At 60.3% G+C, this 114,449-nt stretch carries 105 protein-coding genes and 1 pseudogene (1 of these 106 running past the window's edge); 43 read left to right on the forward strand and 63 right to left on the reverse strand.

Translation table 11 applies throughout. The annotated features are described in order from the left end of the window. Positions 1 to 1,538, reverse strand: a 1,538-nt coding sequence (locus tag D882_RS01000000131415) for a retention module-containing protein (RefSeq protein ID WP_032833671.1), incomplete at its 3' end; no start/stop codon positions are given. Positions 1,539 to 2,132: 594 nt separating this feature from the next. Here D882_RS01000000131415 and D882_RS0125195 point away from each other — a divergent pair. From D882_RS0125195 to D882_RS0125205, 3 genes are read left to right on the forward strand one after another with little or no spacing between them, the layout of a single operon-like run. Beyond that, the gene (locus D882_RS0125195) at positions 2,133 to 3,491 is read left to right on the forward strand and encodes a TolC family outer membrane protein (protein WP_027925804.1); all 1,359 of its coding nucleotides are present in this window, start codon (positions 2,133 to 2,135) and stop codon (positions 3,489 to 3,491) included. 18 nt (positions 3,492 to 3,509) lie between these two features. Then, positions 3,510 to 5,669, forward strand: a complete 2,160-nt coding sequence (locus tag D882_RS0125200; protein ID WP_027925805.1) for a type I secretion system permease/ATPase — start codon at positions 3,510 to 3,512, stop codon at positions 5,667 to 5,669. Positions 5,670 to 5,678: 9 nt separating this feature from the next. Further along, positions 5,679 to 7,046, forward strand: coding sequence for an HlyD family type I secretion periplasmic adaptor subunit (locus D882_RS0125205; protein WP_027925806.1), 1,368 nt, complete (start codon positions 5,679 to 5,681; stop codon positions 7,044 to 7,046). A gap of 131 nt (positions 7,047 to 7,177) precedes the next feature. On the opposite strand, the gene D882_RS0125210 is transcribed toward D882_RS0125205, so the two are convergent. Together D882_RS0125210 and D882_RS0125215 are read right to left on the reverse strand one after the other, a co-directional pair. Continuing rightward, a complete protein-coding gene (locus tag D882_RS0125210; protein WP_027925807.1) occupies positions 7,178 to 7,774 on the reverse strand; it encodes a tRNA-uridine aminocarboxypropyltransferase in 597 nt (198 codons plus the stop codon). A 3-nt stretch (positions 7,775 to 7,777) separates the two neighbouring features. Then, a complete protein-coding gene (locus D882_RS0125215) occupies positions 7,778 to 8,671 on the reverse strand; it encodes a LysR family transcriptional regulator (RefSeq protein ID WP_007945995.1) in 894 nt (297 codons plus the stop codon). A gap of 289 nt (positions 8,672 to 8,960) precedes the next feature. Between D882_RS0125215 and speB the strand changes: the two genes are divergently transcribed. The 6 genes from speB (at position 8,961) to D882_RS0125245 (ending at position 14,571) form a co-directional block, all read left to right on the forward strand. Beyond that, entirely contained in the window at positions 8,961 to 9,911 is a 951-nt protein-coding gene (speB, locus tag D882_RS0125220) for an agmatinase (protein ID WP_027925808.1), read from the forward strand. Between the two features lie 9 nt (positions 9,912 to 9,920). Next, the gene (locus D882_RS0125225) at positions 9,921 to 10,343 is read left to right on the forward strand and encodes a nuclear transport factor 2 family protein (protein ID WP_027925809.1); all 423 of its coding nucleotides are present in this window, start codon (positions 9,921 to 9,923) and stop codon (positions 10,341 to 10,343) included. Positions 10,344 to 10,397: 54 nt separating this feature from the next. Next, the gene (locus D882_RS0125230; protein ID WP_027925810.1) at positions 10,398 to 11,909 is read left to right on the forward strand and encodes a cytosine permease; all 1,512 of its coding nucleotides are present in this window, start codon (positions 10,398 to 10,400) and stop codon (positions 11,907 to 11,909) included. Positions 11,910 to 12,073: 164 nt separating this feature from the next. After that, positions 12,074 to 13,453: a sodium:solute symporter gene (locus tag D882_RS0125235; RefSeq protein WP_027925811.1), complete on the forward strand. Its 1,380-nt coding sequence runs from the start codon at positions 12,074 to 12,076 to the stop codon at positions 13,451 to 13,453. Between the two features lie 85 nt (positions 13,454 to 13,538). Continuing rightward, on the forward strand, positions 13,539 to 14,264 hold the full coding sequence (locus D882_RS0125240) for an MBL fold metallo-hydrolase (protein ID WP_027925812.1): 726 nt from the start codon (positions 13,539 to 13,541) through the stop codon (positions 14,262 to 14,264). A 55-nt stretch (positions 14,265 to 14,319) separates the two neighbouring features. Further along, positions 14,320 to 14,571, forward strand: coding sequence for a phosphopantetheine-containing protein (locus tag D882_RS0125245; protein ID WP_027925813.1), 252 nt, complete (start codon positions 14,320 to 14,322; stop codon positions 14,569 to 14,571). Positions 14,572 to 14,777: 206 nt separating this feature from the next. Here D882_RS0125245 and D882_RS1000000133365 read toward each other — a convergent pair whose 3' ends face one another. Next, complete coding sequence (locus tag D882_RS1000000133365) at positions 14,778 to 14,906, reverse strand: PA1414 family protein (protein WP_003184145.1); 129 nt, start codon at positions 14,904 to 14,906, stop codon at positions 14,778 to 14,780. A 139-nt stretch (positions 14,907 to 15,045) separates the two neighbouring features. Beyond that, on the reverse strand, positions 15,046 to 15,939 hold the full coding sequence (locus D882_RS0125255; protein ID WP_027925814.1) for a LysR family transcriptional regulator: 894 nt from the start codon (positions 15,937 to 15,939) through the stop codon (positions 15,046 to 15,048). A gap of 103 nt (positions 15,940 to 16,042) precedes the next feature. On the opposite strand from D882_RS0125255, the gene D882_RS0125260 reads away from it, so the two are divergent. After that, positions 16,043 to 17,224 (forward strand): MFS transporter, encoded by a 1,182-nt coding sequence (locus D882_RS0125260; protein WP_027925815.1) that lies wholly within the window; start codon positions 16,043 to 16,045, stop codon positions 17,222 to 17,224. On the opposite strand, the gene D882_RS0125265 is transcribed toward D882_RS0125260, so the two are convergent. Then, entirely contained in the window at positions 17,169 to 18,101 is a 933-nt protein-coding gene (locus D882_RS0125265; protein ID WP_027925816.1) for a DMT family transporter, read from the reverse strand. The genes D882_RS0125260 and D882_RS0125265 overlap by 56 nt on opposite strands. 97 nt (positions 18,102 to 18,198) lie before the next feature. After that, positions 18,199 to 19,035: a S1 RNA-binding domain-containing protein gene (locus tag D882_RS0125270; protein WP_027925817.1), complete on the reverse strand. Its 837-nt coding sequence runs from the start codon at positions 19,033 to 19,035 to the stop codon at positions 18,199 to 18,201. A gap of 353 nt (positions 19,036 to 19,388) precedes the next feature. On the opposite strand from D882_RS0125270, the gene D882_RS0125275 reads away from it, so the two are divergent. The 3 genes from D882_RS0125275 (at position 19,389) to D882_RS0125285 (ending at position 21,437) form a co-directional block, all read left to right on the forward strand. Continuing rightward, positions 19,389 to 19,577 carry a hypothetical protein gene (locus D882_RS0125275; RefSeq protein WP_017337097.1) on the forward strand — a complete coding sequence of 63 codons (189 nt, stop codon included), beginning with the start codon at positions 19,389 to 19,391 and terminating at the stop codon, positions 19,575 to 19,577. A 208-nt stretch (positions 19,578 to 19,785) separates the two neighbouring features. Beyond that, the gene (locus D882_RS0125280; RefSeq protein WP_027925818.1) at positions 19,786 to 20,502 is read left to right on the forward strand and encodes a TorF family putative porin; all 717 of its coding nucleotides are present in this window, start codon (positions 19,786 to 19,788) and stop codon (positions 20,500 to 20,502) included. 65 nt (positions 20,503 to 20,567) lie between these two features. Next, positions 20,568 to 21,437: a DUF6279 family lipoprotein gene (locus D882_RS0125285; RefSeq protein WP_027925819.1), complete on the forward strand. Its 870-nt coding sequence runs from the start codon at positions 20,568 to 20,570 to the stop codon at positions 21,435 to 21,437. A 121-nt stretch (positions 21,438 to 21,558) separates the two neighbouring features. Here the strand turns inward: D882_RS0125285 and D882_RS0125290 are convergent, their stop codons facing one another. Further along, on the reverse strand, positions 21,559 to 21,948 hold the full coding sequence (locus D882_RS0125290) for a hypothetical protein (protein WP_027925820.1): 390 nt from the start codon (positions 21,946 to 21,948) through the stop codon (positions 21,559 to 21,561). 178 nt (positions 21,949 to 22,126) lie between these two features. Between D882_RS0125290 and D882_RS0125295 the strand changes: the two genes are divergently transcribed. From D882_RS0125295 to D882_RS0125305, 3 genes are all read left to right on the forward strand, one after another. After that, entirely contained in the window at positions 22,127 to 22,861 is a 735-nt protein-coding gene (locus tag D882_RS0125295) for a thioredoxin family protein (protein WP_027925821.1), read from the forward strand. Between the two features lie 185 nt (positions 22,862 to 23,046). Further along, positions 23,047 to 23,517 (forward strand): GyrI-like domain-containing protein, encoded by a 471-nt coding sequence (locus tag D882_RS0125300; protein WP_027925822.1) that lies wholly within the window; start codon positions 23,047 to 23,049, stop codon positions 23,515 to 23,517. A gap of 91 nt (positions 23,518 to 23,608) precedes the next feature. Next, entirely contained in the window at positions 23,609 to 23,884 is a 276-nt protein-coding gene (locus tag D882_RS0125305) for a hypothetical protein (RefSeq protein ID WP_027925823.1), read from the forward strand. A 68-nt stretch (positions 23,885 to 23,952) separates the two neighbouring features. On the opposite strand, the gene D882_RS0125310 is transcribed toward D882_RS0125305, so the two are convergent. Continuing rightward, complete coding sequence (locus tag D882_RS0125310) at positions 23,953 to 25,299, reverse strand: DEAD/DEAH box helicase (protein WP_027925824.1); 1,347 nt, start codon at positions 25,297 to 25,299, stop codon at positions 23,953 to 23,955. A gap of 192 nt (positions 25,300 to 25,491) precedes the next feature. On the opposite strand from D882_RS0125310, the gene D882_RS0125315 reads away from it, so the two are divergent. Further along, complete coding sequence (locus tag D882_RS0125315; RefSeq protein ID WP_027925825.1) at positions 25,492 to 26,790, forward strand: mechanosensitive ion channel family protein; 1,299 nt, start codon at positions 25,492 to 25,494, stop codon at positions 26,788 to 26,790. Between the two features lie 73 nt (positions 26,791 to 26,863). On the opposite strand, the gene D882_RS0125320 is transcribed toward D882_RS0125315, so the two are convergent. Further along, entirely contained in the window at positions 26,864 to 27,508 is a 645-nt protein-coding gene (locus tag D882_RS0125320) for a hydrolase (RefSeq protein WP_027925826.1), read from the reverse strand. A gap of 158 nt (positions 27,509 to 27,666) precedes the next feature. Here D882_RS0125320 and D882_RS0125325 point away from each other — a divergent pair, with 158 nt between their 5' ends. After that, positions 27,667 to 28,554 carry a LysR family transcriptional regulator gene (locus D882_RS0125325; RefSeq protein WP_027925827.1) on the forward strand — a complete coding sequence of 296 codons (888 nt, stop codon included), beginning with the start codon at positions 27,667 to 27,669 and terminating at the stop codon, positions 28,552 to 28,554. Between the two features lie 18 nt (positions 28,555 to 28,572). Here the strand turns inward: D882_RS0125325 and D882_RS0125330 are convergent, their stop codons facing one another. The 3 genes from D882_RS0125330 to D882_RS0125340 all read right to left on the reverse strand — a co-directional run bounded on the left by D882_RS0125330 (position 28,573) and on the right by D882_RS0125340 (position 30,769). Then, positions 28,573 to 29,439 carry a carboxylate/amino acid/amine transporter gene (locus tag D882_RS0125330; RefSeq protein WP_027925828.1) on the reverse strand — a complete coding sequence of 289 codons (867 nt, stop codon included), beginning with the start codon at positions 29,437 to 29,439 and terminating at the stop codon, positions 28,573 to 28,575. Positions 29,440 to 29,687: 248 nt separating this feature from the next. Beyond that, complete coding sequence (locus tag D882_RS0125335) at positions 29,688 to 30,287, reverse strand: FMN-dependent NADH-azoreductase (RefSeq protein ID WP_027925829.1); 600 nt, start codon at positions 30,285 to 30,287, stop codon at positions 29,688 to 29,690. 167 nt (positions 30,288 to 30,454) lie between these two features. Then, the gene (locus D882_RS0125340; RefSeq protein WP_027925830.1) at positions 30,455 to 30,769 is read right to left on the reverse strand and encodes a hypothetical protein; all 315 of its coding nucleotides are present in this window, start codon (positions 30,767 to 30,769) and stop codon (positions 30,455 to 30,457) included. Positions 30,770 to 30,818: 49 nt separating this feature from the next. Between D882_RS0125340 and D882_RS0125345 the strand changes: the two genes are divergently transcribed. The 5 genes and pseudogenes from D882_RS0125345 to aqpZ all read left to right on the forward strand — a co-directional run bounded on the left by D882_RS0125345 (position 30,819) and on the right by aqpZ (position 36,028). After that, positions 30,819 to 31,742 carry a LysR family transcriptional regulator gene (locus tag D882_RS0125345; RefSeq protein WP_027925831.1) on the forward strand — a complete coding sequence of 308 codons (924 nt, stop codon included), beginning with the start codon at positions 30,819 to 30,821 and terminating at the stop codon, positions 31,740 to 31,742. Positions 31,743 to 31,756: 14 nt separating this feature from the next. After that, positions 31,757 to 32,562: pseudogene (locus D882_RS0125350) on the forward strand (alpha/beta fold hydrolase). 3 nt (positions 32,563 to 32,565) lie between these two features. Continuing rightward, entirely contained in the window at positions 32,566 to 33,123 is a 558-nt protein-coding gene (locus tag D882_RS0125355; protein WP_027925833.1) for a peptidylprolyl isomerase, read from the forward strand. 85 nt (positions 33,124 to 33,208) lie between these two features. Further along, a complete protein-coding gene (locus D882_RS0125360) occupies positions 33,209 to 35,041 on the forward strand; it encodes an ABC transporter ATP-binding protein (RefSeq protein WP_027925834.1) in 1,833 nt (610 codons plus the stop codon). A 288-nt stretch (positions 35,042 to 35,329) separates the two neighbouring features. Beyond that, complete coding sequence (gene aqpZ, locus D882_RS0125365; RefSeq protein WP_027925835.1) at positions 35,330 to 36,028, forward strand: aquaporin Z; 699 nt, start codon at positions 35,330 to 35,332, stop codon at positions 36,026 to 36,028. 15 nt (positions 36,029 to 36,043) lie between these two features. Here aqpZ and D882_RS0125370 read toward each other — a convergent pair whose 3' ends face one another. Continuing rightward, positions 36,044 to 37,168: a GNAT family N-acetyltransferase gene (locus D882_RS0125370; RefSeq protein ID WP_027925836.1), complete on the reverse strand. Its 1,125-nt coding sequence runs from the start codon at positions 37,166 to 37,168 to the stop codon at positions 36,044 to 36,046. Between the two features lie 282 nt (positions 37,169 to 37,450). Here D882_RS0125370 and D882_RS0125375 point away from each other — a divergent pair, with 282 nt between their 5' ends. Beyond that, positions 37,451 to 38,782: a putative porin gene (locus tag D882_RS0125375; RefSeq protein ID WP_027925837.1), complete on the forward strand. Its 1,332-nt coding sequence runs from the start codon at positions 37,451 to 37,453 to the stop codon at positions 38,780 to 38,782. Between the two features lie 134 nt (positions 38,783 to 38,916). Here the strand turns inward: D882_RS0125375 and D882_RS0125380 are convergent, their stop codons facing one another. From D882_RS0125380 to aceK, 5 genes are all read right to left on the reverse strand, one after another. Continuing rightward, on the reverse strand, positions 38,917 to 39,153 hold the full coding sequence (locus D882_RS0125380; protein WP_027925838.1) for an anti-sigma factor: 237 nt from the start codon (positions 39,151 to 39,153) through the stop codon (positions 38,917 to 38,919). Then, the gene (locus D882_RS0125385; RefSeq protein WP_027925839.1) at positions 39,147 to 39,761 is read right to left on the reverse strand and encodes an RNA polymerase sigma factor; all 615 of its coding nucleotides are present in this window, start codon (positions 39,759 to 39,761) and stop codon (positions 39,147 to 39,149) included. Before D882_RS0125385 ends, D882_RS0125380 begins: the two co-directional genes overlap by 7 nt. A 142-nt stretch (positions 39,762 to 39,903) precedes the next feature. After that, a complete protein-coding gene (locus D882_RS0125390) occupies positions 39,904 to 41,025 on the reverse strand; it encodes a beta-ketoacyl-ACP synthase III (RefSeq protein WP_027925840.1) in 1,122 nt (373 codons plus the stop codon). A gap of 331 nt (positions 41,026 to 41,356) precedes the next feature. After that, on the reverse strand, positions 41,357 to 45,268 hold the full coding sequence (gene hrpA / locus D882_RS0125395; protein WP_027925841.1) for an ATP-dependent RNA helicase HrpA: 3,912 nt from the start codon (positions 45,266 to 45,268) through the stop codon (positions 41,357 to 41,359). A 233-nt stretch (positions 45,269 to 45,501) separates the two neighbouring features. After that, the gene (gene aceK / locus D882_RS0125400; protein WP_027925842.1) at positions 45,502 to 47,220 is read right to left on the reverse strand and encodes a bifunctional isocitrate dehydrogenase kinase/phosphatase; all 1,719 of its coding nucleotides are present in this window, start codon (positions 47,218 to 47,220) and stop codon (positions 45,502 to 45,504) included. Between the two features lie 343 nt (positions 47,221 to 47,563). On the opposite strand from aceK, the gene D882_RS0125405 reads away from it, so the two are divergent. Further along, positions 47,564 to 48,472 (forward strand): DMT family transporter, encoded by a 909-nt coding sequence (locus tag D882_RS0125405; RefSeq protein WP_027925843.1) that lies wholly within the window; start codon positions 47,564 to 47,566, stop codon positions 48,470 to 48,472. A 114-nt stretch (positions 48,473 to 48,586) separates the two neighbouring features. On the opposite strand, the gene D882_RS0125410 is transcribed toward D882_RS0125405, so the two are convergent. From D882_RS0125410 to D882_RS0125435, 6 genes are all read right to left on the reverse strand, one after another. After that, positions 48,587 to 50,167 (reverse strand): aldehyde dehydrogenase (NADP(+)), encoded by a 1,581-nt coding sequence (locus D882_RS0125410; protein WP_027925844.1) that lies wholly within the window; start codon positions 50,165 to 50,167, stop codon positions 48,587 to 48,589. 20 nt (positions 50,168 to 50,187) lie between these two features. Further along, entirely contained in the window at positions 50,188 to 51,183 is a 996-nt protein-coding gene (araD1, locus tag D882_RS0125415; RefSeq protein ID WP_027925845.1) for an AraD1 family protein, read from the reverse strand. 52 nt (positions 51,184 to 51,235) lie between these two features. Further along, on the reverse strand, positions 51,236 to 52,411 hold the full coding sequence (locus D882_RS0125420; protein WP_027925846.1) for an L-rhamnonate dehydratase: 1,176 nt from the start codon (positions 52,409 to 52,411) through the stop codon (positions 51,236 to 51,238). A gap of 264 nt (positions 52,412 to 52,675) precedes the next feature. Continuing rightward, complete coding sequence (locus tag D882_RS0125425) at positions 52,676 to 53,680, reverse strand: 4-hydroxythreonine-4-phosphate dehydrogenase PdxA (RefSeq protein ID WP_027925847.1); 1,005 nt, start codon at positions 53,678 to 53,680, stop codon at positions 52,676 to 52,678. After that, entirely contained in the window at positions 53,677 to 54,633 is a 957-nt protein-coding gene (locus D882_RS0125430) for an amidohydrolase (protein WP_027925848.1), read from the reverse strand. Before D882_RS0125430 ends, D882_RS0125425 begins: the two co-directional genes overlap by 4 nt. Further along, positions 54,626 to 55,981, reverse strand: coding sequence for an MFS transporter (locus D882_RS0125435; protein WP_027925849.1), 1,356 nt, complete (start codon positions 55,979 to 55,981; stop codon positions 54,626 to 54,628). Before D882_RS0125435 ends, D882_RS0125430 begins: the two co-directional genes overlap by 8 nt. Before the next feature lie 389 nt (positions 55,982 to 56,370). On the opposite strand from D882_RS0125435, the gene D882_RS0125440 reads away from it, so the two are divergent. From D882_RS0125440 to D882_RS0125455, 4 genes are all read left to right on the forward strand, one after another. After that, positions 56,371 to 57,387 (forward strand): tripartite tricarboxylate transporter substrate binding protein, encoded by a 1,017-nt coding sequence (locus tag D882_RS0125440; protein ID WP_027925850.1) that lies wholly within the window; start codon positions 56,371 to 56,373, stop codon positions 57,385 to 57,387. A 52-nt stretch (positions 57,388 to 57,439) separates the two neighbouring features. After that, a complete protein-coding gene (locus D882_RS0125445) occupies positions 57,440 to 57,973 on the forward strand; it encodes a tripartite tricarboxylate transporter TctB family protein (protein ID WP_027925851.1) in 534 nt (177 codons plus the stop codon). After that, positions 57,970 to 59,499, forward strand: a complete 1,530-nt coding sequence (locus tag D882_RS0125450) for a tripartite tricarboxylate transporter permease (RefSeq protein WP_027925852.1) — start codon at positions 57,970 to 57,972, stop codon at positions 59,497 to 59,499. The genes D882_RS0125445 and D882_RS0125450 overlap by 4 nt, the downstream gene beginning before the upstream one ends. 70 nt (positions 59,500 to 59,569) lie before the next feature. Beyond that, a complete protein-coding gene (locus D882_RS0125455) occupies positions 59,570 to 60,511 on the forward strand; it encodes a LysR family transcriptional regulator (protein ID WP_027925853.1) in 942 nt (313 codons plus the stop codon). A 39-nt stretch (positions 60,512 to 60,550) separates the two neighbouring features. Here D882_RS0125455 and D882_RS0125460 read toward each other — a convergent pair whose 3' ends face one another. The 3 genes from D882_RS0125460 to cysK form a co-directional block, all read right to left on the reverse strand. Next, positions 60,551 to 61,414, reverse strand: a complete 864-nt coding sequence (locus tag D882_RS0125460; protein WP_027925854.1) for a DMT family transporter — start codon at positions 61,412 to 61,414, stop codon at positions 60,551 to 60,553. 474 nt (positions 61,415 to 61,888) lie between these two features. Then, positions 61,889 to 62,827, reverse strand: coding sequence for an aspartyl/asparaginyl beta-hydroxylase domain-containing protein (locus D882_RS0125465; protein WP_027925855.1), 939 nt, complete (start codon positions 62,825 to 62,827; stop codon positions 61,889 to 61,891). A 219-nt stretch (positions 62,828 to 63,046) separates the two neighbouring features. Next, positions 63,047 to 64,021, reverse strand: coding sequence for a cysteine synthase A (gene cysK, locus D882_RS0125470; protein WP_027925856.1), 975 nt, complete (start codon positions 64,019 to 64,021; stop codon positions 63,047 to 63,049). A gap of 127 nt (positions 64,022 to 64,148) precedes the next feature. On the opposite strand from cysK, the gene D882_RS0125475 reads away from it, so the two are divergent. From D882_RS0125475 to D882_RS0125485, 3 genes are all read left to right on the forward strand, one after another. Further along, positions 64,149 to 65,225, forward strand: coding sequence for a DUF748 domain-containing protein (locus D882_RS0125475; RefSeq protein ID WP_027925857.1), 1,077 nt, complete (start codon positions 64,149 to 64,151; stop codon positions 65,223 to 65,225). 165 nt (positions 65,226 to 65,390) lie between these two features. Beyond that, positions 65,391 to 66,236 carry a MoxR family ATPase gene (locus D882_RS0125480; RefSeq protein ID WP_008035065.1) on the forward strand — a complete coding sequence of 282 codons (846 nt, stop codon included), beginning with the start codon at positions 65,391 to 65,393 and terminating at the stop codon, positions 66,234 to 66,236. A 12-nt stretch (positions 66,237 to 66,248) separates the two neighbouring features. Beyond that, positions 66,249 to 67,427, forward strand: a complete 1,179-nt coding sequence (locus tag D882_RS0125485) for a VWA domain-containing protein (protein ID WP_027925858.1) — start codon at positions 66,249 to 66,251, stop codon at positions 67,425 to 67,427. A 119-nt stretch (positions 67,428 to 67,546) separates the two neighbouring features. On the opposite strand, the gene D882_RS0125490 is transcribed toward D882_RS0125485, so the two are convergent. The 4 genes from D882_RS0125490 to D882_RS0125505 are packed head-to-tail and all read right to left on the reverse strand — an operon-like array spanning position 67,547 to position 71,254. After that, positions 67,547 to 68,473, reverse strand: coding sequence for a biotin-dependent carboxyltransferase family protein (locus tag D882_RS0125490; RefSeq protein ID WP_027925859.1), 927 nt, complete (start codon positions 68,471 to 68,473; stop codon positions 67,547 to 67,549). Beyond that, positions 68,470 to 69,174 carry an allophanate hydrolase subunit 1 gene (locus D882_RS0125495; protein ID WP_027925860.1) on the reverse strand — a complete coding sequence of 235 codons (705 nt, stop codon included), beginning with the start codon at positions 69,172 to 69,174 and terminating at the stop codon, positions 68,470 to 68,472. Before D882_RS0125495 ends, D882_RS0125490 begins: the two co-directional genes overlap by 4 nt. Then, positions 69,171 to 69,923, reverse strand: coding sequence for a 5-oxoprolinase subunit PxpA (locus D882_RS0125500; protein ID WP_027925861.1), 753 nt, complete (start codon positions 69,921 to 69,923; stop codon positions 69,171 to 69,173). The genes D882_RS0125495 and D882_RS0125500 overlap by 4 nt, the downstream gene beginning before the upstream one ends. Positions 69,924 to 69,967: 44 nt before the next feature. Next, positions 69,968 to 71,254: an MFS transporter gene (locus D882_RS0125505; protein ID WP_027925862.1), complete on the reverse strand. Its 1,287-nt coding sequence runs from the start codon at positions 71,252 to 71,254 to the stop codon at positions 69,968 to 69,970. A 148-nt stretch (positions 71,255 to 71,402) separates the two neighbouring features. Between D882_RS0125505 and D882_RS0125510 the strand changes: the two genes are divergently transcribed. Further along, entirely contained in the window at positions 71,403 to 72,317 is a 915-nt protein-coding gene (locus D882_RS0125510) for a LysR family transcriptional regulator (protein WP_027925863.1), read from the forward strand. Between the two features lie 59 nt (positions 72,318 to 72,376). Here the strand turns inward: D882_RS0125510 and D882_RS0125515 are convergent, their stop codons facing one another. Genes D882_RS0125515 through D882_RS0125525 form a run of 3 tightly spaced genes read right to left on the reverse strand, consistent with a single transcriptional unit; the run spans position 72,377 to position 74,239 of the window. Beyond that, positions 72,377 to 72,919, reverse strand: a complete 543-nt coding sequence (locus D882_RS0125515; protein WP_027925864.1) for a DUF2937 family protein — start codon at positions 72,917 to 72,919, stop codon at positions 72,377 to 72,379. 12 nt (positions 72,920 to 72,931) lie between these two features. Continuing rightward, positions 72,932 to 73,708 carry a class II glutamine amidotransferase gene (locus D882_RS0125520; RefSeq protein ID WP_027925865.1) on the reverse strand — a complete coding sequence of 259 codons (777 nt, stop codon included), beginning with the start codon at positions 73,706 to 73,708 and terminating at the stop codon, positions 72,932 to 72,934. 33 nt (positions 73,709 to 73,741) lie between these two features. Beyond that, positions 73,742 to 74,239 (reverse strand): hypothetical protein, encoded by a 498-nt coding sequence (locus D882_RS0125525; RefSeq protein ID WP_027925866.1) that lies wholly within the window; start codon positions 74,237 to 74,239, stop codon positions 73,742 to 73,744. A 247-nt stretch (positions 74,240 to 74,486) separates the two neighbouring features. On the opposite strand from D882_RS0125525, the gene D882_RS0125530 reads away from it, so the two are divergent. Next, positions 74,487 to 76,541 carry a S9 family peptidase gene (locus D882_RS0125530; RefSeq protein ID WP_027925867.1) on the forward strand — a complete coding sequence of 685 codons (2,055 nt, stop codon included), beginning with the start codon at positions 74,487 to 74,489 and terminating at the stop codon, positions 76,539 to 76,541. A gap of 232 nt (positions 76,542 to 76,773) precedes the next feature. Next, the gene (locus tag D882_RS0125535) at positions 76,774 to 77,247 is read left to right on the forward strand and encodes a cyclic nucleotide-binding domain-containing protein (RefSeq protein ID WP_027925868.1); all 474 of its coding nucleotides are present in this window, start codon (positions 76,774 to 76,776) and stop codon (positions 77,245 to 77,247) included. Here D882_RS0125535 and D882_RS0125540 read toward each other — a convergent pair. Continuing rightward, positions 77,244 to 77,534 carry a hypothetical protein gene (locus D882_RS0125540; protein WP_027925869.1) on the reverse strand — a complete coding sequence of 97 codons (291 nt, stop codon included), beginning with the start codon at positions 77,532 to 77,534 and terminating at the stop codon, positions 77,244 to 77,246. The genes D882_RS0125535 and D882_RS0125540 overlap by 4 nt on opposite strands. Positions 77,535 to 77,629: 95 nt before the next feature. On the opposite strand from D882_RS0125540, the gene D882_RS0125545 reads away from it, so the two are divergent. The 4 genes from D882_RS0125545 (at position 77,630) to D882_RS0125560 (ending at position 79,871) form a co-directional block, all read left to right on the forward strand. Next, positions 77,630 to 78,316 carry a spermidine synthase gene (locus D882_RS0125545; protein ID WP_027925870.1) on the forward strand — a complete coding sequence of 229 codons (687 nt, stop codon included), beginning with the start codon at positions 77,630 to 77,632 and terminating at the stop codon, positions 78,314 to 78,316. A 50-nt stretch (positions 78,317 to 78,366) separates the two neighbouring features. Then, positions 78,367 to 78,738, forward strand: coding sequence for a YajD family HNH nuclease (locus D882_RS0125550; protein WP_007944009.1), 372 nt, complete (start codon positions 78,367 to 78,369; stop codon positions 78,736 to 78,738). Between the two features lie 193 nt (positions 78,739 to 78,931). After that, the gene (locus D882_RS0125555; RefSeq protein ID WP_008153126.1) at positions 78,932 to 79,402 is read left to right on the forward strand and encodes an RNA methyltransferase; all 471 of its coding nucleotides are present in this window, start codon (positions 78,932 to 78,934) and stop codon (positions 79,400 to 79,402) included. Between the two features lie 91 nt (positions 79,403 to 79,493). Continuing rightward, entirely contained in the window at positions 79,494 to 79,871 is a 378-nt protein-coding gene (locus D882_RS0125560) for a DUF2892 domain-containing protein (RefSeq protein WP_027925871.1), read from the forward strand. A gap of 111 nt (positions 79,872 to 79,982) precedes the next feature. Here the strand turns inward: D882_RS0125560 and D882_RS0125565 are convergent, their stop codons facing one another. Both D882_RS0125565 and D882_RS0125570 read right to left on the reverse strand, forming a co-directional pair. After that, positions 79,983 to 81,212, reverse strand: a complete 1,230-nt coding sequence (locus D882_RS0125565; RefSeq protein WP_027925872.1) for a hypothetical protein — start codon at positions 81,210 to 81,212, stop codon at positions 79,983 to 79,985. Positions 81,213 to 81,246: 34 nt separating this feature from the next. Beyond that, complete coding sequence (locus D882_RS0125570) at positions 81,247 to 81,696, reverse strand: YcgN family cysteine cluster protein (protein ID WP_027925873.1); 450 nt, start codon at positions 81,694 to 81,696, stop codon at positions 81,247 to 81,249. Positions 81,697 to 81,861: 165 nt separating this feature from the next. On the opposite strand from D882_RS0125570, the gene D882_RS0125575 reads away from it, so the two are divergent. Continuing rightward, positions 81,862 to 82,455, forward strand: a complete 594-nt coding sequence (locus tag D882_RS0125575; protein WP_027925874.1) for a nitroreductase family protein — start codon at positions 81,862 to 81,864, stop codon at positions 82,453 to 82,455. A 62-nt stretch (positions 82,456 to 82,517) separates the two neighbouring features. Here D882_RS0125575 and D882_RS0125580 read toward each other — a convergent pair whose 3' ends face one another. From D882_RS0125580 to D882_RS0125605, 6 genes are all read right to left on the reverse strand, one after another. Then, a complete protein-coding gene (locus D882_RS0125580) occupies positions 82,518 to 83,450 on the reverse strand; it encodes a D-2-hydroxyacid dehydrogenase (protein ID WP_027925875.1) in 933 nt (310 codons plus the stop codon). A 121-nt stretch (positions 83,451 to 83,571) separates the two neighbouring features. Beyond that, positions 83,572 to 83,865 (reverse strand): YcgL domain-containing protein, encoded by a 294-nt coding sequence (locus D882_RS0125585; protein ID WP_007898694.1) that lies wholly within the window; start codon positions 83,863 to 83,865, stop codon positions 83,572 to 83,574. Then, positions 83,862 to 84,995 (reverse strand): ribonuclease D, encoded by a 1,134-nt coding sequence (rnd, locus tag D882_RS0125590; protein ID WP_027925876.1) that lies wholly within the window; start codon positions 84,993 to 84,995, stop codon positions 83,862 to 83,864. The genes D882_RS0125585 and rnd overlap by 4 nt, the downstream gene beginning before the upstream one ends. A 122-nt stretch (positions 84,996 to 85,117) precedes the next feature. Beyond that, on the reverse strand, positions 85,118 to 85,780 hold the full coding sequence (locus D882_RS0125595) for a class I SAM-dependent methyltransferase (RefSeq protein WP_027925877.1): 663 nt from the start codon (positions 85,778 to 85,780) through the stop codon (positions 85,118 to 85,120). A gap of 71 nt (positions 85,781 to 85,851) precedes the next feature. Further along, positions 85,852 to 87,501 (reverse strand): phosphoethanolamine transferase, encoded by a 1,650-nt coding sequence (locus tag D882_RS0125600; protein WP_027925878.1) that lies wholly within the window; start codon positions 87,499 to 87,501, stop codon positions 85,852 to 85,854. A gap of 168 nt (positions 87,502 to 87,669) precedes the next feature. Continuing rightward, the gene (locus D882_RS0125605) at positions 87,670 to 89,052 is read right to left on the reverse strand and encodes a glutamine synthetase family protein (protein ID WP_027925879.1); all 1,383 of its coding nucleotides are present in this window, start codon (positions 89,050 to 89,052) and stop codon (positions 87,670 to 87,672) included. A 402-nt stretch (positions 89,053 to 89,454) separates the two neighbouring features. Here D882_RS0125605 and D882_RS0125610 point away from each other — a divergent pair, with 402 nt between their 5' ends. Together D882_RS0125610 and D882_RS0125615 are read left to right on the forward strand one after the other, a co-directional pair. After that, complete coding sequence (locus D882_RS0125610; RefSeq protein ID WP_027925880.1) at positions 89,455 to 90,639, forward strand: cyanate transporter; 1,185 nt, start codon at positions 89,455 to 89,457, stop codon at positions 90,637 to 90,639. 109 nt (positions 90,640 to 90,748) lie between these two features. After that, positions 90,749 to 91,681 carry a LysR family transcriptional regulator gene (locus tag D882_RS0125615; RefSeq protein ID WP_027925881.1) on the forward strand — a complete coding sequence of 311 codons (933 nt, stop codon included), beginning with the start codon at positions 90,749 to 90,751 and terminating at the stop codon, positions 91,679 to 91,681. A gap of 2 nt (positions 91,682 to 91,683) precedes the next feature. Here D882_RS0125615 and D882_RS0125620 read toward each other — a convergent pair whose 3' ends face one another. The 6 genes from D882_RS0125620 to D882_RS0125645 all read right to left on the reverse strand — a co-directional run bounded on the left by D882_RS0125620 (position 91,684) and on the right by D882_RS0125645 (position 97,279). After that, positions 91,684 to 92,049 carry a 5-carboxymethyl-2-hydroxymuconate Delta-isomerase gene (locus D882_RS0125620; RefSeq protein ID WP_027925882.1) on the reverse strand — a complete coding sequence of 122 codons (366 nt, stop codon included), beginning with the start codon at positions 92,047 to 92,049 and terminating at the stop codon, positions 91,684 to 91,686. Positions 92,050 to 92,106: 57 nt separating this feature from the next. Then, positions 92,107 to 93,033 (reverse strand): LysR substrate-binding domain-containing protein, encoded by a 927-nt coding sequence (locus tag D882_RS0125625; protein WP_027925883.1) that lies wholly within the window; start codon positions 93,031 to 93,033, stop codon positions 92,107 to 92,109. A 72-nt stretch (positions 93,034 to 93,105) separates the two neighbouring features. Next, on the reverse strand, positions 93,106 to 95,217 hold the full coding sequence (locus D882_RS0125630; RefSeq protein ID WP_027925884.1) for a DUF6311 domain-containing protein: 2,112 nt from the start codon (positions 95,215 to 95,217) through the stop codon (positions 93,106 to 93,108). Then, positions 95,214 to 95,600 carry a GtrA family protein gene (locus D882_RS0125635; RefSeq protein WP_027925885.1) on the reverse strand — a complete coding sequence of 129 codons (387 nt, stop codon included), beginning with the start codon at positions 95,598 to 95,600 and terminating at the stop codon, positions 95,214 to 95,216. Before D882_RS0125635 ends, D882_RS0125630 begins: the two co-directional genes overlap by 4 nt. Beyond that, positions 95,597 to 96,307, reverse strand: a complete 711-nt coding sequence (locus tag D882_RS0125640) for a bifunctional 2-polyprenyl-6-hydroxyphenol methylase/3-demethylubiquinol 3-O-methyltransferase UbiG (protein ID WP_027925886.1) — start codon at positions 96,305 to 96,307, stop codon at positions 95,597 to 95,599. Before D882_RS0125640 ends, D882_RS0125635 begins: the two co-directional genes overlap by 4 nt. A 3-nt stretch (positions 96,308 to 96,310) precedes the next feature. Next, complete coding sequence (locus D882_RS0125645; RefSeq protein WP_027925887.1) at positions 96,311 to 97,279, reverse strand: glycosyltransferase family 2 protein; 969 nt, start codon at positions 97,277 to 97,279, stop codon at positions 96,311 to 96,313. 277 nt (positions 97,280 to 97,556) lie between these two features. Here D882_RS0125645 and D882_RS0125650 point away from each other — a divergent pair, with 277 nt between their 5' ends. Next, positions 97,557 to 97,748: a DUF1508 domain-containing protein gene (locus D882_RS0125650; RefSeq protein WP_010462174.1), complete on the forward strand. Its 192-nt coding sequence runs from the start codon at positions 97,557 to 97,559 to the stop codon at positions 97,746 to 97,748. Positions 97,749 to 97,938: 190 nt separating this feature from the next. Here the strand turns inward: D882_RS0125650 and D882_RS0125655 are convergent, their stop codons facing one another. The 13 genes from D882_RS0125655 to D882_RS0125715 all read right to left on the reverse strand — a co-directional run. Continuing rightward, positions 97,939 to 98,643, reverse strand: a complete 705-nt coding sequence (locus D882_RS0125655; RefSeq protein ID WP_027925888.1) for an NAD(P)H-dependent oxidoreductase — start codon at positions 98,641 to 98,643, stop codon at positions 97,939 to 97,941. 67 nt (positions 98,644 to 98,710) lie between these two features. Further along, on the reverse strand, positions 98,711 to 100,126 hold the full coding sequence (locus tag D882_RS0125660; RefSeq protein ID WP_027925889.1) for an aldehyde dehydrogenase family protein: 1,416 nt from the start codon (positions 100,124 to 100,126) through the stop codon (positions 98,711 to 98,713). Next, complete coding sequence (locus tag D882_RS0125665) at positions 100,119 to 101,309, reverse strand: pyridoxal phosphate-dependent aminotransferase (protein WP_027925890.1); 1,191 nt, start codon at positions 101,307 to 101,309, stop codon at positions 100,119 to 100,121. The genes D882_RS0125660 and D882_RS0125665 overlap by 8 nt, the downstream gene beginning before the upstream one ends. A 27-nt stretch (positions 101,310 to 101,336) precedes the next feature. Beyond that, positions 101,337 to 102,944: a 5-guanidino-2-oxopentanoate decarboxylase gene (locus D882_RS0125670; RefSeq protein WP_027925891.1), complete on the reverse strand. Its 1,608-nt coding sequence runs from the start codon at positions 102,942 to 102,944 to the stop codon at positions 101,337 to 101,339. A gap of 10 nt (positions 102,945 to 102,954) precedes the next feature. Beyond that, entirely contained in the window at positions 102,955 to 105,054 is a 2,100-nt protein-coding gene (locus tag D882_RS0125675; RefSeq protein ID WP_027925892.1) for an acetate--CoA ligase family protein, read from the reverse strand. Between the two features lie 18 nt (positions 105,055 to 105,072). Then, on the reverse strand, positions 105,073 to 106,233 hold the full coding sequence (locus D882_RS0125680; protein WP_027925893.1) for an acyl-CoA dehydrogenase family protein: 1,161 nt from the start codon (positions 106,231 to 106,233) through the stop codon (positions 105,073 to 105,075). A 41-nt stretch (positions 106,234 to 106,274) separates the two neighbouring features. Then, positions 106,275 to 107,066, reverse strand: a complete 792-nt coding sequence (locus D882_RS0125685; RefSeq protein WP_027925894.1) for an enoyl-CoA hydratase/isomerase family protein — start codon at positions 107,064 to 107,066, stop codon at positions 106,275 to 106,277. A 332-nt stretch (positions 107,067 to 107,398) separates the two neighbouring features. Continuing rightward, a complete protein-coding gene (locus D882_RS0125690) occupies positions 107,399 to 108,811 on the reverse strand; it encodes an amino acid permease (protein WP_027925895.1) in 1,413 nt (470 codons plus the stop codon). A gap of 193 nt (positions 108,812 to 109,004) precedes the next feature. After that, positions 109,005 to 111,266, reverse strand: coding sequence for a hybrid sensor histidine kinase/response regulator (locus D882_RS0125695; protein WP_027925896.1), 2,262 nt, complete (start codon positions 111,264 to 111,266; stop codon positions 109,005 to 109,007). Next, positions 111,263 to 112,036 carry an ABC transporter substrate-binding protein gene (locus tag D882_RS0125700; RefSeq protein ID WP_027925897.1) on the reverse strand — a complete coding sequence of 258 codons (774 nt, stop codon included), beginning with the start codon at positions 112,034 to 112,036 and terminating at the stop codon, positions 111,263 to 111,265. Before D882_RS0125700 ends, D882_RS0125695 begins: the two co-directional genes overlap by 4 nt. 5 nt (positions 112,037 to 112,041) lie before the next feature. Next, entirely contained in the window at positions 112,042 to 112,758 is a 717-nt protein-coding gene (locus D882_RS0125705; RefSeq protein ID WP_027925898.1) for a response regulator, read from the reverse strand. 92 nt (positions 112,759 to 112,850) lie between these two features. Continuing rightward, positions 112,851 to 113,498 carry a TetR family transcriptional regulator C-terminal domain-containing protein gene (locus D882_RS0125710; RefSeq protein WP_027925899.1) on the reverse strand — a complete coding sequence of 216 codons (648 nt, stop codon included), beginning with the start codon at positions 113,496 to 113,498 and terminating at the stop codon, positions 112,851 to 112,853. Between the two features lie 250 nt (positions 113,499 to 113,748). Continuing rightward, a protein-coding gene (locus D882_RS0125715; RefSeq protein WP_027925900.1) for a class II aldolase/adducin family protein crosses the window boundary here: on the reverse strand, positions 113,749 to 114,449 show its 3' portion. The gene runs 82 nt beyond the window's last position; 701 of the gene's 783 nt are visible here — the last part of the coding sequence; its start codon lies off the right edge, out of view; its stop codon occupies positions 113,749 to 113,751.

Here is a 114,449-nt window from a genome sequence, read left to right on the forward strand (position 1 = left end):
GGGGTGGTGATGGATTGCGGGAAGCCTGACGACACACCGCCGACCACCACGTTGATGCCGCCAACGCTCAGGGTTTGCACGCCGTCGAGGGCGGTGATGGTGAAGGTGCCGCTTTGGGTCAGCGCCGGAGCATCAGGGCTGCTGCCGTCGCCGAGGTTTTTCTCGTAGACGGTGAGTTCGCCGCCGTTGACGGTGAGGCCATCGATGGTCACCGGATCGTCGTTGTTGTGGATCTGCAGCACCAGCGTGGCGGTGCTGGTGTCGCCGTCCGAATCGGTGAGGGTGTAAGTGAAATTCTCGGTGCCGTTGCCGCCGCCGTGCAGCGCTTTGAAATCGGCATCGCTGGTGTTCAGGGTGTAGGTGTAGGTGCCGTTGGGATTGAGCACCAGGGTGCCGTAGGTGCCGGTGAAGGTGCCGCCAATCACCGGGCCGCTATTGGGGCCCGTGGGAATGCGGTCGGCACCCTGGGTGTCGTTTGGCAGCACGCTGCCGGTCAGGGTCAGCAGGGTTTCCGACGCGGTGTTGGCGTTGCTGTCATCGACAGCCTTGGGCACGTCGTCAGTGATGTTGACGTCGAGCGTGCCGGTGGCGGTGTCGCCGTTGCTGTCGCCGGCCACCACGGTGAACTGTTCGCTGAGAGCGTTGGCGCCGTCGCCGGCCGAATGGGTTTCGTTGCCGTTGAGGGTGTAGCTGTAACTCACCACGCCTGTGGCCGGGTTGTAACCGGTGATGGTCAGGGTGTTACCCAGTTGCGTGGTGATCGACTGCGGAAAGCCAATCGCCACGCCACCGGTGATCACGTTAATACCGCCGATGCTCAAGCTGCTCAGCCCGTCCGGCGCCGAAATGCTGAACGTGCCGTTCTGGGTCAATGCGCCCGGATTGCTCGCTGAGCCGTCGGCCAGGTTGGCTTCGTTGACGGTCAGTTCGCCACCCGCCACCGACAAGCCATCGAGCGTGACCGGGTTATTGACCGGCGTTGGTGGCGGAGCGATGACGGCCGGGGTGCCGTCGGCGTTCTGCTGGACATCGGCGTTATGGCGTTCTTCAGGGAATTCAGGAATACCGCCAAATCCAGCGGTCGGGAAGCCAATCGTCGGATCGACCTTCCCGCCCACTTCTTCAAGCATGACAAAACTGTGACCACCGCCCTGCGCACCACTGGGCGCCCCTGTGAAGCTCGGCCCGGCCGCAGTGGCTTCACCGGTTTGCGTCGGGTCAGCGCCCGCCGCGATGGCTTTTTGCAGTTGCTCGACATCGGTCAGTTGCGCTTCGCTCGGTGTGACCGCTTCTGAAGTGCCGAGGTGCGGCGACTCGTTGGCGAGGAGATGCGGGTCCATCTGCATGCTGCTGCCACGCCCGAGGGTCAGTTCCTTGCCATTTTGCAGATGGACCGCCACCGCGCCTTCGGCCCCCGTGACCAGTTGATCGCCAGCGAACAAATGATCGCCCTCGATCACCGCGCGCCGGGTACCGTCGCTCGCGACCACGAACACCTGACCAATGACTTTACTGACGATACCGATGAGCGTAGCCATGTGCATTTCCTCCGCTGCCAACCGCTGTCGGCATCCTGTTTTTAGCGAAGAATGTGCTCATGGTTTGAAAGCAGGTGGCTGCGCGGATCGCCTGCAGGACGCGTTTACCTGAGTAAGCCGCTGCCCTGGCGATGTCCTCGCCCAGCGTGTCGCTCACCGGCAACATCGGCGACTGCGGGATAAACCCCTCTGCAATCAATGGCTTCGAAGGCCCAATTGCGTCGCACTTGCCCGGTGAGCGATGCGTAACGATCCTGACTCATCAAAGTGACAAAAAACCGTCACCACAACTCGTTACGCGTCCCTCCCCTCCAGCACTTCTCCGCCCTATGTCGATAAGTGGATGGAACTTTTCCTGAACCCTTTGAAAGCTCCCTAAAGCTCGTAATTCAAAGGCTTTCGTATTGAACAATGTGCTGGATTTTGCTGACGGCATAAGTTTTTTTTGGCATAAGGGTTATGAGAAAAATTTCTTAGCTATTCTCTAGAATGTTCTTAGCTCTGTTGTTACAAGGGTGAAACGGTTTTACCTATAAATGCCGTCAAATAATTGGCGACTGATAAGCACCATCAGGAATTCAGGGAGATGCACCCATGCGCGTTTTAACCCCCCTCTGCAGCGCGGTTCTGCTGGCCATGGCCTGCACTTCCGGCGCTCAAGCCATGTCGTTGACCGAGGCAATCCAGAGCACTATCGCAACCCATCCGGAACTGGCCTCGCGCGTGGATTCGCGCCTGTCCGCGGATGAACAGGTGAAAGTGGCCAAGGGGGGCTTTTATCCATCTGTTGATCTGAACGCCGCCTACGGGCGCGGGTACAGCGATAACACCAACACCCGGGCATTCGGCAATCACCACACCGAAATCCTCAACTACACCCAGTCGGAACTGCGCCTGCGGCAGATGCTGTTCGACGGTTTCAACACCGCGAACGAAGTCGAACGCACCAAAGGCGTGGTCAACTCCCGGGCCTATTACGCTCAAGGCACCGCTCAGGACCTGGCGCTGCGCACCATCGAGGTCTACCTCGAAGTGCTCAAGCGCCGCGAACTGGTGACCCTGGCTACCAACAACCTGCAAGCGCACTTGCGCGTCAACGACCAGATCGGCCTGCGCACCCAGCGTGGCGTCGGCAGCAACGCCGACTCCGATCAATCCGGCGCTCGCCGTGCACTGGCGCAAAACAACCTCGACACCGCCGAAGTCGATCTGGCGGACGCCGAGTCGAACTTCGCCGCCGTTGTCGGGCGCCTGCCCGATGAGCTCGAAACACCGCCGTCGACCCGCGGTGAACTGCCCACCTCCCTGCAAGAAGCCCAGCAGAGCATGGTGGAAAACAACCCATATCTGAAATCCGCCCAGGCTGACGTGCAATCGGCTGAGAGCCAGTACGAAGTTGCCAAGTCGCCGTTCTACCCACGCTTCGACGCCGAAGCCGCCGTGGGCGCGAACAACAACGTGCAAGGCGATGAAGGCCACGACAACGAGTGGCGCGTGGGTGTGGTGATGAACTACAACCTGTTCCGCGGTGGCAGCGACAAGGCACGCCTGGCGTCCGATGCGCACCAGATCAACCAGGCCATGGACATCCGCAACAACGCCCTGCGCCAACTCAACGAGAACATTCACCTGGCCTGGAACGCCATGGTCAATGCGAAGAAACAAACCCCGACCGCACGCGAATACGCTGAGACCAGTAAGCGAGTGCGCGTGGCGTATCAGGACCAGTTCGGTCTCGGTCAACGCACGTTGCTCGACTTGCTCGACAGTGAAAACGAGCTCTACAACGCCAACCGTCGCTACACCGAAGTGCGCTACACCGAGGAATACTCGATGTACCGCGTGCTGGCCAGTATGGGTGAATTGCTGAGCAAGCAACGGGTGGTGTTGCCCGCCGATGCGATCGCCGCTACCGAAGTGAAGAACGAAGCCCGTTTGCCTGAACTGAAGTAGCTCACTGGAGCGATCAATGTGACCAGCATGGAATCCGGCAACACCGGTGTCGATCCGCGGCTGAGCTTCGATGACCCGCTTCTGGACGGTCTGTTGATCCTCTGCAAACTCCACGGCGCGACGGTCAGTCGCGCCAGCCTGAGTGCGGGGCTACCGCTGCACAAACAGCGCCTGAGCCTGGACCTGCTGCCCCGCGCAGCGGCCCGGGCCAGTTTGCAGGCGCGACTGCTGCGCCGGGAACTGGGGGATATTTCCGCCCTCAACCTGCCGGTGATGCTGATCCTCAACAACGGCCGAACGGCCATCCTGCGACGCTTTGGTGACAACGGTCAGGTGCTGATCCTGCCCAGCGAAGCCGACGGTGGCGAACAATGGGTCAGCCGTGAAGAGCTGGCCGAAAATTACAGTGGCCAGGCCTTGTTTGCCCGGCCACGCCATGAACTCGAAGACTTGCGCTCGCCCCTGGTGCCGCGCGTCGAAGCGTGGTTTCGCGACACGCTGAAACTGTCGAAGTGGCTGTACAGCGATGCGATCCTGGCGAGTTTCCTGATCAACCTGCTCGGGTTAATGGTCCCTCTGTTCGTCATGCAGACCTACGACCGGGTGGTGCCAAACCAGGCCACCTCGACCTTGTGGGTGCTGTCGATCGGCCTGCTGATCGGCACCGGCTTCGAACTGGTGTTGCGCGTTGTGCGCGCCCATTTGCTGGACACCGCCGGCAAGAAAACCGACGTGATCCTGTCAGCGACCTTGTTCGAGCGCATCACTGGCATGTCGATGAAAGCCCGCCCGGCGACCATCGGCGGCTTTGCCCAAAGCATTCATGACTTCCAGGGCCTGCGCGAGTTTCTCACCGCGGTCACCCTGACCAGCCTGATCGACCTGCCCTTCGCCGTGTTGATGCTGGTGGTGATCGGTTTGCTCGGCGGCTGGCTGGTGGTGATTCCGCTGCTGGCGTTCCCCATCACGATCATTTTCGCGATGATGATCCAGGTGCGCCTGCGCGACACCGTGCAAAAAAGCCTGAGCCTGGGCGCCGAACGCCAGGCCTTGCTGATCGAAACCCTCGGCGGCCTGGAAACCCTCAAGGCCTGTAGCGCCGAAAGCGAGCGCCAGCACAAATGGGAAAGCACCCACGGCGCCCTCACCCGCCTCGACAGCCATGCGCGCAACCTCTCGGCGCTGGCCACCAACGGCACCTTGTTCATCCAGCAGTTCTCCGGCATGGCAACGATTGTCGCCGGGGTCTACAGCATCATCGCCGGCAACCTCAGCGTCGGGGCGCTGGTGGCGACCTACATGCTCGGCAGCCGCGTACTCGCGCCGCTGGGGCAGATTGCCGGGCTGATCACCCGCTACCAGCAAGCGCAGCTGACTATGAAAAGCACCGATGCGCTGATGGGCCTGCCGCAGGAGCGCGACGCCAAACAGCGGCCGCTGGAACGCACACAACTGCAAGGCGCGATCGAAGTCAGCGGCGTGACCTTCCATTACAACGGCCAGAACGCGCCAGCGCTGTCCAACGTCAGTTTCAGCATGAAGCCGGGCGAACGCATCGGCATCATCGGACGCAGCGGTTCGGGCAAAAGCACCCTCGCGCGTCTGGTCATGGGGTTCTACGCACCGGAAGAGGGCCAGTTGCTGCTTGACGGCCTGGACCTGCGGCAACTGGACGTCGCCGACCTGCGCCAACAGATCGGTTACGTCGCCCATGACCTGCCCTTGCTGGCCGGCAGCCTGCGCGACAACCTGACACTCGGCGCCCGCTACATCAGCGATTCACGGATGCTCGAAGTGGCCGAGTTGACCGGCGTCACCGAACTCGCCCGCCAGCATCCGCAAGGGTTTGATCGCCCGGTCGGCGAACGCGGGCAATTGCTGTCCGGAGGACAGCGTCAGGCGGTGTTGCTGGCACGGGCCCTGTTGCTCGACCCGCCGATCATGCTGCTCGACGAACCGACCAGCGCCATGGACAACAGCAGTGAAGATGTTCTGCGGCAGAAGCTCCACACCTGGGTCGAGGGCAAGACCTTGTTGCTGGTGACGCACCGCACCTCGATGCTCAGCCTGGTGGATCGACTGGTGGTGCTGGATAACGGACGGATCGTCGCTGACGGTCCCAAAGAAGCGGTCATCGATGCACTGCGCAAGGGCCGCGTCGGCTCTGCGGCTGTCTAGGAGCTACCCATGGCCCGTTCATCGTCCGACACCTCCAAGGACCGCGGCTACTTCGGCAGCTTCGGCAAAACCGCCGAGAGCGAGTTCATGCCGGAAACGGCCGGTGCCTCGTTGCAGGATTCCCCGCGCTGGTCGCGCATTACCGTGTGGCTGGCTGCCGGGCTGATTATCAGCGCGGTGGTGTGGGCCAAGTTCGCGGTGCTTCAGGAAGTCACCATGGGCGAAGGCAAGGCGATTCCGTCGAGCAAGGTCCAGGTGATCCAGAACCTGGAGGGCGGCATCGTCACCGAGATCTTCGTGCGCGAAGGGCAAATGGTGAACAAGGGCGATACCTTGTTGCGCCTGGATGACACGCGATTTCTGTCGAACAAAGGCGAAAGCGAAGCGGATCGTTATGCACTGACCGCGCAGGTTGAACGCCTGTCGGCGGAAGCGGAAGGACGCCCCTTCAAACTGTCAGAAGAAGTGATCGCCAAGGCCCCGCAAGTGGCCGAAGACGAGCGCTCGCTGTACGAACAGCGCCAGCGTCGACTCGCCAGTGAGCAGCGCACGCTGAGCGAACAACTTCGGCAAAAAACCCAGGAACTGGCAGAGTTCCGCTCAAAACAGGGGCAATTCAGCTCCAGCCTGGCGTTGCTGCAACAAGAGATGAACATGTCCACGCCGCTGGTGGGCACCGGCGCGGTATCACCGGTGGAAATCCTGCGCCTCAAACGCAGTGCGGTGGAGATTCGCGGTTCATTGAACGCAACGACACTGGCGATTCCCCGGGCGGAATCGGCGATCAACGAGATCAAGAGCAAGATTGACGAGTCGGAACAATCCTTCCGTTCCGACGCAGCGAAAGAGCTGAATGAGAAACGCACTGACCTGTCGAAAATCACGGCGTCGAGCATCGCCATCGATGACCGCGTGACGCGCACGACGGTGGTGTCGCCGGTGCACGGGATTATCAAAGTGCTGAAGGTCAACACCATCGGCGGCGTGGTCCAGCCCGGCAGTGACATGGTGGAAATCGTGCCGCTGGAAGACAACCTGTTGATCGAGGCCAAGGTGCGGCCGCAGGACGTGGCGTTCCTGCATCCGGGGCAGAAAGCGATGGTGAAGTTCAGTGCGTATGACTACACGATTTATGGCGGATTGAGCGCCAAGCTCGAACTGATCGGCGCCGACACCATCACCGATGACAAGGGCAACAGCTTTTATCTGATTCAGGTGCGCACGGATAAAAACCACTTGGGCGGGGATGTGAAACCGCTGCTGATCATTCCGGGGATGGTGGCGACGGTGGACATTATTACGGGTGAGAAGAGCGTGCTGGATTACCTGCTCAAACCGGTGTTGAAGGCCCGGACTGAGGCGATGCGCGAGCGGTAGTCTCTGGCTTGGGTTTGCGGTGACTGTTTCACCGCCAGCGCGAGCAAGCTCGCTCCCACACTGGATCTGTGTCGTTCACAAATCCCCTGTGGGAGCGAGCTTGCTCGCGATGAGGCCCTTAAATTCAGCGATCATTTCGGCCCATGATTACGCTGGAACGTCTCCTCCCCCATCGCCGCAATCTGCCCCTCGATCAACGCCTCGAACGGTTTCAACAACGGCTCAAACGAGCCCGGCGCTTCCAGCGTTTGCAGCGCCTGAACAATTGCCTCCACCGTCGACAATGCCCCCGGCCCCGGTGCCTTGCGCAGTCGGTATCGTGACACTCCACCCTCCGCCAACGTCACCCTCGGCAACGCCGCCAACAGCGGATTGAGGTGCAGCATCTTGCGCGCCTTGCGCCAGGTGCCGTCCGGAACCACCAGCAATAGCGGCTCGTCAGTCGCCGTATACGTTTGCATCGGCTGCGCGTGCTCACCCGGAAACAACAACCGTGCCTGATAACCCGGTTGATTCAACAACGCCGGCAAATCTTCGAACACCTCGCCGACAATCAGCTCGGCATTGTTCAAGCCCAACGCTGCCAACCGGGCCGTGTTGAGCGCGTGATTCACTTCGCTCGGATGCTGTAACAGCAGCACCCGAGTGCGGCTGTCGAGGCTCGGGATCAGCGCGCACAAACAATGAGTTTGCGGACGCAGGCAACGGGGACACTGGATTCTGGACATCGATCAAGCCTGATTCAGTTGTGCTTTGAGCAAATCGCGGAAGGTCTGGATCAGCGGTTCGCGGCTGCGGCCACGGCGCACGATCATCGAGAACGGCGCCTGATAACCAAAGGTCGCCGGCAGCAACACACGCAAATCGCCCTTGTCCGCCCAGGCCTGGGCGTAGTGTTCCGGCAGGTAGCCGATGTAGGCACCGGACAGCACCAGGATCAGCTGCGCTTCCATACTCTCCACCGTGGCCGCGCTGTGTTTGAAACCGTGTCGCGCCAGTTCCGCCTGGCTCCAGTAACCCCGGCCGACCATGCGTTGCTGGGTGATGACTTGCTCGGGGATACGCCGCTCGGTGAACAGCGGATGACGGCTGCTGCAATACAGCCAGTGCTGTTCGCGGTAGAGCGGCATGTAGACCAGGCCGCTCATGCGCGTGGAGAACGCGCCGATGGCGAGGTCGAGGCGATTGTCCTGCACGCCGAGTTGCAATTCGTAAGGGCTCATCACCGACAAATGCAAATGCACGGCCGGGTGTTCCTGGCTGTAGGCGCCGATGGCTTCGGCGAAGGGCAACGCTTTGTCACTGACGGTGGAGTCGATCACGCCGAGGTTCAGGGTGCCGCGCAACTCGCCCTTGAGGGCGGCGGCGTATTGCTCGAAGCCTTCGAGCTCGCCCAACAGACGCAGGGTTTCCTGATGGAACAGTTCGCCTTTGCTGGTCAGGCTGAACCCACCGCGACCGCGATGGCACAGCACCAGGCCCAGGGCCGCTTCGAGCTGGCTCATGTAGGTGCTGATGGCCGACGTCGAGAGGTTGAGCTCTTGCTGGGCGTTGGCGAAGCCCTGATGGCGGACCACGCTGACGAAGATGCGCAATAGTTTCAGGTCGGGTAAAGCGTTGGCCATGGGGCACTCCAGCAAAAACACAGACAGGCATTGACCCCGTATCAGCTGACGAGCACCGCGAGGCTGCGTTTGGCGGCGAACGCAGCCTCGCGGTGCTCGTCAGCGGCTACGGGGCTTTGCGAGTCTATCGCCACCAGAACCATTAGTTTAGAAAAATCTGAACTAAGTATTTGCCCGTAGCGATTCTTCCCGGCCACTACATTTCGCAGAATCGGCCTCCAACGGTGCCTGTGTCTGTCCTGACCTGTGCAACCGACATAAATAAAACAACGACGATGAGGCCCTACCCGTGGACAAGATTCTTCACCAACCACTGGGCGGTAATGAAATGCCGCGCTTCGGCGGCATCGCCACCATGATGCGACTCCCCCACCTGGATACCGCAGCCGGCCTGGACGCTGCCTTCGTTGGCGTGCCACTGGACATCGGTACCTCGCTGCGCCCCGGCACCCGCTTCGGGCCTCGCGAAATCCGCGCTGAATCGGTCATGATCCGCCCATACAACATGGCGACCGGCGCGGCGCCGTTCGATTCGCTGTCGGTGGCTGACATCGGCGACATCGCGATCAACACGTTCAACCTGCTGGACGCGGTACGGATCATCGAAGAGTCCTACCACAAGATCCTCGAACACGATGTGATCCCCCTGACCCTGGGCGGCGACCACACCATCACCCTGCCTATCCTGCGTGCCATCCATAAAAAGCACGGCAAGATCGGCCTGGTGCACATCGACGCTCACGCTGACGTGAACGATCACATGTTCGGCGAGAAAATCGCCCACGGCACCACCTTCCGTCGCGCCGTCGAAGAAGGCCTTCTGGATTGCGACCGCGTGGTGCAAATTGGCCTGCGCGCTCAGGGCTACACCGCTGACGACTTCAACTGGAGCCGTAACCAGGGCTTCCGTGTGGTTCAGGCCGAAGAGTGCTGGCACAAATCCCTGGCCCCATTGATGGCCGAAGTTCGCGAGAAAGTCGGCGGCGGTCCGGTGTACCTGAGTTTCGACATCGACGGCATCGACCCAGCCTGGGCACCTGGCACCGGCACCCCGGAAATCGGTGGTCTGACGACCATTCAGGCAATTGAAATCGTTCGCGGCTGCCAAGGCCTCGACCTGGTCGGGTGCGATCTGGTAGAAGTCTCGCCCGCTTATGACACCACCGGCAACACCTCGCTGCTGGCCGCCAACCTGCTGTACGAAATGCTCTGCGTACTGCCTGGCGTGGTCCACCGCTGAGGATTGGTCATGAACGAACGTGATCAGGTGCTGAAAGCCGCCGCCGATCTGGTGTCCGCTTTCGCCCGTAACGATCGCGAAGCCTACTTCGGTGCGTTCAGCACCGATGCCAGCTTCGTCTTCTACACCCTCGAGCAGCCTTTGCTGTCGCGCGATGCCTATCAGGCGTTGTGGGACACCTGGCGCTCGGAGGATGGCTTCGAGGTGCTTTCGTGCACCTCGAGCAACGCCTTCGTCAGCCTGCAGGGTGACGTGGCGATTTTCATCCATGACGTGGCCACCGAGCTGCGCATGCAAGGGGAGCAACACTTCAGCCAGGAGCGCGAGACGATTGTTTTCAAAAAACAAGCGTCTGGCCAAGAACAACAAGGCCTATGGCTGGCCTGCCACGAACATTTGTCCGCGATGCCGGAAGGGCTGCCAACCCCTTAGCCAAACAGGTGACGCTCACGCACGATGAGCGCGCCTTTATGATCGGAGCTGATCATGAATAAAAACAACAACGACCAAAGCCTTACGCACATTGAAACCTACGGGGTCGAACAGATCCCCGACAGCGAACGCACCGCAGGCCCGACGGATTTGTTCCGGATGATCTTCGGTGGTTCCAACACCTTTGCCACCGCCGTGCTCGGCAGTTTCCCGGTGCTGTTCGGCCTGTCGTTTCAGGCCGGTGTGCTGGCGATTGTGCTGGGCGTGCTGCTGGGCTCGCTGATCCTTGCACCCATGGGCCTGTTCGGTCCGATCAACGGCACCAACAACGCCGTGTCGTCGGGTGCGCACTTCGGCGTGCACGGGCGGATCGTCGGTTCGTTCCTCTCGCTGTTGACCGCCATCGCGTTCTTCTCGCTCTCGGTATGGAGTTCGGGTGATGCGCTGATCGGTGGCGCCAAGCGCCTGATCGGCCTGCCGGAAACCGACCTGACCCTGGGCCTGGCCTACGGCCTGTTCGCGATTCTGGTGCTGACCGTTTGCATCTATGGCTTCCGTTTCCTGCTGTGGGTCAACAAGATCGCGGTGTGGAGCGCCAGCCTGCTGTTCCTGCTGGGTGTCTTCGCCTTCGCCGGTCCTTTCGATGTGAACTACGCCGGCACCGTCAGCATGGGTCAGCCAGGTTTCTGGGCCGCGTTTATTGGTGCTGCACTGGTAGCGATGAGCAACCCGATTTCCTTCGGTGCGTTTCTCGGTGACTGGTCGCGCTACATCCCGCGTGACACACCAAAAGGCCGGATCATGGCCGCAGTGGTGATCTCGCAGATCGCCACCTTCATCCCGTTCCTGTTTGGCCTGGCCACCGCGACCATCGTGGCGATCAAGGCACCGGACTACATCGCCGCCAACAACTATGTCGGCGGCTTGCTGGCTGTCTCGCCGAGCTGGTTCTTCCTGCCGGTGTGCCTGATTGCAGTGATCGGCGGCATGTCCACCGGCACCACGTCGCTGTATGGCACCGGGCTGGATATGTCCAGCGTGTTCCCTCGCGTGCTGTCGCGGGTCAAGGCCACGCTGCTGATCGGTGTGATGTCGATTGCCTTCATCTTCATCGGGCGCTTTGCGGCGAACCTGGTGCAGAGCGTGTCGACCTTCGCCGTGCTGATCATCACCTGCACCACTCCATGGATGGTGATCATGATCATCGGCCTGGTGGTGCGTCGCGGCTTCTATTGCCCGGATGACCTGCAAGTGTTCACCCGCGGCGAGAAAGGTGGCCGCTACTGGTTCACCCACGGCTGGAACTGGCGTGGCCTGGGTGCCTGGATCCCGAGCGCGGCCATCGGCCTGTGCTTCGTGAACCTGCCGGGGCAGTTTGTCGGACCATTGGGCGAAATGGCCGGCGGTATCGACATCAGCCTGCCGGTCACCCTGGGCCTGGCCTCGCTGGTGTACCTGGCGCTGCTGAGCCTGTTCCCGGAAACAGCCGCGGTGTTTGGCCCGAATGATTCACGCAGCAAGGGCAGCCACACCATGGCAAAGCCTGAACTCCGTCAGCCCGCCTGACACTGATCCAACTGTGGGAGCGAGCCTGCTCGCGATGACGGCAGCACATCCAACATTGATGTGACTGCAAGACCGCTATCGCGAGCAGGCTCACTCCCACAGAGGGATGCCCTACAGAAATACTTTTGCTTCACCATAAAAAAGACAATCGGAGACACGCCACAATGGCTTTGGATTTATTCGTCGTACTCATCTACGCCGCCGCGATGCTGATACTCGGCTACTACGGCATGCGCAAGGCCAAGACCAACGAAGACTTTTTGGTCGCCGGTCGCAACCTCGGCCCGAGCCTGTACATGGGCACCATGGCCGCCACCGTTCTGGGTGGCGCGTCCACCGTCGGCACCGTGCGTCTGGGCTACGTCCATGGCATTTCCGGTTTCTGGCTCTGCGCGGCCCTCGGTTGCGGGATCGTGGCGCTGAACCTGTTCCTCGCCAAACCGCTGTTGAAGCTGAAGATCTACACCGTTACCCAGGTCCTGGAAAAACGCTACAACCCGATGGCCCGCTCCGCGAGCGCGGTGATCATGCTGGCGTACGCGCTGATGATCGGCGTGGTTTCGATCCTCGCCATCGGCACCGTCCTGCAAGTGCTGTTCGACCTGCCGTTCTGGGTCTCGGTACTGGTCGGCGGTGGCGTGGTAGTGATCTACTCGGCGATCGGCGGCATGTGGTCCCTGACCCTGACCGACATCGTCCAGTTCGTGATCAAGACCGTCGGCCTGATGTTCATCCTGTTGCCAATCTGCCTGTACCGCGTTGGCGGCTGGGATGAGTTGGTATTGAAACTGCCGGCCACGGCCTTCAGCTTCACCACGATTGGCTGGGACACCATCATCACCTACTTCATGATCTACTTCTTCGGGATCCTGATTGGCCAGGACATCTGGCAGCGGGTGTTCACCGTCAAGAGCGCCAAGGTGGCTCAAGTCGCCGGTACGTTCGCAGGCGTCTACTGCATCCTTTACGGCCTGGCCTGCGCCCTGATCGGCATGGCCGCTCACGTGCTGATCCCGGACCTGGACAACGTCAACAACGCCTTCGCCGCCATCGTCAAACTGTCCCTGCCGGACGGCATCCGTGGCCTGGTGATTGCTGCTGCCCTGGCGGCCATGATGTCCACCGCCAGCGCCGGCCTGCTCGCCGCTGCCACCACCCTGACCGAAGACCTGCTGCCAAAACTGCGCGGCGGTAAACACTCGAGCCTGGGCATGAACCGCCTGTTCACCCTGTTGACCGGCCTTGTCGTACTCGGCATCGCTCTGGTCGTGAACGACGTGATCAGCGCCCTGACCCTGGCGTACAACCTGCTGGTAGGTGGCATGCTGATCCCGCTGATCGGCGCGATTTTCTGGAAACGCGCCACCACCGCCGGCGCAATCGCCAGCATGGGCATGGGCTTCGCCACCGCGCTGGTGTTCATGTTCAAGGACGGTCTGGATGCCAACTCGCCGATCTACTACAGCCTCGCCGTAGGTCTGGTGGCGTTCGTGGTGGTGAGCTTGATGTCCCGCCGCCCGGCAGTGCTGGCCAGCGCCGCCTAAGCTGAACATAACGACTTGATGCTTTCTTCGACGGGTGTGGCGTCGGTTGCCACACCCGTTTTTTTTCGTCTGAAGGAAACTGCTTATGAAGATCGTCAGCCGCGATCAGTGGTTCGAAGTCAAACAGCTCAGCGACGGCATTCGCCTGATTCACGAGCCGTACATTCGACCTTTCTATCGCTGCAACCTCTGGCACGTTCAGGGCCGCGACAAGGACCTGCTGCTGGACAGCGGCTCGGGACTGGTCAGCCTGCGCGAGCAATTGCCGTGGATCACTGAACGGCCGCTGGTGGCGGTGGCGAGTCATTGCCATTTCGACCACATCGCCGGGCATCACGAGTTTCCTGAACGGCTGGTGCACCCGGCTGAGGCCGACATCCTCGCCGCACCGGACGGCGACAACGATTTGAGCAAGGCCTTTGTCGGCGACGACATGTTCGAGGCTCACCCCGATTGCCCGCTGTGCTACGCCGAATACCGGGTCAAGGCTGCGCCGGCCACCGGCATGATTGAAGAAGGTGATGTGCTGGATTTGGGTGACCGCGTGCTGCAGGTACTGCACACACCGGGGCATTCACCGGGCGGCATCAGCCTGTATGAAGCGGCGACGGAGACGCTGTTCAGCGGCGACATCATCTATGACGGACCGCTGATCGAAGACGCTTACCACTCCAACCTCGATGCCTACGCCCGCAGCTTGCAACGCTTGCGTGCCTTGCCGATCCGCACAGTGCATGGCGGGCATTTCGGCAGTTTTTCCGGTGAGCATTTGCGCACGATGATTGACGAGTGGCAGCGCTCACACGGCTGAAGCCTGCTGTACTCAAGCGCAGGGACAACAACAATAACGCCCTCCAAGAGCAACCATGAAAAGAGCTGCCGTTCGCCTCGCCGTCCATCAGTTCATCAGCCGCTTGCTGGAGGGCCGCGATGACTTCAGCGACGACGCCAGTCTGGTGGAGTTGGGATTGGATAAAGCGGACATTGAAGACCTGATCTTCCATCTGGAAGATGAACTGGGGTTGACGGCGTTTACGGCGGAAGAAGACCGGATGCTCAAGACCGCCAGGACGGCGAATGATTTGAGTCGGTTTTTGCTGGAGATCGGGCGGCATTGAGTGTGCCCGGTCTCTGAAATTCAGCTGGCCCCTGTAGCAGCTACCGAGCACCGCGAGGCTGCGTTCGGCGCGAGTCGCGTTCGGACGGAGCCGTCGGTGGAGTCAGGTTTCGACGTGAGTCAGGTAGATCGTGCATGCAGGATTTACGGCTGCTGCGCAGCCGAACGCTGCCTCGCGGTGCTCGACAGCTGCTACATGCGGCGCGATTACCGGCGGCGCGGCTGGCGTCGGCGCTGTTCGTCGTCCGTCCGAATAGGCACAGGTTGCAGAGGCGGTTCGATCAAACCGAGTGCAACACCCAAGTCGTGCAGCCAGTTTTGGATTTTCTCTTTCATGGTGCCCCCTTCAGGGTAGTGCCGAGCGACCGGAATTCTGAGGCCGCTTCGCACTGATAATAGTCCGAAGTCCTACGCAATGCTCATCAAAAGTCGCAATGATCTGTTACTGAATTGAACAAAATACCTGACCGTTCGTTCAGGCAATCGCCTGGGCTTCAACCGGCGCCCACGGATAGACCGTTCGCTGCTGCTCGATCCACGCATTCAAATTGGCCCCGACCATGCCCTTGCGCCACATCAGCCACGTCGTCGCGCGGGCGAACGGCTCGGCCAGCGGGTGCGCCGCGACACTCTCACGGCCCGGCAGGCTGGCAAGCATCGACTCCGACATCAACGCCACGCCTGAGCCGGCAATCACGCATGCAAGCATTCCTGGATAGGATTCGATCTCCATCGCCCGGCCCATCGCTGCATGGTCGTGGGCGAACCAGGCCTCCAGGCGCATGCGGTAGGAACAGCCCTGGCGGAACGTGAACACCGAGCGCCCTTCCACATCCAGCGCGCTGCGCACCGGCGGGTGATCGGCCTCCGTGATCAGCACCAGCCGTTCGTCGCACAAGGGCACGCCGTCCAGCCCCGCGAGCTCCAGTGGGCCGTCCACCAGCGCCGCATCCAGCCGGCCGGTGAGCAGGCCTTCAAGCAACTCACCGCTCGGCCCGGATTGCACTTGCAGGTTTACCGCCGGGTACGTGCGGTGATAACCCGCCAACAATGGCGGCAGATGAATCGCCGCCGTGCTGTACATGGTGCCGAGCACAAAGTCCCCGGCCGGTTGCCCACCCTGCACGGCAGCACTGGCTTCGTCATGCAGGGCGAACAGCTTGGCGGTGTAGTCCAGCAGGACTTTTCCTGCAGGCGACAACTGCAAACGCTGACGCTCGCGGACGAACAGTTCTACGCCGAGTTGCTCCTCGAGTTGTTTGAGACGCGTCGACAGGTTGGACGGCACTCGATGCAATCGCTCGGCGGCACGGGTGATCGAACCCTCCTGCGCCACGGCCTGGAAGATCCGCAATTGGCTGAACTCCACGATCTTCTCCAAATCAGAACAAGTTACTCACTATTATTCATTTTAAAAGAAAGTCAATCAGTCCTAGCCTGACGGTCATTGATCCTTTGCCGGAACTCAGACCATGTCTCCGCTGATTCGCTTAACCGCCAGTTTTATCGCCCTGATGATGGCCATGGGCATCGGGCGCTTCGCCCTCACCCCGCAAATGCCGCACTTGCTCAGCGAAGGTCAGATCGACCTGACCGCAGCGGGCCTGATTGCCGCCGCCAATTACCTGGGCTACTTCGTCGGCGCATTGGATGCGATGTTCTCGCGCAAGCCGGCGCAAGTCCGTCAGCGCTTGCTGGGCGGGTTGTGGCTGTGTGTGCTGCTGACCCTGGCGTCGTTCTGGGCCAACGGGTTCTGGTCGCATCTGCTGCTGCGTTTCGGCACCGGCGTGGCCAGCGCCTGGGTGCTGGTGATGATCACCGCGCTGAGCCAGCCATTAGCGGCCGCAGCCGGTCGTCCACGGCTGGGCGCATTGGTGTTTGCCGGACCGGGCCTGGGGATTTTTCTAACGGGTTTGTTGGCTTTAGGGTCGAACTTGCTGGGGCAGACCTCCGCGACGCTGTGGCTGGTGTATGCCGGCGTAGCGCTGGTGATGCTGCTGGGGATTCTGCCGTTCCTGCCACAACCTGCGGAAACGGTGGCGGCTGCGCCCGCCGCCGCCACATCGAACAATCAGGGCATCGCTCGATTGGGCGTGATCTATGGCTTGTACGGTCTGGGTTACATCATCCCCGCCACATTCCTCTCACAAATGGCCAACGCGCAGTTTCATGGGCAATGGCAGGCTGACCTGTTCTGGCCGTGCTTCGGCCTGGCGTCGGCTGTCGGAGTGTTGCTGGTGAGCCTGCGTCGACAATCCCCGAATGGCACACGCCATTGGCTGATGATCACGTTGTGGCTGCAAGCTGTCGGGGTCTTCGCGTGCCTGTTGGGCAGCGGAACGGGTCTGGCGTTGGGCGTGCTGCTGTGTGGCACGCCATTCCTGGCCTGCATGCAACTGGTGATGCAACGCTCCCGCGAACTGGCGCCCCACGCCACCCAGCGCAACGCCGGGCTGCTGACCGCATGCTTCGCCGTGGGACAGCTCAGTGGGCCGTTGCTGGCCGCCCTGAGCAGCCATTTCAGTGGCGGTTTGCAGCCCGCGCTGGTGGTTGCCGGCAGCGGATTACTGATCGCCGGCGGCCTGTTGCTGCGCCCGCTCAGTACTGCCCGAGGGCTTTGCGCAAACGACGGCGCACCCACTGCTCAGCGCTGACAAAAGTGATCCCGAGCAAGACCAGCACAGCACCGATGACGAAGTTGAGGCTTAACGCCTCGCCCAATAACACCACGCCGAACGTGACGCCGAACAGCGGCGTCATGAACGAAAACACCGCCAGGTTCGCCGCCAGATAACGCCGCAACAGCCAGAACCAGGTCAGGTAACTGAAGAACGACACCACCACCCCCTGAAACAGCACGCTGGCCACCGCCACGGTGGTCAGGCTGACGTGAGTGACCTGGCCGCTGAGAATCGCGATCAGCATCAGGCCGAAGAAACCGACGATCAGTTGATAGAACAAGGTCAGCGTCACCGGCGCTTCCGACAGCCGTGAAGCGCGCACCACCACCGTGGTTGCCCCCCACGCGGCGCCGGCCAGTACGCCCAGCGCATCGCCCAGCAACATGCGGTGATCGAGGTTATCCCAGGACACGCCACCGGCAAACGCGATGGCGATCCCGACAAAGGCGAGGAAAATCCCCAGCCACTGCACCGGCCTCAAACGCTCACTCGGCAGCAACCAATGCACGCCCAGCGCGGTGAAAATCGGCGCGGTGTAGAGGAAAACCGACATGTGCGCGGCCGTCGTCAGTTGCAGGCCTTCAGAAATGAAAAAGAATTCCAGGCCAAACAGCGCGCCGGCCAGCAAACCGCCGCGCCAGGTTGCGCCGACCTGATCCCAGCCGCCTTTCCAGCAGATCAGCAAGCCGACGAGCACTGCGGACATGCCAGACCGCCCCGCCGCCTGCATGACCGGCGCGATGTCCGGTGCCGCCCACTTGATCATTACCTGCTGCACGCCCCAGATCAGGCACAACCCGATCATCACCTGCAGGGCAAACCCGTCGGCGCTACGCCGGCTGGCGCTCACTGTGACACCTCGACAACACAATCCATGGCAGAAACCCGGTAGTCAAAAAGCAAAGCCCGGCACGGGGCCGGGGCTTTTCATTACTGTTGGTGCAGGGTCAGCTTAGTTCAATGCGATCCGCATGAATGACGATCTGGCCATTCTTGTACAGCGCACCAATGGCCTTCTTGAAGTTGCCCTTGCTGACGCCAAACATACTGGTGATCACCGTCGGGTCGCTCTTGTCGCTGACCGGCAGGGAGCCGTTGTTTTCACGCAACTTGGCGAGGATCTTCGAGTTGAGGCTGGTGGCCGCTTCTTCGCCCACCGGTTGCAGGCTCAGGCTGATCTTGCCGTCGGCACGGACTTCTTTGATAAAGCCCTTCTCTTCTTTGCCGGCGCGCATGAACTTGAAGATTTCGTTCTTGTGGATCAGGCCCCAGTGCTTGTTGTTGATGATTGCCTTGAAGCCCATGTCGGTCGCTTCGGCCACCAGCAAATCAACTTCCTGGCCCGGTGTGTAGCTGGCCGGCGTCTTGTCCAGATAGCGGTCCAGACGCGCGGTCGCGGTGATGCGACGGGTGTGCTTGTCGAGGTAGACATGCACTACCACATACTCACCGGCGGTCATCTGGCGTTTTTCTTCGGAGTACGGCAGCAGCAGGTCCTTCGGCAGACCCCAATCCAGGAACACGCCGATGCTGTTGACTTCAACGACTTTCAAACTGGCGAATTCACCGACCTGAACTTTCGGCTTTTCGGTAGTTGCGATGAGTTTGTCATCGCTGTCCAGATAAACAAAAACGTTGAGCCAGTCTTCATCTTCGCTGGGAATATCTTTGGGGATATAACGATTAGGCAAGAGGATTTCACCCTCCGCCCCACCGTCCAGATATAAACCGAAGTTAGTGTGTTTAACCACTTGCAAACTGTTGTAACGCCCGACTAAAGCCATTTCAAATACCCTCATTACGTGGGCGGCATTCTACCCGGTTTTGCGGGCGACGTTCGGCGGCCGGCCGGGTGGCGGGCGAAAATACTGCGCAATCCCTGATTTTCCTGAGGGGTTGACCTGTACGGCTTCGCCACTCGTCAGCCCGACGAGGCGATTTTGTCCCCTGCCAACCCACCCGAACACGGGCCATTTTCATCAACGTTGTTAGTTAAAACAGTGTGTTAGAGACCTATTTCAGATAATACCCTGAGATAAATTCCAGCCCTGTGCGGTGTATTTTGAGGGGATATTAGCCAAGCAATTGTCAAGTATTTCCTGTACGATGCCTGGCCAAGTTAATTTTCTACAGGTTAATGGCCGCCATGCGTGTAAAAGCATCCAACAGCAAAGCAAAGCCAGCTCCAGCCGTTGAAACCAGCGAATCGATCAACAACCAGATTGCTGCGTTCCTCAAGTCCGGTGGTGAAATCCAGCAAATTGCCAAAGGCGTCAGCGGCCAGACGTTCGGCCCGTCCAAGCAGATCACGCTCGGCAAGAAGTAACACCCTGCTTTAACTGGTCCCAAAGCGCTTTGAGCTTCGAAGCGCTTGGACTGGAACCCTCTCGCAACACCCCGCCAACCCCCTCTAAATTTCAGAAAACGACGAACGGCCCTCAATGCCGAGCATTCGCCGGTATCCTTGCACACGTCTAGAACAAGCGTTCCAGTAGGTTCCCGATCCCTGCTCCTCGCTGTCAATGGAGTGACGCATGCTCAAACCCTTTCTCCTGCTGCTCTGTACAGTACTCGCCTGTCCGCTCGCCAATGCGCAAATCTTCCAGCGTGAACTGGGCGACTTCGACCTCAAGCTCGGCACCACGCCCAGCCGCAGCATGGCCCAGGGGCTGGTCAAACCCTCCAGCACCGGCTCATTCCATGGCGGCCTAGACCTGACCCACGACAGTGGCTTCTACGTCGGCCAATGGGCACCGAGCATGGGGTTGAGTCCGGGCAAAAACCTCGAAGTCGATTCCTACGCGGGATTTAAACAGCCCTTCGATCAAACCCTCGGCTACGAAGTCGGCATGATCCACTACAGCTATCCGAAAGTGGACACCCTCGACAGCCAGGAGCTCTTCGGCGGCCTGACCCTGCTCGGCAGCCGATTTGGCGCGGCCTTCAGCAACGACCCGGACAAGCTGAACAGAACGCTGTTCGCCGACCTCGGAGGCAACCAGCCGTTCGGCATCGGGATCAGCATGAAATACACCACCCACCAGCTCTACACCCCGGTGTCGGTCGACGGTGGGTACGTCGACAGTTTTACCGACTGGTCGGTGCAACTTTCCCGGCCATTCATGGGCATCGATCTGGACCTCATCTACAGTGACTCCAACCTCAGCGGCAGCAACTGTTCAGCCTATTCCGGGCACAACGGCCAATGCGACGGGTTGGTAACTCTCAAGGCTGAACACGCGTTTTATTGAACGGCTGAACTGCCGGGCTCATCTTGCGTTCACATGAATACCCAGGCTTTCGCAAGGATCCGCCCATGTCGCGCTGGCTAATTCGCTTCGCCGCTTTGATCATTTTGAGCCTCGTCCTTGGCGCATGCAGCCGGGTGGGCCTGGCCTACCGCAACCTCGACGTGATCATTCCATGGACACTCAGCGACTATCTGGACATGAACGGCGAGCAAAAAGGCTGGCTCAACGAGCGCCTCAAAGAGCACCTGAGCTGGCACTGCAGCACACAACTGCCGGGGTATCTGGATTGGCTGGATCGCCTGCAAACCATGGTCGAAACCAACCAGGTCACCGACGACGCCCTGCAAATCCGCACCGAGGAAGCCAAAGCCGCGATTGCCCAGACCGCGCGGGAAATTACTCCGTCGGCCATCGAGTTGCTGCAGGGGCTGGACGACAAACAAGTCGCGGAAATGAACGACGCTTTCGCCAAAGACCAGCGCAAACGGCAGGTCGAATACCTCAAGCCGCCTCTCGATCAGCAGATCAAGCAACGAGCCGATCGCATGGAAAAACGTCTGGATGACTGGCTCGGCCCACTAAGCCCTACCCAGCAGCAACGGGTGGTCACTTGGTCAAAGGCCTTGGGTGATCAGAACACTCAATGGATCGCCAACCGCGCGCATTGGCAGACGCAGTTCAGCGCGGCGGTTGCCCAGCGCCAAAGTCCCGAATTCCCACAGCGAATCGAGACACTTCTGGTCAATCGCGAGAGCTTGTGGACGCCAGCCTATCGTCAGGCCTACGCCAATACCGAGGCTCAGGCGCGTGGGTTGATCGTGGATTTGATGGCCGAGAGCACACCGGCCCAGCGTCAGCGGTTGTTGAAGAAAATCGGAGTCGTGAGAAAAGACTTCAACGACCTCAAGTGCCTGAAAGCCGCCAAACAATCCTAATCCGGCACAGGTCCCCCGTAGGAGTGAGCCTGCTCGCGATTGCGGTACACCAGTCAATTACTGTTAACTGATACACCGCAATCGCGAGCAGGCTCACTCCTACATTAGTTTGTGGTGGGCTTCAGGCAATCTGCGCTTTAGACGCCACTTCATCAAACGTCACTGCATCCAGCGCATCTTCCTGCTCATCAAGCACCTGACGCGGATGGTCATTCCCAGGAATGCTGCTGTCGATCAGGCTCAACAAACTGGAGCCACGCGGCGTCAGAATGTAATTCGAGCCGGAACCGCCCTGATCCTCAGGCCGCGGTTCGATGTATCCACGTGCCAGCAGCAGCTTTTCGTACTCACCCGCCACCGCTTTCAGGTGATCGAGGTTTTCCGTCTGCTCGCCTTCCGCCGTTTTCTCCGCCACGTACTGCTCGGCATAGGGCCGTGGCGTGAAGCTGCTGGCACCGTTTTGCACTTCGTGCAGCAAGCGTTCAATCAAATCCCAGTTATAAGTCGTCATCCTGATTCAACCTCCAGACCGCGTGATTGTGATGGCCTTCTTAAGTTGTGACCGGTACCGCTCGCAGCCGTTCAGCCGGAGCGCTGAACAGCACCGACCGGCGGTATGTCGAATCCGGCACAGGTCAAACGACTAGGCTGTGTAAGTCACCTCCCAGCCCCCCGCAGGAGAAAAGCCAATGAACATTCAGCATCATCCCGTCGTGTCCCGCGAAGAATGGCTCGCCGCGCGCAAACAACACCTGGCCCACGAAAAAGCCTTCACCAAGGAGCGCGACAAACTCAGCGCAGAACGCCGAGCCCTGCCCTGGGTGAAAATCGACAAGGACTACCACTTCCAAGGCCCCCACGGCGAACTGAAACTGGCCGACCTGTTTGGCGGTCGTAGCCAATTGGTGATCTACCACTTCATGTTCGCCGCCGGATGGGACGAAGGCTGCCCAGGCTGCTCGTTCCTCTCCGACCACATCGACGGCGCCAACCAACACCTGGTGCACCATGACATCGCCGTCGTGGCGGTTTCCCACGCACCGTTCGCCGAATTCCAGCCTTTCAAGCGGCGCATGGGATGGAAATTCGATTGGGTGTCGTCAGAGGGTTGCGATTTCAACTACGACTTCGGCGTCTCTGCGCGGGCCGAAGAGGTCGCCGCCGGTAAAGCCACCTACAACTACGAAAAAACTGATGGGGCCGAAGAAGAACTCCCAGGCTTGAGCGTGTTTTATCGCAATGAAGCCGGCGACATTTTCCATACCTATTCCACCTATGCGCGGGGTCTCGACATGCTGGTCGGCGCCTACAATTACCTCGACCTCACGCCCAAGGGCCGCAACGAAGAAGAGATCATGGAATGGGTGCGGCATCACGACCGCTATGAAGAAAAGGCCGCAGCCAGCTGCTGCCATGGGGGCTAGCCTTCAGAGACCGAGCCGCGGCCATCGCTGGCAAGCCAGCTCCCACAGTGGATGGGTGCCAAACACACAATCTCAAAACACCAAAAATCCCCAGTGGGAGCGAGCTTGCTCCGGGCGGCGTTCCGACGATGAGCCCCGCCCAGCCACCGCCCCTTCAAACGAACCAGACTCCAAGGTCCCAGACAATGAACGTCACCTTGAAAACCCTACCCCCAGCCCGAGTCGCCTACCTGCGCTACACCGGCCCCTACGGTCTGGAAATCGGCACCTTCTGGCGCGAAACCGTCGCCCCGTGGATGATCGAAAACAATCTGCTCAACCGCGTGCGCTACGGCATCGGCCACGACGACCCGAGCACCACACCCGCGCAATACTGCCGCTACGACGCCTGCGTCGAAGTGCCCGCCGACTTCGAACCGAAATACCCGTTTGCCGTCACTAATCTGCCCGGCGGCCGCTACGCTGTCGCCCACTTCAAAGGCCCGGCCAGTGAAATCCCGGCGGCTTGGGGTGAACTCTGTGGACAGTGGATGCCGCAAAGCGGATTGGCCTACGACCAGCGTCCTGGGTTTGAACGCTACCCGGTGGAGATTTCTTATGATGAGAACAGCGGTGTACTGGAAATGGACATGTGCATCGCCATAAAGGACCAGTAGCACCCAAGACGCGGTGGTCAATTAGCTGAACTTTTCCAGGCCATCAACCCTCAACCGGTTAACCCGCCTTAACCGGAACTGAGGCTCACTTATGAAAACCCTGCTGAACATCACCCTCGTCACCACCTTCGCCTGCGCCCTCCCCGTTTGGGCCTGCACCCCAGAGGAAGCCACCGCCAAGCGCGAGCAACTGGCCCAGGAAGTGGCCAAGCTCACCGAGCAGAATCCGGCCAAAGCCAAAGAGATCAATGCCGAGCTGCAGAAGATGGACCTGGGCACAGCGAGCAAGGATTTGCCGGACAAGTGCCAGCTGATTGATCAGCGCTTGAAGGAACTGAAGACGGCGGACAAGAAGGCCGAGAGCTGATCAACCGACAAATCCCGCGCATAAAAAAACCGGACATCCGTCCGGTTTTTTTGGGTCACGACAACGGCTTATTCAGCAGCTGGCGCTTCCGGCTTGCGGCGCTTGAGCGGCGCCATGCCGTCCTTGCTGACCAGCGACAGAGCGTCGGTCTTCGGGCGGTTGGCGATTTTGCGCTTGGTCGGTGCCTTGGCGCCGGTTTTCTTCTTGTCGCCTTTGGCGTCGACTTTTTTCTTCTTCACGCCAACGGCTTTGCCCGAAGCCTTGACCTTTTTCGGTCCGCCGTAGGTGCCTTTGACTTCCTTGATGGTGCGGCGCTCGAAGCTCTGCTTGAGGTAGCGCTCGATGCTCGACATCAGGTTCCAATCGCCGTGGCAGATCAGCGAGATCGCCAGGCCTTCGTTGCCGGCACGGCCGGTACGACCGATACGGTGAACGTATTCGTCGCCACTGCGCGGCATGTCGAAGTTGATCACCAGGTCCAGGCCATCCACGTCCAGGCCGCGGGCGGCGACGTCGGTGGCAACGAGGATCTTCACGCCGCCCTGCTTCAGGCGGTCGATGGCCAGCTTGCGGTCTTTCTGGTCTTTGTCGCCATGCAGCACGAACGCTTTGTATTCCTGCGCCACCAGACGACCGTAGATGCGGTCGGCCATGGCCCGGGTGTTGGTGAACACGATGGCCTTCTGATAGGTCTCGTTGGCCAACAGCCAGTTGAGGATCTGCTCTTTATGCACGTTGTGGTCAGCGGTGATGATCTGCTGACGGGTGGTCGCGTTCAGGTCGCTGACGTTGTTGACCTGCAGGTGCTCAGGGTTGTTCAACACCTTGGCCACCATGTCGCGCAGGCCCGAACCGCCGGTGGTGGCGGAGAACAGCATGGTCTGCTGGCGGTTGGTGCATTCAGCTACCAGACGCTGTACGTCGTCGGCAAAGCCCATGTCGAGCATGCGGTCGGCTTCGTCGAGGACCAGCACTTCAACTTCTTTCAAGTCAAGGTTGCCGGCGTTCAGTTGCTCGATCATCCGGCCCGGCGTACCGATCAGGATGTCCGGCACCTTGCGCAGCATGGCGGCCTGGACCTTGAAGTCTTCACCGCCGGTGATCAGGCCGGACTTGATGAACGTGAACTGCGCAAAGCGCTCCACTTCCTTGATGGTCTGCTGAGCCAGCTCGCGGGTCGGCAGCAGGATCAGGGTCTTGATGCTGACGCGGACTTTCGCCGGGCCGATCAGACGGTTGAGGATCGGCAAGACGAAGGCAGCGGTTTTGCCGCTACCGGTTTGCGCAGTCACCCGCAGGTCACGCCCTTGGAGCGCCAGCGGAATAGCCGCTGCTTGCACTGGCGTTGGCTCGACAAATTTAAGCTCGGCCACGGCTTTGAGCAGGCGTTCGTGCAGGGCGAATTGGGAAAACACGGGTGCTACCTCGAAGAAATACAAAAAAACAGCTGCATAGGGTAACGGTTTCGAGCGCTCAGGCCGAGTTTCTTTACGAAAACGACGATAAACAGTGGCTTTTTGTTGCCTGATTTGTCTTCAAACGTCATCCAAACCCTCTTAAATGCTCTAATCGCCCGATCGTGTCCTTCCGGAGAATCGTTTTAGCCCATGGATATCAAACAGCTCTGGCTCAACGCCCAAGACCTCTGGGGTGCCCTCGATCAGCACCCGCTCCTGCATTCAAGCCTGGCGCTGATGTTGTTGCTGGTCATTGCACTGGTCCTCGGACGAGTGGCGCGTTTCCTCATTCTTCACGCGACCAAAATACTCGGCCGCCAACCGGCGCTGCACTGGATCAACGACTTCCGGCACAACAAGGTCTTTCATCGCCTCGCGCAGATGACGCCGTCACTGGTGATTCAATTTGGCTTGCACCTGGTGCCGGAGCTGAGCAAGACCAGCCTGAATTTCCTCGGCAATGTGGCGTTGGCGTTCACCACTCTGTTCCTCTTGCTGGCGATCAGCGCCCTGCTCAGCGCCTTGCTGGACATCTACGCGCGCACCGAACACGCCCGCACGCGCTCGATCAAGGGCTACGTGCAACTGACAAAAATGGTCTTGTACGTGCTGGGTGCGATCGTCATCGTCTCCACCCTGATCGACCGTTCGCCGCTGTTGCTGCTGTCGGGTCTGGGTGCCATGTCGGCGGTGATTATTCTGGTCTACAAAGACACGCTGCTGTCGTTCGTGGCCAGCGTGCAACTGACCAGCAACGACATGCTGCGGGTAGGCGACTGGATCGAGATGCCGCAGGTCGGCGCCGACGGTGACGTGGTCGACATCACGTTGCACACGGTGAAGGTGCAGAACTTCGACAAGACGATTGTTTCGATCCCGACCTGGCGCCTGATGTCCGAGTCGTTCAAGAACTGGCGCGGCATGCAGCAATCCGGCGGTCGACGGATCAAGCGCAGCCTGTTCATCGATGCCAGCGGCGTGCGTTTCATCCGCGATGACGAAGAAGAGAAGTTGTCGCAAGTGCATCTGCTGACCGATTACATCGGTCGCAAGCAGGCCGAACTCAAGGCCTGGAACGCAGCACAAGGCAATGTGGCGGCCATGTCCGCCAACCGTCGGCGGATGACCAACATCGGGACCTTCCGCGCGTATGCGTTGGCGTACCTGAAGAGTCACCCCGAGATTCAGCCCGGCATGACCTGCATGGTGCGGCAGATGCAGACCACCGCGCAGGGTATTCCGCTGGAAATCTACTGCTTCACCAGCACCACGGCGTGGGCGGATTACGAGCGGATTCAGGGGGACATTTTCGACTATCTGCTGGCGGTGCTGCCGGAGTTCGGGTTGAGTCTTTATCAGCAGCCGAGCGGTGGGGATATGCGTGCGGGGTTGCTGCCGGCGATGCTGGGTGCAAGCCACATTCCCGACGCCGATAAACACATCATGTAAACACCACTGAACCAATGTGGGAGCGAGCTTGCTCGCTCCCACAGGGATTCGCATCGTTTCCGGGACTGGCGGGTTACTTGACCTGCCGCTGCGGTGCCTTGTGCACCATGGTGTAAGCGTAATCCACGCCCATGCCATAGGCGCCGCTGTGCTCCAGCACCAACTCCATCACCGCTTCGTAAGTGTCTTTGTGTGCCCAGTCACGTTGGTACTCAAGCAACACTTGTTGCCAGGTCACCGGCACCGCACCCGCCTGAATCATCCGCTGCACCGACATGTCGTGCGCCTCTTTGGTGGTGCCGCCGGAAGCGTCCGTCACGATGTACACCTCGTAACCTTCAGCCAACGCTTCCAGTGCCGGGAAGGTCAGGCAGACCTCGGTCCACAGCGCGGCAATGATCAGTTTTTTGCGGCCGGTGGCTTTCACCGCGTCAACCAGCGCCTTGTCTTCCCAGGAGTTCATCGAGGTGCGCTCGATCGGCTTTTGCTCCGGGTGAACCGCCAGCAATTCAGGCCAGATGTAACCGCTGAAGCTTTCGGTTTCCACCGAAGTGTAGATAGTCGGCACGTTGAAGATCTTGGCAGCCTTGGCCAGGCCTACCGTGTTGTTCTTCAGCGTTTGACGGTCGATCGACTGCACGCCAAACGCCATTTGTGGCTGATGGTCGATCAGGATCAGGGCGGAGTTGGTTGGGTTGAGCAGTTCACGAATAGACATGACGCGTTCCTTTTGATGTCGATTTCAAAGTGAGTAATGGGTGAGTCGACGTTGCCGTCTGCGGCGTTGTCGTCGGCTTGGATGTCACTTTAAGGGCTAGCAAAGAAGGGGACAATTCCCTAAAATCGAGAATCATTGATTCTAAAATAGGGACAATCATGGATCGCATCGAATGTATGCGCGCCTTTGTCGTCACGGTCGGCGAGAACGGTTTCGCCGCGGCTGCACGGGCAATGGATGTGCCGCGATCAAAAGTCAGTAAACAGATTCAGGCGCTGGAGGAAGCCATCGGCGTGCAACTGCTGCAGCGCACCACCCGCAGCCTGCACTTGACCGAGGCTGGCGCCGAATACTTCGATGCAGCACGCGAAGTGCTGGCCTCGCTGGATGAGGCCGAACAGCGTGCGCGTAACGGCATTGGCGAGTTGCGTGGGGTGTTGCGGGTCAACGCGCCGATGTCCTTTGGCTTGCGCCGACTGGGGCCACTGATACCCCTGTTTCATGAGCAGCACCCGAACATCGAGTTGCAACTGGTGCTCAGCGATCAGCAGGTGGACCCCGTGCGCGGTGGTTTCGACGTGACCATCCGCATTGCAAGCATGCCCGACTCGACGATGATCGCCCGGCAACTCGCGCCGGCCCCGCGCATCATGGTGGCGTCCCCGGCGTATCTGGCGCGCGTTGGCATACCGCAGACCCCGCAAGACTTGCGCGCCCATCAGTGCCTCAACTACGGGTATCTGCAAAGTGGCGTCAGCCTGCAGTTGTGCAATGGCAAGGAAACTCAACGGGTCAACGTAACCGGGCCCTTGCATGCCAACAATGGCGACTTGCTCGCTCAGGCCGCCGAAGCCGGAATGGGTATCGCCCTGTTGCCCAATTTCATTGTCGAGGATGCGTTGGCGGCCGGCCGCCTGGTGCCGGTGATGTGCGAATGGCAGGCACCCGCGATCACGATTAACGCGGTGTACCCTTCGGCACGTCGGGTCCCGCAAAAGACCCGGACGTTTATTGAGTTTTTGGTGGAGCAGTTGGCCGAGAAGTAATGCGCACTCCTACAGGGGTTATGTGGTGGTCAGTGGTTTGCGGACACCCAACCGACTGATCCACACCGCCATCAGAATCACCGACCCGCCGAGAAACAACCGTCCCAACGCCTCATGCTGATTCCAGATCAGCAGGTTGATCAGCAACCCCATAGGCACATGCAGGTTGTTCATCACCGCCAGCGTTCCGCCGTTCACCATGCATGCGCCCTTGTTCCACCAATACAATCCCAGCGCGGTCGAGACCAGCCCGAGGAACACCAGCACGCCCCATTGCAGCGGCGCTTCGGGCAGGAAGTTCTGTTTGCCGAACAGCAGGAATGCCGGCAAGGCCACGGCCAATGCGCCGAGATAGAAGTAGCCGAAACGCCGGTAATGCGGCAGATCGCTCGGGTGGCGCGCCACCAGATGCTTATAAAGCACCTGCCCGGCGGCGTAGGTGAAGTTGGCCAGTTGCAGTAGCAGGAACCCCATGAAGAAATCCGGGTTGATCCGGTCGTAGCGAATCACCGCCGCGCCCATCACCGCCACCAACGCGGCGATCAATGCCCACGGATTGAAACGCCGGTTCAGCGCGTCTTCGATCAAGGTCACGTGCAATGGCGTGAGGATGGTGAACAGCAACACTTCCGGCACCGTCAGCACGCGGAAGCTCAGGTACAGGCACACGTACGTCACGCCGAACTGTAACGCACCGATCAACAGCATCCCGCGCATGAACGCCGGTTCCACCGAACGCCAGCGCGTCAGCGGGATGAACACCAGCCCCGCCAGCACGACCCGCACCAGCACTGCGAAATAGCTGTCGACGTGACCGGCCAGGTATTCGCCGATCAAACTGAAGGAAAACGCCTGGATCAGCGTGACAAAAAGTAGATAGCCCATGCTCGCCTCGTTTTGAATGGCGGCGACGATAACGGGTTTTGCCTGGTATCGCGAACAGGCTCGCTCCCACAGGGGATTTGGATGTTTATTAAATCGCGGGCAAAAAAAAGCCCGATCTCGCTAAAGCGTTCAATCGGGCGACAGCACTCAGGAGCAACAAGTGCAAAGGGAGGTTCGTTGCGCGTAAAGCCTTGAAGGGGTTGCGCCAGGTCACTAGACCATCCGGTGATTATCTGGCGATTAAAAGATCAGGCGACCTGGGCAAGCTTGGCGTTCGCCTGGTTCAGGCCCTTCTCCTGGAAGTCGCCGCCCAGGTTCATGCCTTCGGCGTGAATAAAGGTCACATCGTGGATGCCGATGAACGCCATGACCTGACGCAGGTACGGTTCCTGGTGATCCGCCGTGCTACCGGCGTAGATCCCGCCGCGAGCGGTCAGCACGTAGGCACGCTTGCCGCTGAGCAGGCCTTGCGGGCCGGTGTCGGTGTACTTGAAGGTCACGCCGGCACGCAGCACATGGTCAAGCCAGGCTTTGAGCGTGCTGGGGATGGCAAAGTTGTACATCGGTGCGGCCATGACCAGCACGTCGGCGGCCAGCAGCTCATCGGTCAACTGGTTGGAGCGTTCCAGCGAAGCCTGTTCGATGTCGCTGCGTTGCTCGGCCGGTTTCATCCATCCGCCCAGCAGGTTGATGTCCAGGTGCGGCACCGGATTGACGGCCAGGTCACGTACGGTGATCTGATCGGCCGGATGCGCGGCTTTCCATTGGCTGATGAAGGTCTGGGTCAGTTGACGGGAAACCGAGTCTTGCTGACGGGCGCTGCTTTCGATGATCAGAACGCGTGACATGGGATGTAGGCTCCATCTGAGAATGCTGTAAGGCGATGGAGTGAAGGTTAAACAGAGTCATATCGATGAAAAAGCGCAAATAACTGCTATAACCCATCAATAAATTCGTTTATAAGCTGAGCATACCTTGTAGAAGCGAGCAGGCTCACACCTACAAGGAATTGAATTCATTTCGGGGTGCAGGTCAGCTCGATACGCAGCTTGATAATGCTGCGGGTGAACTTCGCGGTGGCATTTTTATGCTTGCCCGCCGGTACATCGATCTTGCGGGTGCGTGGCGCTTCCGGGCCATTAATGAACACCGCTTTGCAGCTGACATCGACGTCGCCGTAGTTAGCCACCCGGATAGAGCCGATGTCGTTATCCGTGTCGAAGGTCTCGTAGTCGACTTTCAAGCCGTTGAGGTCTTTCTGCACATCAATCGGATAAGCAAACGCCGTCAGCGGCAGCATCGCCAGCAGCACACAACAGAATTTATTCATTCAGCAGTCTCCATAAAGGGCTGCCAGCTTAGGACAAGAGGAGCTATTCATGAAAGCGCCCCGCGTGACCCTTGATCAATGGCGAACATTGCAGGCCGTGGTCGACCACGGCGGTTTCGCCCAGGCCGCCGAAGCGCTGCACCGTTCGCAATCGTCGGTGAGCTACACCGTGGCGCGCATGCAGGACCAGCTAGGCGTGCCGCTGTTGCGCATCGACGGTCGCAAAGCCGTGCTCACCGAAGCCGGTGGCGTATTGCTGCGGCGCTCACGGCAACTGGTGAAACAGGCCAGCCAACTGGAAGACCTGGCTCATCACATGGAACAAGGCTGGGAAGCCGAAGTGCGGCTGGTGGTCGACGCGGCGTACCCGAGCGCCCGCCTCGTGCGCGCCCTGACCGCGTTCATGCCGCAGAGCCGTGGCTGCCGGGTCCGCCTGCGTGAAGAGGTGCTGTCGGGGGTTGAGGAAGTCCTGCTCGAAGGCGTGGCCGACCTGGCGATTACCGGTTTTAGCATTCCAGGCTATTTGGGCGCGGAATTGAGCGATGTCGAATTCGTCGCGGTCGCCCATCCCGACCATGCGCTGCACCGCCTCAACCGCGAGCTGAACTTCCAGGACCTGGAAAGCCAGATGCAAGTGGTGATCCGTGACTCCGGTCGGCAGCAGCCGCGCGACGTCGGCTGGCTCGGCGCCGAACAACGCTGGACCGTCGGCAGCCTGGCCACCGCCGCGACGTTTGTCAGCAGCGGCCTGGGGTTCGCCTGGCTGCCACGGCACATGATTGAACGGGAACTCAAGGAAGGCACGCTCAAGCTGCTACCGTTGGATCAGGGCGGCAGTCGCAACCCTAGCTTTTACCTGTATTCGAACAAGGACAAACCCTTGGGACCGGCGACGCAGATTCTCATCGAACTGCTGCGCACCTTCGACACCGCACCGCTGGACGCGCCTTTCGCCGCCCCTGAACAAGCCTGACAAGGAGTGAATGCATGGCCTATTTCGAACATGAAGGTTGCAACCTGCACTATGAGGAATATGGCCATGGCACGCCATTGCTCCTGGTCCATGGACTGGGGTCCAGCACGCTGGACTGGGAAATGCAGATCCCGGCGCTGTCCACACGCTACCGGGTGATCGTCCCGGATGTGCGCGGCCATGGTCGCTCCGACAAACCCCGCGAGCGTTACAGCATTGCCGGTTTCAGCGCCGACCTGGTCGCGCTGATCGAACATCTGAACCTCGGCCCGGTGCATTACGTGGGGCTGTCGATGGGCGGCATGATCGGCTTTCAACTGGCGGTGGACCAGTCGCATCTGCTCAAAAGCCTGACCATCGTCAATAGCGCGCCAGAGGTCAAGTTGCGCAGTCGCGACGATTACTGGCAGTGGTTCAAACGCTGGAGCCTGATGCGCGTCCTCAGCCTGGGCACCATCGGCAAGGCCCTCGGCGGCAAATTGTTCCCGAATCCGGACCAAGCTGATTTGCGTCAAAAGATGGCCGAGCGCTGGGCAAAAAACGACAAACATGCTTATCTCGCCAGCTTCGATGCCATCGTTGGCTGGGGGGTTCAGGAACGACTTTCGAAGGTTGCCTGTCCAACCCTGATCGTCAGCGCCGACCGTGATTACACGCCGGTAGCGCTGAAGGAAACCTATGTAAAACTGCTGCCCGATGCGCGGCTGGTGGTGATCGCCGATTCGCGCCACGCCACCCCGCTGGACCAACCCGAACGCTTCAACCAAACACTGCTCGAGTTTCTCACCGCAGTCGATACCACCCCAATCAGGATCACTGACCCATGCTGAAAAAAATCGCCCTCGTCGCCGGTTCCGTTCTGTTTGCCGCCAACCTGATGGCTGCCACGCCAGCCAAGGCACCGCACGTCTTGCTGGACACCACCAACGGCCAGATCGAAATCGAACTGGACCCGGTCAAGGCGCCCATCAGTACCAAGAACTTCCTCGATTACGTGAACAGCGGCTTTTACAACAACACGATTTTCCACCGCGTGATTCAGGGCTTCATGATCCAGGGCGGCGGTTTCACTCAACAAATGCAGCAGAAAGAAACCAAGGCACCGATCAAGAACGAATCGAAAAACGGCCTGCATAACGTCCGTGGCACCCTGTCCATGGCGCGTACCTCTGACCCGGATTCGGCCACCAGCCAGTTCTTCGTCAACGTCAAGGACAACGATTTCCTCGACAGCGGTGATGGTTATGCCGTGTTCGGTAAAGTCGTGAAAGGCATGGACGTGGTAGACGTCATCGTCAATTCCCAGACCACCACCAAAAGCGGCATGAAAGACGTGCCCGCCGATCCTGTATTCATCAAGTCGGCCAAGGTCATCGACTAAGCTTCACAGGAAGTCTTGAGCGGTTGCCGGCCTCCGGCACCGCTCACACTGTTCAAAGGAGAGCCCGTGCGCGGGCGGAGAACTGATGCTTTATCGCCGTTTTGAAAAATTGATCGACGTCTTTCGTGATGCACCGACGGCGGCTCCGCCGGATCGGGTTCTACCTTTCTATACCTATTACCTGAAGCAGGTCTGGCCGAGTTTCGCCGCCCTGCTGATCGTCGGCCTGTTTGGTGCGCTGATCGAAGTGGCGCTGTTCAGCTACCTGAGCCGCATCATCGACCTCGCCCAAGGCACGCCCAACGTCGATTTCTTCAAGGAACACGGCATCGAACTGGCCTGGATGGCGGTGGTGGCGCTAATCCTGCGCCCGGTGTTCGTGGGCCTGCACGACTTGCTGGTGCACCAGACCCTGAGCCCCAGCATGACCAGCATGATCCGCTGGCAGAACCACAGTTACGTGCTCAAACAGAGCCTCAATTTTTTCCAGAACGACTTCGCCGGGCGCATCGCCCAGCGCATCATGCAGACCGGCAACTCGTTGCGCGATTCGGCGGTGCAGGCGGTGGACGCGCTCTGGCACGTGCTGATCTACGCGATCAGTTCGCTGGTGCTGTTTGCCGAGGCCGACTGGCGCCTGATGATCCCGTTGCTGAGCTGGATCGCCGCGTACATGGGTGCGCTCTATTACTTCGTGCCACGGGTTAAAGAGCGTTCGGTGGTGTCATCCGATGCGCGCTCCAAACTCATGGGGCGGATCGTCGACGGCTACACCAACATCACCACGCTGAAGCTGTTCGCCCACACCAATTTCGAACAGCAGTACGCCAAGGAAGCCATCGAAGAACAGACCGTGAAGGCGCAACTGGCCGGCCGCGTGGTCACCAGCATGGACGTGGTCATCACCAGCATGAACGGCCTGCTGATCGTCACCACCACTGGCCTGGCCCTGTGGTTGTGGACGCAGTCGCTGATCACGGTGGGGGCGATTGCGCTGGCCACGGGCCTGGTGATCCGCATCGTCAACATGTCCGGCTGGATCATGTGGGTGGTCACCGGCATCTTCGAGAACATCGGCATGGTCCAGGACGGTTTGCAGACCATCTCGCAACCGGTCAGCGTGACCGATCGCGATGAAGCCAAACCGCTGGCTGTCGCTCGCGGCGAAGTGCGATTCGAGCACGTGGATTTCCACTACGGCAAGAAGAGCGGGATCATTGGCGACCTCAACCTGAACATCAAGGCCGGTGAAAAGATCGGTCTGATCGGCCCGTCCGGCGCCGGCAAATCAACCTTGGTCAACTTGCTGCTGCGCCTGTATGACGTGGAGGGCGGGCGAATCCTCATCGACGGCCAGAACATTGCCGACGTTGGCCAGGAAAGCCTGCGCGAGCGCATCGGCATGATCACCCAGGACACGTCGCTGCTGCACCGCTCGATTCGCGACAATTTGCTGTACGGCAAACCCGACGCCACCGACGCCGAACTCTGGGAAGCGGTGCACAAGGCCCGTGCCGACGAGTTCATTCCGTTACTGTCCGACGCCGAAGGCCGCACCGGTTTTGATGCGCATGTCGGTGAGCGCGGGGTGAAGCTCTCGGGTGGCCAGCGTCAGCGGATCGCGATTGCGCGGGTGCTGCTCAAGGACGCGCCGATCCTGATCATGGACGAGGCCACATCGGCCCTCGATTCGGAAGTGGAAGCGGCGATCCAGGAGAGCCTGGAAACCCTGATGCAGGGCAAAACCGTGATTGCCATTGCCCACCGGCTTTCAACCATCGCCCGGATGGACCGGTTGGTGGTGCTGGAAAACGGCAGGATCGCCGAAACCGGCACCCACGCCGAACTGCTGGCCCATGGCGGGTTGTATGCACGGCTGTGGCAGCACCAGACCGGCGGTTTCGTAGGAATCGATTAACCCAAAACCACCCCTATTCCTTTGCAGGAGTGAGCCTGCTCGCGATGAGGGCTTCACATTCAACATCTTTGTTGACTGATCTACCGCTATCGCGAGCAGGTTCACTCCTACAGGGACCTTTTACACTCCAAAAACCGCCACAGCCTCTCAACCACGGGCTCTGGCGGTTTTTTACAGGCACTGGAATTCTCAAAAAACCCTGCTGTACTCAGCCAAGGTTCTGGAGATGGTTCTGCAGTCCATCTACTGGATGCGATAGGCAGTAAAACCTCGAAAGGGCACGCTCTCATGTCTCTATTCAAACGTTCTGCGACAGAGTTAGTAGGCACGTTCTGGCTGGTGTTGGGGGGTTGTGGAAGTGCGGTGCTGGCCGCTGCCTTCCCGAATGTGGGAATCGGATTGCTGGGGGTGTCCCTGGCGTTTGGTTTGACGGTGCTGACCATGGCGTTCGCCATTGGCCATATCTCCGGTTGTCATCTCAACCCGGCAGTGTCGCTGGGACTGGTGGTCGGCGGACGGTTCCCGGCCAAGGAACTGCCGGCCTACATCATTGCGCAAGTAATCGGCGGGGTGATTGCCGCCGCATTGCTGTACTTCATTGCCAGCGGCAAACCCGGTTTCGATCTGGCCGGGGGCCTGGCGTCCAATGGTTATGGCGAACACTCTCCGGGCGGCTATTCCATGGCGGCGGGGTTTGTCTGTGAACTGGTGATGACGGCGATGTTCATCCTGATCATCCTCGGGGCCACCGACAAGCGCGCCCCGGCCGGGCTTGCGCCCATCGCCATCGGTCTGGGACTGACCCTGATCCACCTGATCTCGATCCCGGTCACCAACACCTCGGTCAACCCGGCGCGCAGCACCGGCCCGGCCCTGATTGTCGGCGGCTGGGCGATTCAACAACTGTGGATGTTCTGGGTCGCACCGCTGCTGGGTGCGGTGATTGGCGGTGTAACCTATCGCTGGCTAGGTAAAGAAGACACTTAAGGCCCCGGACGAGGATCAGTCTTGCCGATAAGGCAAGGCGGTCCTCGCCTCTTCGGCATAGGCCAGCACCCCGACACGCTCTTGCTGCAGAAAGTCTTTGACCGCCGCCTTCAGCCCCGGGTGACGCAGATAATGCCAGGAATGCGTGATCACCGGTTCAAAGCCGCGAATCAACTTGTGCTCGCCCTGGGCACCGGCGTCGAAACGCTGGAAGCCGTTGGCAATCGCATAGTCCATGCCCTGATAGAAACAGGTCTCGAAGTGCAGGCGATCAAACTCCGCCAGGCAGCCCCAGTAACGACCATAAAAACTGTCGCCGCCCACCAGGCTGAAGGCCATGGCCACCGGCCGTGAGCCCTGTTTAGCCAGCACCACGCGAATTGATTCCGGCATTCGTTCGGCCAACAGGCTGAAAAATTCGCGCGTCAAATAAGGCCTTTGCCGACGCACCGCGTAGGTGTTGGCGTAGCAGGCATAGACGAAATCCCACTGCGCCTGATCCAGTTGCCGACCTTCAAGCCATTCGAAATCAATACCCTGCCCCGCCACTTGCTCACGCTCTTTGCGCATCTGCTTGCGCTTGCGTGAACTGAGGGCGTCGAGGAAATCCTGGAAATCCCGATAGCCGCGATTCTGCCAGTGATACTGACAGCCAATTCGCTGCAGCCAGCCTGGCTGTTCGCTCAACGCAGCGTCGGTAAACGGGTCGGTGAAGTTGATGTGCGCGCTGGACAGTCCTTCGATCTCAAGGTAGCCCGGCAGGCTGTTGAGTAGCTCGAAACCGTCCTCGACACGGGCCGCCAGCAAGCGTGGGCCGCTGACCGGACTGAAGGGCACGGCGGTCAATAATTTGGGGTAATAGTCGATGCCGGCCCGCTCGCAGGCATCGGCCCAGGCGTGATCGAACACGTACTCGCCATAGGAGTGCCATTTGCGGTAACTGGGCAGCGCGGCGATCAGTCGATCACCCTCGATGTGCAGTAAATGCTCGGGCTGCCAGCCGGAATGCGGACCGACACTGCCGCTGTCCTCCAGGGCACTGAGGAAAGCATGGCGCAGAAAAGGCTGACACTCGGGAACGAGCGCATCCCAAGTGTGCGGTGCGATTTCGGACAGATTTTCCAAACGTTGCAGCGGCATCAACTTCCTCTCCACTTCTTGCGTGAAAGCTTCGCGAGTATCGCCTATCGCCGTCCATTCCACACCCGCGTTTCGCCGACAGACCTGCGATGAAAAAGTTCAAACAGCCTTTGGATCGTCATCAAGACGCCATCACTTTGCCACTGCTTTGTCATAAACCATCGCGATACTGGCGCCTGTTTTTAGAGCGCCTGGTTATTACCCGGCCACTGTTTTCCGTCCATCAATGGTCGGTTGTGCCCTGGATGGCTCAGCCATCCACTCTCATCTTCGGAGATTGATATGCGTCTTGCTTCCACGAAAACTGCGGCGGTCCTGTGTGGCGGGCTGCTGCTGGCCATGAGCATTCCGGCCAGCGCCGCAGTCGACGCCAAACTGCTCGACATGCTCAAGGCTAACGGCTCGATTACCAACGCCCAGTACAGCGAACTGCAAGCCGAACTGGCCCGGGATCAGAAAGATCAGCAAATCGCCCGTCAGGCTCAGCAAGAGACCAACGAGCAGATCGCAGCAACTGCGAAGAAAACCGACACACTGAGCGCCTTCGACCAGAAACTGGCCTGGGCCGCCAAGACCCAATTCAAGGGTGACGTTCGTTTCCGTGAAGAAACCGTCCACAACGATGGCGTTCCAAACAACAAAGACCAGGATCGCCAGCGCATTCGTGCCCGCCTGGGTGCCTACAGCGAAATCAACCCGCAAGTCGACACCGGCATCCGTATCGCCACCGGCAGCAACGACGACGCGCGCTCCACCAACCAGGACTTGAACAACTACTTCGACAAGAAGCAGATCTGGCTGGACCAGGGTTACGTCGACTACCACCCGGACGCGATCAAGAACCTGCACCTCGTTGGCGGTAAGATGCCGCAACAATGGGTGAGCATGGGCGACATCATCTGGGATAGCGACATCAGCCCGGAAGGCCTGTCGGCGTCCTACAAGTACCCGCTGAGCGGCAGCACCGAACTGTTCGGCAGCGCCGGTCACTACACCCTCAAGGACAACGTCGACGGCGAAGGCGTGCAGTTCAAGCATGACTTGCGCCTGTATGCCGGCCAGTTGGGTGCGCGCTTTGCCATCACCGACAGCATGAAAATGACGTTGGGCGGCAGCATCTACTCGTACGACAATGACTCCAACAGCGCCTGCCCGACCACTGGCACCGCCACCGCGCCATGCGCCTTGGCCGTCAACGGCAACAGCCCGGGCGAAACGTTCAAGCTGTATGAAGGTTTTGGTCAGCTCGACTTCACCAACCTGCCAGTACCGCTCTCGCTGTACGGCCAGTACGTCAACAACAAAGACGCGAGCAACGACCAGGACACTGGCTGGTTGGCCGGCGTCAAGACCAAGCTCTACGGTTTCGCAGTGGACTACAACTACCGCGACGTGCAACAGAACTCTGTGGTTGGCGCGTTCACCGACTCCGACTTCGCCAACGGCTACACCGGTTCGCGCGGCAGCAAGTTGAAAGTGAGCTACGAACTGGACAAGAACTTCAACCTCGGCGCCACGTACTTCATGGCTAACTCCGACTACACCAACGCCAGCATCAAGAAGACCGACTCCGACATCAACACCCTGCAACTGGATGCCGAAGCAAAGTTCTGATTTACCCCGTTACACGACTCGGGCAAGGAAGCCCGGGTTGCTTTTACAGTCTGGCGTGGATGGGTTGATCCCCATCATCCGTTCGATTCATCCACGCGAGCCTGTTTCTTGCCCCCCGCCAACAATCCCCTCGGCTACGGAATGTCCTTGCGACGTTCGGCAGCCAGACGTTCGGCCAACGTATCGGCGTCCGGCACGACCTCTTCCGGCATGGCGCGCAATGTCGCCTGCATCACCCGCATCTGACGAATGAACCGCCGGCAATTTGGGCAGAACATCAGGTGATGACGCACCATCAGCCGCTCACGAAAACTCAACTGCCCGTCAAGATAGTCGCTGGAACGTGCCACTTGTTCCTTACAGGTCAGCATTCGCCGGTTTCCTCAAAATGTTCTACGGTCGCAAAGACCTTCAACCGTGCCCGATGCAGCAGCACACGAACATTGGAGAGCGAGATTTCCAGAAGATTACAGATTTCTTCCAGCTCCAGCCCCTGACGCTCGCGAAGTAATAACACACTGCTTTGCAGTTCCGACAGGCTGAGCAGCGTGTGTTCCAGGCATTCGCGCAGCTCGTTTTCGGTCAGCAGCGCTTCCGGGGTGTCCTGGTGCCAGGCAAACGGCGCCACCAGCCAATGACCATCACCGGGCGAGAAACGATCATCATCGATGGTGCCATGGGGTGACGGCAGGTCATCGAGGAGCACTTCACGACGGTTTTGTTTGTATCGACCCTTTGCCGCATTCGCGGTGATGGTCAGCAACCAGGTCTTGAGGCTCGAACGCGCCTCGAACTTGCTCAGGTTACGCACCACCGACAGCCACGCATCCTGGACGATTTCGTCGGCATGCCGGCTGCCCACAATCGCATAGGCCACCGCGCGCATGGCGCTCTGGTAAGTGCTGACTAATTCCTTGAAAGCCTTTTGCTCGCCGGCCAGTAATCGCGCAAGCAGTTGCGAATCGTCAGCCGCCATCAATCAATCCCCTTGTTCTGACGTCGAAAATGACGACGGCAAGACTTCGCCCGTTGCGCAGTCCTGCCGTCATTTCCGAAAACTACAGTGTCCTGACTATTTCGACTGTAGGAAACTTCCTACTATCCAACGGAAAAAGTTCGGATCAACGCTTGCGCAGAATCACGCTGCCAATCGAATAACCGGCGCCAAACGAACTGAGCACGGCCAGCGAACCGGCAGCCAGATCATCCTGGTTCTTGTGAAACGCAATCACCGAACCGGCAGAGCTGGTGTTGGCGTAGGTGTCGAGAATCACCGGGGCTTCTTCTTCGGTGGCCTCGCGACCCAGCAGTTTCTTGACGATCAAGTGGTTCATGCTGAGGTTGGCCTGGTGCAGCCAGAAGCGCTTCACGTCACCGATGTTGAGCTTGTTCTCATCCAGGTGCGTGGCGATCAGCTCGGCGACCATCGGGCAGACGTCGCGGAACACCTTGCGGCCTTCCTGCACGAACAGTTTGTCCTTGGCACCGATGCCCTCTTCCGCGGCGCGGTTGAGGAAGCCGAAGTTGTTGCGGATGTTGTTGGAGAACTTGGTCAGCAGCTTGGTGCTGACGATGTCGAACTGGTACTGGGACGTCGCCAGATCCGCACGTTCGATGATCACGGCCGTGGCCGCGTCACCGAAGATGAAGTGGCTGTCGCGGTCGCGGAAGTTCAGGTGACCGGTGCAGACTTCCGGGTTGACCATCAGGATGGCCCGGGCCTGGCCCAGTTGCACGCTGTTAGTGGCGGCCTGAATACCGAAGGTTGCCGAAGAGCAGGCAACGTTCATGTCGAAACCGAAGCCCTGGATGCCCAGCGCTTCCTGGACTTCGATGGCGATGGCCGGGTAGGCGCGTTGCAGGTTGGAGCAGGCGACGATCACGCCGTCGATGTCAGCGGCGGTCTTGCCGGCGCGCTGCAAGGCTTGTTCGGCCGCGCCAATGGCCATTTGGCAGAGCACCGACCATTCGTCGTTCGAACGCTCCGGCAGGCGTGGTGCCATGCGTTGCGGATCGAGAATACCGTCCTTGTCCATGACAAAGCGGCTTTTGATGCCGGAGGCTTTTTCGATAAACGCAGCGCTGGACTCGGTCAACGCTTCGACCTCGCCACGGGCAATGGCCTCGGCGTTGTCGGCATTGAATTGCGCGACGTAGGCGTTGAAAGACTGCACCAGCTCTTCGTTGGAGATGCTGTTGGCCGGGGTGTACAGGCCGGTGCCGCTGATGACGACGTTATGCATGGTCGTTTCTCTAATCTGTTCAGGCAGAAAGCATTGGCACCGACGTACCAACACACAAAGGGTCTGTTCCCGTCACGGGAAGCCAACCAGGCATCGCTTTATTCCGTTCCGCCCGAACCTTGAAGGGCTCAAAACCGCGGGGCCGGCGTTTATAGGCGCGAAGTTTGCCATAAACGTTAGATTTTGGCGCCTTTTGCGCGAGTAACGGCGTACCTAAAATGTGGGAGCGAGCTTGCTCGCGATGAGGCCAGTACATTCAATATCAATGTTGTCTGACAGTCCGTCATCGCGAGCAAGCTCGCTCCCACAGGTTTTGTGGCGAGCCCCGGTTTCAGGGTTCGACCTGAGTCCACTGTTTATTCAGGCGTTTATCGGAGATCGGCACCTTGGTCCCCAATTGTTGGGCGAACAGCGAAACCCGGTATTCCTCCAGCCACCAGCGGTACAGCTCCAGCTGCGGATCGCGCTTGCCTTCCTGGGCATGTTTGCCGGCGCGGGTCTGGTATTGGGTCCAGAGGCCGGACAATTCGCCGCTCCACACCCGATCCCGTTGCACCTGAGCGCCGATTTTCTCGAAACGCTGCTCGACCGCTTTCAAGTAACGCGGCAGTTCCTTGAGCCACACCATCGGTGTTTCACGCACGAAACCGGGATACACCAGATGACTGAGCTGCTGCTTGATGTCGTTCAGGGCCACGGCTTGCGCCAGGTCGATCTTGCCCTTGAAGCGTTTTTGCAGGCCATGCCACAGCTTGAGGATGTCCAGGGTCAGCTTCGCCAGACGCTCGGCGTGTTCGGTCCAGCCGCCACGTTTGCGCTCGGCCAACGCCGCCAGCCTGGCACCATCGCGCGGCAACGGGTCTTCACCGTCGAGAATGCAGCTGTCGAGACTGGCCAGCAGAATGTCTTCCACCAGACTGTCGACACGCCCCATGTCGCGATACATCAGGCCCAGCTCGGTCAGCCCCGGCAGTTTGCCGCGCAGGAATTTCGCCGGCTCCGCCAGTTGCTGCATCAGCAAACGCTGCAATGCTCGGCGATGCTGGAACTCGGCTTCGGCCGGTGTCGAGAAACGCCCTTCCTTGACCATACCGCCCTCTTCCACCAGCGCCGGATAGACCGTCATCGACAGCCCGGCGATCTTCTGCTGGGTTTTCTCGGCAACCGCGGCAAAGACCTTGGCTTCTACCGGCTGCTGGCTTTTCGCGGTTTGCGGTACCGCCAAGGCGGCCTGACTGGCTTCGGCAAAACGCGCGGTCAGTTCCGCCAGATCACGCCCTTCGCCCAGGAACTTGCCCTGGCCGTCGACGATTTCCAGGTTCATCCGCAAATGGCTGTCGACCTGCTGCGACGCTTCGGCCCACGCCTCATCGCTGACCCGCGCACCGGTCATGCGCAGCAATTCGCGGCCCAGCGCCAGCGGCAATGAACCCTCGGCGAAGGTCATGCGCTGCAACGCGGCTTTGACGAAGTCCGGCACCGGCACGAAATTCTTGCGCAACGCCTTGGGCAGGTTGCGCACGAGCGCGATGCATTTGGCTTCGATCACACCCGGCACCAGCCACTCCAGGCGCTCCGGTGGCAGCATCGGCAGCAATGGCGCCGGTACGCGCAGGGTCACGCCATCACGGGGATGGTTAGGCTCGAAGTGGTAACTCAGCGCCAGTTCCAGATCGCCGATGTGCAAGGTGTCCGGGTAATGCAGGGCGGTGACTTCGCTGGCCTCGCGGGCCAGCACGTCTTCTTCGCGCATGATCAACAGCTGTGGGTCTTTCTGACTGTTGACCCGATACCAGCTGTCGAACGTCGCAGTCTGGTGAATCTCCGCGGGCAATCGCGCATCGTAAAAGGCGAACAGGGTTTCCTCGTCCGCGAGAATGTCGCGGCGACGGGCCTTGGCTTCCAGTTCGTCGAGTTGTTCCAGCAGTTGCGCATTGGCTGTCAGGCACTTGGCCTTGGACTGAATTTCGCCGCGCACCAGGCCTTCGCGAATGAAAAACTCACGGGACACCACCGGATCAATCGGCCCGTAATGCACCGGCCGCCGGCCGACCACGATCAACCCGAACAACGTGATCTGCTCGAAGGCCACGACCTGACCGCGCTTCTTCTCCCAATGCGGTTCGAAGTGGTTTTTCTTGATCAGGTGCCCGGCCAGTGGCTCGATCCAGTCGGCGTCGATCTTGGCGACCATGCGCGCATAGAGCTTGGTGGTTTCCACCAGCTCGGCAGTCATCAGCCATTGCGGACGTTTTTTACCCAAACCGGATGACGGGTGAATCCAGAAACGTCGCTGACGGGCCCCGAGGTAATCGCCTTCATCGGTTTTCTGGCCGATCTGACTGAGCAGGCCCGAGAGCACGGCTTTGTGCAGTTTCGGGTAATCCGCCGGTTCTTTGTTGAGGCTCAACTGCATGTCGCGGCAGATCAGGCTCAACTGGCGGTGCGAGTCGCGCCATTCGCGCAGACGCAGGTAATTGAGGAAATTCTTGCGACACCAATTGCGCAACGGACTGGCCGTCAGCGCCTGACGCTGCTCTTCAAAGCCGCGCCACAGATTGACCAGCCCGGCGAAGTCCGAGTCCACGTCTTTCCATTGTGCGTGGGCCTGATCCGCCGCTTGCTGACGCTCCGGCGGTCGCTCGCGCGGGTCTTGAATCGACATGGCGCTGGCGACGATCAGCACTTCCTGCAAGCTGCCGAGTTTCGCCGCTTCCAGCAGCATGCGGCCCATGCGCGGGTCCACCGGCAAACGCGCCAGATTGCGCCCCAGCGGGGTCAGTTGGCTGTTGCGGTCCACCGCCGAGAGTTCTTGCAGCAGGTTGAAACCGTCGCTGATCGCCTTGCCGTCCGGCGGTTCGATAAACGGGAAGTCGGTGATCTCGCCAAGGCGCAGGTGCAACATCTGCAGGATCACGGCGGCGAGGTTGGTGCGCAGGATCTCCGGGTCGGTAAATTCCGGGCGGCCCATGAAATCGTCTTCGCCGTAGAGGCGGATGCAGATGCCGGGCTCGACCCGACCACAGCGACCTTTACGCTGGTTGGCGCTGGCCTGGGAAATCGCCTCGATGGGCAGGCGCTGGACCTTGGCGCGGTAGCTGTAACGGCTGATGCGCGCAGTGCCGCTGTCGATCACGTAACGAATGCCCGGCACGGTCAGCGAGGTTTCCGCGACGTTGGTTGCCAGTACCACGCGACGGCCTGGGTGCGACTGGAAAATCCGCTGCTGCTCGGCTGGCGACAGACGCGCATACAACGGCAGGATTTCGGTGTGTTTGAGCTGGGCCTTGCGCAGCATGTCGGCCGCGTCACGAATCTCGCGCTCGCCGGGCAGGAACACCAGCACATCGCCGGGGCTCTTGCGCTCGCTGCGTTCGAACGCGGCGATTTCATCGAGGGTGGCGAGGATCGCCTGATCGACGGTCAAGTCATCCTCGACGCGGTTGCCCTCTTCGTCTTGCTCCAGGGTCAGCGGGCGATACCAGGTGTCCACCGGGAAGGTGCGGCCGGAGACTTCGACAATCGGCGCATCGTCGAAATGCTTGGAGAAGCGCTCCAGGTCGATGGTGGCCGAGGTGATGATGACTTTCAGGTCCGGACGACGCGGCAGCAGGGTTTTCAGGTAACCGAGCAGGAAGTCGATGTTGAGGCTACGTTCGTGGGCTTCGTCGACGATGATCGTGTCGTAGCGTTCGAGGTAGCGGTCGTTCTGGGTTTCCGCGAGCAGGATGCCGTCGGTCATCAGTTTGATCAGGGTGTTGGAATCGCTCTGGTCCTCGAACCGCACCTGATAGCCGACCAGCGCGCCCAATGGCGTCGCCAGTTCTTCAGCCACCCGACTCGCCACGCTGCGCGCTGCAATTCGACGCGGCTGGGTGTGGCCGATCAGGCCATGCTGGCCGCGCCCGATTTCCAGGCAGATTTTCGGCAACTGGGTGGTTTTACCCGAACCGGTTTCGCCAGCGATGATCAGCACCTGATGCTTGAGCAGCGCGGCTTTGATTTCGTCGCGCTTGGCGGCGATCGGCAGGCTGTCGTCGTAACGAATCACCGGCAGGCTGGCGCGCCGCGCCAACACCTGATCACAGGACGCCTGCATGCGCGTCACCCACAGGGCCAGCTTGGCCTCGTCAGGTTTCTTGCGCAGCTCAAGCAACTGCCGCCGCAGCCGGTGGCGGTCGGCGAGCATGGCGTGATCGAGGTTTTTCAGCAGTTTGTCGATGGAGGGCGATTCGTCGGTCATCGGGTACGCAATTCAGTCGTCTAGTGGCGCAGGGGCCGGATTGTCGCAGATTTGGGGGCTCGGCGACGAATTCAACCTGCCTTTGTGGTGAGGGAGCTTGCTCCCGCTCGGCCGCGCGGCAGTCGTAATCCGGTCATCGAGATTTGTCTGAAGCTGCGCGGTGGATGGTTTTTGGGTCGCTTCGCGACCCAGCGGGAGCAAGCTCCCTCGCCACAGGGGGTTCACTCAGGGGTTTATTCGTTATCCAGGCCTTTGCGGCGATACGGGAATACGTCGATGATTTTGCCGGCACGTATGGCTTCCTGCAGGCTTTTCCAGTAATCGGCGTTGTACAACTCGCCATGCAACTGATCAAACAAGCGCCGCTGCCCCGAGTCAGCAAACAAAAACGGCGGAAACTCCTCGGGAAACACATCCAGCGGCCCGATCGAATACCAAGGCTCCGACGCCATCTCGTCTTCCGGCGTACGCGGCTGCGGGATGTGCCGGAAGTTGGCTTCGGTCAAAAAGCAAATCTCGTCGTAGTCATAAAACACCACGCGACCGTGGCGGGTGACGCCGAAGTTTTTCAACAGCATGTCGCCGGGAAAGATATTCGCCGCCGCCAGTTGCTTAATCGCCAGGCCGTAATCCTCCAGCGCCTCATGCACCTGCGCCTCGTTGGCGTTTTCCAGATACAGGTTCAATGGCGTCATCCGCCGTTCGGTCCAGCAGTGGCGGATCAGCACGGTGTCACCTTCCACCGACACCGTGGACGCGGCGACTTCGAGTAATTCTTCCAGGCACGCCGGGTCAAACTTGCTCAACGGAAAACGGAAGTCGGCGAATTCCTGGGTATCGGCCATGCGCCCGACCCGGTCGACGCTTTTCACCAAGCGATACTTCTCGATCACTGTGGCGCGGTCGACGTTTTTCGACGGAGAGAAACGGTCCTTGATGATTTTGAATACGGTGTTGAACCCCGGCAGGGTAAACACGCTCATGACCATGCCGCGCACGCCCGGCGCCATGATGAACTGGTCGTCGGTGTTGGCCAGATGGTTGATCAGCGCCCGATAGAATTCAGACTTGCCGTGTTTGTAGAAACCGATCGAGGTGTACAGCTCGGCGATGTGCTTGCCCGGCAGGATGCGCTTGAGGAAACCGATGAACTCCGCCGGCACTGGCACGTCGACCATGAAATAGGAGCGGGTGAACGAGAAAATGATCGACACGTCCGCTTCATCGGTAATCAGCGCATCGATCTGAATCCCGCGACCTTCGCGGTGCAGCAGCGGAATCACCAGCGGCCACTGTTCGTCCCGGGTGTAGATACGCCCGACCAGGTACGCCCCCTTATTGCGGTAGAGCACCGAGGAAAACAGTTCGACGCTCAACTCCGGGTCCTTGCACACCCAGTCCGGCAGGTTCTCGCGCAGTTGCGCTTCGAGGCGGTGCAAGTCGCCGGCCAGATCGGCGTAATCCTCACTGAAACGGTAGTCGGCAAAAATGCTCGCGAGCATGCCGGACAACTGGCCCTGAGGTTTGTACGTGCGGGTTTGTGCGGCGCGGGCCCGGCGCAGGCTCGGGCGGGTGGTGTGAATGAACATGCAGCCGTCGCTGATCAGGTCATGGCTGAACAGACCGCAGAAAATCGAGTTGTACCAGGTCTCGGACAATTCATCGTCGAACCGCAGGTCGATCAGCGTGATGTACGCGCTCTTGACCAGCGGCCAGCAACTGACGTCCAGCGTGTCGCTGTCGAACGCGACGCGCAGCCGCTCCACGGTTTCACTGACTTTTTCTTCATAGAGATTGATCCGCGCGGCCGACGCGATTTGCGTCTCCTGCCACTGGGCCTGTTCGAAACGGGCTCGCGCGCCGTCGGTGATCTGGCGGAAATGCTCGCGGTAATCGTCAAAGCCATCGAGGATCATTCGGGCGATATCGGCGGCTGGCCATTGCTGCGGCATGGTGAGACCTCTGCGGGAATTCGTGAGCCCTGAGCTTAGCCAGTGAACCGGGTGCAGGAGAAGCGTAATTTTCCACTCGGGTTATGGCCTTGACGCGAACCGTAGCAGCTGGCGAAGCCTGCGTTCGGCTGTGTAGCAGCCGTAAAACATGAATTTACGGTCTACCTGAAACACCGCATCGGCTGATTTCACGACTGCTACGCAGCCGAACGCAGGCTTCGCCAGCGGCTACAAAGTGCGGTTCGGCTCAACTTATAGGCATCAAGGTTATTTGCCCGTTTTTCGGTTGCCATCAATCAGGCACTCGGCAACACTCTCGTCCCCAGCTAGGAAGGAGAGCACCGTGAACCCCGTCGATATCGTCCGTTTACTGTCACTGGCGGCCATTTGGGGTGCGAGTTTTCTGTTCATGCGCATCATCGCCCCCGTGATTGGCACAATCCCCACGGCGTTTTTCCGCGTGTCGATTGCCGCGACCGGCCTGCTGATTATTCTCGGGCTGATGCGCATCAGCTGGGATTTCAAAGGCAAACTCAAGACCGTGATGCTGCTCGGGGTGATCAACTCCGGGATTCCGGCGACTTTGTATTCCGTGGCCGCCCAGGTGCTGCCGGCCGGGTATTCGGCCATTTTCAACGCCACCACGCCGCTGATGGGCGTGTTGATCGGCGGGTTGTTTTTCCATGAACGACTCACCGCCGCCAAGCTTGGCGGGGTATTCCTCGGACTGTTTGGTGTAGGCGTGCTGACCCGCGCGGGCCCGGTCGCGTTCGACCTGCAATTGCTGATGGGCGCCCTCGCCTGCCTGATGGCCACGACGTGTTATGGCTTCGCCGGTTTCCTGGCCCGCCGTTGGCTCGATCACGCGGGCGGTCTGGACAGTCGCCTTTCGGCGGTGGGCAGCATGATGGGGGCCACGTTATTTTTGCTGCCGCTGTTCGGTTACAGCGTGATTACCCAGCCACCGGCGAGCTGGGGCGGCTGGAATGTCTGGCTGTCGTTGTTGGGGTTGGGGCTGGTGTGTACCGCGCTGGCGTACATCATTTACTTCCGCTTGCTCAGCTCGGTCGGGCCGGTGCGGTCGATGACCACGACCTTCCTGATCCCGCCGTTCGGGGTGTTGTGGGGGGCGTTGTTGCTGGATGAGCCGTTGTCCATGGCGCATATCTATGGCGGGGTGTTGATTGCGGCGGCGTTGTGGCTGGTGTTGAAGCCGGCGGTGGTGAAAGTGGCTGAGGTGACGGCCAAGTAGTGCTGTGGTGCGGCTGATTAAGCCATCGCGAGCAAGCTCACTCCCACAATGGATTTGCGGTGCTCACAAAACCCTGTGGGAGCGAACTTGCTCGCGATGGCGATCGCCCAGGCACTACAAAGCCGACTGACTCACCTCCCCATCCACCAACCGCCGAATCCCCAGCGGATTAGCGTTCTGCAACGCCTCTGGCAACAACGCATCCGGGTAATTCTGAAAGCACACCGGCCGCAGGAACCGATCGATCGCCAGCGTCCCCACCGACGTCCCCCGGGAGTCGGACGTCGCCGGGTACGGCCCGCCATGCACCATCGCCTCGCACACCTCGACCCCGGTCGGATAGCCGTTGAGCAGAATCCGCCCGACCTTTTCCTGAAGCATTTCCGCCAGCCAGCGGTACTGCAGCAACTCCTCGGTCTCGCCAATCAACGTCGCCGTCAATTGCCCGCGCAACCCCTGCAACGCTTCTGCCAACTGCGCACCGCTCTCGACTTCGACGACGATGGTGGTCGGCCCGAACACTTCTTCCTGAAGCCGCTCATCACCCTCGAGCAACAAACTGACATCAGCCTTGAACACCTGCGGTTGCGCCTGATTGCCCTGTTGCGGCCGGCCCGCCAGGTGCGTCAGCCCCGGATGTTCGTGCAACTCGCCAAGGCCCCGGCTGTAGCTGGCCAGCGCACCGGTGTTGAGCATGGTTTGCGCCGGTTGCTGGTTCATGCTGGCGCAAAAGGTTTCCAGAAAGCTGCTGAACTGCGGCGAACGCAGGCCAATGACCAGACCGGGATTGGTGCAGAACTGACCGCCCCCCAAAGTCACCGAGCCGGCCAGTTGCGCAGCGATCTGCTCGCCGCGTACCGCCAGTGCTTCGGGCAACAGGAACACCGGGTTGATGCTCGACATCTCGGCAAATACCGGGATCGGTTGCGGGCGGGTCGCGGCCATGTGGCTCAGGGCATTGCCACCCTTGAGCGAACCGGTGAAGCCCACCGCCTGAATCGCCGGATGCTTGACCAGCCACTCGCCGACGCCCCCGCCGTAGATCATGTTGAACACGCCGGCCGGCATTTCGGTGCGCTCGGCGGCACGGATGATCGCGTCCGCCACCCATTCAGCCGTCGCCATGTGACCGCTGTGCGCCTTGAACACCACCGGGCAACCGGCGGCCAAGGCCGACGCGGTATCGCCGCCGGCCGTGGAGAACGCCAGCGGAAAGTTACTCGCGCCAAACACCGCGACCGGCCCTAAACCGATGCGGTACTGACGCAGGTCCGGACGCGGCAATGGCTGGCGATCCGGCAGTGCCCGATCAATCCGCGCACCATAAAAATCCCCGCGACGCAGGACCTTGGCAAACAAACGCATCTGCCCGCTGGTGCGCCCCCGCTCCCCCTGAATACGCCCGGCCGGCAGCGCGGTTTCGCGGCACACGGTGGCGACAAAATCATCGCCGAGTGCATCGATTTCATCGGCGATGGCGTCGAGGAAGCGGGCGCGCTTTTCCGCGCTCAGGTTGCGGAAGACCGGGTAAGTGGCGGCCGCAGCGTTGGCGGCGGCATCCACTTCGGCTTCGCTGGCCTGAAAAAACATGCCCGGCAGCGGTTCGCCAGTCGTCGCGTCGAGGCTTTGCAATTGCAGCGTGCCGTTGGCGCTGCGGCGACCGCCGATGTAGTTGTGTCCCAGTGGCAATGTCATGAGGGGGTTCCTTTAAAGGCTTAAAGCGCACGCACCTGGCCGATGGCTAACGGCTGGGCGCTTTCGCCGATGCCGTTCACCAGTGGCGCACCAAACTCATCGAGGCTGATCTGGAAGCGATCGCCCGGCTGGGTTTTCACCCCGTCGGCAAACGACAGCGTGGCAGTGCCGAAGTAGTGCACATGGACATCGCCGGGGCGCAAGAACTGCGCGTACTTGAAGTGATGGAATTCGAGGTTGGCGAGGCTGTGGCACATGTTGTTTTCGCCGCTGAGAAATTCCTTTTCCCAGATCGTTTCGCCGTTGCGCTTGATGCGGCTGGTGCCGGCCAGATGCCTGGGCAACTCACCGACACGCAGTTCGGGGCCGTAGGAGCAAAAACGCAGTTTCGAATGGGCCAGGTACAAGTAATTGCGCCGCTCCATCACATGGTCGGAGAACTCGTTGCCCAAGGCATAACCGAGGCGATACGGCAGGCCGTCGTCGCCGATCACATACAGGCCCGTCAGCTCCGGTTCTTCGCCAGCGTCCTCGGCAAACGGTGGCACTGGAAAATCCGCACCGGGGCGCACGACGATGCTGCCGTCGCCCTTGTAAAACCATTCCGGCTGCGCGCCGATCTGCCCGGCGGCGGGCTTGCCGCCTTCCAGGCCCCACTTGAAGATGCGCATGGTGTCGGTCATGCCGGCTTCGACGGCGCCGTCCTGCTGGTGCATTTTGTCCCGCGCCGAGGCGCTGCCCAAGTGCGTCAGGCCGGTACCGCTGATCAGGCAATGGGCCGGGTCTTCGTGATCCAGCGGCGGCAGGACTTTGCCTTGCTGTAACAGTTGCGCGTAATCGGGCCCCGGTTCGGTGCCGCGCCGGGCGACCTCTTCTTGCAAGCTACGCTGGGCGCGGATGGCCGCGAGGGCCAGTTCACGGGTGCTGCCGGTGCCTTTGAGCACCTGGACCTGTGAACCCTCGACGAGGCCGACCTGGCGCTCGCCGGCAGTGTTTTCAAATTGAATCAGGCGCATGACGGCCTCCAGAAAGTCGGGGATGGCGCCGTACGTTAACGGCGCCTCAAGGTCACTCGATGATGTTGAAGTCGCTCAGGTACTCATCGGAGATTTCCAGGCCCAGGCCCGGTGTGTGGTCGTCGAGTTGGATGTAGCCGTTGACCGGTTGCGGCTCGCCCTTGAACACGTAGTAGAACAGTTCATTGCCAACCTCGACGTCGAACACCGGGAAGAACTCGGCCATTGGCGAGGCGGTGGTGGACATGGTCAGGTGGTAGTTGTGCATCTGACCGGCGTGAGGGATCACCGGCACCGACCAGGCTTCGGCCATGGCGTTGATCTTGCGCGCGGCGGTGATGCCGCCGACGCGGTTGGTGTCGTACTGGATCACGTCGACGGCGCGGCGTTCCAGCAAGTCCTTGAAGCCGTAGGAAGTGAACTCATGCTCACCACCGGAGATCGGCATGATCCCCATTTTTTTCAGCTCGATGTAGCCTTCGATGTCATCGGCAATCACAGGCTCTTCGAGCCAGCGCGGCTCGAACTCGGCGAGTTTTGGCAACATGCGCCGCGCGTATTCCAGGGTCCAGCCCATGTAGCATTCGAGCATGATGTCGATGTCTGGACCGGCCAGGTTACGCAGCGCGCGCACTTGTTCGATGTTCTTGCGCATGCCCGCCGGGCCGTCTTTCGGGCCGTAGCCGAAGCGCATTTTCAGCGCGGTGAAACCCTGGTTCAGATAACCCTGGGCCTCTTCGAGGAACAGGTCGAGGTTGTCGTTGGCGTAGAGTTTTGAGGCGTAGGTCCAGATCTTTTCCTTGGTCCGCCCGCCGAGCAGTTTGAACACTGGCTTGTTCACGGCTTTGCCCATGATGTCCCAGATGGCGATGTCGATGGCCGAGATCGCCGCCATGCCGATGCCTTTGCGGCCCCAGGCGTGGCTCTGGCGGTACATTTTCTGCCAGATGTATTCGTTGTCGAACGGGTCTTCACCCATCGCAATCGGTGCCAGGTAAGTGTCGATGATTTCCTTGGCCACGCGAGGCGCCAGGGCGCAGTTACCGATGCCGACGAGGCCGGTATCGGTCTCGACTTCCACCACCAGCCAGCCGTGAAAACGGAACGAGCCCATGGCGTCGCCACGCTCGAACAGGATGTCGCTGGCATTGGTGCAGAAGTGCGCTTGAGGGGGAACGACTTTGCCTTTCCACTCAAAAACGCGGGTACGGATGGCTTTGATTTTCATGAATACAATTCCTTGCGCTGCCGGCTTCTTGTCGTTGTTGGGTCGCTGCTCAGAACCGCATGGGGGGAAGGTTCCAGGCATTCGATGGAGCGACTTTAGCCAGCGCTCGGGGGTGCGGATAATCACTTATGCGTATCCGGCGATAACCTGGGGTGATCGCATTTTTGTATTTTTGCCTAGATGGGGTTATCAGCCCCAACACAAAACAAAGGTGGGAGCGCGCTTGCTCCCACAGGAGATTTTCGTTGTGTTGAAAACCGGGGATCAGTAGGTGTTGGTGCCCATCCGGCACGCGATTTCGAACGCCTGGCGGGTCGCCCCGACATTCGCTTTGCCCTGCCCTGCAATGTCGAATGCTGTGCCATGGGCCGGGGTGGCAATCGGTATCGGCAAGCCGCCCTGCACCGTCACGCCGCGGGAGAAGCCCATCAACTTGATCGCGATCTGTCCCTGGTCGTGATACATCGTCACCACCGCGTCAAAGGCACTGGCATCGCCCTGCACCTTGAGGAAAATCGTGTCCCCCGGGTACGGCCCTTCCGCCGCAATCCCCAACGCCTGGGCGGAGCGCACGGCGGGGCCGATGATGTCCAGTTCTTCGCGACCGAACGAGCCGTTGTCGCCGTTGTGCGGGTTCAGCCCACACACACCGATACGCGGTTTGGCCAGGCCGTTGCGCTTGAGCGCGGTGTCGATCAACTGAATGGCTTCCACCACCCGCGCCTGCGTGAGCATGCCCGGCACTTCAGCCAGCGCCACGTGGGAGGTCACCCGCGACGTCCACAAGTTATCGAGCACGTTGAACTCACAGAACGGCCCGTGGAAATCCAGCAACTCGGCGAACCAGTGCAGCTCATCGTTATGCGCCATGCCAGCCATGTGCAGCGAGGTCTTGTTCAGCGGTCCGAACAGCACGGAGTCGGTGATGCCGGCCTCGGTCAGGCGCAAGGCTTTTTCCAGGGTATCGAGGCTATAGCGACCGCCGATGATGCTGGCTTCATTGCGCGCAAATTCGCCAATGGTGTCGCCGCGAAAGTCATAGAACAGCGGCGTGTCATCAACGAATGACAGTTGCTCCAGCGACTCGACGCGACGGTACGGAAACTCCGTCCCGGCAATGCGCATGCCGCGACGCATTTCTGCTTCGTCGGCGATCAAAATCACCTGGGCCTGACGGCGCACCTCGGGCTCGGCGAGCAGGCGTGCGATCAGTTCCGGGCCGATGCCGGCCGGGTCGCCCAGGACCATCGCGATGGTGGTTTTGTTCATGCTTCACTCCTCAAGGATTCAGGCCGCGCCCGGTCAATGGCGCAAGGCTCGCAGCGATAGACTTGCTGCGCGTTGCTGTAGAAAAGCCGTTGCTGATCGGCGCTCGGAAAATCGGCAACGATGGATTTGAAACCGCTGTAAATGTCGTCGAACGAGCCGCACAGGCTGTCCACGGGGAAGTTGCTGGCGAACATCGCCCGGTCGCTGCCGAACATGGCAATGACTTCGCGCACGATCCAGGCGTTGTCCTTGGCGCGCCAACGCTGGCCGCCCTGGCCCAGGCCGGAAATCTTCACCCGCACGTTCGGCCACTGCGCCAGCCGCGCCATCGCCAGGCGCCAACCGGCCAGGCCTTCGGCACTGCGGTCATTGGGCAATCCGGCATGGTTGAGAATCAGCGTGACGCCGGGAAAGTCCCGGGCCAGGCGTTCGGCTTCGTGCAGGTTCCACCAAGGCGTCTGCAGGTCGAAATGCAGGCCCAGGCCTTCGAGCGCGGCGTAACTGCGGCGCCAGTGTTCATCGCTCATCAGGCTGCGCACATGCCCTACCTGCTCCGGTGCGACAGGACCGCCAGGCTTGTGGCGCACACTGCGCACGCACTTGAAACCCGCTTGCTCAGTCAGCACCGCGATGGCGTCCGGATGGTCGAGCCAGGCTTGCGCGACGATGGCGTTCGGCACGCCGTAGCGCGCGACCAGCCCCTCGATGAAACGGGTTTCGCCAATCGGGTCTTGCGGGTTCCATTCAGTCTCGACGTACACCGTTTGCACGACGTTATGGACACCGGCATCGACGAAGTAGTCATCGGGAAAATAGCGACGCTTGATCGCGCTGTAATCACCGTAGCGAAACGCAATGTTGGCCTCGGGCGCGAGCCACGGATGGTTATTGATCGCCGGGTCCCAGAAATGGTGATGGGCGTCTACGATCGGGCCGTCCCACAACTTAGTCATGACGCACCTCATCCAGGCTGATAAACAATGTGGCCAATACAAAGACCGCCGAGCACGCCGCAAAGAACCCCAGCACCGGCGCGAAACCACCGGCCATTTGCACAATGACGCCCACCAGAATCGGCACCGCGATACCGCCCGTGCTGCCGGCCATGTTCATCACACCGCCGATCAAACCGACCCGGGCCGGCGCCGCCAGCAGCGCCGGGAAGCTCCAGTAGAGACTGCCCCACATCAGGAAAAACGCAGTCATGGCCAACAGCGCCACCGCCGCAAAAGGATCACTCAGGGTCGGCAGCAACAGGAACGCGCTCAACGCCACGACACCGGAAAACGCCAGCAGACTCTTGACTGCCACACCGCGGCTCACACCTTTGCGAATCAAGCCGTCGCAGAGGAAACCACCGGTCAATGAACCCAGCGCGCCGCAGATGAAAATCACGAAGGTCGCCGCGCCAATGCCCTTGATATCAAAGCCGCGAGCCTGCGCCAGGTAACTGGGGCCCCAGGTCAGCAAACCGAAATACACCATCGCCCAACTCGCACGGCCGATCAGCAAACCCGTCAATGAACGGGCCGCAATGCCCAGCCCCTTGACCGGCGCACGGGCGGCTTCGGCAGCCGGCGTGGCGCGTCCGGCGTTGATCTTCTCCAGCTCCTGGGCATTCACTTGTGGATGCGTGGCCGGGTCATCGCGCAGGTAACGCCGCGCCAGCCACGCCAGAACAAGCGTTGCGAGGCCGGCGATCACGAACGCCAGACGCCACGAATCCAGCGAAGCAATCAGGTACGCAATGATCAACCCGCCCACTGCCACGCCCAACGGGCTGCCACTGTCCATCAGCACCGCGCCGCGACTGCGCTCGCTCGGCGCCAGCCACAGGGAAATCAGTTTGCCGCCGGACGGAAACAAGGGCGCCTCGGCGGCCCCCAGTGCGACGCGGGCGAACAGCAGTGACACACCGCCCGTGGCAAAGGCAGCGATGACCTGAAAAGTCCCCCACAACCCCGTGGACCAACTGATCACCCGGTGCGGGCCGAAACGGTCAATCAGCCAGCCGCCAGGAATCTGCAACAGCGCATACGCCCAGAAGAAGCTGCTGAGGATCAGCCCTTGCAGGCTCGGCGACAGGGAGAATTCATGGGCGATGGTCGGCATCGCAATCGACAGCGACACTCGATCGATCAGGTTGACCATGGTCAACGCAAAGATGATCGCGAAAATCCGCCAGCGTACGCTACTGGCGTTGCTCGCCCCGGAGAGCGGGACGGCCGCTACGGTTGATTGAACACCAGCCGATTGAACACCAGCATTGTGCAGATGCAGGGAAGCACTGGGACGAGCCATGGTGCGTACCTCGATTTATTATTTTTGTGGTGACGACATTGCCGCGGCGTGGCGGCGTTGGTGAGCACTATCGAAGGCTCAGTGATAACCGTCTAATCAAAACTTGAAATCAGGCGATAGCCTCGAGTTATGGCATGTCCTGCTTTCAGGCAGCTTTCAACGGATAGCCGCCTTTCGGTTTTCCTCGAAAACGGCCCTGGCACAAAGCCTGGCGCGTTAACGGCCACTTTCACTGCCCAGACCTATAACCCCAGGCTATCGGTGTATGTATTGTTTTGACTAGACGCGGAGCCGGCGGCTTCACACACTCAGGCCAGGCTTGCAGCTTTACCGCATCGACAAGCCGCTCATAACAATTACAAGAAACACAAAAACGAGGCCATTCCATCATGCGAAATGCATTCGTCCGTCGCACCTCCCGTTTGTTTCTCGGCTGCACACTGATCGCCGCTGGCGCACTTCCCGCTCTCGCCAGCGCTGCCTGGCAGCCGGACAAGAACGTCGAAATCGTCGTCGCCGGTGGTCCCGGCGGCGGCACCGACCAACTCGGTCGCCTGATCCAGTCGATCATCACCACCCACAAGTTTCTCGATGTGAATACCATCGTACTCAACAAGGGCGGTGGCAATGGTGCCGAAGCCTTTCTCGACCTGAAGATGAACAAGGGCGACGCGGAAAAGCTGGTGATCGGCACCAACAACATCTACCTGTTGCCGCTGGTGTCCAAGCTCGGTTACCAATGGCAGGAACTGACGCCCGTCGCCGCCGTGGCCGAGGATGACTTCATTCTCTGGAGCTACAAAGACGCGCCATGGAAAGACGCCAAGGGCTTCTACGCCGCGGTCAAGGCGGACCCGTCGAACCTGCGCATGGGCGGCAGCCAGTCCAAGGATGTCGACCAGACCCTGACCTTGCTGCTGAACCAGACCAACGACGCCAAACTCGTCTACATCCCGTTCAAGAGCGGCAGTGAAGCCGCGACCCAACTGGCCGGCAAACACATCGCCGCCAACGTCAACAACCCCAGCGAAAGCATCAGCCAATGGCGCGGCGACCAGGTCGAGCCACTGTGCGTGTTCAGTAAAGAGCGCATGGGCTACACCGAGAAAGTCGCCGGGAATAAATCCTGGGCCGACGTGCCGACCTGCCATGAAGAAGGCTTGGGCATCGACCAGTACCGCTTTCCGCGCACCGTGTTCATGCCTGGCGACGTCACGGCCGAACAGCGCGCGTTCTATGTCGAGCTGATGCGCAAAGTCACCGAGACGCCGGAGTTCAAGGCGTACGTGAAACAGAACGCACTGGTGCCGACCTTCCTCGAAGGCGAGCCGCTGACCGCCTACATTGAGAAAGACACCGCCCGCGTGACCCCGGTGTTCAAAGAAGCCGGCTGGCTGAAAAACTGAGTCGCCAACGGCCGTCCGCATGCGCGCGGCCGTCACCTGCTGGAGGTGTTTGATGTCCCAATCTTCGGATTCACCGGCGCTGGTCGGCACCCGCTGGGTCGAACTCGGCCTGACACTCTTCACCACGCTGATCGGCGCGGTGGTGATGTTCGGCAGCGTCGAACAAGGTATCGGCTGGGGCGATTCCGGCCCCGAGCCGGGTTACTTTCCCTTCTACATCGGCCTGCTGTTGAGTGCTGCCAGTGTCGGCAATGGCGTGTTGACCGTGGTGCGCTGGCAAGCCCTGAGCATTTCATTCGTCAGCCGCAGCGCATTCAAGCAAGTGTTGTCGGTGTTCATCCCGATTGCGCTGTTTGTCGGTGCCATGCCGTTCACCGGTATTTACGTGGCCTCAGCCTGTTTCATCGCCTGGTTCATGTGGCGTGACAACGTCCGCGTCAAACCCTACGGCAAGCTGATGATCGGCACGGTGTCGCTGGGTGCGGTGCTCGCCAGCTACCTGATTTTCGCGCTGTGGTTCAAGGTCCCGCTGGATGCCGGCCCGATGGGCGACTGGATTGCCCTGGCCGGGAGAAATTTCAAATGAGCGAGTTCGATTCCCTGCTGCAAGGCATGAACCTGATCCTGACCCCGGGGCATATCGGCCTGATGGTGATCGGCGTGCTGCTGGGCATTCTGGTCGGCGTGTTGCCCGGCCTCGGCGCCCCCAATGGCGTGGCGTTGCTGCTGCCGCTGACGTTCACCATGTCGCCGGTGTCGGCGATCATTCTGCTGTCGTGCATGTATTGGGGCGCGCTGTTCGGCGGCTCGATCACCTCGATTCTGTTCAACATTCCCGGTGAGCCCTCATCGGTGGCGACGACGTTCGACGGTTACCCGATGGCCCGTGAAGGTCGTGCCGCCGAGGCACTGACTGCGGCGTTCAGTTCGGCGCTGATCGGCGCATTGGCCGGGGTGTTGTTGCTGACGTTTCTGTCGACAAAAATTGCCGCGTTTGCCATGTCGTTCAGCTCGCCGGAGTTCTTCGCGGTGTACCTGTTGGCGTTCTGCACCTTCATCGGCATGAGCAAGAACCCGCCGCTGAAAACCGTGGTGGCGATGATGATCGGGTTTGCCATGGCGGCGGTCGGCATGGACACGGTGTCCGGCAACCTGCGCCTGACCTTCGACCAGCCAATCTTGATGACGGGCATCAGTTTCGAAGTGGCGGTAATCGGCCTGTTCGGCATCGGTGAAATCCTCTGCACCGTCGAGGAAGGCCTGGTGTTTCGCGGCGAGCATGCGCGCATCACACCGATGGTGATCCTGCGCACTTGGGCCAAGTTGCCACGCTACTGGTGGACGATTGTGCGCAGCACGCTGGTCGGCTGCTGGATGGGCATCACCCCTGGCGGCCCGACGGCCGCGTCGTTCATGAGCTACAGCCTGGCGAGGCGATTCTCCAAGAACCGCGAGAACTTCGGCAAAGGTGAACTCGAAGGCGTGATCGCCCCGGAAACCGCCGACCACGCCGCCGGCACCAGCGCCCTGCTGCCAATGCTGACCCTGGGCATTCCCGGTTCGGCCACGGCGGCGGTGATGCTCGGTGGCTTGATGATCTGGGGCCTGCACCCTGGCCCGACGCTGTTCGTCGAGCAGCATGATTTTGTCTGGGGCCTGATCGCCAGCATGTACCTGGGCAACGTGGTCAGCCTGATCGTGGTGTTGGCCACCGTGCCGCTGTTTGCCTCGATCCTGCGGATTCCGTTTTCGATCATCGCGCCGATCATCATCATGGTCTGCGCCATCGGTGCCTATTCGGTGCACAACTCGTTCTTCGACGTGGTGCTGATGCTGGGCTTCGGCGCGCTGGGGTATCTGTTCAAGAAACTCGGTTATCCGATTGCGCCACTGGTGTTGGCGGCGGTGCTGGGCGACAAGGCGGAAGATGCGTTCCGTCAGTCGATGCTGTTTTCTGACGGCCATTTGGGCATCTTCTGGTCCAACCCATTGGTGGGCAGCCTGACCACGGCGGCGCTGCTGATGCTGTTCTGGCCGCTGATTTCCAAGGCGCTGGGCGGCCTGATGGGCCTGCGCAAACCCCACGTCGCCAAACCCAAATCGGTGCTGTGACACAGCAATGCTGGCAACGCCTGACATTTGTTGTCAGGCTTGCCGCAGACTTCCTTGCGAGCCACGGCCCATGACCCGAATTCCTCCTGCCAATGTGATCCACAGTCGACTGCGTCTGCGCCAACTGCGGTTGATGCTGGCGTTGCAGGAATTCGGCTCGCTGCGCCGCGCCGCCGACCACATCGGCATGACCCAACCGGCTGCGACCAAAATGCTCCACGAAGCCGAGGACTTGCTCGGCGTCGAACTCTTCGAACGCCTGCCCCGGGGCATGCGCGCTACCCCGTTCGGCGAAACCGTCATTTACTATGCGCGCATGGTGTTCGCCGAACTCAGCGGCATGCGTGAAGAATTGGTGGCGCTGGAGTCCGGCAACCTTGGCCGTGTCGCGGTCGGTGCGATTCCGGCACTGGCCTCGGGACTGTTGACCCGCACCATCGCGACCTTGAAACAGAGCCATCCGCGGTTGTCCATGAGCATCCAGGTCGACACCAGCGACGTGCTGGTGCAAGCGCTATTGCAGGATCAACTGGATATTGTATTGGGGCGGATTCCGGCCGGTGCGCGGGCCGAGGAGTTGCTGTTTGACAGCCTCGGTGAAGAAGCCTTGTGCGTGATCGCCGGGGCGAAAAACCCGCTGGCGCAGGAGAAACAGCTGAGCTGGGCGGAACTGCAGCACATGACCTGGGTGCTGCAACAGCATCCGAGCCCGATGCGCGCCATCATCAATCAGGTGTTCCACAACGCACGGGTCGACATCCCCAGCAGCATTGTCGAAACCACCTCGATCATGACTTTGCTTTCGCTGGTGCAGCAGACCGATATGCTCGGCGTCACGCCGGTGTCGGTGGTAGAAGACTATCCCGGTCGGGATTTGCTGGCCATTTTGCCGATCAAGTTCGAAGCACGGCTGCCGCCCTATGGGCTGATCACCCGGCGTCATCGCATTCAATCGTCGGCGATGCAGGCGTTCATGAATTCGGTGCGGGCCGAGCACGCGTTGGCCAAATAAAAAGGCCCGGAGCATTAAATGCTCCGGGCCTTTTTCGGTTTACGCGTTTTTACGGAACACGAAGACCAGACCGACGATGATCAGCAGCATGCCCAGCAGACTCAGCGCCGCCAGCCTGTTGCCGAAAATCAGGTAGTCCATCACTGCCGTCACCGCCGGCACCAGGTAAAACAGACTGGTGACATTCACCAGATTGCCCCGGGCGATCAAGCGGTACAGCAGCAACGTCGCCAGCACCGACACCACCAGTCCCATCCACAACACCGGCACGATAAAGCCCGTGCTGTGTTCAAAATGAAACGGCTGGAACGGCACGAAGATCCCGCACAGCAACAGCCCGGCGAGGTATTGCACCGGCAGTGTGCCGAGGGGATTGTCGGTGATGCGTTTCTGCATGATCGAGCCGAACGTCATGCTCGCCAGCGCCAGCAATCCGAAGAGCATCCCGGCCATCGACATGCCGGCCAGGCCGATGCCCTGATACACCACCATGATCAATCCCGCCAGACCCAGCCCCAGACCGAACATCCGGCTGAGGGAGCGCTGACGTTCCATCAGCACCACGGTCAGAATCGGTTGCACGCCCATGATCGTCGCCATGACGCCCGGGGTGACTTTCAGGTCCAGGGCCAGCAGATAGAAAATCTGATAAGCCCCCAGCAACACCACGCCCGTGGCCATCGCATACAACATCGGCTTGCCGCCCTTGGGCAACTTCAGCTTGAGCAAAGGCACCAGCAGCACCAGACCGCACAAGGCGATGGCGAAGCGCACCAGCAGAAAAGCAAAGGGTGACGCATGCGCCAGGCCCCATTTGGAGAAGATCGCCCCGCTGCTCCACAGCAGGACGAACAGGCTCGTGGACGCCGCCGCGAGCGCGGATTGTTTCGAAAGGACAAACATGAATGCCACCTGTAGTCAGGCAAAAGCCAACTCAGCCGAAGCTGAAATTCAGTAGTTTTTTCTGGCGGGCAAAGGGCAACAGCAAAAAGAAGCTGATCAGCCCGAAATGCCAACGCCCGGCGGTGATACGACGGCGTACACCGGCGTGCTACGGACAGGTGGGGGGTAATGACTGATCTGCGCAGGCTGCTGATTCCCGCACGGCAAGACGCCAGCGTTGACCGCTGAATCGACTACCGCGTTGATGTGGAATGCAGGCATTGGGCTGATCTTTTTTGATGAAGTGGACGGTGGGTTGAAATCACCGTGCGCCGACTATAACCAGCGATAGACATCGATTGCAATCACTTGGAAAAAGGGCCGGTAACGACAGCCAAAGAAAGGAGGCCTACTCTGAGAGCCTGCTCGCCGGGCGCCCTTGAAAACGGCGAAAAAAACCGCTCCAAGGAGCGGTTTTTCAGTTCTTGTCAGGCCTCAGCCAAACAGCCAATACCCCAATAACGTCAGCACCAGCACCGCCAACACCGGCCGCAGTACGCGGTAGGCCTTGGGATGACGACGTTTCCACTGTTTAACCACTCCACTGACCTTATCACTGGAGTTCTTGCTCCAGGCATACGCCCGGTTGATCCCGCCCACGCGTTCATCATCAAGGTTTTGAGGGGCTGTGGCGCGGCCGAGCCAACCGCTGACCCAGCGATTGATGCCAGTCATGAGGCGATTACTCAGCGGACGCTCAATGTCGCAGAACAGAATCACCCGGGTTGTCCCGGTTTCGTTCTTGACCCAGTGCACATAGGTCTCATCGAACATCACGTCTTCGCCATCGCGCCAGGCGTAGACCTGGCCGTCAACGAAGATGCGGCAATCATCGGAGTTGGGGGTCGACAGCCCAAGGTGATAGCGCAAGGAACCGGCAAACGGATCACGGTGCGGATTGAGGTGGCTGTCACCTGGCAGTAACGCAAACATGGCACCCTTTACGTTGGGAATGCTGTTGACCAGTTCCACGGTCTTTGGGCACAGGGCTTCTGCCGAGGGCAGAGCCTTGTCGTACCACTTGAGGTAAAAACGCTTCCAGCCTTTCTTGAAGAACGAACCGAAACCGGCGTCGTTGTTCTTTTCAGCCGCGCGAATATAACCCTCATCGAACAGGTGCATGGCTTCGTCGCGGATAACTTCCCAGTTGTCCTTGAGCACGTCCAGTTCCGGAAACTTGCTGCGATCCAGATACGGTTTGGACGGTACACCAGAGAACAGGTACATCAAGGCGTTGTAGGGCGCAAACAGTGCCGAGTGATTGACGAATTGCCGTAACACCGGCAATCGCGCCTTGCCGCGCAAATGGACATAGAGGGTGCTGCCCAGAAACAGCAACAACACCGACGCTTTCGCGGCAAAGGAAAAACTCATCAACGACTCCTTGAGATTTAGGCTCACGCACAACGCCATTCACCCGACGTGGCAGTCGGCCATGATAAACATTACCGACCTCGGGAAAAACCCGCCTGATACAACATTCAGTATTAAGGAATGCGCAACAAAGCACTTCTTAACATAGGGTTCCTGAACGGGGGCTGACCTGAATTCAGCCCCGTCCCTCGTCAATGAACACTCAGTCCACTGACGCGCTTATTGCTGATTCTCCTGTTCGGTAAACAGATCGCTGAACAGCATGCTCGACAGGTAGCGCTCGCCGGAGTCTGGCAGAATCACCACGATGGTCTTGCCCTGCATTTCCGGGGTTTCCGCCAGGCGTACCGCGACGGCCATGGCTGCACCACATGAAATACCGCACAAAATCCCTTCTTCCTGCATCAAGCGCAGGGCCATGGCCTTGGACTCGTCGTCTGTGACCAACTCGACCCGATCAACCATCGCCAAATCCAGGTTCTTCGGTACAAAACCGGCACCGATGCCCTGGATCTTGTGCGGGCTCGGCTTGATTTGTTCACCGGCGAGGGCCTGGGTGATCACCGGAGAACCCGCAGGCTCAACGGCCACCGAGATAATCGGTTTGCCCTGTGTATTCTTGATATACCGCGAAACACCAGTAATGGTTCCACCTGTTCCGACACCCGCCACCAACACATCGACGGCGCCATCGGTATCGTTCCAGATTTCCGGACCCGTGGTTTTTTCGTGGATGGCCGGGTTGGCCGGATTATCGAACTGCGCCGGCATGAAGTACTTGGCCGGGTCGCTGGCAACAATTTCACCGGCTTTTTCAATTGCGCCTTTCATGCCCTTGGCCGGCTCGGTCAACACCAGTTCGGCGCCCAGCGCCTTGAGCACTTTGCGGCGTTCGATACTCATGGACGCCGGCATGGTCAGCATCAGCTTGTAACCACGGGCAGCGGCGACAAACGCCAGGCCGATCCCGGTATTGCCCGAGGTCGGTTCGACAATGGTCATGCCAGGCTTGAGTTTGCCGGTGCTTTCGGCGTCCCAGATCATGTTCGCGCCGATCCGGCACTTGACCGAATAACCGGGGTTACGCCCTTCGATCTTGGCCAGGATAGTCACGCCGCGCGGGGCGATGCGGTTGATCTGCACCAGTGGTGTATTACCGATGGAGTGGGCGTTGTCAGCGAAAATACGGCTCATGGCTGGGTCCTTGTACAGCATTGAATAAGCCCACAAAGGTATGCCTGTTGCCGGTGGTCGTCCAGTTCGACCGAACGTCCTGAAGCAGGCGCAGTCAATGGCTTTACATCGCCAGAGAATTGCCATCATGAAGCGTCGATACAGCTGGCCCCTGTGGACCCTCGCCGGCCTCGTTGTGCTGCTGATAGCCCTGCACATCGCCCTGCCCTACATGGTGCGCGATTACCTGAACGACAAACTGGCGAATATGGGTGATTACCGGGGCCAGGTCACCGATGTGGACCTGGCCCTGTGGCGCGGCGCCTATAAAATCAACGGGCTGAAAATCGTCAAGGTCGACGGCAAGGTGCCGGTGCCGTTCGTCAATGCGCCGCTGATCGACCTTTCCGTCAGCTGGCATTCGCTGTGGTACGACCATGCGGTGGTGGCCCGGGTGCAATTCTTCAATCCCGAAGTGAACTTCGTCGACGGCGGCGCCAATAAGCAAAACTCGCAAACCGGTCAGGGCACTGACTGGCGTTCGCAACTGAGTAAGTTGGCCCCGTTTACCCTGGACGAAGTGCGGATCTATGACGGCAAACTCAGTTTTCGCAACTTCAATTCCAAACCTCCGGTGAACATGAACGCCACGCAGGTCAATGCCAGTATTTATAACCTGACCAATGTGGTCGACAAACAAGGCAAGCGTGACGCTCGCTTCGAAGGCAAGGCCCTGCTGCTTGGGCATGCGCCACTGGAAACCACTGCAACCTTCGACCCTTTAAGCAACTTTGAAGACTTTGAATTCCGCCTGCGTGCCAAGGACATCGAACTCAAACGCATGAACGACTTCGCCTCGGCCTACGGCAAATTCGACTTCAATGCCGGTCATGGCGACGTGGTCATCGAAGCACAAGCGAAAAAAGCCCAATTGACGGGCTACATCAAACCGTTGCTGAAGGACGTCGACGTGTTCAATTGGCAGCAAGACGTGGAAAACAAGGACAAGGGGATTTTCCGCTCCATCTGGGAAGCCATCGTCGGCGGCTCTGAAACCGTGCTGAAAAACCAGGGTAAAAACCAGTTCGCAACCCGCGTGGAACTGAGCGGCAACGTGCATCGCCAGGACATCAGCGCGTTTCAGGCGTTTTTGCAGATTTTGCGCAATGGTTTCATCCAGGCGTTCAACGCCCGGTATGAACGGCCCAAGCCTGAGGCGGGTTAAGTCTGCAAGCCGCCAAGACTGAGTCAAGATGTGACGCCCCATTCAGAGACTGAATAAGTCGTCTGCGTTCACAGTCGACCGGGCAGCGCGGTATAGTCGGGCATCACCATTATTGCGTCCCGCCCTGCCCCGTTCAGGTCGGCGTCACCGTTCGAGGATTAGCAGATGAAGTTCGAAGGCACCCAGGCCTACGTCGCCACCGATGACCTGAAGCTGGCGGTCAACGCCGCCATTACCCTGGAGCGTCCGCTGCTGGTCAAGGGCGAGCCGGGCACGGGTAAAACCATGCTGGCCGAGCAACTGGCAGAATCCTTCGGCGCCAAGCTGATCACCTGGCACATCAAGTCCACCACCAAGGCGCATCAGGGCCTGTACGAGTACGACGCGGTCAGCCGCCTGCGTGACTCGCAACTGGGCACGGAAAAGGTCCACGACGTTCGCAACTACCTGAAAAAGGGCAAGCTCTGGGAAGCGTTCGAATCCGAAGAACGGGTGATTCTGCTGATCGACGAAATCGACAAGGCCGACATCGAGTTCCCGAACGACTTGCTGCAAGAGCTCGACAAGATGGAGTTCTACGTTTACGAGATCGACGAGACCATCAAGGCCAAGAAGCGCCCGATCATCATCATTACCTCCAACAACGAGAAAGAGCTGCCGGACGCGTTCCTGCGTCGCTGCTTTTTCCACTACATCGCCTTCCCGGACCGCGTCACGCTGCAAAAGATCGTCGACGTGCACTACCCGGACATCAAGAAAGACCTGGTCAGCGAAGCGCTGGACGTGTTCTTCGACGTGCGCAAAGTACCAGGCCTGAAGAAAAAGCCATCGACCTCCGAACTGGTGGACTGGCTCAAGCTGCTAATGGCCGACAACATCGGCGAAGCGGTACTGCGCGAGCGCGATCCGACCAAGGCCATCCCGCCGCTGGCCGGTGCGCTGGTGAAGAACGAACAGGACGTGCAATTGCTTGAGCGCCTGGCGTTCATGAGCCGTCGCGGCACCCGCTAAGAGGCTGATGCCATGCTGCTCAACCTGTTCAATGAAATGCGCGCCGCCAAGGTGCCGGTCTCGGTGCGTGAGCTGCTGGACCTGATCAATGCGCTGAAACAACGCGTGACCTTCGCCGACATGGACGAGTTCTATTACTTGTCCCGGGCGATTCTGGTGAAGGACGAAAAGCATTTCGACAAGTTCGACCGAGCGTTCGGGGCTTACTTCAATGGCCTGGAAAAACTCGACGATCACCTTCAGGCACTGATTCCCGAAGACTGGTTGCGCAAGGAATTCGAACGGTCCCTGACCGACGAAGAACGCGCGGCGATCCAGTCGCTCGGCGGCCTGGACAAACTGATCGAAGAGTTCAAGAAACGCCTCGAAGAACAGAAAGAACGCCATGCCGGTGGCAACAAGTGGATCGGCACCGGTGGCACCAGTCCGTTTGGCTCTGGCGGCTTCAACCCGGAAGGCATTCGGGTCGGCGATGCCGGCAAGCGTCAGGGCAAGGCGGTCAAGGTCTGGGATCAGCGCGAGTACAAGAACCTCGACGACTCGGTGGAACTGGGCACGCGCAACATCAAGGTGGCCCTGCGCCGCTTGCGCAAGTTTGCCCGCCAGGGTGCCGCGGAAGAGCTGGACATCGACGGCACCATCGACCACACCGCCAAAGATGCCGGGCTGCTGAATATTCAAATGCGGCCGGAGCGGCGCAATACCGTGAAGTTGTTGCTGCTGTTCGACATCGGCGGTTCGATGGACGCGCATGTGAAGATTTGCGAGGAGTTGTTCTCGGCCTGCAAGACCGAGTTCAAGCACCTGGAGTACTTCTACTTCCACAACTTCATTTATGAATCGGTGTGGAAGAACAACATGCGTCGCACCTCCGAACGCACTTCGACCCAGGACTTGCTGCACAAGTACGGCGCCGACTACAAAGTGATCTTCATCGGTGACGCCGCCATGGCCCCGTATGAGATCACTCAGGCCGGCGGCAGCGTCGAGCACTGGAACGAAGAAGCCGGTTATGTGTGGATGCAGCGGTTCAAGGAGAAGTACAAAAAACTCATCTGGATTAACCCGTATCCGAAAGATACGTGGGGCTATACCTCGTCGACCAATATTGTGCGGGACTTGATCGATGACCAGATGTATCCGCTGACCCTTCGGGGGTTGGAGGAAGGGATGCGGTTTCTTTCCAAGTAATCTTCGCTGCCCTTCAGGCCGCCATCGCGGGCAAGCCCGGCGCCCACAAAGACTGAGGTCGTTCACACAGTATGTGAACCCCCAAAATCCTGTGGGAGCCGGGCTTGCCCGCGATGCTTTTAGCTATTCAGGAAACGATGCAGGTATTGGATCTGCTCCCGATGCGCCACCTCCTGCATCACCGGCCGCAACCGCACCTTCGCCCCCGGCAAGCACTGCGCCAGCCGCGCCAACGCCAGCGGCGTCAACGCCCCCAGTCGCGGATAGCCGCCAATGGTCTGCCGATCATTGAGCAACACAATCGGCTGCCCGTCCGGTGGCACCTGCACTGCGCCGAGCGGGATGCCTTCGGAAATCATCGGTTTTCCCTGGTATTGCAACGCCGTGCCCAGCAGGCGAATACCCATCCGGTCGGCGCGACTGTCGAGGGTCCACACACTGTTGAACGCGTCGAACGCACTCTGCCCACTGAATTCGCCGATCTGTGCGCCCAGCACCAGATCCAGCGGCGAATCATCGGAGAAGTCCGGTCGGTGTTCCGCCGGTAACGCCCGCAACAGGAGCAACGCACTCCCGGCATAGCTCAATTGCGCACCTTTGGCCAACGCCCGGCCCCGCCCATCCAGACCGCCCAGTTCCTCACGGACCACGGTCGAACGGCTGCCCAGGACACTTGGCGCCTCAAATCCGCCCGGTGCCGCGAGATAAGCCCGAGCCCCGAGCAGCGGCTGAGTGAATTGCAATCGCTGACCTTTATGCAGCCGGAAACTACGCCATGGCGCCAGCGCCTGGCCCTCGATTTGAGCTCCCAGATCCGCCCCAGCAAGCGCCAGCACGCAATCTTCTTCAGCCACCGCGGTGAACCCGCCGAGGGTAATTTCGATCACCGGCGCCTTCAGGTCATTGCCCAACAGCCAGTTGGCCCAGGACATTGAACGCCAATCCAGCCCGCCCCCCTGGGTCACGCCCAGATGCCGCACGCCAAAACGACCGGCATCCTGCAACAGGCACAGCGGTGTACTTGCCTCTATTGATAAGCGGCTCATGCCTGCGCCTCCAATGGCGTGTCGTCACCGCCCAGACGGATGAATTCAGCATGGCTGACGGCTTCAAAGCGCACCGTGTCGCCGGGTTGCATCAGGCTGTAACCGTCGCGTTCACGGTCGAACAGTTTGCTCGGGGTGCGACCGATCAGGTTCCAGCCGCCAGGGGATACCACCGGATAGGCCGCGGTCTGGCGCTCCGCAATGCCGACGCTGCCGGCCGCGACTTTTTTGCGCGGGGTATTCAGGCGTGGCGCGGCGAGCACTTCCTCGACCAGTCCCATGAAGGCGAAACCCGGTGCAAAACCCAAGGCAAACACCTGATACTCGCGACCGCTGTGACGACGGATCACCTCCTCCACCGCCAACCCGCTACGCTGCGACAACAGGCTCAGCTCCGGGCCGACACTCAGGTCATACCAGACCGGCAGCACGTGGCATTGACCGCCAGTGCGGGTATTGGGCGACAGATCAATCAACGCTTGAGCGATCAATTCCCGAGCCTGAGCCGGGTTCAGCGCGATCAAATCGTAATGCACCATCAACGTCGTATAGGACGGCACCAGATCGATGAGATGTTCGCCGAACGCGGCCCGCAGATTTTCGCTGGCGGCCAGCATCCACGGCATGTTGGCCTCGCTGATCTCATCGAACAGACGCACCATGAGGCAATCCAGCGCCACCACCTCTACCCGCAGTTTCATGGCGCGCTCTGCTGATCAAGGGCTTCGCGAATCCGTCGCACGGCGGCGACCGAACTGGCGTTGTCGCCGTGCACGCACAGGGTGTTGGCCTGCAAATGCAATGCGCTGCCGTCGCTGGCAGTGAGGTGGTCGCCACGGGCGATGGTCAGTGCCTGCCCGATGATTTTTTCAGGATCATGATGCACTGCGCCCGGCAGTTGTCGCGAAACCAGCATGCCCGCACTGTCGTAGGCGCGGTCGGCGAAGGCTTCGAACCACAAGGTCACGCCATATTCATCGCCCAGTTGCTGCGCGGCGCTGTTGTCACGGGTGGCCATCAACATCAGTGGCAGGCTGCGGTCGTACGTCGCCACGGCCTGCAGCACCGCACGCAATTGCGCCGGATTGGCCATCATGTCGTTGTACATCGCGCCGTGGGGTTTGACGTAGCTGACACGCCCGCCCTGGGCCCGACAAATGCCGTCGAGAGCGCCAATCTGGTAGTGCAGGATGTCCTGGAGTTCCTGGGCGGTGTACGCCATGGAGCGTCGGCCGAAACCGACCAGATCCTGATAGGCCGGGTGCGCGCCGATCTGCACGCCGTTGCTCAGCGCCAGGCTGACGGTCTTGCGCATGATGCTTGGATCGCCCGCGTGAAAACCGCAGGCGATGTTGGCGCAATCAATGAAGGGCATGACCTCGGCGTCCAGACCCATGGTCCAGTTGCCGAAACTCTCGCCGATGTCGCAGTTCAATAGCAGGCGGTTCACGGTGAACACTCCTGTAGGCATTGTTCTTGTCAGATGTAGGCAGATTACTGCGCATCCAGTTGTTTGCCACGGGTTTCCGGCAGGCTCAGCGCGGCGAGGATCACTACGCCGTAAGACACCGCCGCAAACGCCCCGATACCGACGCTCAATGGCACCTTCTGGCTGAGCAAGCCGATCAGCAGCGGAAACAGTGCCGCCAGCGCCCGACCAATGTTGTAGCAAAACCCCTGGCCCGAGCCGCGAATCCGCGTCGGAAACAGCTCAGTCAAAAACGCGCCCATGCCACTGAAGATCCCCGAAGCGAAGAAGCCCAGCGGGAAACCCAGCCAGAGCATCACGCCGTTACTGACCGGCAGTTGGGTGTAAAGCAGCACGATGGTGAACGAGCCAACAGCGAACAGGATGAAGTTCTTTTTGCGGCCGAGGATGTCAGTCAAATACGCGCTGATGACGTAACCGACGTAGGAACCGACGATCACCATCGCCAGATAACCGCCCGTACCGAGTACGCTCAAGCCCCGTTCGTTCTTCAAAAACGTCGGCAACCATGACGTGATCGCGTAGTAACCGCCCAATGCACCGGTGGTCAGCACCGACGCGCGAATCGTGGTGAAGAGGATGCCAGGAGCAAAAATCTCGTAGAACTTCGCCGGGTTGCTCGGTTCCTGTCTGGCCTTGGCCTCGCGGTAGATTTCCGGGTCCTTGACCAGGCGACGAACGAAGATCACAAAAATCGCCGGCACGATGCCGAGAATGAACAGCGCACGCCAGGCGTCTTCCGGTGGCAACACCGAGAACAGCAGCGCATACAGAATCGCCGTCAGCCCCCACCCCAGCGCCCAGCCCGATTGCACCATGCCCACCGCTTTGCCACGGTCCTTGGCGCGAATCACTTCACCCATCAGCACCGCACCGGCGGTCCATTCGCCGCCGAAACCGAAGCCCATCAGGGTGCGGCTGATCAGCAGTTGTTCGTAGTTTTGCGCGAAGCCGCAGAGGAAGGTGAAGAAGGCGAACCACAGCACCGTCAGTTGCAAGGTGCGCACGCGACCGATGCGGTCCGAAAGTATCCCCGCTACCCAACCACCAATGGCCGAGGCGATCAGGGTGCTGGTGTGAATCAGCCCGGCTTCGCCGGTGGTGATGCCCCACATGGCAATCAGGGTCGGCACCACGAAACTGAGCATCTGGGTGTCCATGCCGTCCAGGCCATAGCCGATCTTGCAGCTCCAGAAGGTGCGGCGTTCCTGCTGATTGATGTTGCGGTACCAGTCGAAAGGTCCCGGGCGGGCCGTTGTTTTGGGGATGTCGAGCGTGTCGGGCGCACTCATGGCAAATCTCCGCGCTAGTTTTTATTGGTATTGTTCTGAGCCCCGACGACGCCTATCGTGGGAACCGGATGCGCCGATTTTTGGGTCCGTGGCCCTGCTGCGTCCAACTAATAAAAACCGGGCTTAGGCATAAGAAAAAGTTGATCCCATGAATCTGAAGTTTCTCGAGACCTTTGTCTGGGTCGCTCGACTCAAGAGTTTTCGCCTGACCGCCGACAAGCTCTTCACCACCCAGGCCTCGATATCCAGCCGCATCGCCGTGCTCGAAAGCGAGCTGGGGGTGAAACTGTTTTTGCGCGATTCACGCGGCGTCAGCCTGACGCCCGAAGGCCTGAAAGTGCTCGACTATGCCGAGCAGATGATGGACACCATGCAGGCACTCAAACAGTCGATCGAGACCCGTTCGAGCAAGGTTGGAAGGGTGCGGATCGGCGTCATGGACACGGTGATCCACACCTGGCTGAGCCCGCTGGTGGCGCAGATGACGGACCTCTATCCGTTGGTGGAAATCGAACTGGTGGCCGATACGTCGCTCAACCTCTGCGATCAGCTGCAAAAAGGGTTTCTCGACCTGATCCTGCAAACCGACCTGATGCGCCAGGAAAGCGTGCGCAGCCTGGAGCTGGCCAGCCATCCCATGGGCTGGATTGCGGCGAGCAATTCTTTCTACAACCGCGAGTACTCAGGCATTGCCGATCTGGCGCGCGAGCGGATCATTACCTACTCGAAAAACTCCCATCCGCATCAAGAGGTGCTCGCCCTGATGCAGGCCAATGGCGTGATGACGCCACGCCTGAACTGCGTGAACTCGGTGTCGGCGATCACCCGGTTGTTGCGCGATGGTTTCGGCATTGGCGCGCTACCGCCGGTGTTGGTGGCCGAGGAGCTGGCGCGCGGGGAACTGACCCTGCTGCCCATCGGTCAACGACCACCGGATTTGCAGGTGGTGGTGTCGTGGCGCACGGGTGTTGAATGGGTCGAGGAGATTGTGGCGTTGTGTCAGCAGGTGCTGGAACGGTATGCGCAGGAGATGGGTGAGGATTACATCGTTCTTGCTGACTGAACCCTTGTAACAGCTGCCGAGGCACGAGGCAGCTGTTACACAGATCTGCGCTTTGGTTATTAGAGGCCGCGCACATCCCGGTCTTCGATCGGCCGGCTCTGGCGCAGGCGTTTGCCGCCCAGCACCACCCAGTCGATCAAGCGGAACAGGCATTCGATCCCGAACGACAGCAGCAATGCGCCGCTCATGCCCCAGATCATCGCTTCCGGGGTCAGCAGGATCTGGTAGCTGTAACCATTCCAGGTTTCCTTGCGGATATCCGGGTCAGCAGCCAGTACCACTTGCAGGAAGCGGATGTACCACGGGCCTTGCATCGCCTGGAATTGCTTGTCCAACGCCAGTTGGCGGGTCAGCAAGTTGCTCAGACTGTCGGCATCGCTGCGAAAGATCGGGTCTTCGCTGGCGCGGTAATGGGCGACCAGCGCCTGCATGTCGCCCTTGAAGAACTCGTTGGCCGTGCCCTGGAAACCGCTCAAACCGGTCTGCGCCTCAATCAGGTGCGCCTCGACCCGCTTGGCGTAATCATTGATAAAACCCGGCACCTGGACACCAATCAACAGGCCCGCCGCAAACAACACCAGCCGTAGGTAACTGAGCAACATCGGGGGAGATCCTTATTCGGTCTTGCCCTGGCTGACGCATTCGCCGCGTCGCCAGAGGCTCCATTGGCCCGGTTCGTAACGGGTCCAGGTTTCGTTTTCGGTCAGGGGTTCAGTCGCGATCACCGTCACCACGTCGTTGGGCGTGGTTTCGGCCTGGAAGTCGACGATCACATCGACATCCTTCAATCGTGCCGGGCCGAATGGCGCCCGACGGGTGATTTGGGCCAATTTGGTCGAGCAATAGCAGAACAGCCAGTCACCGTCGCTGAGCAGGCAGTTGAACACGCCTTTGCTACGGTATTCGGCGCAGGCCGCCACCAGGTCTGGCAGCAGCCGTTCAATCTCGACCGGCTCCGGGAACGCGGCGCGCACGCGGTTGAGCAGATCGCAGAACGCCGCCTCGCTGTCGGTGTCGCCGACGGGACGGTAGAAACTGGCGGTCGGTTGAAAGTCCGCGAGCTGGCCATTGTGGGCGAAACACCAGTTGCGCCCCCACAGCTCGCGCACGAACGGGTGGGTATTGGACAGGCAGACCTTGCCGACATTGGCCTGGCGGATGTGCCCGATCACCACTTCACTTTTGATCGGATAGCGCTGCACCAGGTTCGCGACTTCCGACTCGCAACTGGCGGCCGGGTCCTGAAACAGACGCAGGCCACGGCCCTCGTAGAAAGCGATCCCCCAGCCATCACGGTGCGGACCGGTACGGCCGCCGCGCTGCATCAGCCCGGTGAAACTGAACACGATATCGGTCGGCACATTGGCGCTCATGCCCAATAACTCACACATGCTCGGATTCTCGATGAAAAGGCAGGGGCAAGGTTATAAACGCGGCTCGACGCGCAATCGCTGCGGATTGCTCGGCACCGGTGGGCGACCATAACGATCATCGCCGGCACCGCCGAAGGGATGATCATCGTCCGGGTCTTCGGCTTTGGCCGCGGCCTTGGCGGCGGCGGCCTGTTCCTTGCGAGCGTTGGAAGCGCGCTCGATGGGGAAGCGGATCGCCACCATGACCAGGTAAAGGCCGAAGGCGATCATGCCGTACATCAACAGATCGGAAATCGCTCGCCAGGCGTTGTTGCCAACCTTGAACAACAGGTCGAGCGCCGTGATGGCGATAGCCGGCGCGACTTTATCTTTCACTGGATCGATGATGGTCGGGCTGAATAGCAAGACAGCCACCAGCAGCCGCAGCGGCTCGCGCAGCCAGCGCCACATCCAGCGGGTCAAGCGCATCCACACCAACAGGCAGCCAAAAGCGGCAAAGGCGTAGCAGCCCCAAGCGATCAGATAGTCGTTCTCGGTCATGGTGTCCATGGCAAGGCAGGCAAAGAGGCGCTTATAGTAACGACTTTTCGCAGATCAGGCTTGCCCCAATACCAGCCGGTCAAGACACCCAACCTGTGGGAGCGAGCTTGCTCGCGATAGCGGTGTGTCGTTCAACACTGATGTTGAATGTAATGGCCTCATCGCGAGCAAGCTCGCTTCCACAGGTTTTGCACTGAGTCCAGAGCTGACTGTGGTCTGCAACGCCCCTATTTCTTACATTGCACGAGAGCCATCCATGCCCTTATCCGCCAACGTTTCCGCTGCTCCGATTGCCCGCAAGGCCGAGGGCGATGACCCGTATGCCTGGCTGCAGGAGCGCGACACCGATGCGGTGCTCGACTACCTCAAGGCTGAAAACAGCTATCAAGAGGCGTTGACCGCCGATCAGGCCGGCCTGCGCGAAACCCTGTTCGAAGAGATCAAGGGCCGGATTCTCGAAACCGACCTGTCGCTGCCCTCCCCTTGGGGCCCGTACCTGTATTACACGCGGACCACCGCCGGTGACGAATATGCCCGGCACTACCGCTGTCCACGCCCGGCTGATGACAGCCTGCAACTCGACGAAAGCCAGGAACAGTTGCTGCTGGACCCGAACGAACTGGCCAACGGCGGCTTCTTTTCCCTGGGCGCGTTCAGCATCAGCCCGGACCACCAACGCCTGGCCTACAGCATCGACTCCACGGGCGATGAGATTTACACGCTGTTCGTGAAGGAACTGTCCGACGGTCGAGTCAGCGAGCTGGAGTTCCAGGATTGTGACGGCAGCATGACCTGGGCCAATGACAGCCTGACCCTGTTTTTCGGCGAACTGGACGACACCCATCGCCCGCACAAACTGTTCCGCTATCGACTGGACGGTACAGCCGCCGAAGAAGTGTTCCATGAAACGGACGGACGCTTCTTCCTGCATTGCTACCGCTCCAGCTCCGAACTGCAACTGCTGCTGTCCCTGGGCAGCAAGACCACCAGTGAAGTCTGGGCGCTAGACGCCGCCCTGCCGCATCAGGCCTTCACCTGCCTGGCGCCACGGGTCGAGGACCATGAATACGACGTCGACCACGGCGCCCTCGACGGCCAATGGGCCTGGTTCATTCGCACCAACCGCGACGGCATCAACTTTGCCCTGTACAGCGCGGTCGATACCGGCGTGGCGCCGACCGAAGCCGACTGGCAGAACCTGATCCCCCACAGCGACAGCGTGATGATCGAAGGCATGAGCCTGAACACCGGCGCCATGACCCTGAGCCTGCGTGAAGGTGGCTTGCCGATCATTGAAGTCCACCCACAAGGCCTGGCGCCTTATCGCGTGCAATTGCCGGACGCGGCCTACAGCCTGCATGTCCAGAACAGTCTGGAGTTCGTCAGCGACAGGATCCGTCTGCGCTACGAAGCCCTGAACCGTCCGGCGCAAATCCGTCAGCTGGAACTGAACAACGGTGAGCAGAAAGTGCTCAAGGAAACCCCGGTGCTCGGCCCGTTCGACGCCGATGCCTACGTCAGCCAGCGCCTGTGGGCCACCGCGCCGGACGGGACACAAGTGCCGATCAGCCTGGTGGTCAAACGCGAGCACCAGGGCCAACCCGTGCCGTTGTATCTCTACGGCTACGGCGCCTACGGCGAAAGCCTCGACCCGTGGTTCTCCCACGCCCGCCTGAGCCTGCTGGATCGCGGCATGGCCTTCGCCATCGCGCATGTGCGCGGCGGTGGTGAATTGGGCGAGGCGTGGTATCGCGCCGGCAAGCAGGAGCACAAGCACAACACCTTCAGCGACTTCATTGCCTGTGCTGAGCATTTGATCGCCAACGGCTTCACCACCGCGCCGCAACTGGCGATCAGCGGCGGCAGTGCCGGTGGCTTGCTGATTGGCGCTGTGCTCAATCAGCGCCCGGAATTGTTCGGCGCGGCGATTGCCGAAGTGCCGTTCGTCGACGTGCTCAACACCATGCTCGACCCAGACCTGCCGCTGACCGTCACGGAATACGACGAATGGGGCAATCCGCAAGAGCCGGACGTTTATGATCGGATCAAGACCTACGCCCCCTACGAAAACGTCACCGCGCAAGCCTATCCGGCGACCCTGGTGATCGCCGGCTACAACGACAGCCGTGTGCAGTACTGGGAAGCGGCCAAGTGGGTGGCGAAATTGCGCGCGACCAAAACCGACAGCAATACCCTTCTGCTCAAGACCGAACTGGGCGCCGGGCATGGCGGGATGAGCGGTCGATATCAGGGATTGCGTGACGTAGCGCTCGAATACGCATTTTTGTTCAAGGTTTTGGGCATGGCCTGAGGAACTTGGCCCGGTGTGCCGGTCTTAAGACCAGCCCCCGGGCCCGGTACAACACCTATCTCCTGTAGGAGCCGGCGGTGCGACGATTCGACCTGCCCGCGATTGGGGCATCACATTCAATATTGATGTTGAATTTGATGGCCTCATCGCGAGCAAGCTCGGCTCCTACAGGGATTAGTGGAGAGCTCAGGACCTTGACCAGCAACAGACACAAGAAAAAGACCGTGACGACATGTCAGAACCGACCTTACTGAACAACGAAATTCGCGATTGGCTGATGGACTGCGGCCTGTTCGACCAATTGCTGCCCGCCGACTTCGCGGCGGCCTCGGGTTACTTCAGCATCAGCACCGTGGCGCAGGGCGAGGAGATTTTCCACGAGGGCGATGCCGGCAGTTTCATGTGCATCATTCACACCGGCCAGGTGGCGGTGCAAAAAACCAACGGTGACGGGCAGCTGGTAACCATGGCCACATTGCGCAGCGGCCGCTCGTTCGGCGAGATGGCCGTGCTGGATGGCGAACGACGCTCAGCCAGCTGCGTGGCCGCCAGCAACTGTCAGTTGCTGAACCTGGGCAAGGACTCGCTGGAAAAGATGATCAACGACGCGCCGAAAATCGCCGCCAAGATCATTCGCGCCCTCGCCGTCTCCCTTTCCAAACGCTTGCGCATGGCCGACGGGCAACTGCTTGAGCAGCAGGTTTAACCGCCCGGCGATTTGGCTTTCGACGGGTTTTGCTCGATCCTCGGCACGGGCTGGTCTTTAGTCGGCGGGCTGGGCATTTCAATCGGCACCAACGGCGGACCACCACTGCCCGGCCCGGCTTTTGGCAAGGACGGCGCAGTGATTTGCGGGTACGGGGTCGGTGTCGCGGTGCCGGGCGAACCGGGCATGGGCGCGGGGCTGACAGGGATGGATTGCAGCGTTTGCGCCTGCACAGCAGTAATCGAGAGCGCGGCCAGAGCAATGGCCGTTAGAATAGTGCGCTTCATCAATGGCTCCGTTGGCCTTGTGGTCACTTTCAGGCTACTCCCAACGGCGTCCGTTTGCCCTCACCGTTTTTGCCAATCCTTCTCAAGAGAGCCCCATGAAACGTTTCGTTCTGCTCGACACTGCCCCTATCCCTGAAAACGGCGGTGCCCTGTGCCTGTTCGAATACGGTGAGGATTTCGTCATCAAGATCCAGGGTGGCGACGGCGGGCAACTGATGAACACCCGCATGCACGGCTCCGAAGATGCGTTGGCCGAGATTCCGTGTCGCAAAGTCGCCGGCCGGCCGAATTCTCGCGTGCTGATCGGCGGTCTGGGCATGGGCTTTACCCTCGCCTCGGCGCTCAAGCATTTGGGCAAGACGGCCGAAGTGGTGGTCGCCGAGCTGGTGCCGGGTGTGGTGGAGTGGAACCGAGGTCCACTGGGCGAGAAGGCCGGCAACCCGTTGCTCGACCCGCGCACCGTGATCCGCATGGAAGACGTGGCCAAGGTATTGCAAGCCGAGCCGCAAGGCTTCGACGCGATCATGCTCGACGTCGACAACGGCCCCGAAGGCCTGACCCAACGAGCCAATAGCTGGCTCTATTCCGCCGGTGGCCTGAGTGCCTGCGCCAAGGCCCTGCGGCCCAAAGGCGTACTGGCGGTGTGGTCGGCCAGCGCCGACAAGCAGTTTTCCGACAAATTGAAGAAGGCCGGTTTCAAGGCCGAGGAAGTCCAGGTCTTTGCCCATGGCAACAAGGGCACGCGTCACACCATCTGGATTGCCGAGAAGCTCAAGGGCTGAGCTAAACTCACGTCATAACCGTCATTAGTCTTTTTTACAAAGGTGAACCCATGAGTTCGTCCACCCCGACCAATACTTCGAAGCTGGACCGCATCCTCGCCGACAACCAGCGCGACAAGGAAATGGGCTACCGCGACAAGGCCCTGAAGATGTACCCGCATGTGTGCGGCCGCTGCGCCCGTGAGTTTTCCGGCAAGCGCCTGAGCGAACTGACCGTGCATCACCGCGACCACAACCACGACAACAACCCGCAAGACGGCTCGAACTGGGAACTGTTGTGCCTGTACTGCCACGACAATGAACACTCGCGATATACCGACCAGCAGTATTTCGGCGAAGGCTCGCTGAGCACGCCGAAAATCGCCAAGGCAACGCATAACCCGTTTGCGGCGTTGGCTGGGTTGATGAAAAAAGAAGACTGAAGTCGACTGACCCCATGCCTGATCATTCCCACGCACTGCGTGGGAATGCAGCCCGGGACGCTCTGCGTCCCATCTAGAGCCGAACGCAGAGCGTCCGTTGAGGCATTGCCACGCGGAGCGTGGGAATGATCACTGAACACCCCTCCCCCAATCCCCGTATAATCGCCGTTTTTTCCCCGAAGGCACCCCGCTCGTGGCAGATAAACGGTACAGCTGCATTGGTTTGTATAACCCCAAATCACCGGAAAACGTCGGTTCGGTCATGCGTGCCGCCGGCTGCTATGGCGTGGCGTCCGTGTTCTACACCGGCAAACGTTATGAACGCGCCGCCGACTTCGTGACCGACACCAAGCGCGTCCACTACGACATCCCGCTGATCGGCATCGACGACCTGAAAAAAATCCTGCCGCTGGGCTGCGTGCCGGTGGCCGTGGAACTGGTCGAAGGTGCGCGCTCCCTGCCGGAATACACCCACCCCGATCGCGCCCTCTACATCTTCGGCCCGGAAGACGGCTCGCTGGATAAAGAGATTCGCGACTGGTGCGAAGACGTGGTCTACATCCCGACCACCGGTTGCATGAACCTGGCGGCCACCGTCAACGTCGTGCTTTACGACCGCATGTCCAAAGGGCTCAACACCCGTTCCGGGGCGAAATTTCGCTGATTCGACGCACATCCGATGGAACAAGCCGCCCGCCCCGGCAGTCAGCTTAACTATCCACGACGACGCAGCCCTTCCTGCCAGGAGAAAGATCATGAGCGAACTCAAACGCGTAGAACGCATTGAATCCACCCCGTTCCAGAGCCGTTCCGAGCACAACGTTTACGGTTGGGAGCGCGCAGGCTCCGTGGCCGGTGGCGTAGTGATGATGGGCAAGGGCCTGCGTCGCGGCGGGATTTTCGGCTTGATTCAAGTGGCGATCGGCGGTGTGGTACTGGCCCGCGGGATCACCGGGCACAGTTCGGTCAAAAGCATGATCGAGAAGAGCCGCCAGGACATGGACAACGTGCGGGCGAAAATTGAGCGGGCCGGGGAAGAATTGCGCACGTTGAAGGCAAATGCCGAGGCGGCGACCAAGACGGCTACGGTGACGGGGAATGATTCGTTGAAGTCGCCGAAGACAGGGGTTTGATCCAGAAAAAGTATTGAGGCTTAGGGCCTCATCGCGAGCAGGCTCACGCCTACAGTTGATTTGTGGTGTACACAAAATCCTGTAGGAGTGAGCCTGCTCGCGATGGCGGTATCATTGGAGCAACTCGGTATCGAGAACTTTGGAAGGCTCGCCAATGACGCTCTCGGCGAGCTGAACAAACTCCTTGGTATCGACACTCTCCAGATGCATCGCCCCGCGTAACACATCATCCAGCGATCGCTTGTTACGCGTCTTCAAGCGAATTTCGCGATCCAGTTCCTGTAGCATCACCACCGCTTTCGACACTTGCGCCGGACTGATCTGGTCGCCACGCACGGTCGTGACCTTCTGGCTGTCCTTGACCAATTTGCCATGCAGGCTTTCATACCGTTCATCGCTCATGCCGCCGGCGCGGCGCACCAGTTCGATGGAGTAGTACTCGGCAAACCCTTCGCTGATCCATTCGCTGCGCTGTTTGTCGTTGATCCGTGCGAACACCTGCGCCAGTTCACGCACCAGCGCGCTGCTGCCGTTTTCGCTGACCAGCGCAAGACGTGTATTCAAGTAGATCGACTCGTGCGCGGCCTGGCTACCGCGCCACATCGGGTCGTTGGCGCCGACAATCAGCAGTTTGCCTGGATGACGCGGAAACACAGCTTGCACTTGCGGCCAGACGAAGGTCAAAAGCGTCAGCACGTCCATGCGGCGCATGCCCTGGCCCTGAGGCGAAGTGACGGTGACTTCGGTTTCGCCCAATCGGGTGCGCCGGCTGCCGAGATGACCGGCGAGCATCCAGCCGGTGGGCCGGTCGAACAATCGGGACACGTTGTCGATGCGAAATTTATTCTTGCCGATTCGCGGCCAGGCGGTTTCGACGCTTTTCCAGCCGGTCGGCAACTCGAACTCAAGGCGCGAAACCAACTCGATGCCGTCCTGTTGATCGAGTCTGGCGGCGGGCACCAGGTCATCACCACGCATCAACGCCCAGGTCGGTGTCATGCGCGTATCGAAACTGCCGTTTTTGCGCCCGTGGCTGATACGCACGCGGTAGGTCAGGCTGGCCTTGTCGGCGGCAGGATGCCAAACACCCCGTGCGGCTTTGCCCGGCGTGAGTTGCCATTGGCCGTCGGCCTTGAAGTCGCTGTAGTGGCTGCCGTCGCCCAGGTCAAAATCCAGGCTGCGCACCGCCGAACCCTGCGCCAGTGTCAGGCGTACTTCCGCCTGATCGCTTTGCGGCAACAGGCGCACGTGGTAATCCAGATCGACTTTCTTCGCCGCCCACACGGGCGAACTCAGGGCCACTAGCCCGACTGCCAACGCCAGCCGCCATCCCACAGCCATACACACTCCTTAGTGAAGCTGAATCTGTCAGCCATTAACCCGCGCGGAATATCAGGTGATCTTCCCAGTCATCTTCAGGCACGCTGCCTTCGGCGAGCATGCGCCCGGATTGTGAAATTCGTTGGTGGTGCACCGCATCGCGGTCGCCGCACACCAGATGGTGCCAGAGCGGCAAGTCCTTGCCTTCACTGACCAGGCGATAGCCGCAGGTCGGTGGCAGCCATTTGAACTCGTCGGCCTTGCCCGGCGTGAGCTGGATGCAGTCCGGGACGAAATCACGCCGGTTGGGGTAATCGGTGCACTGGCAGGTTTTCAGGTCCAGAAGTTTGCAGGCGATGCGCGTGTAATAGACGCTGTTGTCGTCTTCATCTTCGAGTTTTTGCAGGCAGCACAGGCCGCAGCCGTCGCACAGCGACTCCCATTCCTCTTGATCGAGTTGATCGAGGGTTTTGCGTATCCAGAACGGTTCGACTTTGGCGGCCATGGCTCAAGCATCAACATCAGGTGGTGAAAAGGCCGCCAGTCTAGTGCCAAGGCCCTTGCGGGCCAAGCATTGGCGACTGCCGGTAGAACGGACTTGTCAGTTTTTGCGCCGCCCAGTAGGGTTTTGCGTCGCTCCCTCACTTCAAACGTAGCAAGGAATCTCTTGATGAGTGCCAATCCACGCGTTGCCGACTATGCCATTCACCCGCAATTCACCGATCGCTGGTCGCCCCGCGCGTTCACCGGCGAAGCGATTCCTGAAGAGACCCTGCTGAGTTTCTTCGAAGCTGCGCGCTGGGCACCGTCGGCCTACAACTCGCAGCCTTGGCGGTTTCTCTACGCGCGTCGCGACACGGCAAACTGGGAGCGTTACCTGGGACTGCTGAACGAATTCAACCGCAGCTGGGCACAACACGCCTCGGCGCTGGTGATCGTGATTTCGAAAACCACCTTCATCGCACCGGGCGCGACTGAAGAAACCCCGGCGCTGTGGCACACCTTCGACACGGGTTCGGCGTGGGGGCACCTGGCGTTGCAAGCGAGCCTCAGCGGCTGGCACACCCACGGCATGGCCGGTTTTGATCAGGAGCTGACCCGCAAGGAGCTGAACATTCCGCAAGGTTATGCACTGCACGCCGCCGTGGCGGTGGGCAAACTGGGGGATAAGGCGACGCTGGCGGATTACCTGCAAGCGCGTGAAGAGCCGAGCCCGCGTCGCCCGTTGAGCGAACTGGCCGCTGAAGGCGACTTCACCCTCTAACAACACCGCAAAACCGATGTGGGAGCGAGCTTGCTCGCTCCCACATTTGATTGAGGGTGAACTCAGTAGCCGCGCTCGAAATCCACTTCTCCGCGCAGCGCTTCACCCGCCTCGTAAGCCCGCAGGTTCTCGACAAACAAATTCACCATCATCGATGGCGAGGTCGGTGCCGAGCTGTGACCGGTCAGCAGCAAGCCCCAGGCCGTCCAGAACGGATGACGTTGCGGCAGCGGCTCCTGACGGCAGACATCAATTACCGCGCCCGCCAGATGCCCTTCTTTCAAGGCTTCGACCAGATCGGCATCGACCACCGCCACACCGCGACCGACGTTGATGAACAACCCGGTCGGCTTGAATTGCTTGAACAGTGTCGCGTCGTACAGGTCGTGGGTGTTCGGGGTATTGGGCAGCAGATTGATCACGTAATCCACTTCGCCGACCAGACGCGGCAAATCCGCCAGCGCGCCGACTTCGATAAACGGTGCCTGCTCGCGAGCTTCGCTGGCAATGCCGTACAACTCGACGCCAAACGGCAGCAGAAACTTCGCCACGGTCTGGCCGATGTCGCCGGTGCCGACGATCAACACTTTGCGCCCCGCCAGGCTTTGGCCCTGGCGGCTGTCCCATTTGCGCTCGACCTGACTGACCAGCCGCGCCAGCACTTCGCGTTCGTGGCCGAGCATGTAGGTCAGCACGTATTCGGCCATGACCTGGCCAAAAATGCCGACCGCGCGGGTCAGGCGATAGTGACGGGGCAAGCCGTCGACCAGCAGCGGCGTGATGCCCGCCCAGGTCGATTGCAGCCATTGCGGCTCATGACCCTGACGCAACAGGGTGGCCAGCAGATCCGGTTGACCCAGCCAGACCGGGCAATCAGCCGCCAGACGGGCCAGTTCAGCGGAGTCGCCACTGGTGAGCACTTCCAGCTCAGGTGCCGCCTGACGCAGCAATTGTGCATATACCGGGTGGTCGTGTTCAGCAATCAGAACGCGCATGTTTCAAACCTTTCAAAAGCCGTGCAGACGACCGCCGAGCGAGTATGGTTCCCTCGTCGCGGTCATCGCCAAAAATCATTCCAGTGTTTCACACAGACGCTGAACAGAGCCTGTCTGCCGCTTACATCGGGTCGTTGCGGCGCAGCAACTCTTCCGGCAAGTGTTCGATGTATTCGTCTTCGGCCGGTGGCATTTGCAGGTGGTAGCCCTGCTTTTCGAGGTTTTCCAGGACCACCGTGATGTCCTCGCGCGACAGCTTGCGCTCGGGGGTCAGCACCAGATCGAACGCGTGGTGCGGTTTGCCGAAGGCGGCCATCAATGATTCCGGGACGCGCTCCAGTGCATCGCTTTTGAGCACATAGAGGTACATCTCGTTTTTTTTCAGGCTTCGGTAGATCGAGCAAATACGTTTCAAGGCTGTTCTCCGGCGGTGGCCAGGCTGTCGAGCAATGCCTGGCCCATCAATTCGCGGCGCCAGCCACGCAGCGAATCAGGCAATTGGTATGGACCATTGGGGAAGCCGCTCTTGAGCAGCGCTTCCAGGGTTTTCTTGCGCAGCATCAGTTCCGGCGCGATGTTCAAGCGTTCGGCTTCGGCCTGACCAATGGCGCGCAGCTGTTTGACCAGCACGGCGGCATCCACCGGCAGCGGCTCCGGCACAGCAGGCGGCCATTGATCGGGCGACACACTGCCGGCGCGCTTGATCAGATCCAGCAGAAACTCGCCATCCTGACGCACGGTGCGCGGGTGCATGTCTTCGATTTTCGCCAGCGCGCCGAGGTTGTCCGGCTGAGTCCGCGCCAGCGGCCACAGGGAGTGCTCACGGACAATGCGGTTGCGCGGCAAGTCACGGGCACGGGCCTCGCGCTCACGCCAGGCGCACAGTTCACGCAACACGGCGAGTTGGGCGCGGGACAGTTTCCAGGCCAGCTTGGCATCGCGATAAACCTCGTACGGGTCGACCTCGCGGCGCAGGTTGGCCACCAGCTCAGCGCCGTCGTCCAGGACCCAGTTGTATTTGTCCTCAGACAGCTTCGGACGAAGCTGTACGAAAACCTCCGCCAAGTGCAGAGCATCTTCGGCGGCGTAGCTGATCTGGGTGTCGGACAGCGGACGTTGCAACCAGTCGGAGCGGGTTTCGCCCTTGGGCAGGTCGATGCCGAGCACCTCTTGCACCAATCGCGAGTAACCCATGGAGAAACCCAGGTTCAGGTAGGCGGCCGCCAGTTGCGTATCGAACAGCGGCGCCGGCAGGCTGCCGGTCAGGCGCAGCAAGACCTCGAGGTCTTCACTGCACGCATGCACGACTTTGACCACCGCCGGGTTTTCCAGCAACGCGGCCAAGGGCTTCCAGTTGTCGATGGTCAGTGGGTCTATCAGGTAAGCGCGTACGCCATCGCCGATCTGCAGCAGGCCTGCAATCGGGTAAAAGGTGTCGACCCGCATGAATTCGGTGTCGAGGGCAACGAATGGCAGTTGCTGCCACTCGGCGCAAAACTGACCGAGGCTATCGTTGTCGCGAATCCAGTGAATATCGATGGCCACACGGCTCTCCCTTGAAGAATGGCGCGCAGTATATATCGCCCCCGGCGATTTCCGCGCATCACTGAACAAGAGCTTTAGCGAAAAGACCTGCCCGACAGCAATAAATGTCTGACAAGCGGAGACTAACTGGTCTTACTGAGTACGTAGACCCGCATCCACCTGCAACCCGGCAGGACGTCCTGATGGCTCAGCACCCGGAAACCGGCTTGCTTGAAGTCCGCTTCAATCTCGGCCTTGCTGACCGGCTGCGGGGCGTTAACGGCCTCCGTCTCTGGTCGGCGCAGATTAAAATAGCCGTCGATCCGAGCCGCCACAATTACCGTATCGCGACTGACCCGGTGGAATTCCTGGAGCATGACCATCCGATGTTCGGCGCAGGTGATGTGCTGAAACAGTTGCATGCAAAAAATGCAGTCCACCGCATTGACGGACAAGCCCAGGCTGAACGCTGAGCTCTGAAAGGTCTTGATCCGCTTGAGCAGGCTTTGCGGATGGTGAGTCTGCGCATGGTTAAGCATGTCCTGGGACGGGTCCGACGCGAGGATCACGCGGTTTGCGTGCTCGGCCAGCACCGGCCAGAAGCGCCCGGCACCGCAGGCCACGTCAAGGATCAACCCCGGCTCGCCCGCCACCTTGAGCGCATTGCGCACCAGGTTTTCCTCGCGCCAGAACGCCAGGCGCCCCATCAGGCTACGCGGTTGCGGCTGACGGCAGACGCGGGCGTGTTCCTGATCGTAGCGCCGGGCGAACTCAAGCTCGATGGCGGATGTGGGTTGCGCAGACATGTGCAATTGACCCTTGATGATGACTCTTGCGACCGCAAGTTAGCGGCCAGTGTCTGAAAAAGTTGAAGCGTTCAATCCTTGGCCAACACGCCGTCGACCACCGCACCGCGACAGCCGGCAAACATATCCAGATCCTGGTTGTAGACCTTGCTGTTGACTTCCAGCAGCCCCAGCATCGAATGAAACAGGTTGTCCTGGCTCAATGGCTTGTCGCGACTCAGTTGCAGGCAATGTGTGTTTACCGAGAACGACTTCTGATAACTGTCGGAGAACCACGCCAGCATGGCCACGTGTTTCTGTTGCTCCGGCGCCAGCATGTAAGGCGTGCCGTGCAGGAACAGATTGTATTCACCCAAAGATTCGCCGTGGTCGGACAGGTACAGCATCGCGGTATCCACTTTCTCCTGGTTCTTGCGCAACAGATCGATCAGGGTCGACAGCACGTGGTCGGTGTACACCAACGTGTTGTCGTAACCATTAACGATACTTTCGCGACTGCAATTGTTCAGCGCGTTACTTTCACAAACCGGCGTGAAATGCTCGAACTCTTTCGGGTAACGCTTGAAGTATTCAGGGCCATGGCTGCCCATTTGATGCAAGACCAACACGGTGTCTTTATCGAGTGTGTCGATGAAATGTTGCAAACCTTGCAGCAGGATTTCGTCGCGGCATTCGCTGTTGGCGCACAGCACCGGGTCTTTCAGGTTGCTTACGTCGTCGATGGTGACCCGGTCGCACGTGCCTTTGCAGCCCGACTGGTTGTCACGCCAGATCACGTCCAGGCCGGCCCGTTTAAGCACATCGAGCAGGCCCTCTTCATTCTTCGCCTTGCTGGCGTTGTAGTCCTTGCGGCCCATGTTGGAGAACATGCACGGCACGGACACGGCGGTTTCGGTGCCGCAGGAATGCACATCGGTAAACGAAATCAGGCCGGCTTCTTTACTCAGCTTCGGGGTGGTGTCGCGGCCATAGCCCAGGATGCCGAAGTTCTCGGCCCGGGCGCTTTCGCCCACCACCAGTACGGTCAGGGATTTGCGGCCATGGGATTGCCAGACCGGGTTCTTCTGCGCGTCTTCGCCGATTTTGACAAAGGGTTGATGGGCAGACGCAACCTGTTCACGCAAGTAACCAGCGGAGGCACCAATGTAGTTGCTCGGCACAACCATCAGGCGCAACTCATGGTGATTACGGAACAAAGAAGACAAGCCCTGATAGTTAATCAGGGCCACGCCGCCTATAACGACAGCGGACACAACACTTACCAACACCTTGCTTAATAACTCGTGGTGCCAGCGACGATAACTGATCGGTGTCTTCCACAATAACAACGACGGCAAAACACCCAGGAACAGGATATACGCCAACAACTTCAACGAGAGCAAGTCTCTTACTTCCGTCGCATTGGTTTGTGCAAAGTTACGCAACATGCCGGTGTCAATCAGTACACCGTATTGGCTCATGAAGTAGGCCACCCCGGCGCTGATCATGAAGATCAGCGTCAGGACCGGCTTGAGCACACGCTTGAACGCCAGAAAGGTCAGTATAATGTTGAAAGCCGCCAGAATCATCGCCCCGAATGCCACGCGCACGACGATGCCTTTACCGTCGGCTGCGGTGATTTCAAACAGGTGCTGCCACAACACAAAATTGAAGGCAGTTAACAAAAAGGCGCTGGCAATCAGTGTCACCCATTCCGGGCGCACGGCTTTAATCTTCAACATGGTGATCGGCTGTTCCTGAAAAGAAGTGCCTACGGCAAATGTGAAAATTTCATTGACCGTGACAACACTAATGTTAAGCAGCCAACCATCAATTTTTTGTGAAAAAGAAGCCAACGAATAGTTGGCTTATTAAACCTGCGACCAACGTTATGAATAATTGAGAATGGTTCAGGCCTGGTTCAGGTACCAGCGCCAGTCCTGCTCGCCGACCTCGCCCATGAACTGTCGATACTCGGCGCGCTTAACGGCCAGGTAGACGCCCAGAAAAGGTTGTCCGAACGCTTCACGCGCCCAGGTCGAGCCTTCCAGCGCGCGCAACGTGGTCAGCCAATCGGTCGGTAACAGCTCCGTGGCCTGGGCGTACCCGTTGCCTTCCACCGGCGCACCCGGGTCGAGTTGTTCGCGAATACCGCGATGGATACCAGCCAGTATCGCCGCGGCGGCCAGGTACGGGTTGGCATCAGCGCCGCAAATACGGTGTTCGATGTGCCGGGAAAACGCCGGCCCGCCAGGCACGCGCAGACTCACCGTGCGGTTATCCACGCCCCAGGTCGCCGCCAGGGGCGCATAGCTGTTGGTCTGGAATCGCCGGTAGGAGTTGGCATTCGGGCAGAACAACAGCAAAGAATCGAGCAAGGTACTGAGCATGCCGCCGACCGCTTGCCTGAGCAACGGCGTGCCGTCCGGGGCTTCGCTGGCGAACAGGTTGTTGCCCTCTCTGTCAGCGAGGCTGACATGCATGTGCATCCCCGTGCCCGCCAGATCGTCGAAGGGTTTGGCCATGAAGCAGGCCGTCATCCCGTGCTTGTGGGCCACGCCCTTGACCAATCGTTTGTAACGCACGGCTTCGTCCATTGCCTGTAGGGCATCGGTGCGATGTTCGAGGGTAATTTCCACCTGCCCCGGCGCGTATTCGGAAATCGCCGTGCGCGCCGGAATGCCTTGCAGCTTGCAGGCGCTGTAGAGATCGGCCAGAAACGGTTCGATCTGCTCCAGTTCACGCAAGCCATAGACTTGCGTCGTGCGCGGCCGCCCGCCATCGACATCCCGCGCCGGTTGCGGCCGCCCGTTGCTGTCGCGCTGCTGATCCAGCAGATAAAACTCCAGCTCCGCCGCCATCACCGGGTAGTAACCGTCGGCTTGCAGGCCTTCGATCACTTTCGCCAACAAGTGCCGGGGATCGGCGATCGTCGCCGGCATGCCTTCTTTGGGGTGCATGCTGACTTGCACCGCCGCTGTCGGAATCAACCGCCACGGCATGCGCGTCAGGCTGCCGCTGATCGGGTAAGCACGGCAGTCAATGTCGCCAACGTCCCAGACCAGTCCGGAGTTTTCCACGTCGTCGCCATTGATGGTCAGGCCCAGAATGGTGCTCGGCAGCGGCCGACCGCTCTCGTACACCGCCAGCAGTTCATCGCGATGCAGCAGCTTGCCCCGTGGCACACCGTTGTTGTCGAGGATGAACAGCTCGAACATTTCAATGTCCGGGTTCTGTTCGAGAAAGGTCAGGGCTTCTTGCGGGGAGGCGAACGAGGTCGTGGCACAACTCATGGGTATTCTCTTTTTCCGCGTCAGGCAAACGCGCAGGCGTCGCCGAGGTGATCCAGCGCATGGCGCGGGACCTGTCAGAACAATCAACGGGAAATACAGGAATCCGGGGGGCGTGCGTGACGGCAATGCCACAGCGCCCAGAAGGCCAGCTCGGAGGGAAGTGCGACGGGACAATCGCCCATAGGTAAAACCGTAGAGGACAGATGAGCGGCAGCGTCACACGGGCGGTCAGGTCTTTAAATCGGGATTTGAAGAACCTTGGTTGCAGATGGACTAAACAATCATCTCCAAACACCCTGATGGCTGAGGTATTTAATTTTTAAATAGTGCTGCGGATTATCTGATTTGCGGCCGCCAGCCCTGGCGTGCCTAATCGGGGCCTTGTTTTTGAAGGCCTGTTTGATGGAAAACGTTCGCGCGACGACCCGCCCTGCCCTTTGGCTGATGTTCAGCATCATGCTCGTCGCTCTTAACCTGCGTCCGTCGATGGCGGCGGTCGGGCCCTTGCTGTCGTCGATTCGCGCGGACATTGCGCTGAGTTTCAGCATGGCCTCGCTGCTGACGATGCTGCCGGTCATGGCCATGGGCCTGGCGATGTTTTTTGGCTTGCGGGTCAGCCAACGCTTCGGCGAACAGCGCACGGTGGTGCTGTCGCTGTTGATCATTGGCGTGGCCACGGCGTCGCGACTGTTTCTCGATTCGGCCGTCGAACTGATCCTCAGTGCGGTGCTGGCCGGTGTCGGTATTGCGCTGATCCAGGCCCTGATGCCGGCGCTGATCAAGGCCCGGTTCAGTGACAACGTCGCCCTGTGCATGGGGCTTTATGTCACGTCGATCATGGGCGGCGCGGCGATTGCAGCCTCGTTTGCGCCGCTGGTCATGAACCAAAGTGGTAGCTGGCGCCTCGGCCTGGCGATCTGGGCGGCGCTGGCCGTGATGGCCCTGCTGCTATGGTCTGGCCTGCGTGGCGAATCTACGGCACGCTCGACGCAATCAACCCGCCGGCCGAGTTTTTTCGCCAATTCCCGCGCCTGGTTACTCGCCATCTTCTTCGGTCTGGGCACCGCGTCCTACACCTGTGTGCTGGCCTGGCTCGCGCCTTACTACGTGGAACAAGGCTGGAGCGAGCAACACGCCGGGTTGCTGCTGGGCTTTTTGACGGCCATGGAAGTGTTGTCCGGGCTGGTGACGCCTGCCATTGCCAATCGCAGTCGTGACCGGCGTCTGGTGCTGGTGGTGTTGCTGGCGCTGATCATGGCCGGCTTCTGCGGGCTGATTCTCTGCCTGCAACAGTTGAGCCTGCTCTGGCCGTGCCTGCTGGGGCTGGGCATCGGCGGGCTGTTCCCGATGAGCCTGATTGTATCGCTGGATCACCTCGATGACCCGCAACGCGCCGGCGCCCTGACGGCATTCGTGCAAGGCATCGGGTACTTGATCGCCGGCCTTTCACCGCTGATGGCCGGAATGATTCGTGACCAACTGGGCAGTTTCGAATGGGCCTGGTGGGCGCTGACAGGGGTCGTTGGGTTGATGATCCTGATGGTCCTGCGCTTCGACCCGCGGCATTACCACCAACACATCGACTGATCGGCGCAGAAACTTCCTACAAGGCATTCTCCTGGCACCATCGTTCCGTTAGGATCTTTCGCACACGTTTGCGCATTGATCGCGCACGGAACACAGCGAGACAGAACGGATGCTGAACAGTAACTTGCTTCGAAAGCTCGACATGCAGGACCTCATGGTGTTTGTCGCCGTGTACGAGCAAAGCAGCGTCACCGGTGTGTCGGAGGCGCTTTGTGTCAGCCAGTCCACGGTGAGTTACTGCCTGAAAAAGCTGCGGACCAGTTTTGAAGACGAGTTGTTTATCAACTCCCGCACCGGCATGCGCCCCACCTACAAAGCCAGCACCATGTACGCGCATGTGCTGAAAATTCTCGAAAGTATCAACCTGTGCCACGCCAGCACCCAAGCGTTCGACCCGACCTTGCAAGCGGTGACGTTCAACATTTGCGCGCCGGAGTACTTCGAGCAGTTGATTCTGCCGCGTCTGCTCAAGCGCTTCGATTTCGCCGACCTGCCGGTGATGGTCAACATGCACAAGTTCGAAACCGACATCCCGGTCGACGAGTTGCGCGATGGCCGCCTCGACCTGGTGATCTGTTTCGGCCCGAATTTCCATCGCAGCCACACCGACTTCAAATCCCGGCTGTTACTGGAAGATGATCTGGTCTGTGTGTTCGACAAACGCGCCACGCCACTGGAGTCACGGCTGAGCCTGCAAGCCTTTGTGCAACGCCGGCATGTATTTCCAACCCCATGGACGTCCAGCACCAACATGGTCGACGGCTGGCTGGCGCAACAGGCGCACAAGCGGCAGATTGTCGCGCGAGCCAACAGCTACAGCGCGGCACTGAAGATGATCACTGGCACCGACTACATCCTGACCCTGCCCCGCCGTATCCAGCAATTGCTCGCCAACGAGGCGATCTTCAATCATTGCGAAGCGCCCAATGGCCTGCCGGGTTTCACCCTGGACATGCAGTGGAGTCAAAGTGCCGATCAGGACAGTGCCAACACCTGGCTGCGCGAGCAGGTGATTGACGTCTGTGCCGAGCAGGTGGCCTGAATTCAGGGGGTGATGGCGGTCTTGGTGTAGGACTCGCGATCGATATCGAGGATTTCCACGCACAACTGCACTTCGACACCGGTTGGCCATTCGCACAGGTCCTGGACCACCGCCAGCAGGCTTTCCGACAGCTGCTGTTTGATCTGCGGTGAGCGACCGCTCAACAGCGCCAGTTTCACATGCACAAACGCCCGTTCATTCAACGCAGTGCCGACCTTGAAGGTCTCGACCTTCAGTGCCCGACTCTTGATGTCGAACTCTGCCGCAAACTGACCGGACGCCACCAAGGCATTATTGAGCCGGATCAACGCCACGTCGGCGTTCAGCCCAGGCAGGTTGGCGGTGTATTCCATGTGCACGTGTGGCATGACGCGGCTCCAGATAGTGGGCAGAAAGATCCTACGTATAACACAGCGCTGTCTGACTCACTCGGGCAGCGGCAAGGGTGGACGTTCACTCATGAACACCTCCAGGCGCGAACGCAACCAGCGTTCGGCGGGGTCGGTATCGACATGGCTGAGCCAGACCATCGACAGGTCCAGGGTCGGGGTCTTGAACGGGAACGGTTCCTTGAACAGCAAACCGGTAGCCGCCATGGCGTCGGCCGTGTAATCCGGCAGGCTGGCAATCAGATCGGTGCCCGCGAGCAAGGCCGGCAACGAGCTGTATTGCGGCACGGACAGGACCACCTGACGCGTCCGGCCAATCTCGGCCAGCCACTCATCGGCGTAACCACTGACGTTCGCCGTGTGGGAAACCAGCACATGAGGGCGTGCGCAATATTCATCAAGCGTCAGCGGTGTGTCGGACGCATCGGCGCGCAGGATGCTTGGCTGAATGTGGCGCAACAATTTGCGCTTGGCGTTGGCCGGCAGGCCGCGGGTCTGGCTGATGCCGACCGTGATGTCGCCGGACGCGAGCAAGTCCGGTATGCGCCAGTAATCGACGTGCTGAACCACAAACACCACCTTCGGCGCTTCCCGGCGCAAGGCGCGCAGCAACGGAGGCAGCAGGCCGAACTCGACGTCATCTGACAGCCCGATGCGAAACGTCATGGTGCTGCTGGCCGGGTCGAAACTGTGGGTCAGGCTCAACGCCACCGACAACGAATCCAGCGCCGGTGACAGGTACTGAATCAACTCCTCGGCGCGGGCCGTCGGTTCCATGCGGTGGCCGACACGGATGAACAGCGGATCGTTGAACATCGCCCGCAAGCGGTTGAGCGCCGAGCTGATGGTCGGCTGACCGAGAAACAGCTTCTCTGCCACCCGCGTCACGTTGCGCTCGAGCATCAACGTTTCGAACACCACCATCAGGTTGATGTCCGCCTTGCGCAGCTCATTACGATTCATTCCTTGCCCCCGGTCCCCAACACATGAGGCAGTGTAGAAAGGCCCGAGGGAGGCGTCTATGTCCAGCGGACATCAATTGACGGTCAAGGACTTCAAACCGAGTGCGAGTATTCGTGCGTCCTGCCCTATCCCGAACTGTTTGGGGGTGACCGCATCGGCAAATTGAAATTGCAGCCTCAGCACCCCCTGACTCGATACCCGTTGCTGCATCTCGTGCGTGATGGGCACGTCGATAAAGTTGCCATCGGCTTGCTCAAGCCGGGTATTCAGCGCCGGCATGCCATTGATGCTGATGACGACACTTTGCCCTGCATGCCCTGGTGGTAGAAACGCCGTGGCCTCCAGACGCAAGGAATGCACCGGCGCCGGAACCCGGAACATGACTTCAGCTTCGGGACCTTCGGACCAGGTGCCCCAGAGCTCCGAATCGGACCAGCCCCTGGCCAACATCGCCCGCCCCTGGCTGCCATAGGCAAATACGGTTTTTTGTCCGGAATCGAGGGATGGAATCAGCTCCAGCGGGTTGACCTGCGGTGTGGCCTGCAAGCAAGTGCTGCAGCGTTTCCAGCCCGGCGCCAGCACCGTAAAGCCATCAATCCGGGTAAACAGGTCCGATTGGGCATCAATATTCATCACAGACTGGAGCAGCGCACGCTCATCGAGCAGGTACAACGAATCGGCATCATAATTTCCCGACTCCATTTCACGAGCCGTCTCCTGCTCGGATTTGATCCAGTTGACCGTGTCCATCCGCCCAAGGTAAACGGCATTCGTCGCCAGGCCATGGACACCGGCAAAATCAGCCACCGCCATCCAGTGCGGGGAGAGGTTCTGCGGAACAATCCAGCGGACATTCTTGTAATGAGCTGCGGCGCTTTCCCAGAACGGATCAATCATGGGCGAGGTCCACTTCGCGGCCGGCGCGACCATCAACTGCTTGCGTACCCCCTCCCAGCCCGCATGGGTGTCCAGCACCTGAATCAGCAACGCCAGCGACATCAGACTCACGGCGGTTCGAGGTGTGTTGGCCCGGATCACCAGGAAAAGGATGGTGAAGATAATCGCGTAGTAGACCGGCCAGAACATCCGTCCAGATGCACGGAAGACATTGGCGATAGAGATCACTACCGGGGGCAACGGATAGGTGAGCTCGAGCGAGCCCATCGCCACATGGTTTGACAGCGAAAACAGGGTAAGCCCTGCCAGTGCCAGAAACAGCAGCGGTTGCCGCCCCAGTCGCTGGCGAAAACCGGTTTTACCCTGCAGCAAGCCCACCACGGCACAAATGCCCAGCGTGATCACCCCAAGACCGAGAAACAGAAATCCTTCGCCGTCACCGAACCCTTGAACACCGGGTAAATCCTTCAATACATAGGACCACTGCCCCGGATCGATCAGTGACAGCAGGTTCATGGCGTACATGCCAAAACCATCGGAAATCGCGCCACTGCCCACCGAAAAATAGCCCGCCTGCCAGCAGCAAAAACTGACCAGCGAAAACAGCCCGATCAATTCGATGGCAGCCGACTGCAGCGTCATTTTTTTCCTGAAATAACCAGCCGTGAGATCGGCGATCCAGATCACGGCAACCATCGCCAGAAAGTACGCATGGATCAACGCGGCCGCCGCCAGCAAGGCGCCCCAGGCCAGACGACGACGGCGCAAATTCGGGTGCAGCCCCAGATACAACGAAGCCAGCACCAGAAAATGCCCACCGAGTGACAAATGGAACGGCATGCGCATGATCATCGGTGGCGCGAAGACAAACAGCGCCGTTCCCACGGCACGTACGCCCACATGGGAAGAAACCAGCCCCAGCAGTTTCCACGCGAACCAGGCCTGCAAGACGAAGCAGGCGAGGAACCACAGCCCGAAATACTGGAAAGGCATCGGCAATAGCGAGGCAAACGGTTTGAACAAGAGGGCCAGCAGCGGGTTGGAATCAGAGAAAATGATGCCGTTACCCAACTCCAGCCCGTAGGAAGGATTGAGCCCGACAGGAAAGGACCACGGCGACTGACGGAAAAACACCCAGCCCAGATAATGCGTCGCCGGATCACCGTTCCCCAGCCATGCAATGTTTTGCGGGTTCAGCGCCCTCGGCCCAACCACGATGAAAAAAGCCACAACACCGATCAATACGGGCAGCAGATTGAGCGGCAGGCGTTTAACAAGATCCTTCATCGGTACGTCCAGAAGTTATGCAGTACAAAGGTGAAGGCCGGAATCGTCAGCGCCACGGCGCCAATCCCCAGCAAGTAATGCAGCCCGGCCATCTGCGCGGCCCAGGCCACCAGCATCGCCAACAGAAAACCGGCGCCGGACACCATCATGAAACGCAGCAGCGTCCGGCCGTGCAATCGTGCGGAAAAACTCCAGGTGGTATTGATCACGTAGGACACCACGGTCGCCACGGCAAACGCCACGCCGTTGGCCAATGGTGGCAACGGCGACACGTAATTGATGAACAGCACGGCCACCAATGCATGCAGGGCGGTGACGAACAACCCGGTGACGGCAAAGCGCAGGCCACGCTTGATCAGGGCGGATTTTTCGGTTGACGTCACGGTTTCTGCGCCAGCACAAACACCGTCAACCCGGCCAGACGATTGGCCTTCATGAACGGCAACTCGATGTTGCACAAGGTCTTCAACAGCGTGTTCACCAGCGGGTGATGCTGCTTGAGTTGCGAACGTGGCGGCGACGGTTGCGCGCCTTTGGGCAGCAATCGCAACGTGGCGGCAATCGGGAACACCAGGCCGAAATAGTAAGTGCCCTGCTGCACCGTCAAGCCGGCCGCTCGGGCCACGGTTTCCAGTTGCGCCAGGGTGTAGCGGCGTTTGTGCTCGAGAAACTCATCATGCCCGCTCCAGAGAAAACGGAACGCCGGCACCGTCATCAGGAATCGGCTGCCAGAGGGGACTTTGTCGACATAGGCCTTGAGCAACCCGACGTCGTCGTCGACATGCTCCAGCACGTCCATCAGCAACACCAGGTCGGCGTCCACCGCATCGATTTCGCGCCGGTAATGCACCGGTTTGCCGGCGGTGCTGGCGTCCGAGTCGGCGTCGTAACTGATGTCCACACACCACGCTTCGCTGGCCGATGAATGACTCAGCAGATGGTGAGAAAAGAACCCGGAGCCTGCGCCCACATCGAGAATTTTCCTGATCGGAGTGCTGCCGAGCAACCGTGTGGTCGCCGCCGCTTTGGAGGCGTAATACCAATGCTGATTGATGCTTGAACCGAGAATGTCGGTTTCCTTGAGATCCACGGTTCAGTCCTTGGGGTCATAGACACGCCGCACCAGATACACCGGCCGGCGTTTCGATTCGATGTAGGTTCGGCCCAGGTACTCACCCAGCACCCCGATGCCGATCAATTGCAGGCCGCCCAGAAAGGTGACCGCCACCATCAACGAGGCATAACCCGGAAGGTCGATACCGGAAATCAGGGTGCGCACGATGATGAAGATGGCGAACGAGAAGGAAATCAGTGAAACGAGCAGCCCGAGGTAGGTCCAGATCCGCAGCGGTTCAGTGCTGAAACTGGTGATGCCCTCCAATGCGAAGTTCCACAACCGCCAGCCATTGAACTTGGTCGCTCCGGCCGCCCGCTCCGGGCGCTCGTAGTTGACCTGGGTGGTGCGAAAACCGACCCAGGCGAACAAACCTTTCATGAAGCGCCGGGACTCGGGCAAGGACTGCAAGGCATCGATCACGCAGCGGTCCATGAGGCGGAAATCGCCGACGTTTTCCGGCAGGTGTTGCTCGGCGATTTTGTTGTGCAGGCGGTAGAACCAGTTGGCCGAGGTCTGTTTGGCCCAGGAGTCGGTGTTGCGACTCACACGATGACCCAGCACCACTTCATAACCTTCACGCCAGCGGGCAATCATCTCGAGAATAACCTCGGGCGGGTCCTGCAAATCAACGTCGATCGGCACCACGACCTGGCCGGTGGCGGTCTGCAAACCTGCGGTCAACGCGGCTTCTTTGCCGAAATTGCGGCTCAGGTCAACGATGCGCAGGCGCGGGTCCGTCAACTGGCGTTCCAGCAAAAGATCCAGTGTGGTGTCGGTGCTGCCGTCATTGACGAACACCAGTTCCAGACCGATCAGCGCCTCGTCCTTGAAGACGTCATTGATCCGCGCGAGGAACAAGTCGACGGTGGCGGCTTCATTGAACACCGGGATGACGAGCGATAACGCCAAATGCCCGGCCAGTTGCGTTCCGTGCTGATGAGTCAATTGATTGCTCTTTTTTATAGTGGTTTTTCTACAATCCGGGGTCGTCGACAGTTTCTCGACGCCATGAGTCGAGTCGTATTAAGCAGGACCATGGGAGGTGATGCAAGGGCGAATCAGAGGGGGTTTTGGCCATTCCCACCGGCCTGCCGGCGCTGGCAGAAATATTTTAAAATGCCTGGAAACAAATGCCCGGTGGCCAAAAAAGCCAGCTCCGCTAGGCTTGCCCCCGACGCGTCACACAGGTTGTCGCAATAACCCATCGCATGGAGCGAGCAGTATGTATTTCGAGATTTACAGGCAATCCAAGGGCACCCCGAGCACCGGCAAAGGACAATGGCGCTGGCGGTTGAGGGCGGGGAATCACGAGACCATCGCCAGTGGCGAGTCGTATGTGAACAAGGCCGATTGCCTGCATGCCATCGGGTTGATCAAAGGGGTTGAGGGTGAGACGCCGGTGAAGGAGATTTAAGCCTGATAGGCATTGCCCAGGCTGCCCGGCTGGGGTAGGTGGCGAGCCATTGGTTTTTTGGCTGGATTCACTGTCCTCATCGCGAGCAAGCTCCCACAGTGGATTTGCGTCGTTTGCAAAACCTGTGGGAGCGAGCTTGCTCGCGATGGGGCCGCAAAGAACACCATCAAACGCCAGGTAAAAACCCGCCTCAAACCGGCAACGGATACAACGCCTCATCAAACTGCGCCAACCGCGGAAACTGCATCGGCTGGTCATCGCTCAAGTGCTCCAGTCGCTGCTGATAGCTCACCAGGAATTCCTTGCGCGCCTCGTCGCTGATGTACGGCACATGCCACGCCACAAACGGTTCCAGCACGTCGAAGCCGACATACGCCAGCGTGCCGCGCAGGATCGGCCGCAGCATGTCTTCCAGAGGACCATGAATCGCGCCGTCACCGAACATGTGTTCGCGCCCGCCCAGGGTCACGGTCACCAGCGCCTTCTTGCCGCTCAAGCCGCCCTGATCGTAAAAGCGCTTGCCGCCGTAGCAGATCCCCGACACCAGCACCCGGTCGATCCAGCCTTTGAGCATGGCAGGCGCCGAGAACCAGAAAATCGGGAAATTGAGGATCAGCAGGTCAGCCCACAACAACTTGTCGAGCTCTTGCTGGATGTCCGGCGCCAGCGACTGGCTTTTCACACCCAGCCGTTGCTCCAGCGCATACACCAGGTACTCCGGGTTCTCCCGCGAAGAAAAGTCATCGGCACTCGCCACCGGGTTCCAGTTCATCGCGTACAAGTCGCTGACCTGCACCTCATGCCCTTGGGCTTCAAGGGTGGCGACGGCCTGGTCACGCAGGGCGGCGGTGAAAGATTGCGGTTCCGGGTGAGCGTGGACGATCAGTACTTTCATGACAATTCCTTAAACATTGACCAACGTTGAGTTTGAAGTCGCAAATGCAAGCCCGTCCATCGAGCGGTCACACCTGAATCGCCTTCACTTCAACGAATTCGTTAAGCCCTTCCTCGCCCCACTCCCGGCCATTGCCCGATTGTTTGTAGCCACCGAAGGGCGCCTGATAATTGAACGCTGCGCCGTTGAGGAAGCACTGCCCGGCACGCAACTGCCGCCCCAGGTGCAAGGCGCGTTCGGCACTGCCGGCCCAGACACCGCTGGACAGGCCGAACGGCGAATCGTTGGCGAGCTGAATCGCCTGCGCTTCATCGGTGTAGGGAATCAGGCACAGCACCGGGCCGAAGATTTCTTCCTGGGCGATGCGCATCCGGTTATCAACATCGGCGAACAGCGTCGGGCTGACGTAGAAACCACGCTCGAAGGCGTCGGCCGTATCGCCGCCGCACACCCGCCGCGCGCCTTCCTGCTGGCCGACCTGAATGTAGTCACGCACGGTGCGCCGTTGCGCCGCCGAACACATCGGCCCAAGGAAACTCTGCGGGTCCAGCGGATCGCCCATGCGCAGGCTTTGGGTTTCGGCGATGGCCAGTTCCACCGCTTCGGCGTAACGACTGGCCGGCAGCAACATGCGAGTCAGCGCGGTGCAGGTCTGCCCGGAGTTGATCATCACGTCTTGCACGCCGTAGCGCACAGCAGCGGCGAGGTCGGCGTCTTCGGCAATCAGCAGCGGCGACTTGCCGCCCAGTTCCAGGCACACGCGCTTCACCGACGGCGCGGCGGCTTGTGCCACGCGAACCCCGGCGCCGGTGGAGCCGGTGAACGACACCATGTCGACATCCGGGTGTTTGGCCAGCGCTTCACCGACCTTCGAGCCCGGCCCGCTGACCAGGTTGAACACGCCGGCCGGCAAGCCGATGGCTTCAATCATCTGCGCCAGCAAAAAGGCGTGCAGCGGGGTTTCCTGGCTCGGCTTGACCACCACCGTGCAACCGGCAGCGAGCGCCGGGGCGAGCTTGCCGATCAATTGATGCAGCGGGTAGTTCCACGGATTGATGAAGGCGCACACGCCCACCGCTTCGCGAATCACCAGCGAGTTGCCGACCTCACGCACTTCGTCCATCAGGCCTGCGAGTTCGACGTACTGCTCCAGCCCAGTGATCGGGCCGTCGACCTGCACCGAGCGGCACCACTGCACCGGCATGCCCAGTTCAGTGGTGATAACCGAAGCCATCTCATCAGCCCGCGCGCGCAACTGCTCGGCGAGGGCGCGGATGTAACCGGCCCGCACACTCGATGGCGTGCGCGACCATGAGCTGAACGCTTTGCGTGCGGCGGCCACCGCGTTGTCGACATCGCGCTCATCGCCCAGCGGCACTGAACCTGCGACTTCTTCCGTGGCCGGGTTGATCACCTCGGCGATGCCCTGCCCCGATGGGGTTTGCCAGCGGCCATCGATAAACAGCGCTTTATGGTTATGCATAAACCTGAGACTCCAGCAATTCAGTGGCGCAACGGGTGATGCGCTGGCAGGCGTCACGCAACGGCTCCGCGCCCAACACCAGCCCCAGGCGAATGTGCCCGGCAGCGCTCGGACCGAAGGCTTCACCGGCCAGCACCGACACGCCATGGCGGTCGAGCAAGCGGTCGGCAAACGCCTGGGCGCTGAGCCCGGTGTCGCGGATATCGACCATCACGAACATCCCGCCATCGGGTTTCAAGGCCTTCACGCCGGGGCAATCAGCCAGGCATTCGCAAACCAGATCACGGCGTTGGCGATAGGCTTCGCGCATGGCCTCCAGCTCGGGCAAGTTGCTTTCCAGTGCAACGACGGCGGCGTCCTGCACGAAGTCCGGCAAGCCATAGAGCATGCACAGCGCGAGGTTTTCCAGGTGCGCCGCGAGCGCCGGTGGTGCCACCGCCCAGCCGATTCGCCAGCCGGTCATGGCGTGGGATTTCGACAGGCTGTTGAGCGTCGCGGTGCGCTCGGCCATGCCCGGCAAACTGGCCGGGCTGACGTGCTCGCCGTCGAACAACAACTCGCTGTAGACCTCATCGGAAATCAGCCACAGGTCGTGGGCGATGCACAGGTCGGCCAACGCCTGCCAGGTGGCGCGGGACAAACTGGCGCCCGACGGGTTGTGCGGACTGTTCAGCGCCAATGCCCGAGTGCGCGGGGTGATGCGGGCCGCGACGTCTTCAGGCAGCACACGGAAACCGTTTTCGGAGCGCACCGGCACCGGAATCACCACAGCGCCACAGGCACCGAATACCGCTTCATAGGTCACGTACATCGGCTCGGCGACAATCACTTCATCGCCAGGGTTGAGCACGCACTGGGCGACGCTGAACAACGCGCATTGCGCGCCGGCCAGGACAATAACCTGATCGGCCGAGACCTGTTGACCACTGCGGCGGCCGTAGTGCCTGGCGATGCTTTCACGCAAGGCGCGCTTGCCACGCACGTCGGCGTAGTGGGTGTTGCCGGACAACAGGCTGTCGATGGCGGCCTGCACGATCGGCGCCGGGGTGTCGAAATCCGGGTCGCCAACCGACAGCAGCAGAATGTCTTCACCCTGCTCCTGCAGCGCGAGTGCGCGGTAATGGATGTCCCACGCGGCAGCGCCGTCACCGGCGATACGTTGAGTCAGATCGGAAAAGCGCATGGCGATACCTCTGCCAGAAAATGAAAATCAGTGCGCGCACGCGTGCTTGAGTTCGATCAGGGTCACGCCGTTGCGCTTGAAGCCGTGGCGCAGATCGGTTTGCAACTCGGCGAGGCTTTGCGGCTGGCTCACGGTGCAACCGAAGGCGCGACCGAGGGCGGCGAAATCCGGGTTGCGCGGCAGTACGCCAATCGGTTCGATGTCGAGCCCGAGCATGTCATCGCGAATCTGCCCCAGCGCGTCGTTGTTCCACAGCAGCACCACCAGCGGGCTGTCGAGCTCTTCGACGGCGGTCGCCAGCTCTTGCGCGGTGTAGAGGAAACCACCGTCGCCGACCAACACCAGCCCTGGCCGCTGCGGAGCGCCGAACTTGGCGCCGATGCCGGCCGGCAAGCCATAGCCCAAGGTGCCGTAACCGGTCGGGTGCAACCAGCTGCGCGGTGCCAGGCTGTTGAAGGCGTAGTTGCCGGTGTAGGCCAGTTGGGTCATGTCGGTGCTGATGAACGCGTCGGCCGGCAACTCGGCGGCGATACGGTCAAGGATCGCCTGGTGGATCGACTGCAACGGGCCATGGCTTGCCTTCACAGCTTCGCGCAAGGCCCCGACGGCAGAAATCGCTGCGCTGGCATCACGCGCGGTGGACGGCAGACGTTCCAGCAGCGCGACGAGGGTTTGTTGGGCATCACCGTGTAATGCCACCGCACACGGGTAGAAATCGTTGAACTTGCGCGGGTCGATGTCCACGCGCAACAGTTCGGCATTCAGCGGCAAGCGCTCGCGCCAGAAATCGGTGTCGGCCATTTCAGTGCCGACCGCCAGCACTGCATCGGCCTCGGCGATCAGGTTCCAGCCGGGTTCAACGCACAGGGTCGAGCCCGCGTTCAGCGGCGCATCCGGCGGCAACAAACCTTTGCCGGCGACGCTGGTGAACAGCGGCGCGGCGAGTCGGGTGCTGATCTCTTGCAGCGCTTGTTGCGCATTCAACGCGCCGCCACCGGCAATGATCATCGGCCGCTTGGCGTTTTGCAGCTTGGCCACAGCCTCGTCCAGGGCGGTGGTTGAGGCGGCGCCACGACCTGGACGACGGACCACGTCGTTGCTCCAGTCGCGGCTGATTTTTGCCGACAACACGTCCAGCGGCACCGAGATGTGCACCGGGCGTGGACGCTCGCTGTCGAACACCGCGTAGGCCCGGGCGATCAGTTCGGGCAGGTCCTCGGCGCTCAATGCGACCGCCGAGAACGCGGTGATCGGTGCGGTGATCGCGCGTTGGTCCTGGGTCTCGTGCAGACAACCCCAACCCTTGCCGAGGCTGGCGGTGTGGTTGACGCTGGAAATCACCAGCATCGGAATCGAGTCGGCATACGCCTGGCCGATACCGGTGGCAGCATTGGTCACGCCCGGCCCGGTGATGATGAAGCACACGCCCGGTTTGCCGCTGACGCGTGCATAGCCGTCAGCCATGAAACTGGCGCCCTGCTCGTGGCGGGTCAAGACGTGGCGTATGCCGCTGCCGGGCAAGCCGCGATACAACTCCAGCGTGTGCACGCCGGGAATGCCGAACACGGTGTCGACGCCGTAGTTGGCCAGCAGACGCACCAGGGCCTGGCCACCGGTCAATGTTGTGGTTTGCATGTTCACATCCTCACTCGTGGCCAAGGCGAATCAACGCATCGACCGCAGTCGTGCCAGCGGCACCGACCAACAATGGGTTCACATCGAGTTCCAGCAACTGCCCGGCGTTTTCGCAGGCGTAATCGGCCACCGCACGGATCGCTGTCACCAGCGAATCCAGATCCGCCGCTTCGCGTCCGCGAAACCCTTGCAGCAACGCCGCACTGCGCAGGCTTAAAACGGCCTTGCGAATGGCGCCGTCGGTGGTCGGCAGCAGCAGGCTGCAACTGTCTTTGAGCAATTCCACCAGAATCCCGCCAGCACCGATAACCAAGGCGAGACCGAAGTCGCTTTCGCGTTTGATACCGACGATCAATTCAGCCAGCGGCGGTTTAGCCATCGGCTCCAGCAGCACGTGATCGAACGGCACCTGCGGCGCGTACTCGGCAATGTTTGCGCGCATTTTTTCCAGGGCGGCGCTCAGGGCCGTGGCGTCCTTGAGGTTCAGCGCTACGGCACCGGCTTCGGTTTTGTGTGGCAGTTGCGCGCTGACCGCTTTGAGCACCAACGGATAACCCAGTGCGTCGGCGTCACTCAGCGCGTTGTCCGGCGTGCTCATTACGCCGTTGGGCGTCGGCAGGCCGAAGGCATGCAATGCTTTTTTCGAATCCCACTCGTTGAGCAATCGTCCTTCGCCAACCAAGGCGTGCGGACAGTGCGGCACCAGCGCCGACTCACCGAGCGCCAGCAGCGCCTGACGATTGCGTTGATAACCGGCGATTCGTCCCCACGCCGCCAAGCCGTCTTCCACGCCTTGCAACGCAGCGACGCCTTGCGCATGCAGACGTTCACGAGCGTGAGCCGGAAGCAATTCGGGAAACGCCGAGGTGACGAAACCGGTCTTGCCGTGGCGCACCAGCGCGGCGCAAAACAGCTCCAGCAGCAGGTCGCATTCCTTGCGCTCCCCGGTGAACTCAGCCGGGTAATCAAGCACCAGCATCGCGGCGTCGGCTTCGGTGCGCAGGGCACTGTCGAGCATGCGGTTCAACGCTTCGCCGTCACCCCAGATCGCCGTGGTGAAATCCAGCGGATTGACCAGGTTGGCGTAGGTTGGAAGGACCTGTGCCAGTTCCCCGACCTGGCCTTCATCGAGCTTGGGCAGGCTCAAGTCATTGCGTTCGGCGTAGTCGGCAATCAGCCCGGCATCGCCACCCGAACAGGCCAAAGCGATCAGGCTGTTACCCGCCGGCAACTGGCCGCAGGCCGCGGCTTTCAGGGTTTCGACAAAACTCACCGGGCCACTGACGCGGATCACGCCGAGGCGCGCAAACAGGCTGTCGTAGAGCGCGTCGGAGCCCGACAGCGAACTGGTGTGACTGAGCGCCAGTTCGGCACCGATCTGCGACACGCCGGTTTTCAGGGCGATGATCGGGATGCCCTTCTCCAGCGCCTTGTGTGCGGCACGGGCGAAACCCGGCACGTTTTTCAGGCCTTCGAGGTGCAGGCCGATGGCCGTGACGCGCGGCTCATCGAGCAACACGTCCATCAATTCGGCAATGCCCAGTTGCGCCTGATTGCCGACCGACGCCATGTAGGCCACCGGCAGCGAGCGGTCGCTCATCGACAGGTTATAGGCGAAGTTGCCGCTCTGGGTCAGCACGGCAACACCCTTCTCCACCGGTTTGCCGCCATGGGCCACCGGCCACAGCGCGGAGCTGTGCAGGTAGTCGAGCAAGCCGTAGCAGTTGGGGCCGAGCAACGCCATGTTGCCAGCCGCTTTGAGTAACTGTTGTTGCAAGGCCTGGCCTTCAGCGCCGGTTTCGGCAAACCCGGAGGCGTAGCAGATCGCGCCGCCCGCGCCCTTGGCCGCCAGTTCGGCGACGCAGGTCAGGGTCAGTTCGCGGTTGGTCGCGATGAACACCGCGTCCGGGCCGCACGGCAGTTCGGCGATGTTGCGCACACACGGCACGCCTTCAAGTGTGTCGTGCTGCGGATTGACCAGCCACATCTCGCCTTGGTAGCCACCTTCGGCGCAGCGCTTGAGCGCGCGGGCCATGCTGCGGCCACCGACAAACGCCAGATGGCGCGGTGCGAGCAGGCGTTTGAGGTTGTCACGAATCGTCTGCGACATAAACATTCTCCGGGCCGATCAGCGCAACAGCGGCCGCAGCAATTCGCGGGAAATGATGTGGCGCTGGATCTCCGAAGTGCCTTCCCAGACACGCTCGATCCGCGCGTTACGCCAGATGCGCTCCACCGGGCATTCATCCATCAGGCCCATGCCACCGAAAATCTGCACCGCCTCATCAGCGACCTTGCCGAGCACTTCACTGGCGAACAGTTTGGCCATGCCGGCTTCGCCATCGGTCATGGTGCCCTGGTCCATTTTCCACGCGGTGTGCAGGGTCAGCAGTTCGGCCGCGCGGATCTGCGTGACCATGTCCGCGAGCTTGAACGAGACACCTTGATAGGTGCCGATTGGCTGGCCGAACTGCTTGCGATCCGCCGCCCATTGCAGCGACACATCCAGCGCCCGTTGCGCCTGACCGACGCAGTTGGCGGCAACCATGACGCGCCCGGCAGTCAGCCAGGCGTTGGCCACGTCCCAGCCCTTGCCGACTTCGCCCAGCACTTTGGACGCGGGGACACGGCAATCGTCGAAGAACATTTCGTAGGTGTGGTAACCGCGGTTGCTCACGCACTTCGGACCGCGGCGGATGGTCATGCCCGGCGTGTTGCGGTCGACCAGGAACGAGGTCACGGCATTGCGCTGGCGGCCGTTGTGCTCGTAGGTGTCGGTCACCGCGAAGACGATGGCGAAGTCGGCGTGGCCGGCGTGGCTGATGAAGTGTTTGCTGCCATTCAGAATGAAGTCATCACCGTCGCGGACGGCGCGGGTCTTGATCGCGTTGGCGTCGGAACCGGCACCCGGTTCGGTCAGCGCGAAGCAGTCGATTTTCTCGCCCTGGATGCACGGCAACAGGTAGTCGTTGATCTGATCACCGGTGCAGGCCATGAGGATTTTCGACGGCCGGGCAACGAACACATGCAACGCCCAGGAGACCTTCGACAGCTCTCGTTCGATCAGCGCCTGAGACAGGTAGTCCAGACCGCCGCCGCCGACTTCTTCCGGCATGTTGAAGGCATAAAAACCGGCGGCGATGGCCTTGCCGCGAATCTGTGCCGCCAGCTCCGGGGAAACTTCGTCGGCACGGTCGACCGCTTCCTCATGGGGCAGCAGTTCCTTGGTGACAAAACTGCGTACCGCGTCCACCAACATTTCTTGTTCTTGGGTCAGTTGGAAATTCATGGGGCTACCTGTTGTTCGTGTGCTGGAGGTGGTGTCGGGACTTAGCGACCGATGAAATTGGCCGGGCGTTTTTCGATCGAGGCGCGCAAGGCTTCGTTGCCGTCTTCGCTGCGGCCGCACAACAGGCCGGCGGCGAGTTCGGCTTGCAGCTGCTCGGGCAGGCTGCGCTGAGCGCCTTCACGCATGAGTTTTTTGGTCTGGGCGAAGGCGAATGTCGGGCCGTTGGCCAGGCGCGAAGCAAGTTCAGTGGTGACGTCGAGCAGTTGCTCATCGGCGCAGACTTCGCCAACCAGGCCGGCGGCCAACGCGCGATCGGCGCCCCACAATTCGTCGAGGAACAACAGGCGTTTGGCTTGTTCAGTACCGATCAGCCGAGGCAGATGCCAACTGGCGCCAGCGTCCGGCGAGTAAGCCATGCTGGTATAGCCGGCCTTGAAGCGCGCCGATTGCGCAGCGATGCGTAAATCGCAGCACAGCGTCAGGTCCATGCCGGCGCCGACGGCAGTGCCGTTGATGGCGGCGATGGTCGGTTTTTCCAGGCTGTACAGACGACTCATCAAGGCGTGAGCGGTTTCGGTCCAGCCGTAGGTTTCAAGGGCGCCACGGGCTTCGGCTTCGGCCCATTCGGCCAGGTCGGCACCGGCGCAGAAACTGCGACCGCTGCCGGTCAGCACAACGACTCGCACGGCGGGGTCGGCGTTGAATTGGTCCAGCAAGGCGTGGAGGTTTTTCAGGGTCGGGATGTCCAGCGCATTGCGCTGGGCCGTGCGATTGAGGGTGATCCAGGCAACGCCGGCTTCAACCTGACTGAGCAGAGAAGATTGAGTAGTCATGCGAATCCTCGAATTATTGTGATTGGTCTGAGGTGATGCGACTTGAGGCCATACTAAACGAGTGTTCAGTAAGGCGGCAATCGGCAGGAAAATGCGCTGTAACAGCTTAAAAAGCTGTCTATCTGATTGTATTTAAAGGATTTATTTTATTTATCCAGCGCCATGAAGATAGCGCTGTTACAACTTCGAACAACTGCCTACAGCCCACCGCAAAACAACTGTGGGAGCGAGTTTGCTCGCGATTGCGGTATCCCATTCAACATCTCTGCTGACTGATCGACCGCTATCGCGAGCAAGCTCGCTCCCACAGGGAATCGTTTGGAATCAAGGAATTAAACGGTCGGCAAACTCGGTGCCAACACCGCTTCGCGCTTGCGATGAATCAGGAAGTACGCGCCGTAGCACAACGCAATAAACCCAAAGCCCCAGTACAGCGAAGGCCGTTGCGTTTCATCCAGCGCGAGAAACACAAACAACGAGCAGCACAACGCAATGCACGTCAGCGGCAGCAGCGGGAACCACGGCGCCCGGTACTTCAGATCACTGAGCTTGCCGCCATCACGCAGATACGCCCGACGGAATTTGTACTGCGCCAACGCGATCACAATCCAGGTCACGGTGCCGGACATGCCACTCACTGCCATCAGCACCATGAACAGCGTGTCTGCCGCGACAAAACTGGTCATCAGCGACACCAGTGCAAAGCACAAGGTGATGCTCAGCGCCCGCAGTGGTACGCCGCGCTTGCTCAAAGGCGACAGGCTTTTCGGCGCCATGCCGGTCTTGGACATCGCCCACAGAATGCGCGTCGAGGCATACAGGCCGGAGTTGCCCACCGACAGAATCGCCGTGAGGATCACGAAGTTCATCAGGTCAGCGGCATAAGGAATGCCGACCATGTCGAACACCTGCACGAACGGACTTTCCATCAACCCGGCCTGCTGCCACGGCACAATCGCCGAGAGCACCACAATCGCCAGCACGTAGAAAATCAATACGCGAAACACCACGTTGCGCACCGCGCGCGGGATGCTTTTTTCCGGCTGATCGGTTTCGCCGGCGGCCACGCCCATGATCTCGCAGCCCTGGAAGGCATAGACCACGGTCATCATCACCGCGAACACCGCCGACAGGCCGTTGGGGAACAGTGAGTCGCCGATCAGGTTGTTCATCATCGGCGCCGGAGCACCACTGGTCAGCGGGATGGCGCCGAAGATCACCAGCACGCCGACGACGATAAAGCCCAGAATCGCCGCGACCTTGATCCCGGAGAACCAGTATTCCGCTTCACCGAAGGCGCGGGTCGCCAGCGCGTTCAAACCGAACAGCACCACCACGAACAGCGCCGACCAATACCAGATCGGCACCGCCGGAAACCAGCGCGTCATCAACATGCCCGCCGCCGTAAATTCCAGGCCCACAGTGGTCGCCCAGCTCATCCAGTACACCCAGCCGATCATGAAGCCGGTGGCCGGCCCGATGAATTTGGTGGCGTGGGTTTGAAACGAGCCGGACACCGGCATTTGTACGGACAGTTCGCCCAGGCAGACCATCACCAGGTACATCAGGAAACCGGCGACCAGATACGCCAGAATCGCGCCCACCGGCCCGCCCTGGTTGATGGTCACGCCGGAGCCCATGAACAGCCCGGTGCCGATCACGCCGCCCAGCGACAACATGAAAATGTGCCGGCTTTTCAGGGCGCGGGTGAGTTGGATGCCTTTGGTTTCGGTAGATTCGCTCATGTTCGCACCTCAATAGTCAGCAAGGTGTGCGGCATGGCGCGGGGAAGGATCAGCTTTACGGCAGTTCATTATTATTATCTCCAATAAGCTTCGAAGACCGCGCTGTGGCGGTTGCCTCGATTATTGGAAGCGCATGTAAGGTCCGATTGACCGTAAAGATCAAAGTTGTAAAAAGTCGTAACGAACTTGTACGTCAGCGGGACAACAACTCAGCCAGCGTCTGTTGCGAACGCCGCAATTGCGCATGAAGTTGAGAAGCCAAGGTCCGCATCGTCTGCTCATCATTGACCATCGCGGCCTCTTCCAAAGCGCGCAGCACATTGGCCAACGCACGAAAGCCCAATGAGTCGCTGCTGCCGGCCAGTCGATGGGCCAGGTGGGCGACTTCAGTGCAATCGTCAGCCTCGATGGCTTCGGTGAGTGCGTCACGATGCTGATGGATCGAGTCACGCAACACCGCCAGCAAGCCCTGCAGTTTCTGTTCCCCGAGCAAGGTCCGATGGGTGTACAGCAGCGGCCAGTCCATCGCCTCGTCATCTGGTTGCGATGTGGACACCGGCAGTTGCCCGGCCAGCACTTGTCGCAGGTTTTCGAGCTTCAGCGGCTTGGCGAGAATGCCGTCCATGCCGGCCTCCAGATAACCGCGCATCAAGGCCGGCTGCACGCTGGCGGTCAGGGCGAAGATCCGCGCCTGACGGTTCGGGCCTTGGGTGTGGCGGATCAGCTTGCACAGCTCGACGCCGCTGATGCCCGGCAGGTGCACATCGAGCAGGATCAAATCGAAGGCTTGCCCGGCACACTGCGCCAGCGCCTGCTCGCCTTCTTCGGCAAGCCAGACCTGATGCCCGTCACGCTGCAACAAGCCGCTGACCACTTCGCGGTTCAGCGCCACATCCTCGACCACCAGCACCTTCAGCGCCTGCACCGACTCGCTGCTGTGCGCCACCGTGGTGAGGCCGGTAGACGCCTGCAACGTCAGTTCGAACCAGAAACAACTGCCCCGCCCGACTTCGCTTTCGACGCCAATCCGCCCGCCCAACTGCTCGACCAGATGCTTGCTGATCGCCAGCCCGAGACCGGTTCCGCCAAAGCGTTGCGCCACCTCTTCGCTGGCCTGGGTGAAACGTTCGAAGATCTTCTCCTGCATGGCCGGGGCGATGCCAATGCCGTTGTCTGTCACGCTCACGCGCAGCCGTTGCCCGGTCTGTTCCGGACCTTGAGCCAGCAGCGCGACGTCGACCTCAACCTTGCCGCCTTCGGTGAACTTGATCGCGTTGGCCAGCAAATTACTCAGCACCTGACGCAAGAATTGCTCGGCTCCGTGATAGCGCTCGGCGACCTGTGGATCGATTCGACAGTGCAGCGTCGTGTCGTTGCTCAGCGCGCGCGGTTCCAGCAGCGTCAGCACCTCATCGAGCAATTGCCGGACCGAAAAGTCGACCGGTTCCGGGTGACTGACGCCCTCCTCCAATCGCGCGAAATACAGCACTTCGTTGAGAATCGACAGCAGCCCTTCGCCCGCCTTGTACAGCGCATCCAGACGTTTGCCGTCACGCTCATCCAGACGTGCGCCGCGCAGCAATTCGGCCATGCCGAGAATGCCGTTGAGCGGGGTGCGCAACTCGTGGCTCATGGTCGCCAGAAAACGCGACTTGGCGAGGTTGGCGGCCTCGGCTTCGTCCTTGGCGCGCATCAGGCTGGCGGTGCGGCGCTCGACCAGCCTGAGCAATTCATCACGGTTGTCTTGCAGGGCCAGCCGATCGGTTTCGCGGCGGTCAATGTCGCTGAGAATGGCCCGGCGCATGTCGTCCAGCGCGTGGGCCACGGTGTCGATTTCGTCTTCGTGAACGTGCCGGCGTTTGTCCAGGTGCAACGGCTCGTGCCAGTCACCGGCAGCGATGCGTCGGGCAAACTCGGCCATGACTTGCAGGTGCCGGGTGACCAAGCGGTAGAACAGCCCCGACAACGCCACGGCCAGACCGCACAGAAACACGCTCATCCACAGCAGGCTGGTCAAACCGGTGGCGAACAGGCGCTGATGCACCGCGCCCAGATCGGTGCTGACCTCCAACTGGCCCAAGTGCCGTGAAGGCCCGGTTGGTGGTTGATAATCCAGTTCAAAACGCTCGATGCGCAACGGCCCGATCGGGTCGGCATTGCCTTGCAGCAGATCGAAATCGGGGCTGATCAGGTGCACCCGCGCCACATCGGAAAAGTCCACCAGGCCCCGCAACTGCACGTTCAGTTGTTCCTGGTTCAAGTCCCAGAGACTGCGCTCCAGACTGGCCAGGTAACCGGCCCGAATCAGCTCCATGCGCGAGTCGATGTCGCGCATCTCGCGGCGGTATTCGAAGTACAGCTGCACGGTGCTCGCCAGCACGGTGAAACACAGGCTGAACAACAGAATAAACAGCAGCAGACGTCGCAGTAATCCACCCGGACGCGCGCGGATCATTTGGCGTTCGCCGGCAGGTTGACCATGTCACGGTAGGTGACTTCGCTTTCATTCAACCACTGCTCGACTTCTCCAGCATCGACCATGCGTTTCAGTTGCGCGTCGATCTGCGGCATGCGCTTGGCCAAGGGGGACTTGCGCGATATGGCCACCCGCAAATAGTCGACGCTCAAGGCATTCGGTAGCGCGACGATGTCTTGCGCGCCCGGCAGGTTCTCGACGTACAGCTGACCGGTGCGTCGTTCCGAGGTGATGAAATCGATACGTGCGCGGATCAGTTTGCCGAAGTTCTGGCCGCTGTCAGAGACCCATTCGATGTTCTGGTGTTGCGCGACCAAGCGATCGAAATCGACGCCGTAACTTTCACCGAACAGCAACCCGCCACGGTAATGGGCCAGGTCCTCCAGACGCTCGAATTTCACCGGGTGCTGACGATTGATGAACAACGCTACCTCCTCGCGCAACACCGGCACCGTCGAAAACACCATGCTCTGCTCCCGTTGCGCGGTGCTATAAGCCAACACCACATCGACCCGGCCTTCAGCGACGTCGAGCAGGCAGCGCTTCCAGTTGCCCAGCACGACGATGTCGACGTCATAACCCAGTCGCCCAAAGAGGTTTTTCACCACGCTCGGGGCCAGGCCGCGTACTTGTTTGCCGTCACTCCAGGAGATCGGCGGGTAGACCGGGTAGTCGCAGTAGCGCACTTTTTCCGCGGCCATCGCGCGGGTCGCGGCCAGCGCCAACAGCAGGCCAAATACCCGCCACATCGGGTTCAGGCCGCCACGCTGGCGGTGAACAGGTAACCGGCGCCGTGAATGGTAATGATCAATTGCGGCTCGGCCGGGTCGTCGTGCAACTTGCGGCGCAAGCGTCCGACCAGCACGTCGATGGAGCGATCGTTGGGTACCCATTCGCGGTTGCGGATCTGGTCCATCAATTGATCGCGGCTCAAGGTGTGGCCGCTGTTGCGCAGGAACACGCTGAGCAATTGGTACTCGCCGTGGGTCAGCAGGGTTTCGGTGCCTGTCGGGTCGATCAGTCGTCGGCGGTCGGTGTCCAGCGCCCAGTCAGCGAACTGTTTGACCGGTTTGGCGACGGCTGCCACCGGTTGCGGCGTTTGCGCGTGACGCACCCGGCGTATCAGGTTTTTCGCCCGGGACACCAGTTCGCGAGGGTTGAGCGGTTTGATCACGTAGTCATCGGCGCCGCATTCAAGGCCGACGATGCGGTCGATTTCGTCGTTGCGCCCGGTGATCAGAATGATCCCGACTTCCGAACGCACCCGCAGCTCCCGGGTCAGCGTCAGGCCGTCCTTGCCCGGCAGGCGGATATCGAGCATCACCAGATCGACCGTCTGGCTCGCCAGGAACGTGTCGGCCAGCTCCGCCGTGGCGGCGCAATGCACCTCGTAACCTTCCTGGGACAAGTAGGCCTGCAGCAGTTCGCGAATCAACGGATCGTCGTCGACGATCAATACCCGAGGAGTCATCGCATGGTGTCCCGCGTGTGCCCGAAGGCGTGTTTCTTATTAGAGTGTTTTGTTGCTGTGGCGCCAGAGAGTATCGACTGCTGAACGACTGATCAACAGCCCGTCGTCTGGACGCAAAACCGTTGGCGACCGCCCGCTTGCAATCCGTCGACCCAGGCTTCGCAAATCTGGATGCCCTGCTCCGGCGTGAACGTGCCGGGGTTGAGGCCCGACTCCAGCCACAAACCGTCGAGCAAGGCGCTGAGGCTGATGGCGGCGAGATCGGCGTCAAAATTTTCCCAGTTTTCTTCCTGTGCCAGATCGGTCAGGACCTTGCGCAGGATGCCGCGGTACTCGCCGTAGGAATGTTCGTGTGCGAGGTTGATCGACTCGGCGGTACGCACCGCGCCCCAGAATGCCAGCCAGGCGTCGATCAATTGCGGATCGAGCAATTCGGCGGAAAACGAACCGCGGAAGAATGCCGACAGTCGTTCGCGGGCGTTGGGTGCCGCATGGGCCATGGCCTCGCGCAGCAGGCTCATGACGCGGCCGGTGATCGCGCGGTAGGCCTCGGCCACCAGTTCATCCTTGCCAGAATAGTGATGGCTGATCAGCCCGACCGAAACACCGGCCTCGGCGGAAATCTTGCGGATCGAGGCGCCCTGGAAACCGTGGCGCTTGAGGCACACCAGCGTCGCCTCGATCAGATTGGCCTTGCGCAACTCCGGCTCCATGCGGGAAAAACGGGCTTCCTGACTCATGCGCGACACTCTCCGTGGGATCAATCGTTAGGGACGCGGTGGGTTAATCCGCGCGCTGAACGACTGTACAGCAAGAGGGTGGAAAGTCTCTAGTCGGTTGCAGGGTTCTGAGACGGTGTCGCGCCCATCGCGGGCAAGCCACGCTCCCACATTTGATCTGAGTGCCCCCGATTATTTGTGCCCGACACAAAACCCTGTGGGAGCGAGCCTGCTCGCGAAGGGGCCAGCCCGATCAATAGAGGAACATCGGTCAATCCCGATAACCCGGCGCCACCCGATCAAGCAATCGCAGCATCGCAGCCCAAGCCAATTGCATGGCATCCGGGTCACTCAACTCGCCTTCTTCCAGCGGCCGGCCAGGGTCATTGAACTGGCGCTCGGTGTGTTCGCAAACCTCCGCCGACGGCAACACCAACTCACCCGCTGCCTGCGCGGCAAGCTGAATTTCGCAAGCTTTCTCCAGATAATACATGCGTAAAAACGCCTGGCTGACGGTCTCCCCCACAGTCAACAAACCATGGTTGCGCAGCATCAACACCGGCTTATCACCAAGGTCCCGCACCAGACGTTCCTGCTCACCCATGTCCAGCGCCACCCCTTCATAATCGTGGTACGCAACCCGGCCATAGAACTCCATCGAGATCTGGTTCACCGGCAACAACCCACACTTCAACGCCGCGACCGCACATCCGGATTTGGTATGGGTGTGCAGCACGCACTGCGCGTCTTCACGAGCCCCGTGAATCGCGCTGTGAATCACAAACCCCGCCGGATTCACCGGGTACGGCGACGCCTCCACGGCATGGCCATCCAGGCCAATCTTCACCAGGTTGGACGCGGTGATTTCATCGAACATCAACCCATACGGATTGATCAGGAAGTGATGCTCAGGCCCCGGTATCCGCACCGAGATGTGGGTAAAGATCAGATCGGTCATGCGAAAGTGCGCGA

It is taken from the genome of Pseudomonas sp. URMO17WK12:I12 (assembly GCF_000514395.1).
Classification (GTDB): Bacteria; Pseudomonadota; Gammaproteobacteria; order Pseudomonadales; family Pseudomonadaceae; genus Aquipseudomonas; species Aquipseudomonas mucoides.

Excerpts from the sequence above, each read along its gene's own strand:
- D882_RS0125195 (WP_027925804.1), top strand. The coding sequence starts at position 2,133 with ATGCGCGTTTTAACCCCCCTCTGCAGCGCGGTTCTGCTGGCCATGGCC.
- D882_RS0125205 (WP_027925806.1), top strand. The coding sequence starts at position 5,679 with ATGGCCCGTTCATCGTCCGACACCTCCAAGGACCGCGGCTACTTCGGC.
- D882_RS0125210 (WP_027925807.1), bottom strand. The coding sequence starts at position 7,774 with ATGTCCAGAATCCAGTGTCCCCGTTGCCTGCGTCCGCAAACTCATTGT.
- D882_RS0125215 (WP_007945995.1), bottom strand. The coding sequence starts at position 8,671 with ATGGCCAACGCTTTACCCGACCTGAAACTATTGCGCATCTTCGTCAGC.
- D882_RS0125225 (WP_027925809.1), top strand. The coding sequence starts at position 9,921 with ATGAACGAACGTGATCAGGTGCTGAAAGCCGCCGCCGATCTGGTGTCC.
- D882_RS0125230 (WP_027925810.1), top strand. The coding sequence starts at position 10,398 with ATGAATAAAAACAACAACGACCAAAGCCTTACGCACATTGAAACCTAC.
- D882_RS0125235 (WP_027925811.1), top strand. The coding sequence starts at position 12,074 with ATGGCTTTGGATTTATTCGTCGTACTCATCTACGCCGCCGCGATGCTG.
- D882_RS0125240 (WP_027925812.1), top strand. The coding sequence starts at position 13,539 with ATGAAGATCGTCAGCCGCGATCAGTGGTTCGAAGTCAAACAGCTCAGC.
- D882_RS0125245 (WP_027925813.1), top strand. The coding sequence starts at position 14,320 with ATGAAAAGAGCTGCCGTTCGCCTCGCCGTCCATCAGTTCATCAGCCGC.
- D882_RS1000000133365 (WP_003184145.1), bottom strand. The coding sequence starts at position 14,906 with ATGAAAGAGAAAATCCAAAACTGGCTGCACGACTTGGGTGTTGCACTC.
- D882_RS0125260 (WP_027925815.1), top strand. The coding sequence starts at position 16,043 with ATGTCTCCGCTGATTCGCTTAACCGCCAGTTTTATCGCCCTGATGATG.
- D882_RS0125270 (WP_027925817.1), bottom strand. The coding sequence starts at position 19,035 with ATGGCTTTAGTCGGGCGTTACAACAGTTTGCAAGTGGTTAAACACACT.
- D882_RS0125275 (WP_017337097.1), top strand. The coding sequence starts at position 19,389 with ATGGCCGCCATGCGTGTAAAAGCATCCAACAGCAAAGCAAAGCCAGCT.
- D882_RS0125280 (WP_027925818.1), top strand. The coding sequence starts at position 19,786 with ATGCTCAAACCCTTTCTCCTGCTGCTCTGTACAGTACTCGCCTGTCCG.
- D882_RS0125285 (WP_027925819.1), top strand. The coding sequence starts at position 20,568 with ATGTCGCGCTGGCTAATTCGCTTCGCCGCTTTGATCATTTTGAGCCTC.
- D882_RS0125290 (WP_027925820.1), bottom strand. The coding sequence starts at position 21,948 with ATGACGACTTATAACTGGGATTTGATTGAACGCTTGCTGCACGAAGTG.
- D882_RS0125295 (WP_027925821.1), top strand. The coding sequence starts at position 22,127 with ATGAACATTCAGCATCATCCCGTCGTGTCCCGCGAAGAATGGCTCGCC.
- D882_RS0125300 (WP_027925822.1), top strand. The coding sequence starts at position 23,047 with ATGAACGTCACCTTGAAAACCCTACCCCCAGCCCGAGTCGCCTACCTG.
- D882_RS0125305 (WP_027925823.1), top strand. The coding sequence starts at position 23,609 with ATGAAAACCCTGCTGAACATCACCCTCGTCACCACCTTCGCCTGCGCC.
- D882_RS0125315 (WP_027925825.1), top strand. The coding sequence starts at position 25,492 with ATGGATATCAAACAGCTCTGGCTCAACGCCCAAGACCTCTGGGGTGCC.
- D882_RS0125320 (WP_027925826.1), bottom strand. The coding sequence starts at position 27,508 with ATGTCTATTCGTGAACTGCTCAACCCAACCAACTCCGCCCTGATCCTG.
- D882_RS0125325 (WP_027925827.1), top strand. The coding sequence starts at position 27,667 with ATGGATCGCATCGAATGTATGCGCGCCTTTGTCGTCACGGTCGGCGAG.
- D882_RS0125330 (WP_027925828.1), bottom strand. The coding sequence starts at position 29,439 with ATGGGCTATCTACTTTTTGTCACGCTGATCCAGGCGTTTTCCTTCAGT.
- D882_RS0125335 (WP_027925829.1), bottom strand. The coding sequence starts at position 30,287 with ATGTCACGCGTTCTGATCATCGAAAGCAGCGCCCGTCAGCAAGACTCG.
- D882_RS0125340 (WP_027925830.1), bottom strand. The coding sequence starts at position 30,769 with ATGAATAAATTCTGTTGTGTGCTGCTGGCGATGCTGCCGCTGACGGCG.
- D882_RS0125345 (WP_027925831.1), top strand. The coding sequence starts at position 30,819 with ATGAAAGCGCCCCGCGTGACCCTTGATCAATGGCGAACATTGCAGGCC.
- D882_RS0125355 (WP_027925833.1), top strand. The coding sequence starts at position 32,566 with ATGCTGAAAAAAATCGCCCTCGTCGCCGGTTCCGTTCTGTTTGCCGCC.
- D882_RS0125360 (WP_027925834.1), top strand. The coding sequence starts at position 33,209 with ATGCTTTATCGCCGTTTTGAAAAATTGATCGACGTCTTTCGTGATGCA.
- aqpZ (WP_027925835.1), top strand. The coding sequence starts at position 35,330 with ATGTCTCTATTCAAACGTTCTGCGACAGAGTTAGTAGGCACGTTCTGG.
- D882_RS0125370 (WP_027925836.1), bottom strand. The coding sequence starts at position 37,168 with ATGCCGCTGCAACGTTTGGAAAATCTGTCCGAAATCGCACCGCACACT.
- D882_RS0125375 (WP_027925837.1), top strand. The coding sequence starts at position 37,451 with ATGCGTCTTGCTTCCACGAAAACTGCGGCGGTCCTGTGTGGCGGGCTG.
- D882_RS0125380 (WP_027925838.1), bottom strand. The coding sequence starts at position 39,153 with ATGCTGACCTGTAAGGAACAAGTGGCACGTTCCAGCGACTATCTTGAC.
- D882_RS0125390 (WP_027925840.1), bottom strand. The coding sequence starts at position 41,025 with ATGCATAACGTCGTCATCAGCGGCACCGGCCTGTACACCCCGGCCAAC.
- hrpA (WP_027925841.1), bottom strand. The coding sequence starts at position 45,268 with ATGACCGACGAATCGCCCTCCATCGACAAACTGCTGAAAAACCTCGAT.
- aceK (WP_027925842.1), bottom strand. The coding sequence starts at position 47,220 with ATGCCGCAGCAATGGCCAGCCGCCGATATCGCCCGAATGATCCTCGAT.
- D882_RS0125410 (WP_027925844.1), bottom strand. The coding sequence starts at position 50,167 with ATGACATTGCCACTGGGACACAACTACATCGGCGGTCGCCGCAGCGCC.
- araD1 (WP_027925845.1), bottom strand. The coding sequence starts at position 51,183 with ATGCGCCTGATTCAATTTGAAAACACTGCCGGCGAGCGCCAGGTCGGC.
- D882_RS0125420 (WP_027925846.1), bottom strand. The coding sequence starts at position 52,411 with ATGAAAATCAAAGCCATCCGTACCCGCGTTTTTGAGTGGAAAGGCAAA.
- D882_RS0125425 (WP_027925847.1), bottom strand. The coding sequence starts at position 53,680 with ATGAACAAAACCACCATCGCGATGGTCCTGGGCGACCCGGCCGGCATC.
- D882_RS0125430 (WP_027925848.1), bottom strand. The coding sequence starts at position 54,633 with ATGACTAAGTTGTGGGACGGCCCGATCGTAGACGCCCATCACCATTTC.
- D882_RS0125435 (WP_027925849.1), bottom strand. The coding sequence starts at position 55,981 with ATGGCTCGTCCCAGTGCTTCCCTGCATCTGCACAATGCTGGTGTTCAA.
- D882_RS0125440 (WP_027925850.1), top strand. The coding sequence starts at position 56,371 with ATGCGAAATGCATTCGTCCGTCGCACCTCCCGTTTGTTTCTCGGCTGC.
- D882_RS0125445 (WP_027925851.1), top strand. The coding sequence starts at position 57,440 with ATGTCCCAATCTTCGGATTCACCGGCGCTGGTCGGCACCCGCTGGGTC.
- D882_RS0125450 (WP_027925852.1), top strand. The coding sequence starts at position 57,970 with ATGAGCGAGTTCGATTCCCTGCTGCAAGGCATGAACCTGATCCTGACC.
- D882_RS0125455 (WP_027925853.1), top strand. The coding sequence starts at position 59,570 with ATGACCCGAATTCCTCCTGCCAATGTGATCCACAGTCGACTGCGTCTG.
- D882_RS0125460 (WP_027925854.1), bottom strand. The coding sequence starts at position 61,414 with ATGTTTGTCCTTTCGAAACAATCCGCGCTCGCGGCGGCGTCCACGAGC.
- D882_RS0125465 (WP_027925855.1), bottom strand. The coding sequence starts at position 62,827 with ATGAGTTTTTCCTTTGCCGCGAAAGCGTCGGTGTTGTTGCTGTTTCTG.
- cysK (WP_027925856.1), bottom strand. The coding sequence starts at position 64,021 with ATGAGCCGTATTTTCGCTGACAACGCCCACTCCATCGGTAATACACCA.
- D882_RS0125475 (WP_027925857.1), top strand. The coding sequence starts at position 64,149 with ATGAAGCGTCGATACAGCTGGCCCCTGTGGACCCTCGCCGGCCTCGTT.
- D882_RS0125480 (WP_008035065.1), top strand. The coding sequence starts at position 65,391 with ATGAAGTTCGAAGGCACCCAGGCCTACGTCGCCACCGATGACCTGAAG.
- D882_RS0125485 (WP_027925858.1), top strand. The coding sequence starts at position 66,249 with ATGCTGCTCAACCTGTTCAATGAAATGCGCGCCGCCAAGGTGCCGGTC.
- D882_RS0125490 (WP_027925859.1), bottom strand. The coding sequence starts at position 68,473 with ATGAGCCGCTTATCAATAGAGGCAAGTACACCGCTGTGCCTGTTGCAG.
- D882_RS0125495 (WP_027925860.1), bottom strand. The coding sequence starts at position 69,174 with ATGAAACTGCGGGTAGAGGTGGTGGCGCTGGATTGCCTCATGGTGCGT.
- D882_RS0125505 (WP_027925862.1), bottom strand. The coding sequence starts at position 71,254 with ATGAGTGCGCCCGACACGCTCGACATCCCCAAAACAACGGCCCGCCCG.
- D882_RS0125510 (WP_027925863.1), top strand. The coding sequence starts at position 71,403 with ATGAATCTGAAGTTTCTCGAGACCTTTGTCTGGGTCGCTCGACTCAAG.
- D882_RS0125515 (WP_027925864.1), bottom strand. The coding sequence starts at position 72,919 with ATGTTGCTCAGTTACCTACGGCTGGTGTTGTTTGCGGCGGGCCTGTTG.
- D882_RS0125520 (WP_027925865.1), bottom strand. The coding sequence starts at position 73,708 with ATGTGTGAGTTATTGGGCATGAGCGCCAATGTGCCGACCGATATCGTG.
- D882_RS0125525 (WP_027925866.1), bottom strand. The coding sequence starts at position 74,239 with ATGGACACCATGACCGAGAACGACTATCTGATCGCTTGGGGCTGCTAC.
- D882_RS0125530 (WP_027925867.1), top strand. The coding sequence starts at position 74,487 with ATGCCCTTATCCGCCAACGTTTCCGCTGCTCCGATTGCCCGCAAGGCC.
- D882_RS0125535 (WP_027925868.1), top strand. The coding sequence starts at position 76,774 with ATGTCAGAACCGACCTTACTGAACAACGAAATTCGCGATTGGCTGATG.
- D882_RS0125540 (WP_027925869.1), bottom strand. The coding sequence starts at position 77,534 with ATGAAGCGCACTATTCTAACGGCCATTGCTCTGGCCGCGCTCTCGATT.
- D882_RS0125545 (WP_027925870.1), top strand. The coding sequence starts at position 77,630 with ATGAAACGTTTCGTTCTGCTCGACACTGCCCCTATCCCTGAAAACGGC.
- D882_RS0125550 (WP_007944009.1), top strand. The coding sequence starts at position 78,367 with ATGAGTTCGTCCACCCCGACCAATACTTCGAAGCTGGACCGCATCCTC.
- D882_RS0125560 (WP_027925871.1), top strand. The coding sequence starts at position 79,494 with ATGAGCGAACTCAAACGCGTAGAACGCATTGAATCCACCCCGTTCCAG.
- D882_RS0125565 (WP_027925872.1), bottom strand. The coding sequence starts at position 81,212 with ATGGCTGTGGGATGGCGGCTGGCGTTGGCAGTCGGGCTAGTGGCCCTG.
- D882_RS0125570 (WP_027925873.1), bottom strand. The coding sequence starts at position 81,696 with ATGGCCGCCAAAGTCGAACCGTTCTGGATACGCAAAACCCTCGATCAA.
- D882_RS0125575 (WP_027925874.1), top strand. The coding sequence starts at position 81,862 with ATGAGTGCCAATCCACGCGTTGCCGACTATGCCATTCACCCGCAATTC.
- D882_RS0125580 (WP_027925875.1), bottom strand. The coding sequence starts at position 83,450 with ATGCGCGTTCTGATTGCTGAACACGACCACCCGGTATATGCACAATTG.
- D882_RS0125595 (WP_027925877.1), bottom strand. The coding sequence starts at position 85,780 with ATGTCTGCGCAACCCACATCCGCCATCGAGCTTGAGTTCGCCCGGCGC.
- D882_RS0125600 (WP_027925878.1), bottom strand. The coding sequence starts at position 87,501 with ATGTTGAAGATTAAAGCCGTGCGCCCGGAATGGGTGACACTGATTGCC.
- D882_RS0125605 (WP_027925879.1), bottom strand. The coding sequence starts at position 89,052 with ATGAGTTGTGCCACGACCTCGTTCGCCTCCCCGCAAGAAGCCCTGACC.
- D882_RS0125610 (WP_027925880.1), top strand. The coding sequence starts at position 89,455 with ATGGAAAACGTTCGCGCGACGACCCGCCCTGCCCTTTGGCTGATGTTC.
- D882_RS0125615 (WP_027925881.1), top strand. The coding sequence starts at position 90,749 with ATGCTGAACAGTAACTTGCTTCGAAAGCTCGACATGCAGGACCTCATG.
- D882_RS0125620 (WP_027925882.1), bottom strand. The coding sequence starts at position 92,049 with ATGCCACACGTGCACATGGAATACACCGCCAACCTGCCTGGGCTGAAC.
- D882_RS0125625 (WP_027925883.1), bottom strand. The coding sequence starts at position 93,033 with ATGAATCGTAATGAGCTGCGCAAGGCGGACATCAACCTGATGGTGGTG.
- D882_RS0125630 (WP_027925884.1), bottom strand. The coding sequence starts at position 95,217 with ATGAAGGATCTTGTTAAACGCCTGCCGCTCAATCTGCTGCCCGTATTG.
- D882_RS0125650 (WP_010462174.1), top strand. The coding sequence starts at position 97,557 with ATGTATTTCGAGATTTACAGGCAATCCAAGGGCACCCCGAGCACCGGC.
- D882_RS0125655 (WP_027925888.1), bottom strand. The coding sequence starts at position 98,643 with ATGAAAGTACTGATCGTCCACGCTCACCCGGAACCGCAATCTTTCACC.
- D882_RS0125660 (WP_027925889.1), bottom strand. The coding sequence starts at position 100,126 with ATGCATAACCATAAAGCGCTGTTTATCGATGGCCGCTGGCAAACCCCA.
- D882_RS0125665 (WP_027925890.1), bottom strand. The coding sequence starts at position 101,309 with ATGCGCTTTTCCGATCTGACTCAACGTATCGCCGGTGACGGCGCTGCC.
- D882_RS0125670 (WP_027925891.1), bottom strand. The coding sequence starts at position 102,944 with ATGCAAACCACAACATTGACCGGTGGCCAGGCCCTGGTGCGTCTGCTG.
- D882_RS0125675 (WP_027925892.1), bottom strand. The coding sequence starts at position 105,054 with ATGTCGCAGACGATTCGTGACAACCTCAAACGCCTGCTCGCACCGCGC.
- D882_RS0125680 (WP_027925893.1), bottom strand. The coding sequence starts at position 106,233 with ATGAATTTCCAACTGACCCAAGAACAAGAAATGTTGGTGGACGCGGTA.
- D882_RS0125685 (WP_027925894.1), bottom strand. The coding sequence starts at position 107,066 with ATGACTACTCAATCTTCTCTGCTCAGTCAGGTTGAAGCCGGCGTTGCC.
- D882_RS0125690 (WP_027925895.1), bottom strand. The coding sequence starts at position 108,811 with ATGAGCGAATCTACCGAAACCAAAGGCATCCAACTCACCCGCGCCCTG.
- D882_RS0125695 (WP_027925896.1), bottom strand. The coding sequence starts at position 111,266 with ATGATCCGCGCGCGTCCGGGTGGATTACTGCGACGTCTGCTGCTGTTT.
- D882_RS0125700 (WP_027925897.1), bottom strand. The coding sequence starts at position 112,036 with ATGTGGCGGGTATTTGGCCTGCTGTTGGCGCTGGCCGCGACCCGCGCG.
- D882_RS0125705 (WP_027925898.1), bottom strand. The coding sequence starts at position 112,758 with ATGACTCCTCGGGTATTGATCGTCGACGACGATCCGTTGATTCGCGAA.
- D882_RS0125710 (WP_027925899.1), bottom strand. The coding sequence starts at position 113,498 with ATGAGTCAGGAAGCCCGTTTTTCCCGCATGGAGCCGGAGTTGCGCAAG.